General features: G+C 71.1%; 103 protein-coding genes and 2 riboswitches (1 of these 105 running past the window's edge). Of the genes, 39 read left to right on the top strand and 64 right to left on the bottom strand.

Annotated features, from left to right (window positions below):
* The 5 genes from ABT078_RS17190 to ABT078_RS17170 form a co-directional block, all read left to right on the top strand.
* Positions 1-909, top strand: partial view of a DUF2252 domain-containing protein gene (locus ABT078_RS17190; RefSeq protein ID WP_351228433.1) — the 3' portion only. It extends 420 nt beyond the left edge of the window; the window shows 909 of its 1329 coding nt (coding positions 421-1329); its start codon lies beyond the left edge, outside the window; the stop codon is at positions 907-909.
* A 397-nt stretch (positions 910-1306) separates the two neighbouring features.
* Positions 1307-1990, top strand: a complete 684-nt coding sequence (locus ABT078_RS17185; RefSeq protein WP_351228431.1) for a hypothetical protein — start codon at positions 1307-1309, stop codon at positions 1988-1990.
* 50 nt (positions 1991-2040) lie between these two features.
* The gene (locus tag ABT078_RS17180) at positions 2041-2853 is read left to right on the top strand and encodes a DsbA family protein (RefSeq protein WP_351228429.1); all 813 of its coding nucleotides are present in this window, start codon (positions 2041-2043) and stop codon (positions 2851-2853) included.
* Between the two features lie 115 nt (positions 2854-2968).
* On the top strand, positions 2969-4624 hold the full coding sequence (locus tag ABT078_RS17175) for an alkaline phosphatase D family protein (RefSeq protein ID WP_351228427.1): 1656 nt from the start codon (positions 2969-2971) through the stop codon (positions 4622-4624).
* A 136-nt stretch (positions 4625-4760) separates the two neighbouring features.
* Positions 4761-6326, top strand: coding sequence for a serine/threonine-protein kinase (locus ABT078_RS17170; RefSeq protein WP_351228425.1), 1566 nt, complete (start codon positions 4761-4763; stop codon positions 6324-6326).
* Positions 6327-6387: 61 nt separating this feature from the next.
* Here the strand turns inward: ABT078_RS17170 and ABT078_RS17165 are convergent, their stop codons facing one another.
* Positions 6388-6957, bottom strand: coding sequence for a dienelactone hydrolase family protein (locus ABT078_RS17165; RefSeq protein ID WP_351228423.1), 570 nt, complete (start codon positions 6955-6957; stop codon positions 6388-6390).
* A gap of 22 nt (positions 6958-6979) precedes the next feature.
* Here ABT078_RS17165 and ABT078_RS17160 point away from each other — a divergent pair, with 22 nt between their 5' ends.
* Positions 6980-8125 (top strand): mechanosensitive ion channel family protein, encoded by a 1146-nt coding sequence (locus ABT078_RS17160; RefSeq protein ID WP_351228420.1) that lies wholly within the window; start codon positions 6980-6982, stop codon positions 8123-8125.
* A gap of 52 nt (positions 8126-8177) precedes the next feature.
* Here the strand turns inward: ABT078_RS17160 and ABT078_RS17155 are convergent, their stop codons facing one another.
* The 6 genes from ABT078_RS17155 to ABT078_RS17130 all read right to left on the bottom strand — a co-directional run bounded on the left by ABT078_RS17155 (position 8178) and on the right by ABT078_RS17130 (position 12674).
* Complete coding sequence (locus ABT078_RS17155; RefSeq protein ID WP_351228418.1) at positions 8178-8924, bottom strand: SDR family NAD(P)-dependent oxidoreductase; 747 nt, start codon at positions 8922-8924, stop codon at positions 8178-8180.
* Positions 8906-9250: a hypothetical protein gene (locus ABT078_RS17150; protein WP_351228498.1), complete on the bottom strand. Its 345-nt coding sequence runs from the start codon at positions 9248-9250 to the stop codon at positions 8906-8908. Before ABT078_RS17150 ends, ABT078_RS17155 begins: the two co-directional genes overlap by 19 nt.
* 179 nt (positions 9251-9429) lie before the next feature.
* Positions 9430-9891 carry a GNAT family N-acetyltransferase gene (locus tag ABT078_RS17145; RefSeq protein ID WP_351228416.1) on the bottom strand — a complete coding sequence of 154 codons (462 nt, stop codon included), beginning with the start codon at positions 9889-9891 and terminating at the stop codon, positions 9430-9432.
* Positions 9888-10829 carry an RluA family pseudouridine synthase gene (locus tag ABT078_RS17140; RefSeq protein ID WP_351228414.1) on the bottom strand — a complete coding sequence of 314 codons (942 nt, stop codon included), beginning with the start codon at positions 10827-10829 and terminating at the stop codon, positions 9888-9890. Before ABT078_RS17140 ends, ABT078_RS17145 begins: the two co-directional genes overlap by 4 nt.
* A 17-nt stretch (positions 10830-10846) precedes the next feature.
* Positions 10847-11410 (bottom strand): signal peptidase II, encoded by a 564-nt coding sequence (lspA, locus tag ABT078_RS17135; RefSeq protein WP_351228412.1) that lies wholly within the window; start codon positions 11408-11410, stop codon positions 10847-10849.
* Between the two features lie 133 nt (positions 11411-11543).
* Positions 11544-12674, bottom strand: a complete 1131-nt coding sequence (locus ABT078_RS17130) for a TraR/DksA family transcriptional regulator (RefSeq protein WP_351228410.1) — start codon at positions 12672-12674, stop codon at positions 11544-11546.
* 543 nt (positions 12675-13217) lie between these two features.
* Between ABT078_RS17130 and ileS the strand changes: the two genes are divergently transcribed.
* Positions 13218-16358 (top strand): isoleucine--tRNA ligase, encoded by a 3141-nt coding sequence (gene ileS / locus ABT078_RS17125; RefSeq protein ID WP_351228408.1) that lies wholly within the window; start codon positions 13218-13220, stop codon positions 16356-16358.
* A 479-nt stretch (positions 16359-16837) separates the two neighbouring features.
* Here ileS and ABT078_RS17120 read toward each other — a convergent pair whose 3' ends face one another.
* From ABT078_RS17120 to rsmH, 16 genes are all read right to left on the bottom strand, one after another.
* Positions 16838-17944, bottom strand: a complete 1107-nt coding sequence (locus ABT078_RS17120) for a DivIVA domain-containing protein (protein WP_351228406.1) — start codon at positions 17942-17944, stop codon at positions 16838-16840.
* A 49-nt stretch (positions 17945-17993) separates the two neighbouring features.
* Entirely contained in the window at positions 17994-18290 is a 297-nt protein-coding gene (locus ABT078_RS17115) for a YggT family protein (protein WP_351228404.1), read from the bottom strand.
* 69 nt (positions 18291-18359) lie between these two features.
* On the bottom strand, positions 18360-19025 hold the full coding sequence (locus tag ABT078_RS17110; protein ID WP_351228402.1) for a cell division protein SepF: 666 nt from the start codon (positions 19023-19025) through the stop codon (positions 18360-18362).
* Positions 19026-19159: 134 nt separating this feature from the next.
* Positions 19160-19879 carry a YggS family pyridoxal phosphate-dependent enzyme gene (locus tag ABT078_RS17105; RefSeq protein ID WP_351228400.1) on the bottom strand — a complete coding sequence of 240 codons (720 nt, stop codon included), beginning with the start codon at positions 19877-19879 and terminating at the stop codon, positions 19160-19162.
* Positions 19876-20601, bottom strand: coding sequence for a peptidoglycan editing factor PgeF (gene pgeF / locus ABT078_RS17100; protein ID WP_502981236.1), 726 nt, complete (start codon positions 20599-20601; stop codon positions 19876-19878). The genes ABT078_RS17105 and pgeF overlap by 4 nt, the downstream gene beginning before the upstream one ends.
* A 28-nt stretch (positions 20602-20629) precedes the next feature.
* Positions 20630-21832 carry a cell division protein FtsZ gene (gene ftsZ, locus ABT078_RS17095; protein ID WP_351228396.1) on the bottom strand — a complete coding sequence of 401 codons (1203 nt, stop codon included), beginning with the start codon at positions 21830-21832 and terminating at the stop codon, positions 20630-20632.
* A 276-nt stretch (positions 21833-22108) separates the two neighbouring features.
* On the bottom strand, positions 22109-22918 hold the full coding sequence (locus tag ABT078_RS17090; protein ID WP_351228394.1) for a cell division protein FtsQ/DivIB: 810 nt from the start codon (positions 22916-22918) through the stop codon (positions 22109-22111).
* 26 nt (positions 22919-22944) lie between these two features.
* Complete coding sequence (gene murG / locus ABT078_RS17085) at positions 22945-24039, bottom strand: undecaprenyldiphospho-muramoylpentapeptide beta-N-acetylglucosaminyltransferase (RefSeq protein ID WP_351228392.1); 1095 nt, start codon at positions 24037-24039, stop codon at positions 22945-22947.
* Between the two features lie 6 nt (positions 24040-24045).
* Positions 24046-25527, bottom strand: coding sequence for a putative lipid II flippase FtsW (gene ftsW, locus ABT078_RS17080; RefSeq protein WP_351228390.1), 1482 nt, complete (start codon positions 25525-25527; stop codon positions 24046-24048).
* Positions 25528-25703: 176 nt separating this feature from the next.
* Positions 25704-27131 (bottom strand): UDP-N-acetylmuramoyl-L-alanine--D-glutamate ligase, encoded by a 1428-nt coding sequence (gene murD, locus ABT078_RS17075; protein ID WP_351228388.1) that lies wholly within the window; start codon positions 27129-27131, stop codon positions 25704-25706.
* Positions 27128-28198, bottom strand: a complete 1071-nt coding sequence (mraY, locus tag ABT078_RS17070) for a phospho-N-acetylmuramoyl-pentapeptide-transferase (RefSeq protein WP_351228386.1) — start codon at positions 28196-28198, stop codon at positions 27128-27130. The genes murD and mraY overlap by 4 nt, the downstream gene beginning before the upstream one ends.
* Complete coding sequence (locus ABT078_RS17065) at positions 28195-29616, bottom strand: UDP-N-acetylmuramoyl-tripeptide--D-alanyl-D-alanine ligase (RefSeq protein ID WP_351228384.1); 1422 nt, start codon at positions 29614-29616, stop codon at positions 28195-28197. Before ABT078_RS17065 ends, mraY begins: the two co-directional genes overlap by 4 nt.
* Before the next feature lie 4 nt (positions 29617-29620).
* On the bottom strand, positions 29621-31351 hold the full coding sequence (locus ABT078_RS17060; protein ID WP_502981235.1) for a UDP-N-acetylmuramoyl-L-alanyl-D-glutamate--2,6-diaminopimelate ligase: 1731 nt from the start codon (positions 31349-31351) through the stop codon (positions 29621-29623).
* Between the two features lie 18 nt (positions 31352-31369).
* Positions 31370-33319: a peptidoglycan D,D-transpeptidase FtsI family protein gene (locus ABT078_RS17055; RefSeq protein WP_351228380.1), complete on the bottom strand. Its 1950-nt coding sequence runs from the start codon at positions 33317-33319 to the stop codon at positions 31370-31372.
* Positions 33320-33323: 4 nt separating this feature from the next.
* The gene (ftsL, locus tag ABT078_RS17050; RefSeq protein WP_502981234.1) at positions 33324-33869 is read right to left on the bottom strand and encodes a cell division protein FtsL; all 546 of its coding nucleotides are present in this window, start codon (positions 33867-33869) and stop codon (positions 33324-33326) included.
* Between the two features lie 122 nt (positions 33870-33991).
* On the bottom strand, positions 33992-34945 hold the full coding sequence (rsmH, locus tag ABT078_RS17045) for a 16S rRNA (cytosine(1402)-N(4))-methyltransferase RsmH (protein WP_351228378.1): 954 nt from the start codon (positions 34943-34945) through the stop codon (positions 33992-33994).
* 312 nt (positions 34946-35257) lie between these two features.
* Here rsmH and ABT078_RS17040 point away from each other — a divergent pair, with 312 nt between their 5' ends.
* From ABT078_RS17040 to ABT078_RS17025, 4 genes are all read left to right on the top strand, one after another.
* Positions 35258-35800 (top strand): beta-class carbonic anhydrase, encoded by a 543-nt coding sequence (locus ABT078_RS17040; protein ID WP_351228376.1) that lies wholly within the window; start codon positions 35258-35260, stop codon positions 35798-35800.
* Positions 35801-35989: 189 nt separating this feature from the next.
* Entirely contained in the window at positions 35990-37042 is a 1053-nt protein-coding gene (locus tag ABT078_RS17035; RefSeq protein ID WP_351228374.1) for an AAA family ATPase, read from the top strand.
* Complete coding sequence (locus ABT078_RS17030) at positions 37042-38397, top strand: DUF58 domain-containing protein (protein WP_351228372.1); 1356 nt, start codon at positions 37042-37044, stop codon at positions 38395-38397. The genes ABT078_RS17035 and ABT078_RS17030 overlap by 1 nt, the downstream gene beginning before the upstream one ends.
* On the top strand, positions 38394-40949 hold the full coding sequence (locus ABT078_RS17025) for a transglutaminase TgpA family protein (protein ID WP_351228370.1): 2556 nt from the start codon (positions 38394-38396) through the stop codon (positions 40947-40949). The genes ABT078_RS17030 and ABT078_RS17025 overlap by 4 nt, the downstream gene beginning before the upstream one ends.
* A gap of 250 nt (positions 40950-41199) precedes the next feature.
* On the opposite strand, the gene ABT078_RS17020 is transcribed toward ABT078_RS17025, so the two are convergent.
* The 3 genes from ABT078_RS17020 to ABT078_RS17010 all read right to left on the bottom strand — a co-directional run bounded on the left by ABT078_RS17020 (position 41200) and on the right by ABT078_RS17010 (position 43362).
* The gene (locus tag ABT078_RS17020; protein ID WP_351228368.1) at positions 41200-41592 is read right to left on the bottom strand and encodes an SCO2097 family morphological protein; all 393 of its coding nucleotides are present in this window, start codon (positions 41590-41592) and stop codon (positions 41200-41202) included.
* A gap of 262 nt (positions 41593-41854) precedes the next feature.
* Positions 41855-42643 (bottom strand): methyltransferase, encoded by a 789-nt coding sequence (locus tag ABT078_RS17015; RefSeq protein ID WP_351228366.1) that lies wholly within the window; start codon positions 42641-42643, stop codon positions 41855-41857.
* 92 nt (positions 42644-42735) lie between these two features.
* Positions 42736-43362, bottom strand: a complete 627-nt coding sequence (locus tag ABT078_RS17010) for an SAV_6107 family HEPN domain-containing protein (RefSeq protein WP_351228364.1) — start codon at positions 43360-43362, stop codon at positions 42736-42738.
* Positions 43363-43544: 182 nt separating this feature from the next.
* On the opposite strand from ABT078_RS17010, the gene ABT078_RS17005 reads away from it, so the two are divergent.
* From ABT078_RS17005 to ABT078_RS16975, 7 genes are all read left to right on the top strand, one after another.
* On the top strand, positions 43545-44384 hold the full coding sequence (locus ABT078_RS17005; protein ID WP_351228362.1) for a PP2C family protein-serine/threonine phosphatase: 840 nt from the start codon (positions 43545-43547) through the stop codon (positions 44382-44384).
* A 175-nt stretch (positions 44385-44559) separates the two neighbouring features.
* Complete coding sequence (locus ABT078_RS17000; RefSeq protein ID WP_351228360.1) at positions 44560-45513, top strand: MASE1 domain-containing protein; 954 nt, start codon at positions 44560-44562, stop codon at positions 45511-45513.
* 78 nt (positions 45514-45591) lie between these two features.
* Complete coding sequence (locus ABT078_RS16995; protein ID WP_351228358.1) at positions 45592-46491, top strand: ATP-binding cassette domain-containing protein; 900 nt, start codon at positions 45592-45594, stop codon at positions 46489-46491.
* Positions 46463-48550 carry a YhgE/Pip family protein gene (locus ABT078_RS16990; RefSeq protein ID WP_351228356.1) on the top strand — a complete coding sequence of 696 codons (2088 nt, stop codon included), beginning with the start codon at positions 46463-46465 and terminating at the stop codon, positions 48548-48550. The genes ABT078_RS16995 and ABT078_RS16990 overlap by 29 nt, the downstream gene beginning before the upstream one ends.
* Before the next feature lie 11 nt (positions 48551-48561).
* Positions 48562-49170 carry a TetR/AcrR family transcriptional regulator gene (locus ABT078_RS16985; RefSeq protein WP_351228354.1) on the top strand — a complete coding sequence of 203 codons (609 nt, stop codon included), beginning with the start codon at positions 48562-48564 and terminating at the stop codon, positions 49168-49170.
* 332 nt (positions 49171-49502) lie between these two features.
* Positions 49503-50126 (top strand): DUF4126 domain-containing protein, encoded by a 624-nt coding sequence (locus ABT078_RS16980; RefSeq protein WP_351228352.1) that lies wholly within the window; start codon positions 49503-49505, stop codon positions 50124-50126.
* A gap of 226 nt (positions 50127-50352) precedes the next feature.
* Positions 50353-51867, top strand: a complete 1515-nt coding sequence (locus tag ABT078_RS16975; protein ID WP_351228350.1) for a phytoene desaturase family protein — start codon at positions 50353-50355, stop codon at positions 51865-51867.
* Positions 51868-51892: 25 nt separating this feature from the next.
* Here the strand turns inward: ABT078_RS16975 and ABT078_RS16970 are convergent, their stop codons facing one another.
* From ABT078_RS16970 to ABT078_RS16945, 6 genes are all read right to left on the bottom strand, one after another.
* Positions 51893-52843, bottom strand: coding sequence for a hypothetical protein (locus ABT078_RS16970; RefSeq protein WP_351228348.1), 951 nt, complete (start codon positions 52841-52843; stop codon positions 51893-51895).
* 50 nt (positions 52844-52893) lie between these two features.
* A complete protein-coding gene (gene metF, locus ABT078_RS16965; RefSeq protein ID WP_351228346.1) occupies positions 52894-53811 on the bottom strand; it encodes a methylenetetrahydrofolate reductase [NAD(P)H] in 918 nt (305 codons plus the stop codon).
* Between the two features lie 70 nt (positions 53812-53881).
* Positions 53882-54538 (bottom strand): thiamine phosphate synthase, encoded by a 657-nt coding sequence (thiE, locus tag ABT078_RS16960; protein ID WP_351228344.1) that lies wholly within the window; start codon positions 54536-54538, stop codon positions 53882-53884.
* A 164-nt stretch (positions 54539-54702) separates the two neighbouring features.
* A complete protein-coding gene (locus ABT078_RS16955; RefSeq protein ID WP_351228342.1) occupies positions 54703-55068 on the bottom strand; it encodes an Rv2175c family DNA-binding protein in 366 nt (121 codons plus the stop codon).
* 43 nt (positions 55069-55111) lie between these two features.
* The gene (locus ABT078_RS16950; RefSeq protein ID WP_502981233.1) at positions 55112-56341 is read right to left on the bottom strand and encodes an NAD(P)/FAD-dependent oxidoreductase; all 1230 of its coding nucleotides are present in this window, start codon (positions 56339-56341) and stop codon (positions 55112-55114) included.
* A gap of 28 nt (positions 56342-56369) precedes the next feature.
* On the bottom strand, positions 56370-56711 hold the full coding sequence (locus ABT078_RS16945) for an avidin-fold protein (protein ID WP_351228340.1): 342 nt from the start codon (positions 56709-56711) through the stop codon (positions 56370-56372).
* A 52-nt stretch (positions 56712-56763) separates the two neighbouring features.
* Positions 56764-56876: riboswitch (TPP riboswitch) on the top strand.
* On the opposite strand from ABT078_RS16945, the gene thiO reads away from it, so the two are divergent.
* The 6 genes from thiO (at position 56873) to ABT078_RS16915 (ending at position 62991) form a co-directional block, all read left to right on the top strand.
* Entirely contained in the window at positions 56873-58111 is a 1239-nt protein-coding gene (thiO, locus tag ABT078_RS16940; RefSeq protein ID WP_351228339.1) for a glycine oxidase ThiO, read from the top strand. Its footprint overlaps the riboswitch before it by 4 nt.
* A complete protein-coding gene (thiS, locus tag ABT078_RS16935; protein ID WP_351228337.1) occupies positions 58108-58347 on the top strand; it encodes a sulfur carrier protein ThiS in 240 nt (79 codons plus the stop codon). Before thiO ends, thiS begins: the two co-directional genes overlap by 4 nt.
* Positions 58348-58355: 8 nt before the next feature.
* The gene (locus ABT078_RS16930) at positions 58356-59150 is read left to right on the top strand and encodes a thiazole synthase (RefSeq protein ID WP_351228335.1); all 795 of its coding nucleotides are present in this window, start codon (positions 58356-58358) and stop codon (positions 59148-59150) included.
* 457 nt (positions 59151-59607) lie between these two features.
* Complete coding sequence (gene pknB, locus ABT078_RS16925; RefSeq protein ID WP_351228333.1) at positions 59608-61497, top strand: Stk1 family PASTA domain-containing Ser/Thr kinase; 1890 nt, start codon at positions 59608-59610, stop codon at positions 61495-61497.
* Positions 61498-61502: 5 nt separating this feature from the next.
* Complete coding sequence (locus ABT078_RS16920; RefSeq protein WP_351228331.1) at positions 61503-62366, top strand: deoxyribonuclease IV; 864 nt, start codon at positions 61503-61505, stop codon at positions 62364-62366.
* A gap of 70 nt (positions 62367-62436) precedes the next feature.
* A complete protein-coding gene (locus tag ABT078_RS16915; RefSeq protein WP_351228329.1) occupies positions 62437-62991 on the top strand; it encodes a DUF4396 domain-containing protein in 555 nt (184 codons plus the stop codon).
* A gap of 31 nt (positions 62992-63022) precedes the next feature.
* On the opposite strand, the gene ABT078_RS16910 is transcribed toward ABT078_RS16915, so the two are convergent.
* On the bottom strand, positions 63023-63655 hold the full coding sequence (locus ABT078_RS16910; RefSeq protein WP_351228327.1) for a sulfite oxidase-like oxidoreductase: 633 nt from the start codon (positions 63653-63655) through the stop codon (positions 63023-63025).
* A 156-nt stretch (positions 63656-63811) separates the two neighbouring features.
* Here ABT078_RS16910 and bfr point away from each other — a divergent pair, with 156 nt between their 5' ends.
* Positions 63812-64291 carry a bacterioferritin gene (bfr, locus tag ABT078_RS16905; protein ID WP_351228325.1) on the top strand — a complete coding sequence of 160 codons (480 nt, stop codon included), beginning with the start codon at positions 63812-63814 and terminating at the stop codon, positions 64289-64291.
* A 52-nt stretch (positions 64292-64343) separates the two neighbouring features.
* On the opposite strand, the gene ABT078_RS16900 is transcribed toward bfr, so the two are convergent.
* Together ABT078_RS16900 and ABT078_RS16895 are read right to left on the bottom strand one after the other, a co-directional pair.
* A complete protein-coding gene (locus tag ABT078_RS16900; RefSeq protein WP_351228323.1) occupies positions 64344-64631 on the bottom strand; it encodes a (2Fe-2S)-binding protein in 288 nt (95 codons plus the stop codon).
* Between the two features lie 160 nt (positions 64632-64791).
* Entirely contained in the window at positions 64792-66138 is a 1347-nt protein-coding gene (locus tag ABT078_RS16895; protein ID WP_351228486.1) for a class II 3-deoxy-7-phosphoheptulonate synthase, read from the bottom strand.
* A 159-nt stretch (positions 66139-66297) separates the two neighbouring features.
* On the opposite strand from ABT078_RS16895, the gene ABT078_RS16890 reads away from it, so the two are divergent.
* The 3 genes from ABT078_RS16890 (at position 66298) to ABT078_RS16880 (ending at position 71349) form a co-directional block, all read left to right on the top strand.
* Positions 66298-69159 (top strand): N-acetylmuramoyl-L-alanine amidase, encoded by a 2862-nt coding sequence (locus tag ABT078_RS16890; protein WP_351228321.1) that lies wholly within the window; start codon positions 66298-66300, stop codon positions 69157-69159.
* Between the two features lie 93 nt (positions 69160-69252).
* On the top strand, positions 69253-69309 hold the full coding sequence (locus tag ABT078_RS16885) for a trp operon leader peptide (protein ID WP_078513512.1): 57 nt from the start codon (positions 69253-69255) through the stop codon (positions 69307-69309).
* Positions 69310-69405: 96 nt separating this feature from the next.
* The gene (locus ABT078_RS16880; RefSeq protein WP_351228319.1) at positions 69406-71349 is read left to right on the top strand and encodes an anthranilate synthase family protein; all 1944 of its coding nucleotides are present in this window, start codon (positions 69406-69408) and stop codon (positions 71347-71349) included.
* Between the two features lie 224 nt (positions 71350-71573).
* Here ABT078_RS16880 and ABT078_RS16875 read toward each other — a convergent pair whose 3' ends face one another.
* The 4 genes from ABT078_RS16875 to ABT078_RS16860 all read right to left on the bottom strand — a co-directional run bounded on the left by ABT078_RS16875 (position 71574) and on the right by ABT078_RS16860 (position 75411).
* The gene (locus tag ABT078_RS16875; RefSeq protein ID WP_351228317.1) at positions 71574-72602 is read right to left on the bottom strand and encodes a 6-phosphofructokinase; all 1029 of its coding nucleotides are present in this window, start codon (positions 72600-72602) and stop codon (positions 71574-71576) included.
* A gap of 150 nt (positions 72603-72752) precedes the next feature.
* Entirely contained in the window at positions 72753-73424 is a 672-nt protein-coding gene (locus tag ABT078_RS16870; protein WP_351228315.1) for a response regulator, read from the bottom strand.
* On the bottom strand, positions 73425-74633 hold the full coding sequence (gene macS / locus ABT078_RS16865; RefSeq protein ID WP_351228313.1) for a MacS family sensor histidine kinase: 1209 nt from the start codon (positions 74631-74633) through the stop codon (positions 73425-73427).
* A 34-nt stretch (positions 74634-74667) separates the two neighbouring features.
* Positions 74668-75411 (bottom strand): lysophospholipid acyltransferase family protein, encoded by a 744-nt coding sequence (locus ABT078_RS16860; protein WP_351228484.1) that lies wholly within the window; start codon positions 75409-75411, stop codon positions 74668-74670.
* 220 nt (positions 75412-75631) lie between these two features.
* On the opposite strand from ABT078_RS16860, the gene ABT078_RS16855 reads away from it, so the two are divergent.
* On the top strand, positions 75632-76411 hold the full coding sequence (locus ABT078_RS16855; protein WP_351228311.1) for an alpha/beta hydrolase: 780 nt from the start codon (positions 75632-75634) through the stop codon (positions 76409-76411).
* Entirely contained in the window at positions 76404-77015 is a 612-nt protein-coding gene (locus ABT078_RS16850) for a hypothetical protein (RefSeq protein ID WP_351228309.1), read from the top strand. The genes ABT078_RS16855 and ABT078_RS16850 overlap by 8 nt, the downstream gene beginning before the upstream one ends.
* A 74-nt stretch (positions 77016-77089) precedes the next feature.
* Here ABT078_RS16850 and ABT078_RS16845 read toward each other — a convergent pair whose 3' ends face one another.
* The 6 genes from ABT078_RS16845 to ABT078_RS16820 all read right to left on the bottom strand — a co-directional run bounded on the left by ABT078_RS16845 (position 77090) and on the right by ABT078_RS16820 (position 82117).
* Positions 77090-77854 (bottom strand): endonuclease/exonuclease/phosphatase family protein, encoded by a 765-nt coding sequence (locus ABT078_RS16845; protein WP_351228307.1) that lies wholly within the window; start codon positions 77852-77854, stop codon positions 77090-77092.
* Between the two features lie 242 nt (positions 77855-78096).
* Positions 78097-79038, bottom strand: a complete 942-nt coding sequence (locus tag ABT078_RS16840) for an ROK family glucokinase (protein WP_351228305.1) — start codon at positions 79036-79038, stop codon at positions 78097-78099.
* Between the two features lie 61 nt (positions 79039-79099).
* Positions 79100-79552, bottom strand: a complete 453-nt coding sequence (locus ABT078_RS16835) for a DUF5304 domain-containing protein (protein ID WP_351228303.1) — start codon at positions 79550-79552, stop codon at positions 79100-79102.
* 61 nt (positions 79553-79613) lie between these two features.
* Complete coding sequence (locus ABT078_RS16830) at positions 79614-80825, bottom strand: ArsA family ATPase (RefSeq protein WP_351228301.1); 1212 nt, start codon at positions 80823-80825, stop codon at positions 79614-79616.
* A gap of 11 nt (positions 80826-80836) precedes the next feature.
* The gene (locus tag ABT078_RS16825) at positions 80837-81292 is read right to left on the bottom strand and encodes an SRPBCC family protein (RefSeq protein ID WP_351228299.1); all 456 of its coding nucleotides are present in this window, start codon (positions 81290-81292) and stop codon (positions 80837-80839) included.
* 63 nt (positions 81293-81355) lie between these two features.
* Positions 81356-82117, bottom strand: a complete 762-nt coding sequence (locus ABT078_RS16820; protein WP_351228297.1) for a metallophosphoesterase family protein — start codon at positions 82115-82117, stop codon at positions 81356-81358.
* Between the two features lie 237 nt (positions 82118-82354).
* Between ABT078_RS16820 and ABT078_RS16815 the strand changes: the two genes are divergently transcribed.
* On the top strand, positions 82355-84151 hold the full coding sequence (locus ABT078_RS16815) for an AMP-dependent synthetase/ligase (RefSeq protein WP_351228295.1): 1797 nt from the start codon (positions 82355-82357) through the stop codon (positions 84149-84151).
* Between the two features lie 61 nt (positions 84152-84212).
* Here the strand turns inward: ABT078_RS16815 and ABT078_RS16810 are convergent, their stop codons facing one another.
* Together ABT078_RS16810 and ABT078_RS16805 are read right to left on the bottom strand one after the other, a co-directional pair.
* Complete coding sequence (locus tag ABT078_RS16810) at positions 84213-85841, bottom strand: GMC oxidoreductase (protein WP_351228293.1); 1629 nt, start codon at positions 85839-85841, stop codon at positions 84213-84215.
* Between the two features lie 282 nt (positions 85842-86123).
* Positions 86124-87266: a glycosyltransferase family 4 protein gene (locus tag ABT078_RS16805; protein ID WP_351228291.1), complete on the bottom strand. Its 1143-nt coding sequence runs from the start codon at positions 87264-87266 to the stop codon at positions 86124-86126.
* Positions 87267-87367: 101 nt separating this feature from the next.
* Here ABT078_RS16805 and ABT078_RS16800 point away from each other — a divergent pair, with 101 nt between their 5' ends.
* Positions 87368-88609 carry a glycosyltransferase 87 family protein gene (locus tag ABT078_RS16800; protein ID WP_351228289.1) on the top strand — a complete coding sequence of 414 codons (1242 nt, stop codon included), beginning with the start codon at positions 87368-87370 and terminating at the stop codon, positions 88607-88609.
* Here the strand turns inward: ABT078_RS16800 and ABT078_RS16795 are convergent.
* A complete protein-coding gene (locus tag ABT078_RS16795) occupies positions 88573-89955 on the bottom strand; it encodes an MATE family efflux transporter (protein ID WP_351228287.1) in 1383 nt (460 codons plus the stop codon). The genes ABT078_RS16800 and ABT078_RS16795 overlap by 37 nt on opposite strands.
* Positions 89956-89989: 34 nt before the next feature.
* Between ABT078_RS16795 and ABT078_RS16790 the strand changes: the two genes are divergently transcribed.
* On the top strand, positions 89990-90514 hold the full coding sequence (locus tag ABT078_RS16790) for a PadR family transcriptional regulator (protein ID WP_351228482.1): 525 nt from the start codon (positions 89990-89992) through the stop codon (positions 90512-90514).
* A 405-nt stretch (positions 90515-90919) separates the two neighbouring features.
* Here the strand turns inward: ABT078_RS16790 and ABT078_RS16785 are convergent, their stop codons facing one another.
* The 5 genes from ABT078_RS16785 to ABT078_RS16765 all read right to left on the bottom strand — a co-directional run bounded on the left by ABT078_RS16785 (position 90920) and on the right by ABT078_RS16765 (position 96447).
* Positions 90920-92125: a hypothetical protein gene (locus ABT078_RS16785; RefSeq protein WP_351228285.1), complete on the bottom strand. Its 1206-nt coding sequence runs from the start codon at positions 92123-92125 to the stop codon at positions 90920-90922.
* Between the two features lie 24 nt (positions 92126-92149).
* Positions 92150-93196 carry a C40 family peptidase gene (locus ABT078_RS16780; protein WP_351228283.1) on the bottom strand — a complete coding sequence of 349 codons (1047 nt, stop codon included), beginning with the start codon at positions 93194-93196 and terminating at the stop codon, positions 92150-92152.
* Between the two features lie 242 nt (positions 93197-93438).
* Positions 93439-94467, bottom strand: a complete 1029-nt coding sequence (locus tag ABT078_RS16775; protein WP_351228281.1) for a C40 family peptidase — start codon at positions 94465-94467, stop codon at positions 93439-93441.
* A gap of 336 nt (positions 94468-94803) precedes the next feature.
* Positions 94804-96165, bottom strand: coding sequence for an NYN domain-containing protein (locus ABT078_RS16770; protein ID WP_351228279.1), 1362 nt, complete (start codon positions 96163-96165; stop codon positions 94804-94806).
* A 39-nt stretch (positions 96166-96204) separates the two neighbouring features.
* Complete coding sequence (locus tag ABT078_RS16765; protein WP_351228480.1) at positions 96205-96447, bottom strand: hypothetical protein; 243 nt, start codon at positions 96445-96447, stop codon at positions 96205-96207.
* Positions 96448-96560: 113 nt separating this feature from the next.
* Between ABT078_RS16765 and ABT078_RS16760 the strand changes: the two genes are divergently transcribed.
* Together ABT078_RS16760 and ABT078_RS16755 are read left to right on the top strand one after the other, a co-directional pair.
* Entirely contained in the window at positions 96561-97265 is a 705-nt protein-coding gene (locus ABT078_RS16760; RefSeq protein ID WP_351228277.1) for a rhomboid family intramembrane serine protease, read from the top strand.
* The gene (locus ABT078_RS16755) at positions 97262-97543 is read left to right on the top strand and encodes an Lrp/AsnC family transcriptional regulator (RefSeq protein WP_351228275.1); all 282 of its coding nucleotides are present in this window, start codon (positions 97262-97264) and stop codon (positions 97541-97543) included. Before ABT078_RS16760 ends, ABT078_RS16755 begins: the two co-directional genes overlap by 4 nt.
* 611 nt (positions 97544-98154) lie before the next feature.
* Here the strand turns inward: ABT078_RS16755 and ABT078_RS16750 are convergent.
* The 6 genes from ABT078_RS16750 to ctaE all read right to left on the bottom strand — a co-directional run bounded on the left by ABT078_RS16750 (position 98155) and on the right by ctaE (position 105508).
* Positions 98155-99639, bottom strand: a complete 1485-nt coding sequence (locus tag ABT078_RS16750) for an aminotransferase class V-fold PLP-dependent enzyme (protein ID WP_351228273.1) — start codon at positions 99637-99639, stop codon at positions 98155-98157.
* A gap of 230 nt (positions 99640-99869) precedes the next feature.
* A riboswitch (SAM riboswitch) is annotated at positions 99870-99987 on the bottom strand.
* Positions 99988-100084: 97 nt separating this feature from the next.
* Entirely contained in the window at positions 100085-101176 is a 1092-nt protein-coding gene (gene trpD / locus ABT078_RS16745; protein WP_351228271.1) for an anthranilate phosphoribosyltransferase, read from the bottom strand.
* Positions 101177-101332: 156 nt separating this feature from the next.
* Positions 101333-102967 carry a cytochrome bc1 complex cytochrome b subunit gene (qcrB, locus tag ABT078_RS16740; RefSeq protein ID WP_351228269.1) on the bottom strand — a complete coding sequence of 545 codons (1635 nt, stop codon included), beginning with the start codon at positions 102965-102967 and terminating at the stop codon, positions 101333-101335.
* The gene (gene qcrA, locus ABT078_RS16735) at positions 102964-104016 is read right to left on the bottom strand and encodes a cytochrome bc1 complex Rieske iron-sulfur subunit (RefSeq protein WP_351228267.1); all 1053 of its coding nucleotides are present in this window, start codon (positions 104014-104016) and stop codon (positions 102964-102966) included. Before qcrA ends, qcrB begins: the two co-directional genes overlap by 4 nt.
* Complete coding sequence (gene qcrC / locus ABT078_RS16730; protein WP_351228265.1) at positions 104013-104822, bottom strand: cytochrome bc1 complex diheme cytochrome c subunit; 810 nt, start codon at positions 104820-104822, stop codon at positions 104013-104015. The genes qcrA and qcrC overlap by 4 nt, the downstream gene beginning before the upstream one ends.
* 65 nt (positions 104823-104887) lie before the next feature.
* Positions 104888-105508, bottom strand: a complete 621-nt coding sequence (gene ctaE / locus ABT078_RS16725; protein ID WP_351228263.1) for an aa3-type cytochrome oxidase subunit III — start codon at positions 105506-105508, stop codon at positions 104888-104890.
* Positions 105509-105699: 191 nt separating this feature from the next.
* Between ctaE and ABT078_RS16720 the strand changes: the two genes are divergently transcribed.
* Positions 105700-106101, top strand: coding sequence for a hypothetical protein (locus tag ABT078_RS16720; RefSeq protein WP_351228261.1), 402 nt, complete (start codon positions 105700-105702; stop codon positions 106099-106101).
* Positions 106102-106179: 78 nt separating this feature from the next.
* Here the strand turns inward: ABT078_RS16720 and ABT078_RS16715 are convergent, their stop codons facing one another.
* From ABT078_RS16715 to ctaC, 4 genes are all read right to left on the bottom strand, one after another.
* Positions 106180-107433, bottom strand: a complete 1254-nt coding sequence (locus ABT078_RS16715) for a L,D-transpeptidase (RefSeq protein ID WP_351228260.1) — start codon at positions 107431-107433, stop codon at positions 106180-106182.
* A gap of 120 nt (positions 107434-107553) precedes the next feature.
* The gene (locus ABT078_RS16710; RefSeq protein WP_351228258.1) at positions 107554-107952 is read right to left on the bottom strand and encodes a cytochrome c oxidase subunit 4; all 399 of its coding nucleotides are present in this window, start codon (positions 107950-107952) and stop codon (positions 107554-107556) included.
* On the bottom strand, positions 107949-109682 hold the full coding sequence (gene ctaD / locus ABT078_RS16705) for an aa3-type cytochrome oxidase subunit I (protein WP_351228256.1): 1734 nt from the start codon (positions 109680-109682) through the stop codon (positions 107949-107951). Before ctaD ends, ABT078_RS16710 begins: the two co-directional genes overlap by 4 nt.
* On the bottom strand, positions 109679-110650 hold the full coding sequence (gene ctaC / locus ABT078_RS16700; RefSeq protein WP_351228254.1) for an aa3-type cytochrome oxidase subunit II: 972 nt from the start codon (positions 110648-110650) through the stop codon (positions 109679-109681). Before ctaC ends, ctaD begins: the two co-directional genes overlap by 4 nt.
* Positions 110651-110921: 271 nt before the next feature.
* Here ctaC and ABT078_RS16695 point away from each other — a divergent pair, with 271 nt between their 5' ends.
* Positions 110922-112286, top strand: coding sequence for a cysteine desulfurase/sulfurtransferase TusA family protein (locus tag ABT078_RS16695; protein ID WP_351228252.1), 1365 nt, complete (start codon positions 110922-110924; stop codon positions 112284-112286).
* Positions 112287-112359: 73 nt separating this feature from the next.
* On the opposite strand, the gene ABT078_RS16690 is transcribed toward ABT078_RS16695, so the two are convergent.
* Positions 112360-113334, bottom strand: coding sequence for a carbohydrate kinase family protein (locus ABT078_RS16690; RefSeq protein WP_351228250.1), 975 nt, complete (start codon positions 113332-113334; stop codon positions 112360-112362).
* Positions 113335-113465: 131 nt separating this feature from the next.
* On the opposite strand from ABT078_RS16690, the gene ABT078_RS16685 reads away from it, so the two are divergent.
* A complete protein-coding gene (locus ABT078_RS16685) occupies positions 113466-113672 on the top strand; it encodes a hypothetical protein (protein WP_351228248.1) in 207 nt (68 codons plus the stop codon).
* Positions 113673-113749: 77 nt separating this feature from the next.
* Positions 113750-115225 carry a hypothetical protein gene (locus tag ABT078_RS16680; RefSeq protein WP_351228246.1) on the top strand — a complete coding sequence of 492 codons (1476 nt, stop codon included), beginning with the start codon at positions 113750-113752 and terminating at the stop codon, positions 115223-115225.
* The last annotated feature ends 118 nt before the right edge of the window (positions 115226-115343 follow it).

Raw genomic sequence — 115343 nt, 5'->3', positions numbered from 1 at the left:
CTGGTGCGGGTCTACGCCGCCGCCTACCGCGAGCGCATCCACGCCCTGGCGACCGGCGCCAAGAACGACGAGGTGCCGCCCTTCTCCCTGGACACCGCCCAGGGCCCGCTGCTCGAGGCGCTGCACAGCGCCCGGGCGCTGACCCGCTTCGGGCTGCTGGCCTCGATGACGGAGATCCGGGACTACGAGCGTCGCTTCACCGAGGGCGGCGGCGCGATCGAGCTGGACGCCGCGACGCGGTACAAGGTGCTGGCCGCCTTCGACGGCTATCTGGAGACCCTGCCCGAGTCGAGTCTGTCGCGCCCCGACTCGTACCGGGTGAAGGACGTCGTCGGGCGGCGCGGCATCGGCATCGGCTCGGCCGGTCTGCCCTCGTACAACATCCTGCTGGAGGGCAACAGCGACGCCCTCGAGAACGATGTGGTGATCTACATGAAGCAGGCCCAGACCCCGGCGGTGTCCCGGCACATCAGCGACGAGCGGGTCCGGGGCTACTTCCAGCACGAGGGCCACCGCACGGTGATCTCGCAGCGTGCGCTCCAGGACCATGCCGACCCATGGCTGGGCTGGACCGAGCTGGACGGTGCGGGCCAGCTGGTCGCGGAGGTCTCTCCGTACGCGGTGGACCTGGACTGGTCGGACATCGACGACCCGGCGGAGATCGCGGCGACCGTGGCGGACCTCGGCCGGGCGACGGCCACGATGCACGCGGCGGCCGACGACGAGAGCGGCCACTCGCTGGTGCCGTTCTCCACGGAGCGGGCCATCGACGCGGCGATCGCCGCGGACGAGGACGGCTTCGGGGAGCTGCTGGTGGACTTCGCGCACGGCTACGGCGCGCGGGCGCGGGCCGACCACCAGATCTTCGTGGACCTCTTCAGGAACGGAAGGATCCCCGGCCTGCGGTAGAGCCGAGGCGAGCCGGGCCTGGGCGAACCGGCCCGGACCTTGCCGAGTCCGGCTTCCGGTCCGGGTCCGGCTTTCCGGTCCGGATCCGGTTTCCGGTCCGGCTCCGGCTCCGGGTCCAGGTCCGGCTTTCCGGTCCGGCTCCGGCTCCGGGTCCAGGTCCGGCTTTCCGGTCCGGATCCGGCTCCGGGTCCGGCTTTCCGGTCCGGGTCCGGTTTTCCGGCTCCGGCTCCGGTTTCCGGCTCCGGCTCCGGCTCCGGCTCCGGCCGGTCCTCCGGGACCGCATACCGTCCTTAAGGACCGTTTACGGCGGACCGTGGCACACTCCCTTCGACGAAGCTGTGTTTCCCGGGGACGCCCCGGGCCCCAGCAGAAGAAGACATCCGGCAGGCAGGATCCTTTGCACACAGGCGACACGAGGCTCAGGGGGCTGCGGGCAGCGATCTTCACGGCACTCGTCGTGACGCTGTCCGTGGCTTCGCATGTGCTGCTCTCCCGAGCGGCGCTGCCCCTGATCACCGTGGGCGCCGTCACCGCCGGCGTGTTCCTGATCGCGTACGCCCTGGCCGGACGGGAGCGCGGATACGGGTCGATCGCCGCCGTGCTCGTGCCGCTGGAGCTGGCCGCGGACACCGTCTTCACCACCGGGCAGCACCTCTGTTACGGCGTCGCGGGCGGGCCGGTCGCCGGTTCGCTGCGCGCGGTCGGAGTGGATGTGCTCTGCGGCGGCGCCGTCGGCGACCCGCTGCCCGGTGTGACCGCGGCCCAGGGGCGCCTCGCCACGCTGCTCAACTCGCCCGACCCCTCCGTGCCCTGGCTCCTGCTGGCCGCGCATGTGTCGGTCGGGCTGCTCGCCGCCGCCTGGCTGCGGCACGGCGAGTCGGCGCTCGCGTGTCTGCTGCGCGCCGTGGCCGCGTTCGCCTTCCGGCCGCTGCTGATCGCCGTCGCCGCCGTGGATGCGCGCACGGGACGGGTGCACCGCGCGGTACGGCCCGCCGACCTGGCGCCCTCGGGCAGGACCCGCCTTCTCGTGCACTCCGTGGGACGGAGGGGACCGCCGCTCCAGGCTCTCGCCCTTGCCTGAAACCGGTAGTCCCCCTCCCTCCTGAACCATCGAACACGGAGCAGATCCTCATGAGTGCACGCAACAGCCAGGCCAGCAAGGCAGCCGCCCGCGAGCGCCTTCGCGCGGAGCGCGAACGCCAGGCCAAGAAGGACAAGATCAAGCGGCAGATCGTCGTCGGCCTCTCGGTCGTCGGCGTACTGGCCGCGGCGGGCGGCGTCGGCTACTTCGTCGTGCAGGCGAACAAGCCCAGTGCGTGGGAGGCCGCCAAGAGCGCGAAGGTCGTCCCGCCCAAGAACAGCGAGGGCGAGAACGGCACGACCGTCGTCATCGGCAAGCCGGAGGCGAAGAAGACGCTGGAGCTGTACGAGGACTCGCGCTGCCCGGTCTGCGCGACCTTCGAGCAGGCGGTCGGTGAGACGGTCAAGAAGGACGTCGACGCCGGCAAGTACAAGATCAAGTACATCGGTGCGACCTTCATCGACAACGCCGTTCCCGGTGAGGGATCGAAGAACGCCCTCTCGGCGCTGGGCGCCGCGCTCAATGTGAGCCCCGAGGCCTTCGTGGAGTACAAGGCGGCCCTCTACTCCGAGAAGTTCCACCCGGAGGAGCGCGACGACAAGTTCGCCAAGGACGACTACCTCATCGAGGTGGCGGACTCGGTGCCCGCGCTGAAGAACAACACGGCCTTCCAGAAGGCCGTCAACGACGGCACGTACGACGCCTGGGCGCTGAAGATGTCCGCCACGTTCGACTCCAGCGGTGTGGAGGGCACTCCGACACTGAAGATGGACGGCAAGAAGCTCACCGTCGAGGGCAGCGACAACACGCCGATGACGGTCGAGCAGTTCAACGCCGCGATCGACAAGGCCCTCCAGGCGTGACGGTGCACGCCAGGACCCTCACGGGGTAACGCCGTACGGCGCTTGACGAACGGGCAGACGAACTTTCCTGAATTCGTCTGCCCGTTCGCCCTACCGGTCAGTAGTCTGACCGGCCGTGACCAGTAGACTCACCACAACTCCCAGCCGCCGCACGGTCGTCAAGGCCGCTGCCGCCACCGCTGTCGCCACTACCGCCGTCGCCGCGTCCGCCCTCGCGGCCTCCTCCGCCGCCGCCGACGGGCAGGGCCCCGCCTTCCTCCATGGCGTCGCCTCGGGCGACCCGCTCCCCGACGGCGTACTGCTGTGGACCCGGGTCACTCCGGCTCCGGACGCCGTGCCCGGCTCCGGCAAGGGTCCCGCCACCGAGGTGAGCTGGGAGGTCGCGGAGGACAAGGGCTTCGCCACTGTCGTCGCCGGCGGCCGGACCACCACCACCGCCGCCTCCGACCACACCGTCAAGGTCGACGTGAGGGGTCTGCGCCCCGCCGCCGTCCACTACTTCCGCTTCACCGCCGGCACCGCGGTCTCCCCCGTCGGCCGCACCCGCACCGCGCCGGCCACGGACGCCGCCGCGCCCGGTGTGCGCTTCGGTGTGGTGTCCTGCGCCAACTGGGAGTCGGGCTACTTCTCCGCCTACCGCCATCTGGCGGCCCGCGCCGACCTGGACGCGGTCCTCCATCTCGGCGACTACATCTACGAGTACGGGTCCGGCGGCTACCCGGCCGAGAAGTACGTCGTACGGCAGCACGAGCCCCGGCACGAGATCCTCACGCTCGCCGACTACCGCACCCGCCACGGCAAGTACAAGACCGACGCCGATCTGCAGTCGCTGCACGCCGCCCACCCGCTCGTCGCGATATGGGACGACCACGAGATCGCCAACGACGCCTGGGCGGGCGGCGCCGAGAACCACACGCCGGGCGCCGAGGGCGACTACGCGGCCCGCGCCGCGGCCGCCAAGCAGGCGTACTTCGAGTGGATGCCCGTGCGCGCCTCGACCGAAGGCACGGTCTACCGCCGGCTGCGCTTCGGCAGGCTGGCCGATCTGCATCTGCTGGACCTGCGGTCGTTCCGCTCGCAGCAGGCGTCCGTGGGCAGCGGCTCGGTCGACGACCCGGAGCGTACGATCACGGGCCGCGCCCAGCTCGACTGGCTCAAGGCGGGCCTCGCGTCCTCGGACGCGACCTGGAAGCTGGTCGGCACGTCGGTGATGATCTCACCGGTCGCCTTCGGTTCCGTGCCCGCCCATCTGCTGGAGCCGATCGCCGGACTGCTCGGCCTGCCCAAGGAGGGTCTCGCGGTCAACGTGGACCAGTGGGACGGCTACACGGACGACCGCAAGGAACTTCTGAAGCACCTGACGGACCGCGGGATCAGGAACACCGTCTTCCTCACCGGCGACATCCACATGGCGTGGGCCAACGACGTCCCGGTGAAGGCCGCGACGTATCCGCTGTCGCAGTCGGCCGCCACAGAGTTCGTGGTGACCTCGGTGACCTCCGACAACCTGGACGACATCCTGCATGTCGCCCCGGGCACGGTCTCGCTGGTGGCGCAGACCGCGGTGAAGGCCGCCAACCGCCATGTGAAGTGGCTCGACATGGACAGCCACGGGTACGGCGTCCTCGACGTGACCGCCGAGCGCTCGCAGATGGACTACTACACGCTCTCCGACAGGACCAAGGCCGACGCGACGGCCGCCTGGGCCCGCTCGTACCGGACGCTCAACGGCACTCAGAAGGTCGAGCGCGTGAGCCGGCCGGTGCTCTGAGGGTGAGATTCAGCCACGGTGAACGCTGACGAGGAGGCTCGCGAGGCGACGGGACGAGCGCCCGTGGGTCCGTCGCCCCGCGTACGTGCCGGGCGGACCGACCCCGGCCTCCTCTAGCCTCCTCTAGCCTGGCGCCATGAATGCGCCGGGGGACCTGATCGACGGGCGGTTCGAGCTGATCGAGCGGCTCGGCAGCGGAGGCATGGGCACGGTGTGGCGGGCTCGCGACACCGTGCTCCACCGCGAAGTGGCCCTGAAGGCCGTCAGATCAGACGCGGGAGCGTCCGGCGCCGTGCGCGAGCGTGTGCTCCGCGAGGCCCGGGCGCTCGCGCGGCTCAGCCACCCGCATGTGGTGACGATCCATCAGATCGTGGACGCCGATCCGGAGCCGCATCCGTGGATCGTGATGGAGCTGGTGCCCGGGGTCTCGCTCCAGGACCGGCTCGACCGGGGCCCGCTGACCCCGGCGGAGGCGGCGCGCATCGGCCGCCAGGTGCTCTCCGCCCTGAGCGCCGCGCATGCTGCGGGCATCCAGCACCGCGACGTCAAACCCGCCAACGTGCTGCTGCGGCCCGACGGGAGTGCGGTGCTGACGGACTTCGGGATCGCCGCGCTCGAGGGCTCGACGTCGCTGACCGTGCCCGGCGAACTCATCGGCTCGCCCGAGTACATCGCCCCGGAACGGGTCAGGGGCGAGGACGCCGCGACCTCTCCTCTCGGCGCCTCCGACCTCTGGTCGCTGGGGCTCGTGCTGTACGTGTGCGTGGAGGGCGTCAGTCCGTTGCGCCGGGCGACGACCCTGGCGACGCTCGCGGCCGTGCTCGACGATCCGGTGCCCCCGCCGATGCGCTCGGCACAACTCGCCCCCGTCCTGCACGCGCTGCTCGTACGCGACCCGGCGGCGCGGCCCGACGCGGTGCGGCTGGACGCCATGCTGGCGCAGGTCGAGTCGGGAGCGACGCCGTACTGGGCGCAGCCGACGCTGACGACGCCGGTGCCGCAGGGGCCGGTGCCGCCCGTCCCCACGCAGTTGGACAGCCCGCGGCCGACGGTCCCCCAGCCACCGCGGCCTCCTGCCCGGATGCCGGACCGGCGTCCCAGCCGTACGCCCGTGGTCGTCGCCGTGATCGCGGTGGCCGTGGCGATCACCGCGGCGACGGCGCTGGTGCTTTCGCTGCGCGACGCCGGGACGGCCACGACGGGGGGTGCGAAGGGCTCCGGCGGCACGACGGGCAGTACGAACACGGCTCCTGCCACGCCGGCGTCCAGCCCGTCTCCGAGCACGTCGCCGAGCACGTCTTCGAGCCCCTCACCGACGCCTGCGCCTTCGGTGACCCGGTCGTCCACGCCGGCCGGCACTCCGCCGACGCCGTCGGGCCAGTGGATCGCCCAGCTCTTCTCCGAGCCCTTCGCCTCCGGCACGGCCGCCCGGGACCGGCGCCTCGCCGACGTCCGCAGGACCGTGCCCGAGGCCGTGTTCGTCCGGAGCGACGACTACGCCTCGCTGCGCCCGGGCTACTGGGTCGTCTACGCCCCGGGGCCGTTCGCCGACGGCCGTGCCGCGCTCGCCTTCTGCGCCGAGCGCGGCCGGACGTCCGCGAACGCATGCATCGGCCGGTATGTCAGTACGAGTCCGTCCGATTTCGGACTGCAGTGCCGGCCGCCCGCGAGCAGCCCGTCGGGCCGCTGCACCCGGTCGTAGAGCCCGTGGAACCGTTGGCCCGAGGAGTCCATAGGCCTTGGAGTCCGTGGCGGCGCGGCTCCTAGAGTGTCTCCAGGAACCCGAGCGCCACCCGCCAGGTCTGCTCGGCGGCCTCCTCGTCGTAGTCGGGCATGTCCGGGTCCGTGTACAGATGGCCGGCGCCGGGGTAGCGGTGGACCTCGACGTCCGCACCCGTCTTGCCCATCTGCAGGTACCAGGCGGTCAGCCAGTCGTGCGGCTCCATCGGGTCGGGGTCGGCGACATGCAGCTGTACGGGCAGCCCGTCGGCCTCGGCGCCGTCCGCGATGTCGGACGTGCCGTGCAGCAGGAGCAGCCCGCGGGTCTTCTCGTCGCCGAACGCGAGGTTCTGTGCGATGGCCGCTCCCAGCGAGAAGCCGGCGTACACGAGTCCCCGCTCGGACAGGGGTGCCGCGACCGCGATCGCCCGCTTCAGGAGCTCCTCCAGACCGACCTCGTTCTTGTGGGCCCTGGCCTCCTCGAGGGTCTCGAACGTGCGGCCTTCGAACAGGTCGGGCGTCCACACCTCGTGCCCTGCGGCGCGCAGCCGATCCGCCGCGGCCCGAACGGCCGGGCGCAGACCGAATGTCGAATGGAAAAGCATGATGTCCATGCGGTCAGGTTACGTTCGAGACATGGAGAACGTGCTGCGTCCGTTGATCGTTGTCGGCGGCTCGGTCGTGCTCACGCTGTCGGTGGGTTGGCTGGTCGATGTGCTGTTGCGCCGGGCGGACGCCCGGCACACCGAGACCCCGCTGTGGGGCCTGTTGCGCCGCTGCCGCGTCGCGCTCCAGGTCGCGCTGGGCACGGCGCTGTTCAGAGCGACGTTCCGGCAGGCGGAGATCGAGGCCGTCGACCAGCACGCGGCGGGCATCGGACAGGTGCTGACGCTGGTGCTGATCGGGGCCTCGGCGTGGCTGGTGGTGCGGATCGCGACGGCCGTCGTCGAGTCCTCGTACAGGCGCTACGCCGCGGCGACCCGCGATCCGGCGCGGGTTCGCCGGGTCCGGACGCAGGTGACGCTCATCCACCGGATCGTCATCGCGGTGGTGGGGGTGGTGGCGGTCGCGGCCATGCTGCTGACGTTCCCCGCGATGCGGACGGTCGGCGCGTCCATGCTCGCGTCGGCCGGCGTCCTCGGCATCGTCGCCGGTATCGCGGCCCAGTCGACGCTGGGCAATCTCTTCGCCGGGCTCCAGATCGCGTTCGGCGACATGGTGCGGATCGGCGACACGGTCGTCGTGGACGGCGAGTGGGGGACGGTCGAGGAGATCACGCTCACCTTCCTCGCCGTGCGGACCTGGGACGAGCGGCGGATCACGATGCCGGTCTCGTACTTCACCAGCAAGCCGTTCGAGAACTGGTCGCGCGGCGGGATCCAGATGACCGGCACGGTCTTCTTCCATCTGGACCACTCCGCGCCCGTGCACGAGATGCGTGAGAAGCTCCACGACGTCCTGCGCGAGTGTCCGGCGTGGGACGGCCGCGACTGGTCGCTCGCCGTCACGGACACCACGCCGACCACGATGGTGGTGCGGGCCGTCGTCACCGCGAAGGACGCGGACGACGTCTGGACCGTGCGGTGCGCGGTGCGCGAGCAGTTGATCGCCTGGCTGTGCGACCGGCATCCGTACGCACTGCCCCGGATCGCCACGGCCCAGGCGACGCCCCCGCCCGTCGACCATCCGGAGCACCCGGCCCCGGCCCCGGCTCACGTCCCCGCCCCGGCCCCGGCCCATGGCGAGGGCGCTCACCGCACGGGCCGCGGCTGGTGCAGCTGACGGACGTCCCCACCCCTCACCCGGCACGCCCCACGGCCTGCCCGGCGTGGACTCAGTGGCCTCGCTCCGCGCCACCGTTGACCTGGATGACCTGCGCGGTGACATGGCCCGCGGCCGGCGAGGCGAGCCAGCGCAGGGTCTGGGCCACGTCCCCGGGGTGGCCGGCCCGCCCGGTGGCGGTCTCCGCGACGAGTGCCTTCCGGCGCTCGTCGGGAAGTCCGCCCCCGAAGAAGCCGGTCTCCTCGACGAACCCCGGTGCCACGAGGTTCACGGTGATGCCGCGCGTCCCGAGTTGGCGGGCGAGATCGTACGCGTACGGGTGGAGCGCGGCCTTGGACGCGGCGTACGCACCGGAGCCGGAGCCCCGGTACGCGGCGATGGAGCTGAGGAACAGCACGCGGCCGCCAGGCGTGGCCAGATGGTCCTTGAGGGCCTCGGTGAGCAGGGTGGCCGTGAGCGTGTTCAGCCGGAAGTTGACGGTCCAGTCATGGGCGACGGCCTCCAGCGGGTCCTCGAAGTCCGGCTGCTCCTCCAGCCGTCCGTTGCCACCGGCGCTGTGCACCAGCACGTCGACGGTGCCGAACTCCCGCGCCGCGAAGTCCGCCGCCCGCCGGGCCCCTTGGGGCTCGCTGAGGTCGACGGCGCAGTAGCGGGCACCGGGGATCCGATCCGCGGCCCGCGCGAGCACCTGCTCGCGCCGCCCGAGCAGCAGCACCTGCTCCCCGTCCGCGGCGAACACCTCCGCCGCGGCGAAGCCGATGCCGGTACCCCCACCACTGATCACCACGGTGCGCGCCATACCTTGATCTTACGACCGCCCCCTCCGTCGGAGGCGGCAACGGCGGCTCCGACGTCAGCGCAGGCTGCGTACGTCCAGCTGGCGCAGGACGCGGTCCACGACCTCGGGGAATCGCCAGGGCCTGGGGGTACCTCCCAGCGGTAGCCAGGGGGAGCGACCGAGGCCACGCCCCGCATCCCCGACCACCACATGACGACGGTCTCGCGCCGGCCGACGGGGATCTCCTCGTCGTAGTCCCGTCGCTTGTGCAGCCGCTTCGTGGGCCCGAGCGAAACGGTGACCACGGACCCCAGCAACAGCACGAACAGCAGGGCCAATTGGTCCACGGGCGGGCCCTTCCGACGGTCGGGGCTTCGACGGTCAGCCCGACAAGGCTCCCACGCACATCCCCGTAATCGCCGCAATCACGAGGCGCCTGCGGCGCCTCCGCCGGGCCCGCCCGTCCGGCGTTCGAGGACGCGCACCTGGGGCCACCGCCCGGTACCCGGGCACGCCCCCCAGGCGCCTACAGCGCCCGTCGCATCGCCCGGTGCGCAATCCCCGCGTCCGGGAACTCCGGTCCGTACGCCTCGTACCCGAGCCGCTCGTAGAACCCCAGCGCGTGGGTCTGCGCGTGAAGGTCGACCGCCGTGAGGCCACGGTCCCTGGCCGACACCTCGATCGCGCGCACCAGCGCCGCGCCGACGCCGAGACCGCGGGCGGCCTTGGTGACGGCGAGGCGGCCGAGGGAGCCGACCGTGGGATCGGGCAGGAGGCCCGTCAGGAGGCGGCCGGTGCCGAGCGGGCCGTCCGGGCCCACCGCGAGCACGTGGACCGCACCCGCGTCGTGGGCGTCGTACTCGATGTCCTCGGGCACGCCCTGCTCGACGACGAAGACCTCCTCGCGCACCGCGAAGCACGCCTCGCGGTCGGCCGCGTCCACCGCCTCCCGCACGACGAACCCGCGTGCGCCGAAACCGCCGCTCACGCGCTCTCCGCCGCGATCCTGTCCAGTGCCGCCCGCAGATCCTCGGGGTAGTGGCTCTCGAACTCGACCCACCGGCCGTCCGACGGGTGCTCGAAGCCGAGCCGCACCGCGTGCAGCCACTGCCGGGTGAGCCCGAGCCGCCGGGCCATCGTGGGGTCGGCGCCGTACGTCAGGTCGCCCACGCACGGGTGCCGGTGGGCGGACATGTGCACACGGATCTGGTGGGTACGGCCCGTCTCCAGCTTGATGTCCAGCAGCGACGCGGCCCGGAACGCCTCGATCAGGTCGTAGTGCGTGACGGAGGGCTTGCCGTCCGCGGTCACGGCCCACTTGTAGTCGTGCTGCGGGTGGCGCCCGATGGGGGCGTCGATCGTGCCGCTCAGCGGGTCCGGGTGGCCCTGCACCAGCGCGTGGTAGCGCTTGTCGACCGTGCGGTCCCGGAACTGCTGCTTCAGCAGCGTGTACGCCCGCTCCGACTTCGCGACCACCATCAGCCCGGACGTGCCGACGTCCAGCCGGTGCACGATCCCCTGCCGCTCCGCCGCGCCCGACGTGGAGATCCGGTACCCCGCCGCCGCGAGCCCGCCGATGACGGTCGTCCCGGTCCAGCCGGGGCTCGGGTGCGCGGCGACGCCGACCGGCTTCACGATCACGACGATGTCGTCGTCGTCGTGGACGATCTCCATGCCCTCGACCGGCTCGGCAACGATCTGCACCGGCGCGGGCGCCTGCGGCATCTCGACCTCGAGCCAGGCGCCACCGCTGACGCGCTCGGACTTTCCTACGACGGCGCCGTCGACCTGGACCTTGCCCGCGGCGGCCAGCTCGGCCGCCTTCGTACGGGAGAAACCGAACATGCGCGAGATGGCGGCGTCGACACGCTCGCCCTCCAGGCCGTCGGGTACGGGCAGGGTGCGGGTTTCGGGAAGGGTACTCACCCGTCGAGTATGCCTTGTCAGTCCTTGTGGACGGTTCCGTCGGGGTCCAGGCCCTTGAAGGACAGGATCACGATGAGGATGCCGCCGCACACGATCGCCGAGTCCGCGAGGTTGAAAACGGCGAAGTGCGCGGGCGCGATGAAGTCGACGACCGCACCCTGGAACACGCCGGGCGACCGGAAGATACGGTCCGTGAGATTGCCGAGCGCACCGCCCAGCAGCAGCCCGAGCGCGATGGCCCACGGCAGGCTGTAGAGCTGCCGTGCGAGCCGCGCGATCACCACGATCACGGCGGCCGCGATGATCGTGAAGATGACGGTGAAGGCCTCTCCGAAGCCGAAGGCCGCACCGGGGTTCCGTACCGCCTCGAACTTCAGCAGCTCGCCGATGACCTGGATCGGCTCCCGGTGCTCGAGCTTCTCCACCACGATCATCTTGCTGCCGAGGTCCAGCAGGTAGGCCACGGCCGCCACGGCGAACAGGGCGAAGATCCGTCGCCTGCCCTTGGGCTGCTCGGCAGGAGCCGCAGCCTCGTCGTCGTCAACGCCCGGCGTACCGATGATGCGCTCCGCCTCTGCCACGTGAGTCCCTCAACCTAGGTGCCTGACTGGTCACGAGGGTACGACACACACGTGCGGACCCGACCGCGCGAGGTACCCGGTCCAGGCCGGCCCCCGAGCCGGCCTCGATCGCGGTGTGTGCAGCCCGGCGGGCTCAGGCCCGCCGCTCCTGCTTCTGCTTGTCCTCCACGCACAGGGTCGCGCGCGGGAAGGCCTGCATACGCGCCTTGCCGATGGGCTTTCCGCAGATCTCGCAGAGGCCGTACGTGCCGGTGTCGAGGCGGTGCAGCGCCCGCTCGGTCTGTTCGAGCATCTCGCGGGCGTTGTTGGCGAGGGCGATCTCGTGCTCGCGGGTGATGTTCTTGGCACCGGTGTCGGCCTGGTCGTCGCCCGCACCGTCACCGGAGTCCCGCATCAGCCCGGTCAGAGCCTCCTCGGAGTGGTTGATCTCGTCGCGCAGCTTGGCCATCTCGCTCTCGAGCTCGGCGCGCGCCTCTGCGACCTCGTCCGGTGTCCACGGGTCCTCACCCGGGCGCACCGCCAGCTCCTCGGGGGCCGTCGCGGCGACGACGCGGGCCGGCGGCACCCCCGTCGCGATGCCGTCCCCGCCTGCTGTGGCACTGGCCGCGGTCTTCTTCGCTCCCACCGTCCTGGCTCCCGTCTGCTTGGCGGCCTCGGCCGCCTCCTTGGCCGCCCTGGCGGCCTTCCTGGCACCGGCGCCTGTCGTCCTGGCAGCCGCCGCCCTCTTCGTCCTGGCCGGCGCCTTGGCGGCCGCCGCTTCGGTGGACGCCGTGGAGCGTCCCGCCGGCTCCTTCCTCTCCGCCGTCCCGGCCTTCTTCGCCGGGGTCGTGCTCTTCCTCGTGGCTGTCGCGGCCTTCGCGCCGGTCTTCGCCGGCTTCGCGGACTTCTTGGCGGTCTCCTTCGCCGCTGTGGTCTCCGCTGCCGGCGCGGTGTCCTTGGCGGCCGGTGAGTCCTTGGCCGCCGCGGAGTGCTTCGGAACCGCCGTTCCCTTCGGGGCGGCTGTCTTCTTCGCAGCCGTGACCTTCTTCGTGCGCGTGGCCGTGGCCTTCTTGGCGGCCTTCCCCACCGCTGCCGCGGCCTTCACCTCCGTCGCGTCGTGCGCGTTCGCACCGGACGCGTCGGCGTTCGCCACCCGTCCGGTGGCCGGGTTCCTCTTCTTCCCGACGATGCTCTTCTTGCCGTTCGTATCCTTGGCCGCCGCCCCCGCAGCGGCGGTGGACCTCGCTGACGCCGTCTTCTTCACGGCGGTCTTCTTCGCCACCATGGCCGCGGCCCCTTCACACATTGTGATCTTGCTCGCGAATCGTGCTGGGACGATAAATCGACCCCAGCTCCGCGGCAACGGGGCACGCCGCCGGTCGGACCCGCCCCGCGCCTGCCCCAACGCGAGCCTGCATCCGTTGTGCCCAGCTCCCCGCCCCGTAATCCGCCACGAGGACGCCTCCCGAGCACGCCCCGTTCCGTATGGCCATTCGGGTCACCCGGAAATCCGGTCTGCCCCCGGGCGCCGGGGCCCGTACACTGGGCGGAGCGAAAGGCGTGGATGGGGACCAGTAGCGTCGTACGCAGCCATGAGCGACCCGGGGACGGTGCGAGCCCGGGGGCGAGCGCGATGTGAACAATCACCCCGGAGCCGCCGGAAGAAAGCCCGCCGACGACGGCGGGCGAGTAGAACCGGCATCGCGACCCCAATGAGGGGGCTCACCGGTCTCGCCGGCGAGCCAAGGAGGGTGGTACCGCGGGAGCGCAGCGCATCGGCTCTCGTCCCTCCGACGGAAGAGACACAGTCCGTTGGAGGAGCCCGTACATGACGCCGCCGCCTCAGTACCGTCAGGTACCCGCCCAGGTGGACCTGCCCGCCCTCGAGCACGCCGTGCTCGACTTCTGGCGGGACAACAAGGTCTTCGCGAAGAGCCTCGAGCAGTCCGAGGGACGCCCGGAGTGGGTGTTCTACGAGGGCCCGCCCACTGCCAACGGCATGCCCGGCGCCCACCACATCGAGGCCCGCGTCTTCAAGGACGTCTTCCCGCGCTTCCGCACGATGCGGGGCTACCACGTGGCCCGCAAGGCCGGCTGGGACTGTCACGGCCTGCCCGTCGAGCTCGCGGTCGAGAAGGAGCTCGGCTTCAGCGGCAAGAAGGACATCGAGGCGTACGGCATCGCGGAGTTCAACGCGAAGTGCCGTGAGTCCGTGGCCCGCCACACCGACGCCTTCGCCGAGCTCACGACCCGCATGGGCTACTGGGTCGACCTCGACGAGGCGTACTGGACCATGGACCCCGAGTACATCGAGTCGGTGTGGTGGTCGCTGAAGGAGATCTTCAAGAAGGGCCTGCTGGTCCAGGACCACCGGGTCGCCCCGTGGTGCCCACGCTGCGGCACCGGTCTTTCCGACCACGAGCTGGCGCAGGGCTACGAGACGGTCGTCGACCCGTCCGTGTTCGTGCGCTTCCCGCTGACCTCCGGACCGCTGGCCGGCGAGGCCTCGCTGCTCGTCTGGACGACGACCCCCTGGACGCTGGTGTCGAACACCGCGGTGGCGGCCCACCCCGAGGTCACCTATGTCGTGGCGACGAACGGCGAGGAGAAGCTCGTCGTCGCCCGGCCGCTGCTGGAGAAGGCGCTCGGCGAAGGATGGGAGACCACCGGGCAGACCTTCACGGGCGCCGAGATGGAGCGCTGGACGTACGACCGCCCCTTCCGGCTCGTGCCCTTCGACGAGCCGGCCCACTACGTGGTCAACGCCGAGTACGTGACGACCGAGGACGGTACGGGCCTGGTCCACCAGTCCCCCGCCTTCGGTGAGGACGACCTCAAGGTCTGCCGCGCCTACGGCCTGCCGGTGGTGAACCCGGTCCGCCCGGACGGCACCTTCGAGGAGGACGTGCCGCTGATCGGCGGCGTCTTCTTCAAGAAGGCCGACGAGGCGCTCACCAAGGACCTGGACGAGCGCGGGCTGCTCTTCAGGCACGTCCCGTACGAGCACAGCTATCCGCACTGCTGGCGCTGCCACACGGCGCTGCTCTACTACGCGCAGCCGTCCTGGTACATCCGCACGACCGCGATCAAGGACCGGCTCCTCGAGGAGAACGAGAACACGAACTGGTTCCCGGACTCGGTCAAGACCGGCCGGTACGGCGACTGGCTGAACAACAACATCGACTGGGCCCTGTCGCGGAACCGCTACTGGGGCACGCCCCTGCCGATCTGGCGGTGCGAAGAAGGCCATCTGACATGCGTCGGTTCGCGCGCCGAGCTGACCGAGCTGACGGGTACGGACCAGTCGTCCCTCGACCCGCACCGGCCGTTCATCGACGACGTCACCTTCCCGTGCCCCGAGTGCTCCGGCACGGCGACGCGGGTGCCCGAGGTGATCGACGCCTGGTACGACTCGGGCTCGATGCCGTTCGCTCAGTGGGGCTACCCGTACAAGAACAAGGAGATCTTCGAGAAGCGCTACCCGGCGCAGTTCATCTCGGAGGCGATCGACCAGACGCGCGGCTGGTTCTACACGCTGATGGCGGTCGGCACGCTGGTCTTCGACAAGTCCTCGTACGAGAACGTGGTGTGCCTCGGCCACATCCTCGCCGAGGACGGCCGCAAGATGTCCAAGCACCTGGGGAACATCCTGCAGCCGATCCCGCTGATGGACCAGCACGGCGCGGACGCCGTGCGCTGGTTCATGGCGGCGGGCGGGTCGCCGTGGGCGGCGCGCCGGGTGGGTCACGGCACGATCCAGGAGGTCGTGCGCAAGACGCTGCTGACGTACTGGAACACGGTGGCCTTCCAGGCGCTCTACGCCCGTACGTCGGGCTGGGCGCCCTCGGACGCCGACCCGGCCCCGGCCGACCGCACGGTGCTCGACCGCTGGCTGCTGTCCGAACTGCACGCGCTGGTGGACCAGGTGACGCTGGCGCTGGAGGCGTACGACACCCAGCGCGCCGGCAAGCTCGTCTCCTCGTTCGTCGACGACCTGTCGAACTGGTACGTGCGGCGCTCGCGCCGCCGCTTCTGGCAGGGTGACGCGGCAGCCCTGCGCACGCTCCATGACGTGATCGAGACCGTCACGCGGCTGATGGCCCCACTGACCCCCTTCATCACCGAGCGGGTGTGGCAGGACCTGGTGGTCCCGGTCACGCCGGAGGCCCCGGAGTCGGTGCACCTGGCCTCGTGGCCGGAGGCCGACCTGTCGGCGATCGACCCGGCGCTGTCCCAGCAGATGGTGCTGGTCCGCCGGCTCGTGGAGCTGGGGCGTGCGACGCGCGCGGAGTCCGGTGTGAAGACGCGTCAGCCTCTGTCGCGGGCGCTGGTGGCCGCGACGGGCTTCGAGTCCCTGTCTCCGGAGCTGCACGCGCAGATCACGGAGGAGCTCAACGTCTCGTCGCTTGCGTCGCTGAGCGAGGTCGGAGGTTCGCTGGTCGACACGACCGCCAAGGCCAACTTCCGCGCCCTGGGCAAGCGCTTCGGCAAGGGCGTGCAGGACGTGGCGAAGGCGGTCGCCGCGGCGGACGCGGCGGCGCTGTCCCTGGCGCTGCGGTCCGGCTCGGCCGTGATCTCGGTGAACGGCGAGGACGTGACCCTCTCCCCCGAGGAGGTCATCATCACGGAGACGCCGCGCGAGGGCTGGTCGGTCGCCTCCGACCAGGGCGCGACGGTCGCCCTGGATCTGGAGATCACCGCGGAGCTTCGGCTCGCGGGCCTGGCCCGTGACGCGATCCGCCTCATCCAGGAGGCCCGCAAGAACAGCGGCCTGGACGTCGCGGACCGGATCGCCCTGCGCTGGTCCTCCGGCGACCCCGAGGTCACGACCGCCCTCACGGACCATGCGTCCCTGATCGCGGACGAGGTCCTGGCGACCGACTTCGCGCAGGGGGAGGCCGACGACTCGTACGGCGAGTCGTTCACCGACGAGGGCCTGTCCCTCACCTTCCGCCTCCGCAAGGCGTAGGCGTCCCGCCTGACGGGCCCGGCCGCGCACGTGGCCGGGCCCGCTTTTCTTTCCCCACCCGACCTCACCTTCACCCCGCCCCTTCCCGAGCTGAGGTCAAGCCGTCGGACCTCCCACCGGGGCTCCGCCCCCGATCCCCCGCGCCTCGAACTCCCCCTACGCCCCGCGGCGTGGGCCGACCGCCGGCGAGGCTCCTTCGGGGGCCCGTTGGGGGCACCTCGCAGGCGAAGCTCCGGGGACGCTCGAGTGCGGACACCCCGGCACACCACCCGACACCGGCGCATACCAAGCCCGCTGAGGACACCACCCACGCGAAGCTCCCAGGGAGCTCGAGTGCGGACACCCCGGCACACCGGGCGTAGCGTCCGCCGCAGGCGACGCCGTCGCGCAGGCAAAAGGGCCGGGCCCGGGACATGAGTCCCGGGCCCGGCCCTGAGTGCCTGCCGACGGCTACGCGCGCATCGCGCGGCAGCCCGCCGTCAGTTGTCGTCCTCGTCGATGAGGAAGCCCCGCATCGGCGACGGCGCCTGCTGCATCGGCGGACCCTGCGGCCGCACCGGTGCCATCGGCTGGGTCATCGCCGGGGACATCTGCTGCTGGCCACCGTACGAAGGACCCGCGGGCGAAGGCCCGTGACCGCCCATCGTCTGCTGGCCGCCGTAGGACGGGGCGCTCGCGCCGGCCGGAGCCATGGAAGGCGCCGGGGACGGCGGCAGCGACGCCGTCGCGGGGGTCCGCGGCGGGGCCAGGGAGTCGTCGGCCTGGGAATCCAGCTGGCGCAGCTGGCTCTCGAGGTACGACTTCAGCCTCGTCCGGTACTCGCGCTCGAAGCCCCGCAGGTCCTCGACCTTGCGCTCCAGCGTGGCGCGGGCCGACTCCAGCGAGCCCATCGCAACGCGGTGCTTCTCCTGCGCGTCCCGCTCCAGCGCATCCGCCTTGGCGCGGGCGTCGCGCTCCAGGCCCTCGGCGCGCGAGCGCGCCTCGCCGACGATCTTGTTGGCCTCGGAACGGGCCTCCGCGATCGCCTGGTCGGCAGTCTGCTGGGCCAGCGAGAGCACACGCGCGGCGCTGTCGCCACCCGGGCCCTGCTGGGGCATCTGCGGGCCGTGACCACCCATGGGACCGCCCATCGGGCCACCCATCGGGCCACCCATGGGACCGCCCTGCATCGGGCCGGGGCCCATCGGACCACCCTGGGGGTGACCCTGCGGACCGTGACCACCGTGACCGTGACCACCGGGGCCGGCGGGCAGCTGCGGAGCACCACCGGGCAGCTGGGGCGGACCCATCTGCGGGGGCTGCTGCTGGACCGGCGGTCCGGATATGGCGGCGGGCACAGGAGCACCCGGACCGCGGCCGTCCTGCGGCTCCGGCGGTTTGCGCATGCCCTGCTGCTGCTGGTTCTGCGCGGCCGCGCGGGTCGCTGCGGCCAGCTTGGCGCGCAGGTCCTCGTTCTCGCGGAGCAGTCGCGTCAGCTCGGCCTCGACCTCGTCAAGGAAGGCATCGACCTCGTCCTCGTCATAGCCTTCTCGGAGGCGGACGGTCGTGAACTGCTTGTTCCGCACGTCCTCGGGGGTCAGCGGCATCTCTTCTTCACCTCTACGTAGTCGTCGGCAGTCGGCAAGACCGTATCGTTCACATCCCGCTCCCCACGCTGCGCACGACGGAGATCAGGATGTAGACGATGATCATCAGAACGAAGAAGGACAGGTCGAGTGCCACGCCCCCGAGACGCAGCGGCGGGATGAACCGCCGCAGAAGCTTGAGCGGTGGATCGGTGACAGTGTAAGTGGCCTCCAGGACGACCACCATCGCCTTGCCGGGTTGCCACGAGCGGGCGAACTGGAAGACGTAGTCCATGACCAGCCGGAAAATCAGCACGACGAGGAAGCACACGAGCGCGATGTAGACCACCAACAGTGCGACGCCCATTCCTGCGCTTCCCTCTCCCCTGGCTCTCGTGTCCGGCCTCGCGGCCGGGTCGTTTTCCGGTGTCGTTCTCTAGCTCTGGTTGAAGAACCCGCCCTCTGCGATGCGGGCCTTGTCCTCCGCCGTGACATCGACGTTAGCAGGCGACAACAGGAACACCTTCTGCGTCACCCGCTCAATGCTGCCATGCAGACCGAAGACGAGTCCCGCGGCAAAGTCGACAAGTCGCTTCGCATCGGTGTCGTCCATCTCGGTCAGGTTCATGATCACCGGGGTGCCCTCACGGAAGTGTTCCCCGATGGTACGGGCCTCGTTATAGGTCCGCGGGTGCAGCGTAGTGATGCGGTAGGGCTCACGCTCGGACACAACCTTGGGCATGATCACCGGTGCGTTCTTCTCCAGGCTCGGACGTTCGGGTGTGATGGATGCCACGGGAGCGATGCGCGCCGGACGCCCGGATTCCACCGGAAGCGCGGCGGCGTGGGACACCGGCTCGCGAGGCGCGGGCGGCGACACCACGCGCACCGGCTCCTCCCGTTCCACCCGGTGTTCCACCCGGTGTTCCCGGTGCTCCACCCTGTCCACCTGATGCGGGGGCTGGTGCCGACGCCGGTCCCGCTCGGGCTCCGGCTCCATCTCGGGTTCGAAGTCGTCGTCGGGATCGAATCCCCGGCCGTCGTACCCATCGTCCTCCACGAGGCCGAGGTAGACCGCCATCTTGCGCATCGCGCCGGCCATTCTCTGAGTCCTCCGCTCTGTGGTGGATCGGCTTCGTTCGGCTACGTCACCAAGTGCCCGCGATCCACTCGGCCCGCCCGCCTTTCGACGGAAATGACCATATTTTCTGCTGTGGTCCGACTTGCTTCGCGACGTTACCCGAGCCGGGGACGGACTCCGAGTACCGCCGTCCCGACGCGCACGTGTGTCGCTCCGGCCGCCACGGCCTCCTCGAGGTCCGCACTCATCCCTGCTGACACCATGTTCGCAGCAGGACGGTCCGCGCGCAGGCTTGATGAGAATTCCATCAGCCGCTCGAAGGCAGCCTGTTGGCGCCCCGCGTACGACCCTGCGAGTGGCGCTACGGTCATCAGTCCGTCAAGCCGGAGCCCCGGCGCGTCGTCGACCGCGGCGGCCAACTCCTCGATTCCGTCGGGCGATACGCCGCCTCTGTCGCCCTGCCGCCCCGACTCGGCGTCGAGCGCGACCTGGATCAGGCACCCCAACTCACGCTCGGCGCGCACCGCCGCCGCGGACAGTGCGCGAACGAGCTTGAGTCGGTCGACCGATTGCACGACATCGGCATAACTCGCAACAGAACGGACTTTGTTCGTCTGCAGCTGGCCGACGAAGTGCCAGGTGAGATCCAGATCGGAGCAGGCCGCGGCCTTGGGGGCCGCCTCCTGGTCCTTGTTCTCCGCGACATTCCGCACCCCGAGTTCGTGCAGCAGCCGCACATCGCTCGCCGGGTACGTCTTCGTGACCACGATGAGGGTCACTTCCTCGCGCTTGCGCCCGGCAGCGGCGCAGGCTGCGGAGATACGTTCCTCCACGCGCGCCAGGTTCGCGGCGAGTTCGGTCTTGCGGTCGGTCATGTTTCTTCTCTTCCGGCGCCCAGCCAGACGTATCCGGCGAGACGTCCCGTCGTGCGGTCGCGGCGGTACGAGTAGTGGTCCCCCGACTCCAGTGTGCAGACCGGCGACGCCTTCCGGTCCCGCACACCGAGCGCCTCGAGCTGGGCGTGGACGCCGGCGGTGACGTCGACCGCCGGGGTGCCCCAGCTCGTCTCGGCCCTGGCGGCGGGCTCCACCGCCGCCACATCGGCCCGCATCGCCGCCGGGACCTCGTAGCAGCGGCCGCAGACGGCGGGCCCGGTGCGGGCAATGATCCGCGCCGGGACGGCGCCCAGAGCGATCATGGCCTCCACGGTGGCCGGCACGACGCCTGCGACCATTCCGGGCCGGCCGGCGTGGGCCGCGCCCGCCACCCCCGCGACCGGGTCGGCCAGCAGCACCGGGGTGCAGTCGGCCGTCAGGACGGCGAGCGGCAGCCCGCGCCGGGCGGTCACCACCGCGTCCACCGCCGGGGCCGGAGCGTCTCCCCATGGTCCGTCGACGACAGCGACTTCCCGCCCGTGCACCTGGTTCATCCAGACGACGAGCCCGGGATCGAGCCCCAGGGACTTGGCGGCGAGCTCACGGTTCGCGCGGACGGCGGCGGGGTCGTCGCCGACCGCGCCGCCAAGATTGAGCTCCTCGTACGGAGCGGCGCTCACCCCGCCCCACCTGTCGGTGAAGGCGAAGTGCGCGCCGCCCACGCTGTCGTGCTCGCGTATCACTTCAAGATCACTTCAGGAAGTCCGGGACGTCCAGCTCTTCGGCCTGGGTGTCGTACGGCCGGGCCGGCGGGACCTGCGGCGACCCGCTCCCCGACAGCGAGCCGTCGTTCCCCGAGGACGCCTCGGCCGGGACCGCGGGCTCGTCGCGCGGCGCCACCGTGCCGAGGCCGCCGATGGAGCGCGGCTCCGGGCGGGCCGGGGGCGCGGGCTCCTCACGCTTGGCGGAAGCGGATCCGATCACGTTCTCACGGCGGGTCGGTGGCTGGCCCCCGTCGAAGCCGGCCGCGATGACCGTGACCCGTACCTCGTCGCCCAGCGCGTCGTCGATGACGGCGCCGAAGATGATGTTGGCCTCGGGGTGTGCGGCCTCGCTGACCAGCTGGGCGGCCTCGTTGATCTCGAAGAGACCGAGGTCCGAGCCACCGGAGATGGAGAGCAGCACGCCGCGGGCGCCGTCGATGGACGCTTCCAGCAGCGGCGACGAGATGGCCATCTCGGCGGCGGCCACGGCGCGGTCGTCGCCGCGGGCCGAGCCGATGCCCATGAGGGCCGAACCGGCCTCGGACATGACCGACTTGACGTCGGCGAAGTCGAGGTTGATCAGACCCGGGGTCGTGATGAGATCGGTGATGCCCTGGACACCGGAGAGCAGCACCTGGTCCGCGGACTTGAACGCGTCCAGCACGCTGACCTGGCGGTCCGAGATGGACAGCAGCCGGTCGTTCGGGATGACGATCAGGGTGTCGACCTCTTCGCGGAGCTCGGCGATGCCGTCCTCCGCCTGGTTGGCGCGACGGCGGCCCTCGAAGGTGAAGGGGCGGGTGACCACGCCGATGGTCAGGGCGCCGAGGGACCGTGCGATGTTGGCGACGACGGGCGCGCCGCCGGTGCCGGTGCCGCCACCTTCGCCGGCGGTGACGAAGACCATGTCGGCCCCCTTGAGAACCTCCTCGATCTCCTCTCGGTGGTCCTCTGCCGCCTTGCGACCGACTGCCGGGTTGGCTCCGGCCCCGAGGCCGCGGGTGAGTTCGCGGCCGACGTCGAGCTTGACGTCGGCGTCGCTCATCAACAGGGCTTGCGCATCCGTGTTGATCGCGATGAACTCGACGCCCTTGAGACCGACCTCGATCATTCGGTTGATGGCATTGACACCACCGCCGCCGACACCGATGACCTTGATGACTGCGAGGTAGTTCTGCGGTGCTGCCACGTCGAAGGCCTCTCGCCTCGAGTTACGTGCCGTCGCTGCGCGGTGGTCGCGCCGCGACGACGGATGCCGATGGGACGGTCCGAAACGCCGACCCAAACCCTAACGTTGAAGTTTAGGGTTACCAATGTCTCCGCCTCTTGGACTCTCCTGAACGAGACACTAAGTCGACAAGCGGCGCACGTTCAACGAACACGCCGAACCTCCCGTTTTTCTTTTCACCCTATGTGATCAGCCGTTGCGCTGACCAACCAGGGTGCTGGCCTGCGCATATGTGCGTCAACTCCCTGACACGGCAGGGGCAGTGGGGGCACTCACATCGAAATGCCCGGCATCGGGTGCGGCTTTCATCAGCGCGGCGAGCGCCCTCGCCTTCGCCTCGCCGTTGTCGCTGCTGCCCCATACGACGGTGCGGCCGCGCGTCAGCTCCAGGGTGATGGAGTCGTACGAACGGACCTCGATGGAGCGGAGGTCCTTGGCGGCCTGCGCGGGGAGTTCGGCGTTGACCCGCACCACCTCGGTCACCAGACGCTGCTCACCGAAGCGGCGCAGACTCGGCGACTGATCTGTCGTCAATTCCAGGAGTGGTACGCCTTTGGGCGCTTTGTCCACTGTGGCAAAACGGACGCCTTTCGCGTCCACTTCGACGAACTCGGCGCCTTTTCCGATGAGCAGTACCGGCTTTCGCTCGGTCACCTTCAGCGCGATTCCGTGCGGCCATGAACGCACGGCTTCGACGGAGTCGATGCGGGGCAGTTTGTCGCGCAGTCGCGCCTCAATACCGTCCATATCGACCGAAATAAGCGGCGATCCGATCGGTACGGCCGCCACCTCCTCCACCTCACGGGGTGTCAGAACCTGTGTACCGGAGGTCCGGACCCGCTCGACGCGCAGCCAGGAGGAGCCGTACAGCAGCCAGATTCCGGCCGCGACGAGCACGACGAGGGCGGAACCGATCAGCAGCGCCCGACGCCCCGGCAGTCGGGGGCGCCGTAGGACCGGTCCTCTGCGGACCCGGCCGGAGCGGCCGGCCGACGACGAGCCCCTCGGGTTTCGCGTACCGCGCTCGGCGGTCGTCGGTCCGGCCATGCTCCGCACCCTGCCCTTCGCTGTGCCTATCGGCGCGCCCGTGCGGAAATCGCCTCGTAGACCATTCCGACAAGCCGATCGTCTGCGTCCCGGCGCCCGAACTCGGAGGCGGCGCGGGACATCTCGTACAGCCGGTGCGGGTCGGCGAGCACCGGGAGCACGTTCCCCTGGATCCACTCGGGGGTCAGCTCGGCGTCGTCGACCAGCAGTCCGCCACCGGACTTGACCACCGGCTGGGCGTTGAGCCGCTGTTCACCGTTGCCGATCGGCAGCGGTACGTAAGCGGCGGGGAGCCCGACGGCGGAGAGTTCGGCGACGGTCATGGCGCCCGCGCGGCAGAGCATCATGTCGGCCGCCGCGTACGCGAGATCCATCCGGTCCAGGTACGGTACCGGGATGTAGGGCGGCATTCCGGGCATGTTGTCGACGCGCGGCACTTCGTTCTTCGGGCCGACGGCGTGCAGGATCTGGATACCGGAGCGCTGCAGCAGCGGAGCGACCTGCTGGATCACCTCGTTGAGACGGCGGGCGCCCTGAGAGCCGCCCGAGACCAGCAGCGTCGGCAGGTTGGGGTCGAGACCGAAGGCGGCGCGCGCCTCGGGCCTGACCCGGGCCCGGTCGAGCGTGGCAATGGAGCGGCGCAGCGGGATGCCGATGTAGCGGGCGTCGCGCAGCTTGCTGTCGGGGGTCGAGACCGCGACGCCGGCCGCGTAGCGCGAGCCGATCTTGTTGGCCAGCCCGGGGCGGGCATTGGCCTCGTGGACGACGATCGGCACACCGAGGCGCTTGGCGGCGAGATAGCCGGGCAGCGCGACATAGCCGCCGAAACCGACGACGCAGTCCGCGTTGGTGCGCTCCAGGATCTGCTCCGCGGCCTTGATCGTGCCGCGCAGCCGGCCCGGGACGGTGATCAGCTCGGGGGTCGGCTTGCGTGGCAACGGTACGGCGGGAATGAGCGCCAGCTCGTAGCCCCGCTCGGGGACGAGCCTGGTCTCCAGTCCGCGCTCTGTGCCAAGGGCCGTGATGCCCACGGTCGGATCCTGCCTGCGCAGGGCGTCCGCGAGGGCGAGCGCGGGCTCGATGTGGCCGGCGGTCCCCCCGCCGGCGAGTACGACATGCACCGAAATTCACCGCTCTCCGGACGGACGTTCCTTGACGCGCCGTCTCATCGTCTTCCATCTCACCCCGGGTTTCCGCACGGCCAGGGCCGCCTTCGCCGCGGGATCCTCTCGCGCGAAGGCGATCAGCAGTCCCACGGCGAACATGGTCGGCAGCAGGGCGGAGCCCCCGTAGGAGAACAGCGGGAGGGGGACACCGGCGATCGGCAGCAGACCGAGCACCGCACCGACGTTGATCACGGCCTGGGCCGTGATCCAGGTGGTCACACCTCCCGCGGCGTACCTCACGAAGGGGTCCTCCGTGCGTCCGGCCACGCGGATACCCGCATAGCCTAGAGCCGCGAAGAGAGTGAGCACCGACAGCGTCCCTGCCAACCCCAGTTCCTCCCCGGTGATGGCGAAGATGAAGTCGGTGTGAGCTTCGGGTAGTTGGCCCCATTTTTCCACACTTGCACCGATCCCGGAACCGAACCATCCGCCGGACGCCAGCGCGTAGATCCCGTGCACGGCCTGCCAGCAGCTGTCGCCCGGACCCGGGTCCGTCGCGCCGACGCACTGGAACCGGGCCATACGGTTCGGATTGGTCTTGATCAGTACGGCGCCGATCAGGCCCGCGACGGCCAGCACCCCGCCGAACAGCCTGGTGGGGGCCCCGGCCAGCCAGAGCAGGCCGAAGAGGATCGCGGTCAGGATGATGGCCGTGCCCATGTCACCGCCGATCATGATCAGCCCGAGCAGCATGAAGGCGACCGGCACCAGCGGGACGAGCAGGTGCTTCCACTGGGTGAGCAGCCGTTTGTCCTGCTTGCGCGCGAGCAGGTCGGCGCCCCAGAGGATCAGGGCGAGCTTGCCGAACTCGCTGGGCTGGAGCTGGAAGGGGCCGCCCAGCGAGATCCAGTTCTGGTTGCCGTTGACCGCCTGCCCTATCCCGGGAATCTGCACCAGCACCATCAGAAAGGCGCTGCCGACCAGGAGGGGATAGGCGAGCGCGCGATGGAGCCTGACGGGCATCCGGGAGGCGAGGAAGAGCAGTCCGGTGCCGATGGCGGCGGCCAGGAACTGCTTGCGGAAGAAGTACGAGGAGGGCAGGGAGTACTTCAGCGCCGTGATCATCGACGCGGAGTAGACCATGACCAGGCCGAGTGCGGTGATCAGCAGGCCGGCGCCGAGGATCACGTAGTACGCGGTGAGCGGGCGGTCCCAGGCCCGGCGCGCCTGCTCGTACGCGCGCCGGACCGCCCCGCCACGGGGTGGTCCGGGCTCGCCGGCGCCTCCACGAGCGCCGCCGGACGGCCGGCGCACCGGCCCGGCGGTCCCGCTCCGCAACGCGAGGCCGGGCACACCGGCCAGGGCCGACTCGGGTACGAGGGCGCGCCCGAGGGCGGCGGCGGTGCGCTCCGCAAGCACGCGGACGGGGTGCGCGGCGGCTTCGAAGGAGCCCTTGCGGCGATCGAGGACGGACACCCGGGACGACCGCACGTCATCGCTCATCTCCGCAGGGCCTGAGGGCCTGCCTCCGGTTCGGGAAGAGGCGGGGAGGGGAAAGGGCCCGCCGCGGGGGCGCGCGGAGGAGGACGGGGGCTCGAGGGTGGAGTCGGGCGGCATGGGCGGTGTCCCCTCCAGTCTGGGGCGGCGGCGCCGGGGCGCGGCGGCGGGGACCGGGCCGGTCAGGCGCGCTCGGTGGCGAGGGCGCGGACCGCGTCCGCGAAGGCCTCGCCTCGCTTGTTGTAGTTGGCGAACATGTCCATCGAGGCGCAGGCGGGGGCCAGCAGCACCGTGTCCCCCGGCCGCGCGAGCCCCGCCGCTTCGCGGACCGCCGCCGACATCGCCCCAGTGTCGGTCCGGTCGAGGTCGACCACCGGGACCTCGGGCGCGTGTCGCGCGAGGGCTTCGCGGATCAGCGCCCGGTCCGCGCCGATGAGGACCACGCCGCGCAGCCGCTTCGCGGACTTCTCGACGAGCTCGTCGAAGGTCGCCCCCTTCGCCAGCCCGCCCGCGATCCAGACGATCGGGTCGTACGCCGCCAAGGACGCTTCCGTTGCATGGGTGTTGGTGGCCTTGGAGTCGTCCACGTACGCGACGCCGTCGACCTCGTCGACGAACTCGATACGGTGCGCGTCCGGGCGGAAGGCCCGCAGTCCGTCCCGTACGGCGGCCGGCTCGACGCCGAAGGCGCGCGCGAGCGCCGCCGCCGCGAGCGCGTTCGCGATGTTGTGCGGGGCCGGCGGGTTGACGTCGGAGATCTCGGCCAGCTCCTGTGCCTGCTTCTGGCGGTTCTCCACGAAGGCGCGGTCCACCAGGATCCCGTCCACGACACCGAGCTGCGAGGGTCCGGGGGTCCCCAGCGTGAAGCCGATCGCCCGGCAGCCCTCCACGACGTCCGCCTCGCGCACGAGATCCTCGGTCGCGGGGTCGGCCACGTTGTAGACGCAGGCGACCGTATTGCCTTCGTAGATACGGCCCTTGTCGGCCGCGTACGCCTCCATGGAGCCGTGCCAGTCGAGGTGGTCGGGCGCGAGGTTGAGCACGGCCGCGGAGTGGGCGCGCAGCGAAGGCGCCCAGTGCAGCTGGTAGCTGGAGAGCTCGACGGCGAGTACATCGAGATCGCCGTACGGAGCGACGCCGAGGACGGCATCGAGCAGCGATACGCCGATGTTGCCGACGGCCGCGGACTTCAGACCGGCCGCCTCCAGGATGGCGGCGAGCATCCGGACCGTCGTGGTCTTGCCGTTGGTGCCGGTGACCGCGAGCCAGGGGGCCGCGTCGGGCCCCCGCAGCCGCCACGCCAGTTCGACGTCGCCCCAGACCTCGACCCCGGCCGCGGCAGCCGCCGCGAAGAGCGGCTTGTCGGGCTTCCAGCCGGGCGCCGTGACGACCAGCTCGGTGCCCTCCGGCAGGGTGGCACCGTCGCCGAGGCGGACGGTGATGCCCTCCGCCTCCAGCTCCGCCGCCTGCGCCCGCGCACGCTCGTCGTCGCCGTCGTTGACGACCGTGACGACCGCGCCGAGGCCGTGCAGGACGCGCGCGGCGGGAATGCCGCTCACGCCCAGCCCGGCGACGGTGACGCGCTTGCCCTGCCAGTCCAGCTCAGTCACTTGTCGGCCGCCCAGCCCGCGTAGAAGATGCCCAGTCCCACGATGACGCACATGCCCTGAATGATCCAGAAACGGACGACGACAAGGACTTCGGACCACCCCTTGAGTTCGAAGTGGTGTTGCAGCGGGGCCATGCGGAAGACGCGCTTTCCGGTGAGCCTGAAGGAGCCGACCTGGATCACCACGGACATGGTGATCAGCACGAACAGACCGCCGAGCAGCGCGAGCAGAAGCTCCGTACGGGAGCAGATCGCGAGACCGGCGAGCGCGCCGCCGAGGGCGAGCGAGCCGGTGTCACCCATGAAGATCTTGGCCGGGGAGGTGTTCCACCACAGGAAGCCGAAGCAGGCACCCATCAGCGCGGAGGCGACGACCGCGAGATCGAGCGGGTCGCGCACCTCGAAGCAGGCGTTGGGATTGGTCAGCGTCTGCGCGTTGGCGCAGGACTCCTGGAACTGCCAGAGCCCGATGAAGGTGTAAGCGCCGAAGACCATCACGGACGCGCCGGTGGCCAGACCGTCCAGACCGTCGGTGAGGTTCACGCCGTTCGACATCGCGAGGATCATGAACAGCGCCCAGATGACGAACAGCACCGGGCCGATCGACCAGCCGAAGTCGGTGACGAACGACAGCTTGGTGGAGGCCGGGGTGTTGCCGCGGAGGTCCGCGAACTGCAGCGCCAGCACCGCGAAGGCGATGCCCACGATCAGCTGTCCGGCCATCTTCGCCTTGGCCCGCAGACCCAGCGACCGCTGCTTGACGATCTTGATGTAGTCGTCGAGGAAGCCGACGAGGCCCATGCCCGCCATCAGGAACAGCACCAGCACGCCCGAGAACGTCGGGTCCTCACCGGTGATGACCTTCGCCAGGGCGTACGCGATCAGCGTGGCCAGGATGAAGGCGATGCCGCCCATGGTGGGCGTGCCCTTCTTGCTGCCGTGGCTGCGCGGGCCGTCGTCGCGGATGAACTGCCCGTATCCCTTGCGGGCCAGCAGCTTGATCAGCAGCGGGGTGCCGATGAGGGTCAGGAAGAGCCCGATGGCCCCCGCGAAGAGGATCTGCCTCATCGACCGGCGACCTCACCCTCGGCGGTGTTCTCGAGCAGCGCCAGGGCGATCCGCTCGAGACCGACCGACCTGGACGCCTTCACCAGCACCACGTCTCCCGGGCGCAGCTCTCTGCGCAACAGGTCGATCGCCGCCTGCGCGTCGGACACGTGCACCGACTCCTCACCCCACGAACCCTCGTTATATGCGCCCAGTTGCAACCAGGACGCTTCCCTGCCCCCGACTGCCACGAGCTTGCTGACGTTGAGCCGGACGGCGAGCCGTCCGACCGCGTCGTGCTCGGCGAGCGACTCGTCCCCGAGCTCGGCCATCTGACCGAGCACCGCCCACGTGCGCCCCCCGTTGGCCTGAGCGGCCGTGCCCATGGCCACGAGCGCGCGCAGGGCGGCTCGCATGGACTCGGGGTTCGCGTTGTAGGCGTCGTTGACGACCGTCACGCCGTCCGGACGCTCGGTGACCTCCATACGCCAGCGGGAGAGGGTGCCGGCCTCCGAGAGCGCGAGGGCGATCTCGTCGACGGACATGCCCAGCTCATGGGCGACGGCGGCCGCGGCGAGCGCGTTCGACACGTGGTGCTCACCGTACAGCCGCAAGGTCACATCACTGCACCCGGAGGGTGTGCGAAGCAGGAATGCGGGCTGTCCGCTAGGCATGAGGCGGACGTTCTCTGCGCGTACGTCCGCTTCGCCCGCCTCTCCGAAGAGGACGACGCGTGCCTTCGTGCGGGAGGCCATCGCGCGGACGAGCGGATCGTCGGCGTTGAGGACGGCCACACCGCCCTCCGGAAGCGCCTCGACGAGTTCGCCCTTGGCCTGGGCGATCTGCTCGCGGCCGCCGAACTCGCCGATGTGGGCGGTGCCGACGTTCAGTACGAGGCCGATGCGCGGCGGGGTGAGGCCGGTGAGGTACGTGATGTGGCCGATGCCGCGGGCGCCCATCTCCAGGACGAGATGGCGGGTCTCCTCGGTCGCGCGGAGCGCCGTGAGCGGCAGGCCGATCTCGTTGTTGAGGGAGCCGGGCGTCCAGACCGTGGGCGCGTGGCGCTGGAGGAGCTGGGCGATGAGGTCCTTGGTGGAGGTCTTGCCCGCGGAGCCGGTGAGGGCGACGACCTCGGTGCCGAGCTCCTCGACGACGGCCCGCGCGAGCGCGCCCAGCGCGGTCTGGACGTCGTCGACGACGATGGCTGGGACGCCGACCGGCCGGGCGGCCAGGACGGCTGCCGCGCCCGCCGCGACCGCGCGTTCCGCGTAGTCGTGGCCGTCGACGTTCTCACCGGTGAAGGCGGCGAAGAGACTGCCTGCCTCGACCTGACGGGAGTCGATGACGACAGGTCCGGTGACCCGGAGGGCCGGATCCGGTATGTCGTACGACTGCCCGCCGACGATTTCGGCGATCTCGGCGAGGGAGAGGGCGATCACTGCTTCATCCCTGACTGTTCGTGTAACGGAGTTCGATCGCTTCGCGGAGCACCTGGCGGTCGTCGAAGGGACGGACCACTCCGGCGATGTCCTGGCCCTGTTCGTGGCCCTTGCCGGCAACCAGCACGGTGTCGCCCGGCTCGGCGCGGGCGACGGCAGCGGCGATGGCGGCGGCCCGGTCCTCGAAGACCTGGACCTCGCCGCGCTCGTGCGCGGGCACCTCGGCGGCGCCCGCGAGCATCGCGGCGAGGATCGCGAGGGGATCCTCGGAGCGGGGGTTGTCGGAGGTCAGGACGGCGGTGTCGGCGAGGCGGGCGGCGGCGGCGCCCATGGGCCCGCGCTTCGTCCGGTCGCGGTCACCGCCGCAGCCGAGCACGATGTGCAACTTGCCCTTGGTGACCTTGCGCAGGGAGCGCAGCACCGATTCGACGGCGTCCGTCTTGTGCGCGTAGTCGACGACCGCGAGATAGGGCTGGCCCGCGTCGACGCGCTCCAGCCGGCCGGGCACACCGGGCACCGCGGCGACACCTTCGGCAGCGGTCCCCGGGTCGATCCCGGCGACGGCGAGGGTGACGATCGCGGCGAGGGTGTTGGCGACGTTGAACGGGCCGGGCAGCGGCGCCCTGGCCGTGATCCGCTCGCCCTCGGGGCCGACGACGGTGAAGACCGAGCCCACGGCGCCGAGTTCGACGCCCTCGGCGTGCCAGTCGGCGTCCGGGTGGCCCTCGGCGGAGAACGTGACGACGGGAATCGCCGACTCCGTGACGAGCCGCCGTCCGTACTCGTCGTCGAGGTTGACGACGCCGAGCCGCGCGCGGGCCGGCGTGAACAGCTGGGCCTTGGCCCCGAAGTAGTCCTCCATGCCGGAGTGGAACTCCATGTGCTCCGGGCTGAGGTTGTTGAAGACGGCGACGTCGAAGACACAGCCGTCGACCCGGCCGAGCACGAGGGCGTGGCTGGAGACCTCCATGGCGACCGAGTCGACGCCGCGCTCGCGCATCACCGCGAACAGCGCCTGCAGATCGGTGGCTTCGGGGGTCGTGCGCTCCGACTTGATGCGCTCCTCGTCGATACGCATCTCGACGGTGCCGATCAGACCGGTGCGGTGGCCGGCGCCGCGCAGCCCGCCCTCGACGAGATACGCCGTGGTGGTCTTGCCGGAGGTGCCGGTGATGCCGATCTGCAGCAGGCCTTCGCCGGGGAGCCCGTAGATGGCGGCGGCGAGCTCGCCCATCCGTCCGCGCGGGTTGTCGGCGACCAGGACCGGCAGGCCGGTCGCGGCGGCGCGCTCGGCGCCCGTCGGGTCGGTGAGAATCGCGGCCGCGCCGAGCTCCTTGGCCTGGGCGACGTAGTCGGCGCCGTGGAGACGGGCGCCGGGCAGTGCGGCGTACACGTCTCCGGGGCGCACCGCCCGCGAGTCGTGGGTGATGCCGGTGACCGCGCCGGGGCCCGGGGAATCGACACCCAGTCGGTCGGCCAGCTCCGCGAGGGGGATCGGGCGGACCTCGGCAGGACGGGGCGGGGCGGTTCGGTACTGATCAGCGTGGGGCACGGCCGTGAGCGTACCGGGCGCACGGGGAGGGGTACCAAACGAGGTGGGCCTGCGCCCGGCGCGGTCGGCCGAGGGCGGTGGTGGTGGGGTCCCCCGTGCCGAAGCCCGGCGGAGGGTGGGCGAGGGGGCCCCCGGGCCGGGGTCGTCGGGACGGTTCCGGGGGTCGGGCGTGATCGTTGTCACTGGTGGTACCTCCCCGGGTCACTGGCCCGGTACGAACGTGACCGGCAGCCGTGCGGGTGCCTTGCCGGTCGGGGCGACCTGCTGGGTCTTGAGCGCGAACTCCATGACCTTCTTGTAGATGGGTCCGCAGATCTGGCCGCCGAAGTAGCTGCCCTTGGTCGGGTTCTGGATGGCGCAGTAGACCGTGATCTGCGGGTCGTCGGCGGGCGCGAAGCCCGCGAAGGAGGCGGTGTAGCCCTTGTAGCGGCCCAGTTCCGGGTCGACCCTGTTGGCCGTTCCGGTCTTGCCGGCGACGCGGTAGCCGGGGATCTGGGCCTTGGTTCCGGTGCCCTCCACGTCGCCGACGACGGACTCCAGCATCGTGGCGAGGGTCCTGGCGGTCTTCTCGCTGACCACGCGGGTTCTCTCGGGCTCGGGGGCCGGGGTGAAGCGACCGTCGGGGCCTTTGGTGCCGCGGACCAGCGTGGGCTCGATGCGTACGCCCCCGTTGGCGATGGTCGAGTAGACCGATGCGGCCTGCATGGCGTTGAGGGACAGGCCCTGGCCGAACGGGATCGTGTACTGCTGCGAGGTGGACCAGTCCGTGGGGTCGGCGAGAATGCCGGGCGACTCGCCGGGGTAGCCGAGCCCGGTCGGGCTGCCGAGGCCGAACTTCCGCAGATAGGAGTGGAGGACCTTGTTGGCCTCCGTCTGGGTCCTGCCGAGCTGCCCGGTCGCCAGGATCGTGCCGATGTTGCTCGACTTGGCGAGGACGCCGTTGAGCGTCAGGTACCAGGTGGGGTGGTCGATGTCGTCCTTGAAGAGCCGGTCACCGCGGTGCAGCCGGTTGGGGACGGTGACATGGGTGCCGGGGACGGCGGCCCGCTCCTCCAGGACCGCGGCCATGGACATGACCTTGCTGGTGGAGCCCGGTTCGTAGACGTCCTGGAGGGCGGCATTGCCCATGGCAGCGGCATTGGCCTGGGAGATGTCGTTGGGGTCGAAGCCGGGGGCGTTGGCCATGGCGAGGACCTCACCGGTCCTGGCGTTCTGGACGATGACATAACCGCGGTCGGCGCGGGACTTCGCGACCTGGTCGGCGATCGCCCGCTGGGCGGCCCACTGGATGTCGCGGTCGATGGTCAGCTCGACGTCGGAGCCCGGGACGGCAGGCTGCTCACGGGCCCCGGCGGTGGGGACGCGGTGGCCGCCTGACTGGGCGTAGGTGATCTGGCCGTCCTTGCCCGCGAGGTCCTTGTCGAGCATGGACTCGAGCCCTCCGGCGCCGCGGCCGTCGGCGTTGACGAAGCCCAGTATCCCGGCGGCGAGGTCTCCGTTGGGGTAGACGCGCTTGCTGCTGGTCTCCTGGAAGACGCCGGCGAGCACGTTGGCTCCGGGGCCGCCCGTCGCCTTGTCGGCCCTCGCCTTCTCGGCGAAGACGCTCTTGAGGTCCTTGATCTGGTTCCAGACCTGCGGGGTCTGGCGACGGGCCAGGACGGTGTAGCGGGACTTGGGGGTCTTCAGCCTGTTCGCCAGCTCCGACGCGTTCTTGCCGAGGATCGGCGCGAGGAGCGCAGCGGCCTGCTCGGGCGCGTCCGGTGTCCTGCTCTCCTCGGGCGTGAACATCTTCGGGTCGGCCGTGATGTCGTACGCGTCGACGCTGGTCGCGAGCGCGATACCGGACCGGTCGGTGATCTCGCCCCGCTCCGCGGCCAGCTTGTGGCTCATGTAGCGGTTCTTCTCGGCCATGGCGGCGTACGTGCTCGCGTCGACGGCCTGCACCTGGAGAAGGCGGACGACGAAGGCCAGCATGGTGAGGCCGAGGGCGAGACTGACGAGCCGCAGCCGCGGGCGGGGGTTGCCGAGGCGGATCCGGTGGGGTCCCGCGGCGGAGCGGGGCCGGCGCGGCGCGGGGCGCGGGCGGCTCGTGGAGCCTGCGGGGCGCGCGGGGCCGGGCACCCGGCGGCGCGGAGGTTCCTGGGAGGGCACTGCGTCACCTGCCGGAGGTCGTGGAGGGCTGCTTCGGCGTCACGGACGTGGTGGATGGCGTGGGAGTGGGGGTGGTGGGCGAGGGGGTGGTGGGCGTGGCGGATGGCGTGGACGCCGCGGGCCCGGCGTTGCCCGCCGTCCCGGCCGGGTCGGGGGTGGCTGGCGGCGGGGTGTACGGGGCTGCGGTGCTCTTCCCGGGCACTCCCCGGACCGTGCCGTCCGGGCCGAGGAACGCCGGGTTGCCGCCGGGCACCATGCCGAGCTCGCGGGCCCGCTGCTCCAGCGCGTCGGGGGCGAAGTGGCTGTCCACGTCCCGCTGGAGCTCCTGCTCCTGGTCGGTGAGTTCGGTGGTCTTCTTCTTCAGCTCGCTCAGCTTGAAGGAGCCCTCGTTGAGGGACGAGTTGAGCAGCAGCAGGGTGATCAGGCCGCCGCCCAGCAAGAGGACGACGAGCAGGACGAACGGGGTGCGGGCGGCGGTGCTGGGCCCGGACGGCATCAGCCGCGCGAGCCGCGCGGCGCGCCCCTTGAGCTCTCCTGCGGCCGTCTTCACCACATGCCCTCCCTCACCCGGCTGCCGGCGCCGCCACGACCGCCGGCCTCGATGCGCCCGTCCTTGACGCCGCGGTTCGCGACGAATCCGGCGCCGATGCGGCCGTCACTGCTCGGCCCCCGTCACTGCTCGTCCTCGCGGATCCGCTGGGCGCCGCGCAGGCGTGCGGGCGCCGCCCGACGGTTCTCCGCGACCTCCTCCTCCGTGGGGAGCTCGGCGCCGCGGGTGAGCAGCTTGAGCCGCGGCTGGTAGCGCTCGGGCACGACGGGCAGCCCGGGCGGCGCCGTGCTGGCGGCGCCCGCCGCGAAAACCTGCTTGACCAGGCGGTCCTCGAGCGAGTGGTACGAGAGGACCGCGATCCGGCCGCCGACGGCGAGGGCCTTGACCGCGGCCGGGACGGCCCGTTCCAGGACCGTCAGCTCGCCGTTGACCTCGATGCGCAGGGCCTGGAAGGTGCGCTTCGCGGGGTTGCCGCCGGTGCGCTTGGCAGCCTGCGGCAGGGCGTCGCGGATCAGCTCGACGAGCCGGGCGCTGTTGGTGAAGGGCTCCTTCTCGCGCTCCCGGACGATCGCCGACACGATCCGCTTGGCCTGCTTCTCCTCGCCGTACGCGCGCAGGACCCGCACCAGCTCACCGGCGGGGTAGGTGTTCAGGACCTCCGCCGCGCTGATTCCCGTCGTCTGGTCCATGCGCATGTCGAGCGGGGCGTCCTGGGCGTAGGCGAAGCCGCGGTCGGCCTCGTCGAGCTGCATGGACGAGACGCCGAGGTCGAAGAGGATGCCCTGGACGCCGGTGATGCCGAGGCGCTGGAGGACGTCCGGCAGCTCGTCGTAGACGGCGTGCACGAGGGTGGCACGGTCCCCGAAACGGGCGAGCCGCTCGCCGGACAGCCGCAGCGCCTCCTTGTCGCGGTCGAGCGCGACAAGGCGTACCTCGGGGAACCGGGTGAGCAGGGCCTCGCTGTGCCCGCCGAGGCCGAGGGTGCAGTCGACGACGACGGCCCCGGGCCGCTCCAGGGCGGGTGCCAGCAGATCCAGGCACCGCTGGAGCATCACCGGGACGTGTCGCTGGCTCAATGCGCCCTCTCAGGTCCGACGCGCGCGGGGGCCGGGGCGTACGTATGCCGCTGCCGCACACGCGGGAAAATCATGGAAATGTGCAGGAAGTGTCTGTGAACTTCGCGTCACTCTAGTCCACTGACCGGGCCGGTCAATCAACCGGCTGGCGCGTCGCACGGGCCGTCCGCTCCACGGTCACAATCAGAACATCTCACCCATATGGACCCGATCCGCTCACGCCTGTGGGTTACCTCACAACAAGCCTCATTGACGTTCTTTGTCCGCTCTCACAGCGAGACCGCGAACGCTGTGGCCATTACCGTCATAGACATGTCGACCTCCGCGCACCTCCCCGCAGACACCGGCCTCGCGAGCGGCACGGTCACCGACCGGCTCGTCGAAGCGAACGCGCGCTACGCCGCCGGGTTCGCCGACCCCGGTATGGACGCGCGGCCCGTGCTGCGTGTCGCCGTGGTGGCGTGCATGGACGCCCGGCTCGATCTGCACGCTGCGCTCGGCCTGGAGCTGGGCGACTGCCACACCATCCGCAACGCCGGCGGTGTGGTGACGGACGATGTGATCCGCTCGCTCACGATCAGCCAGCGCGCGCTCGGGACCCGTAGCGTGATACTCATCCACCACACCGGCTGTGGTCTGGAGAGTCTGACCGAGGACTTCCGCCACGAACTGGAGGACGAGGTGGGGCAGCGGCCGGCCTGGGCCGTGGAGGCCTTCCGCGATGTCGACCAGGACGTGCGGCAGTCCATGCAGCGGGTGCGCACCTCGCCGTTCCTGCTGCACACCGACGACGTCCGTGGCTTCGTCTTCGACGTCACGAGCGGTCTGCTGCGGGAGATCGACCCCGCTGCGTGAGCGGCGAAAATGACCAACCGCTGACATATCGAGCCCAGTTGTCCACAGGCGAGTGACACGAAGCGGTAACGGCAACAAGAATGCGGGTGTGGCACCTCTGCGGAACCGACCGGAGGGGGTGTCCGTGTTTTGGGGTGGGCCGTGCCGTAAGCAGCGCATCGGCCCATGGAACGGGCCGAGGAGGGCCGGGTGACGACCTATGACGATCGAGCGAGCCTCACAGATCTGACCGCGACAGCGGAGCGTGTCCGCAGGTCGGTCGAGGGTGTGATCGAGGGCAAGCCTGAGGTCGTACGGCTTTCGCTGACCGTGCTGCTCGCCGAGGGACATCTGCTCATCGAGGATGTGCCGGGCGTGGGCAAGACGATGCTGGCCAAGGCGCTGGCGCGGTCCATCGACTGTTCGGTGCGGCGCATCCAGTTCACGCCGGACCTGCTGCCGTCGGACATCACGGGTGTGTCGATCTACGACCAGCAGCGGCGGGACTTCGAGTTCAAGCCGGGCGCGATCTTCGCGCAGATAGTGATCGGCGACGAGATCAACCGCGCGTCGCCGAAAACCCAGTCCGCACTGCTGGAGTCGATGGAGGAGCGCCAGGTCACCATCGACGGGCAGACCTACGAGCTGCCGAGCCCCTTCATGGTGGTGGCCACGCAGAACCCCGTGGAGATGGAGGGCACGTATCCGCTGCCCGAGGCGCAGCGGGACCGCTTCATGGCCCGGGTGTCGATGGGGTATCCGACTCCCGAGGCCGAGCTGCAGATGCTCGACGTGCACGGCGGGGTCTCGCCGCTCGACGATCTTCAGCCCGTGGCGCACGCCCACGACATCGTGAAGCTGGTCGAGGCGGTGCGCACCGTCCATGTCGCCGACTCCGTGCGGCGGTACGCGGTGGAGCTGGTCGCCGCGACCCGTAGCCACACGGACCTCAGACTGGGCGCTTCACCGCGCGCCACGCTGCACCTGGTGCGCGCCGCGAAGGCCTCGGCGGCGCTCTCCGGCCGGGACTACGCCCTGCCGGACGACGTGCAGTCGCTCGCCGTGCCCGTGCTGGCGCACCGGCTGCTGCCGACCGCGCAGGCACAGCTGAACCGCCGCACGGCCGAGCAGGTCGTGCTGGAGATCCTCCAGCGCATTCCCGTGCCCACCTCGGGCAACGACACCGGGTACGGCGGCGGCGCCCGGCACCTGTCCGGCGGCCCGGTCTACGGCCAGCAGCGGCCCGGCATCCGGCGGCTGTGATGGCGGCCGGGAGCCCTGCCGCCGGCAACGAGGACACAGGCGGACTCCGGGCGGCTCTCGGCGGGCTGACCACACGGGGCCGCTCCTTTCTGGCGGCCGGCATGGCAGCGGCGGTGTGCGCATATGTGCTGGGGCAGGGCGATCTGCTCCGGGTCGGGCTGCTGCTCGCCGCGCTGCCGCTGCTCTGCGTGGCCGTGCTCTATCGCACGCGCTACCGGGTCGCGGGCAGCAGGAGGCTGTCCCCGTCCCGGGCACCCGCCGGCTCCGAGGCCCGCGTGCATCTGCGGATGGACAACGTGTCGCGGATGCACACCGGCCTGTTGATGCTCCAGGACCATGTGCCGTACGTGCTGGGGCCGCGTCCCAGGTTCGTGCTCGACCGGGTGGAGCCCGGCGGCCGGCGCGAGGTGTCCTACCGGGTCAGATCGGATCTGCGCGGGCGCTATCCGCTCGGCCCGCTGCAGCTGCGTCTGAGCGACCCGTTCGGGATGTGCGAGCTGACCCGCTCCTTCAGCGCGTACGACACGCTCACGGTCGTCCCGCGGACCGTGCCGCTGCCGCCGGTGCGGCTGGCGGGCGAGGCCACCGGGTACGGCGACGGGCGGCAGCGCTCGCTGGCGCTGGCCGGCGAGGACGACGTCATTCCGCGTGAGTACCGGCACGGCGACGATCTGCGCCGGGTGCACTGGCGCTCCACCGCGCGCTACGGCGAGCTGATGGTGCGCCGCGAGGAGCAGCCCCAGCGGGCCAGGTGCACCGTTCTGCTGGACACCCGCCGCATCGCCTACCAGGGCGCGGGTCCCGACTCGGCCTTCGAGTGGGCGGTGTCGGCGGCTGCCTCGGTGCTGGTGCACATGCTGGAGCGGGGCTTCGCCGTACGGCTGCTGACGGACACCGGGAATTCGGTGCCCTCGGCGGGCGCGGAGGGCTTCGCCGGGTCGACGCAGGATTCCGCGGACTCCGCGGGGCTGATGATGGACACCCTCGCGGTCGTGGACCACTCGGACGGTGCGGGTCTGTCACGCGCCTTCGACGTGCTGCGCGGTGGGAACGAGGGGCTGCTGATCGCCTTCGTCGGTGATCTCGACGAGGAGCAGGCCGCGGTGGCGGCCCGGATGCGTCAGCGCAGCGGCGCCGCCGTGGCCTTCGTCCTGGACAGCGGCCAGTGGGTGACGAGCGGCGCGGTGGCGGGCGCGGTCGACGAGCGGCTGCGGGGGCTGCGCGAGGCCGGGTGGACGGCGGTGGCCGTGGCGCCCGGGGCTTCCCTGCCGGAGCTGTGGCGGCAGGCCTCGCGGGAGCGGAGCCACTCCACTGCCGCGGGCGGTACGGACGGTCTTTCTGGGGGATGGTCATGAGCGGACGCGGAAGGCTGGCCCTGTGCGCCTTCGCCGCCACGCTGATGGCGGCGGGCGCGCTGCTGCCGCTGGTGGATCCGGTGACCTGGATCTTGCAGGCCGGATTCCTGGTGGCGGTGCAGAGCGGGGTCGGCGCGCTGGCCCGGCGGGTGCCGCTGGCCAGGCCGCTGACGGTGGCCGTGCAGGCCCTCGTCGCTCTGCTGATGCTGACGCTGCTCTTCGCCCGGGAGGAGGCCCTGATCGGCCTGCTGCCGGGCCCGGACGCGTTCGTACGCTTCGGTGAGCTGCTGTCCTCGGGCGGCGAGGACGTCGGCCGGTACGCGATACCGGCACCGGCCACGGACGGCATCCGGCTGATGCTGGTCGGCGGGGTGCTGCTGATCGGCCTGGCGGTGGACGCGCTCGCGGTGACGTACCGCAGCGCGGCCCCGGCGGGCCTGCCGCTGCTCGCGCTGTACTCGGTGGCAGCGGGGCTCTCCGGCGGCGGTGCGAGCTGGCTCTGGTTCCTGCTGGCGGCGACCGGCTACCTGTTGCTTCTACTGGCGGAGGGCCGGGACCGGCTCTCGCAGTGGGGCCGCGTGTTCGGCGGGGCGCCGCGTACGACGAGCCGGGCCGCGGGCGGGTTCGAGGCGGGTGGGAGCTCCGCTCAGGCCCCGGCGCGCGCCGGCAGGCGCATCGGTGTGCTCGCCCTGGGCATCGCCCTGGCCGTCCCCGCGGCGCTGCCGGCACTGGACGGCGGGCTGCTCGGCGGCCCGGGCAACGGTCCGGGCGGGGGCGCGGGCGGCGGCGGCACGATCGACGCGGTGAACCCCGTGGTGACGCTGCAGGACACGCTCAATCAACCCGAGGCGCGTGAGTGGCTGAAGTACAAGACCAACGCGGACGACACGAGCGACATGTATCTGCGGATCATGGCGCTGGACCAGTTCGACGGCGGTTCCTGGAAGTTCTCGGTGCGTCCGGTCACCGGCATCCCGGATGAGCTCCCCCGGCCCGACGGTCTGGGCGACGGGATCGGCACGACCGAGGTCAGGACGAACATCTCGGCCGCCGGCTCGTACCGGCAGGGCTGGCTGCCGATGCCGTACCCGGCGACGAGGCTGGACATCGAGGGCAGATGGCGCTTCGACCCGGCCCGGCGGACGGTGATCGGTGACGGCCGCCAGACCACGAGCGGTGTGCAGTACTCGGTCACCAGCCTCCAGGTGAACCCGACCCGCGAGCAGCTCGCCCAGGCGCCCAAGGCTCCTGCTTCGCTGCTGAAGGAGTACACGCGCGTGCCGGATTCGCTCCCGGCCGATGTCCGGGCCGCGGCGGCCCAGGTGACGAAGGGCGCGGCGAACGACTACGAGCGGGCGGTCAAGCTCCAGGACTGGTTCGCTGTGAGGGGCGGCTTCACGTACAGCACCCAGGTGGAGTCGGGCGGGGGTGTGGAGGGCATCTCCCGGTTCCTGAAGGCCAAGGAGGGCTTCTGCGTCCACTTCTCGTTCTCGATGGCCGCGATGGCCAGGACGCTGGGGATTCCGGCGCGCGTCGCCGTGGGCTTCACCCCCGGTGCACCGGTGGCGGGCGGGGCGATGTCGGTGAGCAACCGTGATGCGCACGCGTGGCCCGAGCTGTACTTCGAGGGCGCCGGGTGGACCCGGTTCGAGCCGACGCCGACCCGGGGCAGTGCTCCGGACTACACGCAGGCGCAGGCGCCGTCCGGCGCGCCGACCGGCGCGGTGCAGCCCGACGCGAGCGCTTCGGCCGAGGCACCGGCCGCCCCGTCTCGCTCTTCCACCTGCTCGCCGCAGGAGCAGGCGCTCGGGGAGTGCGGGGCCGATGCCCCGCAGGACGTGCTGCAGACCGCGGACCAGGGTCCGTCGTTCGGGACGATCCTGCTGTGGACGCTCACGGGCCTCGGCCTGCTGCTCGTCCCGCTGCTGCCGATGCTGTTGAGGCTGCGGGTACGGACAAGGCGGCTGAGCTCGGACGCGCATGTGCGCGGCAAGGGGGCGTCCGCGCGGGAGAAGGCGGCCGCCGGCCGGGGCGGGGCCGCCCCTGACGGTGGGCTCGTGGAGGGCGGCGGCGCGTGGGCGCCCGCCGACGCCGGCGGGTACGCGCCGGGCGAGGCGTCCGCGCGCACGCTGGCCGCGTGGTACGAGATCTCCGATTCGGCCTGGGATCACGGCATCCCACCGGACGAGTCGCAGACGCCGCGCAAGGCCGCGGCCCGGATCGTGCGGCTCGGGCGGCTGGAGGGTGCTCCCGCCGACTCGGTGCACCGGGTGGCCCAGGCACTGGAGCAGGTGCTGTACGCGCCGGAGCCACGGCCCGGCGCGGGGCTCGCCGAGGACGCACGAAGGGTCCGAGCGGGCCTGTCCGCGCAGGCGAGCCGGGGCACGCGGCTGCGGGCGCTGCTGTTGCCGCCCTCGTCCGTGCGGGTCGTGTGGGCGCTCGCGGCGCGGTGGAACGCCACCACGGACCGCTGGGCCACCGCTCGCGACCGGGCGGTGGCCCTGGTGGCGGCGCAGCTGCGCAGGCTGTCGCGGCAGCGCGGTCAGGGATGACGGAGCGGGCCGGTGCCGGGCCGCCGTACACGCGGCCCGGCACCGGTCCACCGGCACACTTCTTCGGCACACGCGCCGGCGATTACGCCGAACGGGTGATTTTCCTCGAACAGAGGGCGAGCGACGGCCGATCAAACAGGTGAGGGGTGACCGCTGAAACGCGGTCACCCCTCACCTGTATGTGCCTGCCGCGCGGCACGCTTTCGCGCCCGCTCGGCGAAGATCGGAGACGTTCAGTACGTCCGGAGGCTCACTGGCCACCCTGCTCGTCGCGGCGGCGCTGCCACCGCTGTTCGATCCGGTCCATCATCGACCGGCGCTGTTTGGGCTGTCGGCGCGCGGTCTGAGCCCCGGGAGCCTGCTCACCCGGTTTGGGGGCCTTGCGCCACCCGGTGACCGCGAGGACCGCACAACCGAGCATGACGAGAAAGCCCACCACGCTGATCCAGATCACCGTGGTGACCATTCCGGCCATGAGGAGCGCGATACCCACCAGGAAGCCCGCGACCGCCTGGTAGACCCGTCGCCGGGTGTACGTACGCAGCCCGCTTCCCTCGAGCGCTGTCGCGAACTTGGGATCTTCGGCGTACAGCGCTCGCTCCATCTGCTCGAGCATTCGCTGCTCGTGCTCCGAGAGCGGCACGGAGTCCTCCTAGTCGTCGGTCGCTGGGGGCGACCGGTATGCGGCCCTTTCAGGATAGGCAGGGAATCGCCCCCGTGAAACCCGCCCTCTGCGCCCATTCGCTGTTCGGGGCCGCCATGCCGGCTCGACTGCTGAAGCGTTGATTCCCCAACCGCCGATCCGTCATGCCGGATGATGTCCCCCGATCATACGGGGCGAACGCCCCGTTCGGGTGGCCTGCGGCGTACTCCGTTTGCGGCTGCGCCCCTGATCAGCGACGGGGTCAGCCGCGCTTCTCGCCCAGAACGTGGAGCTGGGTCGCGACCGAGTGGAACGAGGGCAGCTCGGCGGCGGCCGCCTCCAACTTGAGGAGAGCGTCCAGCGCACCCGGTTCGGTGTCCACGAGGACGCCCGGGACCAGGTCGGCGAAGACCCGCACACCGTGCACGGAACCGACCTCCATGCCCGCCGCCTCGACGAGCTCGGTGAGCTGCTCGGCCGTGAAGCGACGCGGCACTGGGTCGCCCGCGCCCCAGCGGCCGGCCGGGTCGTCGAGCGCATGACGGGCCTCGGTGAAGTGCCCGGCCAGGGCCCTGGCGAGCACGGCACCGCCGAGCCCCGCGGCGAGCAGGCTGAGCGATCCGCCGGTGCGCAGCGCCTCCGCGGCGTTCCGCACACCCTCGGCGGGGTCGTCGACGTACTCCAGCACGCCGTGGCAGAGCACGATGTCGAAGGCGTCGCGCCCGACCACGTCGAAGAGGCCGTGGACATCGCCCTGGACGCCGCTCACCCGGTCCGCGACGCCGGCCTCCGCGGCCCGGCGCTCCAGCGCGAACAGGGCGTTGGGACTGGGGTCGACCACGGTGACGCGATGGCCCAGGCGGGCGGCGGGCACCGCGAAGTTGCCCGAGCCGCCGCCGGTGTCGAGGACGTCCAGGGCGTCCCGGCCGGTCGCCTTGAGCCGGCGGTCGAGGGTTTCCCGCAGGACGTCCCAGACCACGGCGGTACGGAGGGAGGCCCGGGAGGGGGTCCCCCCGGGGCGAGGCCCTCGGGGGAGCGTCTGGTCCGGCACGGCAGTTGACTCCTCGGCGCGGTGCCGCCCCGGTGGCGGGGCGTGAACGGTGCAAGCTCGCTCCACCCTATTGCCTCGGCCCGGCCTCCCGGTCATCCCACGGCGCCTCCCGCCCCCGGCTGCTCCCGCCCGGACCCGGGGCCGGGCTGGGGACCCGTCCGCAGCCGGGGCTCCGGGCCGGACTCCGACCCTGGCCGGGGCCTGGGCTGGGGCAGCACCGGCTGGAGCACGAGCATCCGCTCGACCAGGCGCAGGAACATGGCCGCGTCGCGCAGCAGATCGTCTGCGTCGCGGCTGGTGGCGGCCCCCCGGATGCCCGCCTCCGCGCGCGCCCTGCGCCGGGCGCCTGAGGCGAAGAGCGCGCTCCACTCCGTGAGCTCGGGAGCTATCTCGGGAAGCACTTCCCAGGCGGACCTTATGCGGGCCCGGCGGCGGGGACTGGTCTCGGGACGGCCACGGACGGCGAGAACGGCCGCCGCGGTGCGCAGCGCGGCGAGATGGGCGGTGGCATACCGCTCGTTGGGCGTGTCCAGGGTGGCGGCCTCATCGAGGCCGGCACGGGCCTGGGCGAGCAGGTCGAGGGCTGCGGGCGGGGCCGATGACCGCCGGAGCACGGGGTGGACATCGCTCGCGGGACCGCCCTGCGAGGAACCGGGCAGTGAGGGTGCAGGGCCGCCTGCGCGGAGCCGGCGTGCGGCAGCGGCGTACGAGCTGGCCATGACGAACCTCCTGTCGTCGTGTGACGGCGCTGTGGCCGTATGTGTCCATCGTGGGGGGCGCCACTGACAATCGGCTCTGACCTGCTCATTCGCCCGTGGAGGTGGGATGTGTGACGGACGGCTAAGGTGAGGTCAGGAGTCCGCGGGAACCACCGGAGTCCACGGGAACACCCGGAGCGGTCATGCGTGAACATCGCGCCGACCCGCCGCCCGACAGTGCGCAGCAACTCCTGACCACCCTCGGGCGTCTCGTCGACCAGGCCCTGGAGCGGATCCGGCTCCAGCGGGCCCGGGTGGAGCTGGCCATGGCCCTGCAACGCCACATGCTCCCGCCCGAACTGCCGCATCTCCCCGGCGTGCATGTCGCGGCGCGGTACGCGCCCGCCCGGGACGGGCTGGACGTCGGCGGTGACTGGTACGACGCCTTCCTGATGGCGGACGGATCGCTCGGGCTCGCGATCGGTGACGTACAGGGACACGACGTGGAGGCCGTCGCCTTCATGGGTCAGGTCCGCACCAGCCTGCGGGCGCTCGCCGAGACGACGAGCGACACCGGCCAGGTGCTGAGCCGTGCCAACGAGCTGCTGATATCCATGGGCTTCGGCCTCTTCGCGACCTGCTGTCTCCTGCGTTACGACTCGGTCGGCCGCGATCTCACCGTGTCCCGGGCCGGCCATGTGCCGATGATCTGGGCGACGGCCGACGGGTTCTCGGGCGTCGCCCTCGACCCGGGCGGCCCGCCGCTGGGCATCATGCGGGGCGAGCGCTATCCGGTCACCCGCCGACGACTGACGGAGGCCGGGGTCCTGGTCCTTCTTACCGACGGGGTCGTCGAGGGACCGGAGTACCCGATGGAAGCAGGTCTGGCCGAGGTGCTCCGTCTGGTACGCGCGGGATTCGACGCCGACCCCGACGTGCTGGCCTCCGCCGTCATCAAGGTGGCCGATCTGACCGGTCACCGCGACGATGCCGCCGTGCTCGTCAGCCGCTACGACGGGCCCCCTGCCGCCGGACCCGCCTGACACCTGCGACCTGCCCGACGCACGGCCTGCCCGCCGTACGACGCACCCCGTGTCGCCGCCCGGCGATTCACTCCTGCTCACCGACCGCCGGCCGCCGCACGGCCCCCCAACGGCCCATTCACCGCTGACTCGCCGCTGACTCGCCGCGCTGCCGTCGGCGGCGCACACTGCTGTCGTGCGCGACGAGGAGATCCGGGGTCACGGCTTCGCGGCGCTGCGGATCCTCGGTGTCGCCGCCGTCTACTACGGGTCAGCCGAGCTGGGCCTGCTCCAGCAGCTGGTGGGTGGCCAGGTCACGCCGTTGTGGCCGCCCACCGGAGTGGCCGTGGCCGCTTTGGTGGTGTTCGGGCTGCGGATCTGGCCGGGGATCGCGCTCGGCGCCTTCCTGGTCAATGTGTTCATCGGCCCGTCGCTCCCGGCCGTCCTGGGCATCGCGGCGGGGAACACGATCGCTCCGGTCTGCGCGTATCTGATGCTTGGCCGGGCGGAGTTCCGCCCCGAGCTGGACCGGCTGCGCGACGGCCTGCTCCTGGTCTTCCTCGGCGCACTGGCCGGGATGCTGATCAGCTCGACCATCGGCACCGGTGTGCTGGTGCTCGCCGGGGCGGTGGGCGCGGGCGAGTTCTGGCCGACATGGTCGGTGTGGTGGACGGGTGACGCGATGGGTGTCCTCGTGGTCACCCCGTTCCTGCTCGTCCTCCGAAGGGCCCGCTGGCCCCGGGACGTTTCGCTCCCCCGCTGGGTCGAGGCGGTGGCCCTGACGGTGGCCACGTTCCTCGTGACGATTCTGGCGACGCGTGGCTCCAGTTCGACGCTGCTCTTCCTGGTCTTCCCGCTCCTGATCTGGGCGGCGTTCCGCTTCCAGCTGCCCGGGGCCGCGCCGTGTGCACTGGTGGTGTCCACGCTCACGATCGTCGCCGCGGCCCGGCAGGTCGGCCCGTTCGCCGGCCAGGACCTGTTCTCCAACATGGTCACGCTGCAGGCCTTCAACGGCTGCGCCGCACTGACAGCCCTGCTGCTCGCCGCGGTGATCACCGAGCGGAACGCGACCCACGAGGAGATCAAGCGGGTCTGCGCCCGGCTCGAGGAGATCGTGGCCGACGTCGATCCGCGCGAGCGCGGCGGCTGACGCACCCGTTTGGCACCGGCCACCGGCGCAGGATAGTTTTTGCACTGACCAGTCAGTGTAAAAATGGGGAGGGTGTGCGTGGACAGGACGCACGGGGCGGCCGTCACCGCCGAGGACTTCGGGCTCAAGGGCCCGCGCGGCTGGGCGTTCCGGGGGGTGAACGTCGATGCGGGACCCGGCTCGCTCATCGCGGTCGAGGGGCCCTCCGGCTCGGGCCGCACCTGTCTGCTGCTCGCGCTCACCGGCCGGATGAAGCCCACGGAGGGCCACGCCGAGGTCGCCGGACTACGGCTGCCGCGCAATATGGCGGCCGTACGGCGGGTCAGCGCGCTCGGCCCGGTCCCCGGCGTCAGCGATCTCGACCCTTCGTTCACCGTCGACGAGCACCTGCGCGAGCGGGCCCTGCTCCAGCGACGGTTCGACGGCTCGCTGCGGGCTCTGCTGCGGCCGAGGGGTGAGCGGGCGGCGGCATCGACCCGTAGCCGTGTCGAGGAAGCGCTGGAGACCGCGGGCCTCGACCTCGACTCACTGCCCAAGGCAGGGCGTACGACCGTGAGGGACCTGGAACGACTGGAGGCCCTGCGCCTGTCGGTCGCGCTCGCCCTGATCGGACGCCCACGGCTCCTGGCGCTCGACGACACCGACCTCAAGCTCTCCGACGCGGACCGGGCCCAGGTCTGGGCCCTGCTGCGCGTCGTGGCCGAGCAGGGCACGACCGTACTGGCGGTGTGCAGCGAGGCCCCGGAGGACGCGGTCCTGGTCTCGACGGCGCCCAGCGCCACCACGGACACGGTGGCCGGGAAGGAAGCCGCGCCCGTACCCGCGCCCGTACCCGAGGCCGAGGCCGAGGCCGAGGCCGTCGCCGAGCCCATGACCCAACCCGAGCCCACGCCGGAGCCTGACACCGACACCGACGCCGACAAGACCACGACCGAGGAGGAGCCGGCCGATGCGATCGCCGAGACTGGCCGCGCTTGAGCTGAAGCGCTTCGGCAGGGGGAAGCTGCCGCGCGCCGCTCTCGTCGCGATCCTGCTGCTGCCGCTGCTCTACGGCGCCCTGTACCTGTGGTCGTTCTGGGACCCGTACAGCCGCCTCGACCGGATCCCCGTCGCGCTCGTCAACGACGACAAGGGGGCCACGGCCGCCGGCAAGAAGATCGCCGCCGGTGACGAGATCACCAAGGGCCTGCGCGACAGCGAGGTCTTCGAGTGGCACGAGGTGAGCGCCGAGGACGCCCGCGCGGGCGTCGAGGACGGCACGTACTACCTCTCCCTCACCATGCCCGCCGACTTCAGCAAACGCATCGCGTCGAGTTCCGGCGACTCGCCGGAGACCGGCGCGCTCGAAGTACGGACGAACGACGCGAACAACTACATCGTCGGGCAGATCTCCCGCACGGTCTTCTCCGAGGTACGGGGCGCCGCCTCCAAGGACGCCTCCCGGTCCTTCCTCGACAGGATCTTCATCTCCTTCTCCGACATCCACGACGCCACGGAGAAGGCCGCCGAGGGTGCCGACACGCTCAAGGGCGGCATCGGCAAGGCCAAGAAGGGCTCGAAGGACCTCGCCGACGGCCTCAAGGACGCCAAGGACGGCAGCGGGAAGCTGGCCGGCGGCATCAACCGGCTCGACAAGGCCGCGGGCGACCTCGAGACGGGCGCGGGCAAGGTGGCCTCCGGCACCCAGGAGCTGGCCGACAAGGTCAACGGCATCGCCGCCGACGTCCGTCCGTACCTCAAGGACAACGGCAGGACGATCGGCGACACCGCCCGCTTCGTCGAGGACTCCTCCCGGGCGGCCCGCCACAATCTGGACCTGCTCGTGACGCACGCGCCAGGAGCGGCGACCAAGGCGCGCGAGGCGGCCGACGATCTGGCCGAGATCCACAAGGACCGCTGCGAGGACGCGCTCCTCGCCGACCCGGCGTACTGCCCCACCCTGAAGCGGGCCGTGACCAGCGCCGCCGACGCCGCCGAGATCGCCGAGGACGTCAACACGCTCGTGAAGGACAACAGCGGCGACCTGAAGAAGCTCGACTCGCACCTCAAGACCCTGCAGGAGCAGGCGAAGAAGCTCGCCGACCGCTCCCCGACTCTCGACGACGACGTGGAGAAGGCCGTCGCCGACATCAACCGGCTGAACACCGGCGCCCACAGGGTCGCCAAGGGCGCGGACCGGATCCACACCGGACTGACCAGCGCCAAGACCGGCTCCTCCGACCTCGACTCGGGTGTCGGTCGGCTGGAGACCGGCGCGACGGACCTCGACGGCGGCATGTTCAAGCTGGTCGACGGCTCCGGCGAGCTGGCCGGGGGCCTCAACGAGGGCGTCGGCAAGATCCCCGACTACGACAAGCAGGACCGGGACCGGCGTACGGACGTCATGGCCGACCCCGTCCAACTCGCGTCCCAGTCGCTGCACAAGGCGCCCAACTACGGCACCGGCTTCGCCCCGTACTTCATCCCGCTCTCCCTCTGGGTGGGCGCGATGGTGGCGTACATGCTGATCCAGCCGCTCAACCGGCGTGCCCTCGCCGCCGGTGCCTCCGCGTGGCGGATCGCGCTCGCGGGCTTCCTTCCGGTGGCCGCGATCGGACTGCTCCAGGTCGCCGCTCTGATGTCCGTCCTCCACTGGGGGCTCGGACTCCAGATGGCCCGCGCGGCCGGGACCGTCGGCTTCCTGGCCCTGGTGGTGTGCTGCTTCGCCGCGGTCATCCAGTGGCTCAACGCCCGCTTCGGCGCAGCGGGCCGGATCCTGGTCCTGGCGGTGCTGATGCTCCAGCTGACCTCCGCTGGCGGCACCTATCCCGTGCAGACCAGCCCCGGGTTCTTCAACGCCATCCACCCCTTCCTGCCGATGACGTACGTCGTCGAGGCGCTGCGCCGGCTGATCACGGGCGGTGGCATCGGCCCGGTCTGGCAGGGAACGGCGGTCCTGCTCGCCTTCACCGCGGGGGCGCTCGCGCTGACCGCCGTGTCCGCGCGGCGCAAGCAGGTGTGGACGTTCGACCGTCTCCACCCGGAGCTGAGCCTGTGAGAATCGACCCCATGAACAGCAGCAGCACCCGGAGACAGGCGACGCGGGCCAAGCTCTACGAGGCGGCCGTGACCCTCATAGCCGAACAGGGCTTCTCCGCGACGACGGTCGACGAGATCGCCGAACGGGCCGGAGTCGCCAAGGGCACCGTCTACTACAACTTCAAGAGCAAGACCGAACTTTTCGAGGAGCTGTTGCGGTACGGGGTCGGTCTGCTCACCGCGTCGCTGCAGGCCGCCGCCGACGAGACGGATGAGCGCGGCGGCACCAAGGTCGAGGCGCTGGACGCGATGATCAAGGCGGGTCTGGGCTTCATCGACCGCTACCCGGCCTTCACGCAGCTGTACGTCGCCGAGCTCTGGCGCACCAACCGGGCCTGGCAGTCCACACTGCTGGTGGTCCGTCAGCAGGCGGTCGCCGTCGTCGAAACGGTCCTGAGGGAGGGTGTCGAGCGGGGTGAGCTGAGCGACGAGATCGACATTCCGCTCACCGCTGCGGCGCTCGTGGGCATGGTGCTGGTGGCGGCACTCGACTGGCAGGCGTTCCAGCCGGAGCGGTCGATCGACGATGTGCACGCGGCGCTGTCCCGGCTGCTGCACGGGCGGGTCAGCGGGCGGTAGCCCGCACGGAGGACAGAAAAGTGCCGGTCCGGTGAAGCTCGATCCCCCCGAGCTCACCGGACCGGCGTTTCCCCCGATTCCCCGTTACCCCCGTTGCCCTGTACCGCTGTTCCCCCTGGTCCGGGCAACCCCCGTTCGGTCGGTGCGCCGCGCCGTTCCGCCGCCCCGTGCCGGCGGTGCCGACGCCGCGCCCTCCCGTGGTCTCCACTCTCCCGTCTGCGCAGGTGAGAGCCCATCCGCGCAGGTACTCATCTCCTCACCTGGGTACGGGTACTCAGACGCCCGCGCTCATCCCCACCCGGATCCGGCGCTCGCTGGTTACGATCGCGTCCGTGTCCGTACTCCCCCTCGTCTTCACGAGCGGCTGGGCCAGTGGAATCAACGCGTACGCGGTGGTCCTGCTGCTCGGCCTGTTCGGCGCGACCGGCATCAGCGACGAGGTGCCCGAGTCTCTCCAGCGCACGGATGTGCTGGTCGCCGCGGGTGTGCTCTTCCTGTGCGAGGCGGTGGCGGACAAGATCCCGTACGTCGACTCGGCGTGGGACTCCGTCCACACGGTGATCCGGCCGTTGGCGGGCGCGGTCGTGGCGGCGCTGCTGGCCGGGGAGAGCGGTTCGCTGCCGGAGCTCGCGGCCGGTGCAGTCGGCGGGTCGACGGCGCTGATGAGCCATCTGGTGAAGGCCGGGACGAGGATGGCGATCAACACGTCCCCGGAGCCGTTCAGCAACATCGCCATGAGCACGACCGAGGACCTCGGTGTCGCCGGAATCATCACCTTCGCGATGTTCCATCCGCTGCCTGCGGCGATCATCGCGGCGACACTGCTCGTGCTGGGCCTCGTGACACTGGTCTTCCTCGCCTCGCGGATCCGCCGTTTTCTGCGCCGGATGGCGCAGCGGCGCGAGGAGAAACGGCTGGCGGCCGCGGCCGGGCTGCCCGACCGTCCGCCACGCTGACGCCTCTGGCGAAGGGCTCGTTCCGAGCCTGTGCGGCGATCGCGGGCGGGCCGACGGGACGCTAGTGGGCGTGCCCCGGACCTGCGCATGCCCTCAGCCACGGAGCCGCACATCGAGCAGCCGGGAAAGGGCGGACGGGTGGGGAACGGGCCGGCCGCAGGCCCACCCGTGTCGGAACCCGGGGCGCGGCGACGGGCTGTCAGTGGGGGTCGATAAAGTCGCTGACATGGGACGGATTGCGGTGATCGGCGCCGGGATGGGCGCCATGGCGGCGGCGGCGCGGCTGGCCGTGGCGGGGCACCGGGTGACGGTGTTCGAGCGCTCGGCGACGTTCGGCGGCGCGGTGGGCGGGTTCGAGCGCGACGGGTTCGCGTTCGACACCGGCCCCGGTCTGCTGCATCTGCCCGCCGTCTACCGGGATCTGTTCGTCAAGACCGGCAAGGAGCCGCTGGAGGGCCGGGTCGAGCTCGCCCAGGTCGACCCCGCTAGCCGGCACGTCTTCGCGGACGGCACGACCGTCTCGCTGCCCAATGCCTCGCGCGGGGGCGTCGTGTCCGCGCTGGACGCGGCGCTGGGGGCCGGGGCGGGCGGGCGCTGGGGCGAGTTCCTCGGGCGCGCCGGGGACGCCTGGGACCGTTCGCGGCGGCCGCTGCTGGAGGAGCCGTTGCGGCCCGACTGGCAGGTGCTCGGCCGCGATCCGTATCCGGCGCTGCGGCAGCGCCGCATGCTGCGTACGCGCCAGGCGCGCACGCTCGCCGAGGTCGGTGCCTGGGAGCTGGCCGATCCCCGTCTCGGCGCGTTGCTCGACGCATGTGCGCTGTCGTACGGACTGGATCCGCGGCACACCCCGGCGAGCGCCGCCCTGCTGCCGTACATGGAGCAGACGTTCGGGAGTTGGTACGTCCGGGGCGGGATGCGGGCGCTGGCGCGTGCGCTGTACGAGCGCTGCCTGGAGCGCAGGGTGGAGTTCGTCTTCAACGCAGAGGTGACGGGCGTCGTCGAGAAGGACGGCCGGGCGGCGGGCCTGCAGCTTTCCGAGGGGCCCTCCCGTGCCGGAGGCCCTGGGGGAAGCCGGGCCGTGGACGCCGACCATGTGGTGGCGGGCGCAGGTGCGTCCGGCCTCGGAGGTCTCCTGCCCTGGCAGGAGGGCGACGTACGGCCCGAGGCGGCGGAGGGCGCTCCGGGCAGGTTCACGGTCCTGCTGGCGCTGCGCGGCGCCCGTCCCAAGGGCACCGTCCACCGGACGGTGGTGCACTCCCCCGATCCGGCCGCGGAGGCCGCGGCGGTCTTCGGCGGCACGCTCGCCGAGCGTCCGACGGTCACCGTGCTGCGACCGGACGATCCGACCGCCCGCCCCGACGACTCCCACGAAGCGGTCACGCTCACCGCGACGGTCGCCCCGGGCGGTGGGCCCTCCGGCATCGACTGGGCGGACGAGTCCCTGCGCGAGCGTCACGCGGAGACGGTCATCGCCGCGGCACGACCGGTGGTTCCGGACATACGCGAGCGGCTGCTGTGGCGCGAGGTCCTCACCCCGGACGAGACCGGGCGCGTGCGCCCGCCGGCGCTCGCCGGGGACGGGGGCCGGTGTCTGCGTCCGTCGAACAGCACCCGGCTGCCGGGCCTGTATCTCGCGGGCGGCTGGGCACACCCGGGCGGCGGACTGGCGCATGCGGGCATGTCGGGCGCGCTGGTGGCGGGGCTGATCGTGGAGGGCGAGGGCTTCCGCGGCTCGCAGTGAGCTCCGGTCCCGGTCGTAGCCGGTTTCAGTAGCGGTACGCCTGGCCGTTGTAGCCGTTCTGGTCGTAGCCGTTCTGGTCGTAACCGTTCTGGTCATAGTCGTTCTGGTCGTAGCCGTACGGCGAGGGCTGCTGCGGCGGCTTGGGGGGCACCGGCGGGACGTGCTGATCACTGTCGCGCTGCTGCGGCACCCAGACCCCGCCGGGCGGTGTCTCGTTGTAGCCCTGCTGGGCGGCGTAGGGGTCGTTGTACTGCTGCCGGCCGTCGTGGCTGTCGTACGAGCCGTAGCCCTGGCTGCCGATGTACGGGTCGGAGTAGGCGGCGTACTGCTGCTGGCCCGTGCCGTAGTCGTACTGCGCGGCGTAGGCGTCCTGGGCCTGGGCCGCGGTCGGCTGCTCGTAGGGCGAGGAGTACGTGTCGTACCCGCCGTACGGATACTCGTCCTGCGCGGGACCCTGGCCGTACCCCTGGGCCTGCCCCTGACCGACGCTCCCGCCCTGGCTCGCCGCATACGCGGTGTCCCTGTAGATGCCGTACTGGCCGGTGTCCTCGGGCAGCGGCATCGGCTCGTAGACCGCCGTCCGCTCCGCCGCCGACGGCTCCTCGTGCGCCTCGTGCGGCTCGTATGCCTCGTGCGGCTCGTAGGAGAGGTCCGACACCTCGAGCGTGGGCTCGCGCAGGGCGCCGCCGTCGCCGGACTTGCGCCGACGGCTCGAGCCCGGGCTGCCGCCGATCGCCCAACCCGTGGAGAAGCCACGCCGGAAGGAGAGCGTGACGTACGTCTGTCCGGTCGCGAAGGCGACCGCACCGACCGCGATCACGATCACGTTCGGCATCAGCACGCCGAGGACGACACCGAGGAATCCGACGAACGCGAGCAGCCGCCAGCGCAGCCGCGCCTTGTACTGCAGCAGCACCTCGCCGAGCAGCCACAGCGCGACAATGCCGAACGCGATGTAGAGCACCGTCCAGCCCATGCCCGCCCCTCTCATCGGCCGCCGCCGGGGGTAGTGGCGGGTGTGGCCGGTTACGACTGCTCGTGCAGTCCGAGATTCTCGTAGATTTCGAGCGTTGCCGTGGAGTTGTTGAGCGTAATGAAGTGCAACCCGGGGACACCCTCGGAGAGCAGCCGTGCGCAGAACTCCGTCGCGAACTCGATGCCCATGGAGCGTACAGCGGCGGGGTCGTCGCTCACCGCGCGGATCCGCTCTTCCAGGTCTGCCGGGAAGGCCGCGTTGCTGAGCCGGCCGAAGCGCTCGATCTGCTTCACGCTGGTGACGGGCATGATCTCGGGGATGATCGGGGTTTCGCAGCCGGCCTCGGCGACCCGGTCACGAAGCCGCAGATAGTCCTCAGGACGGAAGAACATCTGGGTGATCGCATAGTCGGCACCGGCTCGGCATTTGTCCACGAAGTGCTCGATGTCCGTGTCCCAGTCGGTCGACCGGGGGTGCATCTCGGGGAAGGCCGCGACACCGACGCAGAAGTCCCCGGAGTCCTTGATCAGCCGGACCAGGTCGGCGGCGTACGTCACCCCATCCGGGTGTCTGACCCACTCGCCCATCGGGTCGCCGGGCGGGTCGCCGCGCAGCGCCAAAATGTTCCGGATCCCGGCGTCGGCGAACTGGCCGACCATGTTCCGCAGCTCGGCGACGGAGTGGTCGACCGCGGTGAGGTGCGCGACCGGCGTCAGAGTGGTGTCCGCGGCGATCTTCTGGGTGGCCTTGACCGTGCCCGCCCGGGTGGAGCCGCCCGCGCCGTACGTCACGGAGACGAAGCTCGGCCCCACGGCCTCGACCCGGCGCAGTGCGTTCCAGAGGTTCCGCTCGCCCTTCTCGGTCTTGGGCGCCCAGAACTCGAAGGAGTACGACGTCCTGCCGGTCGCAAGCATCTCGCGCACGGTGCGTGCGCGATCCGTCCTGGTGGAAGCTGTGCCGAGGGCCATGCTCGCAGATTATCCAGGGCATCTGGGGTGCCCAACCGTTGTCCACCCATCGGACACCGGGTGTTCGCCGTCAGCCCTTCCGTCCGTAGGCCCGTATCCGCTTGCTGAGATCGGCGGTCGCGACGGCAGGGTCGTCGGCCTCCGTGATCGCCCGGACGACGACGACACGGCGGGCTCCGGCGTCCAGCACCTGGTCGAGATTGCCCGCGTCGATCCCCCCGATGGCGAACCAGGGGCGCTCCTGCGGCAGCGAGGCCGCGTACCGCACGAGGTCGAGGCCCGGGGCATGGCGGCCCGGCTTGGTGGGCGTGGGCCAGCAGGGCCCGGTGCAGTAGTAGTCCACTCCGGGCTCGACGGCGGCCGCGGCGGCCTCGGCCTCCGCGTGTGTGGAGCGGCCGATGAGCACGTCGTCCCCGAGGATCGCCCGCGCGGCCGGCACGGGCAGGTCGCCCTGGCCCAGGTGCAGCACGTCGGAGCCGATGGCGTGGGCGACATCGGCCCGGTCGTTCACCGCGAGGAGCTTTCCGTGGCGGCGGCAGGCGTCGGCGAACACGGCGAGGTGCTCCAGCTCCTCGCCTGCCTCCATGCCCTTGTCGCGCAGCTGCACGATGTCCACGCCGCAGGAGAGCACGGCGTCCAGGAACTCGGGGAGGTCCTTCTGGTGCTTGCGGGCGTCCGTGCACAGATAGAGCCGGGCATCGGACAGGCGCTCGCGAAGCGTGGACATGAGGTGCTCCCCCCGTTGGGACCGGCCGTCGGTCGGCAGGTCGGAACTGGTTCCGTCGGCGTACGGGACCTGGGGCGGGGCTGCGAAGCGTACCCCGCCCCGGTCCGTACACCACGCTTCCCGTGGTGCGGTGCGGTGCGATGTGGTGTGGTCTCGTCAGGACCTCAGACGGCGAGCGCCTGGGCCCGGCGCTTCACCTCCGTGCCACGATTCTCGCTGAGGGCCTCCGCGGGGGTCCCCGGGAGGGTGGGGTCCGGCGTGAAGAGCCACTCCAGCATCTCTTCGTCGCTGAAGCCGTCGTCCCTCAGGAGCGTCAGGGTCCCACTGAGACCCTTGACCACCTTGTCGCCCTTGATGAAGGCGGCCGGCACCTGAAGCGTCCGGTTCTCACCGCGCCGCACGGCGATCAGCTGGCCCTCCTTGACCAACTGCCGTACGCGCGTCACCTCGACATCGAGCTTTTCCGCGATGTCCGGCAGGTGGAGCCAGGCGGGGACGAGAGCATCGATCTTTGCGTCAATCTCGGTCACGGGACAAGCGTGCCATCCCGGGCTGACAGTCGGTAGCCGGACCCTAGAGAGCTGCCGCCTTCAGAGGGACACCGGGGTCCCCCGCACGCACCAGGTCGAGCCGCGCGCCGGTCTCGATGAGCCTGCGTCCCTGGGCCAGGTCCCGGGGCCTGCCGACCGCGAGCACGGCGACCAGCACGCCGTCCCGCAGCCACAGCACCGACCAGGCGGAACCGGCCGCCGGGGCGCCCCGCCATACGAGTGTCCCTGCGCCCTCGTGGTGACCCGCGTACTGCACGAAGCGGCCGAACTGCTCGGACCAGAAGTACGGCACCGGGTCGTAGATCTGCGGCGCGGCGTCCTCCCCCTCGGCCACGACGTTCGCGGCGACCGTGCGCGGGCCCTGCAGCGCGTTGTCCCAGTGGTGGACGAGGAGCCGCTTCCCGTAGCGGCCGGACGGGAAGGAGGCGCAGTCGCCGACGGCGTACACATCGGGCTGCGACGTACGCAGCCGCTCGTCCGCGGTGATCGAGCCGTCCGCGCCGATGGCGATGCCCGAGCCCGCGAGCCAGCCGGTGGCGGGACGCGCGCCGATGCCGACGACGACGGCCCCGGCCGGGAGCCGCCGGCCGTCCGCGAGGACGACCTCACCCGGCTCGATGCCCGCGACGCGAACGCCGGTGAGGAGCTCTGTGCCGCTCTCCGCGTACCAGCCGGCCATCGGCGCGGCGACCTCGGCGGGCAGGGCGCCCGCGAGCGGGCGGTCGGCGGCCTCGACGACGGTGACGGCGCAGCCCGCCTCGCGGGCGGCGGTGGCGAACTCGGCGCCGATCCAGCCGGCGCCGACCACCACGATGTCGTGCTGCCGCTCCAGCACCGGACGCAACCGTTCCGCGTCGTCGAGCGTGCGCAGCAGATGGACGCCGGGGACCCCCTCGGTGCCGGGCAGGGTGATGGGCTCGGCGCCGGTGGCGATGACGAGGATGTCGTACGGGACGGGCCCCGACGGGGTGTCGAGCTCATGGTCGTCCGCGCGCAGGCCGTCGACCTCGCGGCCCAGCTGGAGATCGACCCGGAGTGCGTCGAAGTCGATGTCGAGGGCGGAGCCCTCCGCCTTGCCGAGGAGGACGGCCTTGGAGAGCGGCGGGCGGTCGTACGGCTGGTGCGGCTCGGCGCCGATGAGGGTGATGGTGCCGGAGAAGCCCTGATCGCGGAGGGCCACGGCGGTCTGGACGCCGGCCATGCCGGCCCCGACGATCACGACACGGCGACTCTGCGTTGTCTGCTCGCTCACCCGGCCACCCTAGCCACTTGACGGATCGTCAGGAAGCCGGTTGTTCGACCACGCTCGTGCCGCTGCCTTCCTGGGACTCCCATTCCCAGGTCTCCTCCAGCCGCACCCGCCCGTCGGGCAGCTCCAGGACCGTCGCGACACAGTGCCCGGAAGATGTCGTCCCGTCCTGCTTCAGCTGGACGTAGCGGAAGTCCAGCCGGTCGCCCTCGCGCGTGCCGACGAGATGGCCGCGAACCACGTCACCGCCCGCGTAGTCGGCCCAGATCCGGCCCTGCTCCTCGTGGTAGGCGAACCGGGTCCGCGTACCGACCTGGCCCGGCGCCTGGTCGGCGACCGGGACGAGCACGAGTCCGTCGAGCGAGCGGGCCACAGTGCGGGCTCCCTTACTGAGAGTTGAGGGCGGGGGTTAGGCTGGTCACCGTACTGCTACTCGCGGGAGCCCGGAGCACCGGGCTGAGAGGGAGGCTGAGGCGGCCTCCGACCGTACGAACCTGATCCGGGTCATGCCGGCGAAGGGAGGGTCTGGACGCCATGCATCCACGTATGCAGCCATCGCGTACAGGACGTGCACCGACGGCACATGCACCAACGGGGCATTCATCGACAGGGCCTTCGGCGACGACGACGGACGTCCTTGTCATCGGGGGCGGAATCATCGGCCTCGTCACCGCCTGGCGGGCGGCACAGCGCGGCTTGAGCACCGCGGTCGCCGACCCCGAACCGGGCGGCGGGGCCGCGCGGGTCGCGGCCGGCATGCTCGCGGCCGTCACCGAGCTCCACTACGGCGAGGAGATGCTCCTCGGCCTCAATCTCGCCTCCGCGCGTCGCTATCCGGACTTCGTCGCGGAGCTGGAGGAGGCGAGCGGGCAGGACACCGGATACCGCCGGTGCGGGACGCTCGCCGTAGCCCTCGACACGGACGACCGGGCGCATCTGCGCGAACTCCACGCGTTGCAGCACCGATCCGGACTGGAGTCGGAGTGGCTCACCGGCCGGGAGTGCCGGCGCCTCGAACCGATGCTCGCGCCCGGCGTGCGCGGCGGGCTGCGGGTGGACGGCGACCACCAGATCGATCCGCGGCGGCTGGCGAAGGCCCTCGTCGCGGCGTGCGAGCGGGCGGGCGTGACGTTCCACCGCGCCTGGGTCGAGCGGCTGTCGGTGGTACGGGACCGGGCGGCCGGAGCCGTGCTCGACGGGGGCCGCGAGGTGGCCGCCGAGCAGGTGGTGCTGGCCGCGGGCAGTCTGAGCGGCCGGCTGGAGGGCGTGCCGGAGGAGGTACTGCCGCCGGTCAGGCCGGTGAAGGGGCAGGTGCTGCGGCTGACGGTGCCGCGCCCGTACGCGCCGTTCCTGTCACGGACAGTGCGGGCCCTGGTACGCGGCAGCCACGTCTATCTCGTGCCGCGCGAGAACGGCGAGCTGGTGGTGGGCGCGACGAGCGAGGAGCTCGGCTGGGACACGACGGTCACTGCGGGCGGGGTGTACCAGCTGCTGCGCGACGCCCACGAGCTGGTGCCGGGCCTCACCGAGCTGCCGCTCACCGAGACGCGCGCCGGTCTGCGACCGGGGTCCCCGGACAACGCGCCGCTGCTCGGGCCGACTGAACTGCCCGGGCTGCTGCTGGCGACCGGGCACTACCGCAACGGCGTGCTGCTCACGCCGGTGACGGGCGACGTGATGGCACATGCGCTGGTCACCGGGGAACTGCCGGAAGAGGCAAAGCCCTTCACCCCCCGCCGCTTCTCTCCCGTACGTCAGGAGGTAACCGCATGACCGGGTCCACCGGGTCCACCGGGTCCACCGGGTCCACGATCGTGTCCGTGAACGGAGAACCGCGGGACATCACGGCAGGCACCACGCTGGACGCGCTGGTCGCGACGCTGACTGCGGCACCGTCCGGGGTCGCGGCGGCCGTGAACGAGACCGTCGTCCCGCGGGGCGAGTGGTCCGGGACGCTGCTGGGCGAGGGCGACCGGGTCGAGGTCCTCACCGCGGTGCAGGGAGGCTGATCGAGGCTATGGCGGATGACCGTTTTGTGTTGGGCGGGGTGGAGTTCTCGTCCCGGCTGATCATGGGTACGGGCGGGGCGCCGAGCCTCGACGTACTGGAGCGCGCGCTGGTCGCGAGCGGTACGGAGCTCACGACCGTGGCGATGCGCCGGCTCGATCCGACCGTGCAGGGGTCCGTCCTGTCCGTGCTGAAGCGGCTGGGCATCCAGGTCCTGCCGAACACGGCGGGCTGCTTCACGGCGGGCGAGGCCGTGCTGACCGCGCGGCTCGCACGCGAGGCGCTCGGGACGCACTGGATCAAGCTGGAGGTCGTGGCGGACGAGCGCACACTCCTGCCCGACCCGATCGAGCTGCTGGACGCGGCGGAGGTGCTGGTCGACGACGGCTTCACCGTGCTGCCGTACACGAACGACGACCCGGTGCTGGCGCGGAAGCTGGAGGAGGTGGGCTGCGCGGCGATCATGCCGCTGGGCTCGCCGATCGGGTCCGGGCTGGGGATCCGCAACCCGCACAACTTCCAGCTCATCGTCGAGCAGGCGAGCGTCCCGGTGATCCTGGACGCGGGTGCGGGCACGGCGTCGGACGCGGCCCTCGCGATGGAGCTGGGGTGTGCCGGGGTGATGCTGGCGTCGGCGGTCACGCGGGCGCAGGAGCCCGCGCTCATGGCCGAGGCGATGCGCCACGCGGTCGAGGCGGGCCGCCTCGCCCACCGGGCGGGCCGTATCCCGCGTCGGCACTTCGCGGAGGCCTCGTCGCCGGCGGAGGGCCGAGCGGCCCTGGACCCGGAACGCCCGGCGTTCTAGCGGGCAACGCCCACTCGGCGCGCACGGGCCGCCTCGCCCACCGGGCGGGCCGTATCCCGCGTCGGCACTTCGCGGAGGCCTCGTCGCCGGCGGAGGGCCGAGCGGCCCCGGACCCGGAACGCCCGGCGTTCTAGCGGGCAACGCCCACTCGGCGCGCACGGGCCGCCTCCGAGAACGTCCGGTGCCCGTCCGCCGGTGCCGGGCGCAGTTCCAGCCCGTCCGGTGATCGAGTACGGACACCCGGGCCGCCGGACGGTGCCGGGACACACATCAAGCCCGTCCGGCGATCGAGTACGGACACCCCGGCCCGTACGCCGGTGCCGGGGCACACCCCGGGTCCGAGGGGGACGGGGCCGGGCAGGGGAATGCCCCCGGTGGGTCACAGGTGCGCTGCAGTACGGGCCCGGGCAGTGCCCGAGGGGACGGGAAGACGTGGCGCGGCTCGTAGACTCGCTGCGTGGATACGACGCTTCAGGACCCCCTCGTCGGGCAGCTGCTCGACGGCCGCTACCGCGTCGACGCGCGCATCGCCGTCGGCGGGATGGCCACGGTCTACCGGGCCGTGGACACCCGTCTCGACCGTGTGCTCGCCCTCAAGGTGATGCATCCTGCACTCGCGACGGACGCGTCGTTCGTGGAGCGCTTCATCCGGGAGGCGAAGTCCGTGGCGCGGCTGTCGCACCCCAACGTGGTGGGGGTGTACGACCAGGGCGCTCAGGGCGCGTACGTCTATCTCGCGATGGAGTACGTCGCCGGGTGCACCCTCCGCGACGTGCTGCGCGAGCGCGGCGCGCTCCAGCCGCGGGCCGCGCTCGACATCCTGGAGCCGGTGCTGGCGGCGCTCGGTGCCGCGCACCGCGCCGGGTTCGTGCACCGGGACATGAAGCCGGAGAACGTCCTGATCGGCGACGACGGCCGGGTCAAGGTCGCCGACTTCGGGCTGGTCCGGGCGGTGGGAGCCGTGACGAACACCACGGGATCGGTCCTCGGCACCGTGTCCTACCTCGCACCCGAGCAGATCGAGTCCGGCACCGCCGACACCCGCGCCGACGTCTACGCCTGCGGTGTCGTCCTGTACGAGATGCTCACCGGCGCCAAGCCGTACGCGGGCGACACTCCCGCCCAGGTCCTCTATCAGCACCTCAACGAGGCCGTGCCGGCCCCGTCCGCCGCCGTGCCCGGGCTCGCGACGGAGCTGGACGCGCTCGTCGCGAGCGCGACCGCCCGCACCCCGGACCTCCGGCCGTACGACGCCGTCGCGCTGCTCGCGCAGACCCGTGAGGGGCGCGCCGCCCTCACGGACGACCAGCTCGACGCGGTACCGCCGCAGGCGCGGACCGCGGACCCCGACGGCGCTGCCGGGTCCGACGACCGTACGAGCGTGATCCCCCGGGCCGCGGTCCACCAGACCAGCCGTCTGGAGATGCCGCCCCCGCGGACCTCGGCACGCCGCACCCCGGCGCCCCGGCGCGGCGTCATCGCCGCGGTCGTCGCTGCCGTGCTGCTCCTCGGCGTGGGCGGCGTCTGGTACATCAACTCCGGACAGTTCACCCGCGTCCCTCCCATCCTCGGGCAGACGGAGGCCGCCGCCAAGGAGCGCCTCACGGACGCCGGGCTCGACGTCGAGCGGACCACACAGGGCTTCAGCGACGTCTACCGGCGCGGCACGGTCATGGACATCGACCCCGACCCGGGTCAGCGCATCCGCGACAACGGCTCGGTCTCCCTCGTCGTCTCCCGCGGCCCCGAGATCGTCGAGGTCCCGGAGCTCGAGGGAATGACGCTCGCCGAGGCGAAGAACGCGCTGCGCAAGGTGGGGCTCGCCCCGGGCGTGGTCACCAAGGAGTTCAGCGTGGAGGCCGCGCAGGGGACCGTCATCGGCTCGGACCCGGCCGCAGGCACCGACCGTCGCCCCGACTCGGCGGTCGCGCTCGTCGTCAGCAAGGGCGCCCCCATCGACGTACCGGGTGTGGTCGGCGAGTCCGTCGAGGACGCGACCAGCGCCCTGCGGGAGGAAGGGCTGAAGGTCGAGGTCGCCCCTGCGCGGGTGCACTCCCCCGAGGGCGCCGGCACCGTCGCCGTGCAGTCCCCGGCCGACGGCGGGCAGGCCGCGAAGGGCGAGACGGTCACCCTCACCGTCTCCAAGGGCCCGCGCATGATCGACGTCCCGGACGTCACCGGCATGGCGGTCGCCGCCGCGCGCCAGGAGCTGGAGAAGGCGGGATTCGAGGTCAAGGTCGAGCGCAACTTCCCCTTCCTCGGCAACAAGGTCGAGAGCCAGTCCGTGGAGGGCGGCGAGCAGGCGCCCGAGGGCAGCACGATCACCATCAAGACCAAGGGAATCTAGAGCGGATGCGCAACGCTGTCGGCGCCCATGTTCCGGTGGCCGGCGGACTCGCCAGGGCCGGTCTGACGTACGCACGGGAGATCGGCGCGGAGACCGTCCAGGTCTTCGTCGCCAATCCGCGCGGCTGGGCGACGCCCGCCGGGAACCCCGCGCAGGACGAGCAGTTCCGGGCGGAGTGCGCGGCCGAGGGGATCACCGCGTACGTCCACGCCCCGTACCTGATCAACTTCGGCTCGCACACCGAGGCGACCGCCGAGAGGTCCGTGGAGTCGCTGCGGCACTCGCTGCGCCGGGGCCGCGAGATCGGCGCGCTGGGTGTGGTGGTGCACACCGGCTCGGCCACCGGCGGCCGCACGCGCGAGGTGGCACTCGCGCAGGCACGGGAGCTGATGCTGCCGCTGCTCGACGAGCTGACCCACGACGACGACCCCTTCCTGCTGCTGGAGTCGACGGCCGGGCAGGGCTTCTCGCTCTGCTCCAGGACATGGGACTTCGGCCCGTACTTCGAGGCCCTGGACGCCCACCCCAAGCTGGGCATCTGCCTGGACACCTGCCATGTCTTCGCGGCCGGGCACGATCTGGCGGCGCCGGGCGGGGTGAAGGAGACCCTGGATCTGCTGGTGGACACCGTCGGAGAAGGGCGGCTGAAGCTGATCCACGCGAACGACTCCAAGGACGTGGTGGGCGCACGCAAGGACCGTCACGCGAACATCGGTGCAGGTCAGATCGGTGAGGAACCGTTCCGGGCGCTGATGGCGCATCCGGCGGCCGAAGGCGTGCCGCTGATCATCGAGACTCCGGGACCCAAGGACGCGTATGCGGCGGACGTGGCGCGGCTGAAGGGACTTCGACCGACGAACCTCCCTTGAGGAATACCCCCCAGGGGTATACCGTTCCTGCTGTGGACAGGAGCGGTCACCTTGCTATGGGGGTTCTCGAATGGAGCACGAGGCACACGCGCACCACCACGCCGGACACGGCGCTCACACCGAGCACGGCACTCACGCCGGACTCGACGCCCACGCGGACCACGGTCACACCGGACACGGCGGCGGCGGAGCCAGTTGGTCCATGGCCGCCAGGGCCACTCTCCACTGCCTCACCGGCTGCGCCATCGGCGAGGTCCTCGGCATGATCATCGGCACTGCACTCGGCTGGGGGAACACCCCGACGATGACCCTCGCGATCGCCCTGGCCTTCGTCTTCGGCTACTCGCTGACCATCTCGCCGGTCCTGCGCGCGGGGCTCCCGCTGAAGGCCGCCATCGGCGTCGCCCTGGCCGCGGACACCGTCTCCATCCTGGTGATGGAGATCGTCGACAACGGCGTCCTGCTGATCGTTCCGGGCGCCATGGACGCACACGTCACCGACGCGCTGTTCTGGGGCGCCCTGGCCTTCGCCTTCCTCGTCGCCTTCCTCGTCACCACTCCGGTCAACAAGTGGATGATCGGCCGCGGCAAGGGCCATGCGGTGGTCCACCAGTACCACCACTGAGGGCCGGCACCGGGGGGCGAGGGCGACAGGCCTAGAACTCGGGACCGTCCCCCGGCTCCTCCTGGTAGGAGTAGCGCTGCTCCCGCCAGGGATCGCCGAGGTTGTGGTACCCCCGCTCCTCCCAGAAGCCGCGGCGGTCGCAGGTCATGTACTCCACGCCCCGCACCCACTTGGGGCCCTTCCACGCGTACAGATGCGGGACGATCAGCCGCAGCGGGAAACCGTGCTCGGCGGTGAGCAGCTCGCCGTCCTTGTGGGTGGCGAAGATCGTGCGCTCGGAGAGGAAGTCGGAGAGCCGCATATTGGCGCTGAAGCCGTACTCGGCCCAGACCATGACATGGCTGACGGACGGCGCCGGCGGGGCCAGATCGACGATCGTACGGGCGGGCACCCCGCCCCATTCGGCCCCCAGCATGCTGAATTTCGTCACGCAGTGCAGATCGGCCACGACCGTGGCGAACGGCAGGGCCGAGAACTCCTCGTGGTTCCAGCAGCGCTTGTCACCGTCGGCCGTCGCGCCGAAGACACGGAACTCCCAGCGGTCCGGCTTGAACTTGGGGACGGGCCCGTAGTGGGTGACGGGCCAGCCACGCTGCAGTCGCTGCCCCGGAGGAAGCTCGGACTGCTCTGACTCGCGAAATTCCCGGCTCTCCGGCTGACCCATGCCTTCAATGGTGACAGACCAGGAGGGGTGGTCATGACCAGGTCTGGGCCGATTCGGGCAACTCCTACTAAGCATGCACTTACTGGACGCTCCTCGATCACGGTGCGAGGATGCGCGCATCCAGCCCCAGTCACACGCGCGGAAGGAGCCTCTGCGATGCAGGGCGACCCCGAGGTCATCGAGTTCCTCAATGAGCAGCTGACTGCCGAATTGACCGCGATCAATCAGTACTTCCTGCACGCGAAGATGCAGGAGAACTTCGGCTGGACGAAGCTCGCGAAGTACACCCGGGCGGAATCCTTCGACGAGATGAAGCACGCGGAGGTCCTGACCGACCGGATCCTCTTCCTCGAGGGCCTGCCGAACTACCAGCGGCTCTTCCATGTCCGGATCGGACAGACGGTCACCGAGATGTTCCAGGCGGACCGGCAGATCGAGGTCGAGGCGATCGACCGGCTGAGGCGCGGGATCGAGGTCATGCGGAACAAGGGCGACATCACGTCCGCGAACATCTTCGAGTCGATCCTGGCGGACGAGGAGCACCACATCGACTATCTCGACACCCAGCTGGAGCTGGTCGAGAAGCTCGGTGAGCCGCTCTACATCGCCCAGGTCATCGAACAGCCCGAGAGCTGACACTCGCGGCACCCAGGGCGCTCAGGACACCCGCGATCCCGCGCGGACGCGGCTAGGCGGCTTCGCTCAGGGTGACTTCGGCCAGTGCGCCTGCTTCGCTCAGCGCGGGATCCTGCTCGGCCTCGACCGCGAGGGCGTTCACACCCTGCTCGATCATCTCGCGGCGGGGACAGGTGCCCCGACCGAGGATTCCCTGGATACGACGCACGCACGAGCCACAGTCCGTGCCGGCCTTGGAGACCGAGGCAATCTGGCGGGGGGTGCACGCACCCGACTCCGCGTGCTCCTTGACCTGCTTCTCCGTGATGCCGAAGCACGAGCAGACGTACACGCGGTTCACCTCCCGGCGGGATCGATAAGTGGTGCCGTCCCGATTGATCGGTGAGGCTAACCTAACCTTACCCGCCGCCCCGGGGTCGTAAAAGCCCCCATACGACCGTGGGGCGCGGATCACATGGATCCGCGCCCCATCGGCGCATGTCAGCCGCTCATCGACGAGCTCACTGATCGCGGTACATCTCCGCCACCAGGAACGCCAGGTCCAGCGACTGGCTGCGGTTGAGCCGGGGGTCGCAGGCCGTCTCGTAGCGCTGGTGGAGATCGTCGACGAAGATCTCGTCGCCGCCGCCCACGCACTCGGTGACATCGTCGCCGGTCAGCTCCACGTGGATGCCGCCCGGGTGGGTGCCGAGCTCCTTGTGGACCTCGAAGAAGCCCTTGACCTCGTCGAGCACGTCGTCGAAGCGCCGCGTCTTGTGGCCGGAGGCCGCCTCGAAGGTGTTGCCGTGCATCGGGTCGGTCACCCAGGCCACCGTCGCGCCGGACGCCGTGACCTTCTCGACCAGCTGCGGGAGCCTGTCCCGGACCTTGTCGGCGCCCATGCGGACGATGAAGGTCAGCCGGCCGGGCTCGCGCTCCGGGTCCAGCTTCTCGACGTACTGCAGAGCCTCGTCGACCGTCGTCGTCGGGCCGAGCTTCACACCGAGGGGGTTGCGGATCCTGGACGCGAACTCGATGTGCGCGCCGTCCATCTGGCGGGTGCGCTCACCGACCCAGACCATGTGGCCCGACGTGTCGTACAGCTGCCCGGAGCGCGAGTCCACACGGGTCAGCGCCGACTCGTAGTCCAGCAGCAGGGCCTCGTGCGAGGCGTAGAACTCGACCGTGCGGAACTCGGCCGGGTCGGTGCCACAGGCCTTCATGAAGTTGAGCGCGTTGTCGATCTCGCGCGCGAGCTGCTCGTAGCGCTGTCCCGACGGGGACGACTTCACGAAGTCCTGGTTCCAGGCGTGCACCTGGCGCAGGTCGGCGTAGCCACCTGTGGTGAAGGCGCGCACCAGGTTGAGCGTCGACGCGGACGCGTTGTACATCCGCTTCAGCCGCTCGGGGTCCGGGACGCGGGCCTCCTCGGTGAAGTCGAAGCCGTTGACGGAGTCGCCCCGGTAGGTCGGGAGTGTCACGCCGTCGCGGGTCTCGGTCGGCTTGGAGCGCGGCTTCGAGTACTGGCCGGCGATCCGGCCGACCTTCACGACCGGCACGGACGCGGCGTACGTCAGCACCGCACCCATCTGGAGGAGGGTCTTGAGCTTGTTACGGATGTGGTCGGCGGACACGGCGTCGAAGGCCTCGGCGCAGTCGCCGCCCTGCAGCAGGAACGCCTCGCCCTTGGCGACGGCTCCCATCCGGGCGCGCAGCTGGTCGCACTCGCCCGCGAAGACGAGCGGCGGATACGACTCGAGGTCCGCGATCACATCGCGCAGAGCCTCGGCATCGGGGTACTCGGGCTGCTGCGCCGCGGGCAGGTTTCGCCAGGTGTTGCCACCGCTTGCGGTGGTCTTAGCGTTCACGGTCACGAACACCACATTACGGGGTCGGCCGAGCACTCCCGGCCGATGCCCAGTGACTGAGACACCGCCCGGAATGTCCGGACGGTGTTTAGGTGTCACCCGCAACTGCTACCCTCGCGCCGCCTTCGTCAAGAGTTAAACAATCCCAGGGGTGGGGCGTTGAGTCGGGCACACCGGAAAGACCGCAAGAAGAAAGCACTGTTGTGGGGAGGCACCGCGGCGATCGTCGCCACCGCGGTGATCGGGACGGTGGCCGTGGCCTCGCCCGAGTTCCTGGGCTCGTCGGACGGCACGCCGACGCCCCCGGGCGCACAGCTGCAGGCCGAGTTCGAGGCCGCGGCGAGCGAGTTCGACGTGCCGCAGAGCGTGCTGATGGCCGTGTCGTTCCGGCAGACCCGCTGGGAGAGCCACGACGGCATGCCCAGCACCACCGGCGCGTACAACGTCATGGGCCTCACGCAGGTGAACCCGGACGACCTCGAGAAGGACCACGAGGACCACGAGGACGACGACGAGCACCGGCTCGAGCACATGAACCGCAGCGGCGACCCGGCCGTCGAGAAGCACTTCGACGCCGAGAAGGCGCTGCGGACCACACCGAAGGAGGCCGTCGACACGGACGACCCCCGGCTGCACACGCTCGACGAGGCCGCCGGACTGATCGACGCGTCCGCGGACTCGCTGAAGAGTGACACCGGGGACAGCATCCGTGCCGGTGCCGCCCTGCTCGCCGAGTACCAGCGCGAGGCCGCGGGCGATCTTTCGGACGACCCGGGCAAGTGGTATCCGGCGGTCGCCCGCTTCAGCCAGTCGCCGGACAAGAAGGGCGCCGAGCTGTTCGCGAAGCGCGTCTTCGAGTCGATCAGGACGGGCGAGCAGCGCACGACCACGGAGGGGCAGCACGTCTCCCTCCCGGCCGACCCGTCGGTCGAGCCGGCCAAGCCGGCGGCCGTGCCCCTGGCGGCGACGTACGCGTCGACCACCGCGGTGCCGGCCCCGGACTGCCCGTCCGGACTGAACTGCGACTTCCGCCCGGCCGCGTACAAGCAGAACACCACCCCCGACGACTGGGGCAACTACAACATCGCCGGCCGTCCCGAGAACGGCTACGACATCCGCTACATCGCCATCCACGACACGGAGGGCAGCTACGAAGGATCGCTCGCGGTCTTCCAGAACCCGAACTCGTACGCCAGCGCGCACTACATGATCCGCGCCTCGGACGGTCTGGTCACCCAGATGGTCGAGAACAAGAACGAGGCCTGGCACGCGGGCAACAAGACCGTCAACATGCACTCGATCGGCGTCGAGCACGAGGGCTACGCGCTCAAGAACGGCACGGGCTGGTACACCGAGCCCCAGTACGAGTCCTCGGCCGCCCTGGTGAAGCACCTGGCGGCGAAGTACGGGATCCCGCTGGACCGTGAGCACATCATCGGCCACGACGAGGTCCCCGGCGTGCTGAACGAAAAGGTCCGCGCCCAGCACTGGGACCCGGGCCCGTTCTGGGACTGGAACCACTTCATGTCGCTGATGGGCGCCCCCACGGGGGCCGGCGGCGCGGGCGGTCCGGTCAAGGTGGGCCAGCTGGTCCGCTACGTACCGCCGTTCACCTCGGAGAACCAGCCGAAACTGACGTACGGAGGCACCGCCGTCGCCGCGCAGCCGGCGAACTTCGGCTACCTCTACACGGAGCCCTCGACCACGTCGGCCACCATCGGCGATCCCTACCTCGGCACCCAGACCTGGACCGAGGGCTCGAACTGGGCGAACAAGATCCTGGCCGGCGGCGAGTGGGTCGTCGCCGATGTCCGCACCGACTGGACCGCGGTCTGGTACGGCGGCAGGAAGGCCTGGTTCCAGAACCCCGGCGGCCGCTACACGGACCCGGCCCTGCCGACGGCCACGGACCCGCAGAAACTGCTGACCCCGAAGGCCGGACTGGCCTCGGTCAAGGTCTACGGGCGCGCCTACCCGGACGATGCGGCGTACGCGGGAACCGGGGTCGACGTCCAGGACAGGAACTCGGAGTCGCTGACGCAGTACAGCGTCCTCGCCGGGCAGAAGTACTCGAAGGCCGGCGGCTACGCCTACGGCGACTACTACTACAGCGGCACGATCGACGGCGTCACGGACCCCGCCTCGCGCACGCTGGTGAAGGGCACCACACAGTTCATCCCGATCCGCTTCAACCACCGCCTGGCGTGGGTGCGGGCCGAGGACGTCCAGGAGGTCGACGGCGTGGCCCCCGACGCGGGCACCGACCGGTTCAACCTGCTCGGCCGTGACTCCTCCGGTGTGCTGTGGCAGTACCAGGGGACGGGCAGCGCGGCGGCGCCGTTCCACCCCCGGTACCGCGTCGGCGGCGGCTGGCAGGCGTACAACCTGGTGACCAAGCCGGACACCCTGCGCGCCGACGCCAAGGGTGACACCGTGGCCCGCGAGCCGAGCGGCACGCTCTGGTACTACGCGGCGAGCGGCAACCCGGACCAGCCGTTCAAGGCCCGGCTGAAGGTCGGCACCGGCTGGCAGATCTACAACCGCATCCTCGGTGTCTCGGACGTCACCAAGGACGGCAGGTCCGACCTGGTCGCCCGCGACTCCGCCGGGGTCCTCTGGCTCTACGCGGGCACGGGCAACCCGTCGGTGCCGTTCGAGGCGCGGAAGAAGGTCGGCACCGGGTGGAACCTGTACAACACTCTGACCGCCACCACGGACCTCGACGGTGACGGCCTGGGCGACATGGTCGCCCGGGAGTCCTCCGGCGTCCTGTGGCTGTACAAGGGCACCGGCAACGCGGCGGCGCCCTTCGCCGCCCGAACCAGGATCGGCACCGGCTGGCAGATCTACAGCAACCTCACCGGCACCGGGGACCTCGACCGCGACGGCAAGGCCGACCTGGTCGCCCGGGACACGTCCGGAACCCTGTGGTTCTACAAGGGCACGGGCAACACCGCTGCGCCCTTCGCGGCCCGCGCCAAGATCGGCACCGGCTGGAACATCTTCAACCTGCTGATCTGACCGCTCCTCTCCCGGCCCGCCCGCGGCGCCGCGGCCGTCCCACTCCACGGGACGTGCTATGGCTCCGCGGGCGGATGCGTTAGGGTTCACGGCATGTTCGCGCAGACGACCCAGAACTGGTGGTGGACCGCTCATCCGGCGGCCCACTGACTGCGCGTACACGCAAGTCCGCGAAGGCCGCCCGAGGGGCGGCCTTTTTCGTACCTGCTGCGGGCCGTTCCTCCCACCACGGAAGGAACACCACGGATGGACATCATCAGCAGACTGCTGGACGCCGACGACACCGGCTGTCCCGCCTTCGCCCTGCTGCGCCGCCGCACCCCGGGCCGCGACCACGACACGGTCGAGGTGCTGGTGGGCCGCGTCCACGAAGTGGAACGGCTCGCCGACATCCCGGTCGGCGACCGTCCCTCGCTCGCGCTCGTGCCGTTCCGCCAGATCAGGGAGCGCGGCTTCGACGTGCGGGACGACGGGACACCGCTCTCGGTGCTCGTCGCCGACGAGACGCACGAGGTGTCGCTCTCCGAGGCGCTCGACCTGCTGCCCGCCCATGACGTACGGGTCGAGGGCGGCGGCTTCGACATCGGTGACGACGTCTACGCGGAGACCGTCAGGCGGGTCGTCGAGGACGAGATCGGCCGTGGCGAAGGCGCGAACTTCGTCATCAGACGCACGTTCACCGGCGAGATCCCCGGCTTCGGACGGACCGACGCCCTCGCCCTCTTCCGGCGGCTGCTCGCGGGCGAGCGCGGGGCGTACTGGACGTTCGTCGTCCACACCGGAAACGAGAAGGGGCCCGAAGGGTCGTCCCTGCACGGGCGGGGGCGGGAGACGGGCGGGCGCACGCTGGTCGGGGCCAGCCCGGAGGTGCACGTGCGGATGTCGGGAGGCACCGTCGTGATGAACCCGATCAGCGGCACGTACCGGTATCCGGCCGCCGGGCCGTCGCCGGAGCATCTGCTGGACTTCCTCGCCGACCGCAAGGAGACCGACGAGCTCTCCATGGTCGTCGACGAGGAGCTGAAGATGATGTGCACGGTCGGCGACATGGGCGGGGTGGTGATCGGGCCCCGGCTCAAGGAGATGGCCCATCTCGCCCACACCGAGTACGAGCTGCGGGGCCGGTCCTCGCTCGACGTCCGGGAGGTGCTGCGCGAGACGATGTTCGCGGCGACCGTCACCGGCTCGCCGGTGCAGAACGCCTGCCGGGTGATCGAGCGGTACGAGGCGGACGGGCGCGGCTACTACGCGGGCGCGCTGGCACTGCTCGGGCGGGATGCGGGCGGTGCCCAGACGCTGGACTCGCCGATTCTGATCCGTACGGCCGACATCTCGGCGAGCGGTGAGGTGCGCGTCCCGGTCGGCGCCACGCTCGTCCGCCACTCGGACCCGCGGTCCGAGGTCGCCGAGACGCACGCCAAGGCTGCGGGGGTGCTGGCCGCGCTGGGGGTCCGTCCCGGGCGCCCGCGCGACGAGTCCGTACGGCCACCGCACCTGGCCGACGATCCGCGGGTGCGGGCGGCGCTGGACGCGCGGCGGGCGGATCTGGCGCCGTTCTGGCTGAAGATGCAGTCCCGGCTGGCGAAGGTGGTGGGCCACGCCCTGATGGTGGACGCCGAGGACACCTTCACGGCGATGCTCGCCCACCTGCTGCGCGGGGCCGGGCTGGACGTGACCGTACGCCGCTACGACGAGCCGGGAGTGCGGGAGGCGGTGCTCGCCCATGAGGGCCCGGTCGTCCTGGGGCCGGGGCCGGGCGACCCCTCGGATGCGGTCGACCCGAAGATGCGCTTCCTGCGGTCGCTGACGGCGGAGCTGGTGCGTGGCCACCGGGGCGGTCTGCTCGGGGTCTGCCTCGGCCATGAGCTGATCGCGGCGGAACTGGGCCTGGGGCTCGCCCGCAAGGAGGCCCCCTTCCAGGGGGCGCAGGTGGGCATCGACCTCTTCGGCCGTGAGGAGACGGTCGGCTTCTACAACAGCTTCACGGCGCTGTGCGGTGAGGAGGCGCAGGCGCAGATGGCCGCGCGCGGCATCGAGGTGGCCCGGGACGCCGCGACGGACGAGGTCCACGCGCTGCGCGGCCCGGGCTTCGCGGGGATCCAGTTCCACCCCGAGTCCGTGCTCACGCTGCGCGGGCCGGAGATCGTGCGGTCGCTGCTCGGGGAGCTGGTCCGGCAGCCGTCGGCGTAGGTGCGGGGGCGGGTGGGGCGGTGGCGCACTGCGGCGGGCCCACGCGGCGGAACCGCGTACAGGACACTGCCCCCGCCCCTTCCCGAACCGGGGCGAGGCCGCCCCCCAGCCCCGGCCCCGGGGACATGCCCAGTAGTGTCCCGGCGGCCGAGTGTCCGTCCTCGATCGCCGGAGGACGGGCTCCGAAGGAGCCCGCCACAGGCGCGCCGCGCAGGCCCCCGCCGTCAGCCGAAGAAGACGCCGACCTCCTCGTACAGCGACGGGTCCACGGTCTTCAGCTTGGACGTCGCCTCGGCGATCGGCACGCGCACGATGTCCGTTCCGCGCAGCGCGACCATCTTTCCGTAGTCGCCGTCCCGCACCGCGTCGATCGCGTGGAGGCCGAAGCGCGTGGCAAGCCAGCGGTCGAAGGCGCTGGGCGTGCCGCCGCGCTGGACGTGGCCGAGGACCGTCGTCCTCGCCTCCTTGCCGGTGCGCCTCTCGACCTCCTTGGCCAGCCACTCGCCGACACCGGAGAGCCGCACATGGCCGAAGGAGTCGAGCGAGCCGTCCTTCAGCACCGCATCGCCGTCCTTGGGCATCGCGCCCTCCGCGACGACGACGATCGGCGCGTACGAGGCGCGGAACCGCGAGGTGACCCAGGCGCACACCTGGTCCACGTCGAAGCGCTGCTCCGGGATGAGGATGACGTTCGCCCCGCCCGCCAGGCCCGAGTGCAGGGCGATCCAGCCGGCGTGACGGCCCATCACCTCGACGACGAGGACACGCATGTGGGACTCGGCGGTGGTGTGCAGCCGGTCGATGGCCTCGGTCGCGATGCCGACGGCGGTGTCGAAGCCGAAGGTGTAGTCCGTGGCGGACAGATCGTTGTCGATGGTCTTCGGCACGCCCACGCAGTTGACGCCGTATTCGTCGGCGAGGCGGGCCGCGACACCGAGGGTGTCCTCGCCGCCGATCGCGATCAGCGCCTCCACGTCGTGCTTGGCGAGGTTCTCCTTGATGCGGCGGATACCGTCCTCCTGCTTGAGGGGGTTGGTGCGCGAGGAGCCCAGGATGGTGCCGCCGCGGGGCAGGATGCCGCGGACGGCAGGGATGTCCAGCCGCACGATGTCGCCCTCGAGCGGCCCGCGCCAGCCGTCCCGGAAGCCGGTGAACTCGTATCCGTACTCCTGGACACCCTTGCGGACGATGCCGCGGATGACCGCATTGAGCCCGGGGCAGTCGCCGCCCCCGGTCAGTACTCCGACCCGCATGGAAGTTCCCTTCGCCGTCGGTGATGGCATATGGGAGCCACGCTAGTAGTGACCCAGGTCACTACGGCACGGTACGAAAGGTGAATTCCGGTACGGCGAGCGCCTGTTGGCCTCCGGCAATTCACTCCAACGAGTGGCGCGGGTGCCGGGTCAGGCGTCGTCGAGGCCGCGCTCTATCGCGTACCGCACGAGCTCCACGCGGTTGTGCAGCTGGAGTTTGCCCAGCGTGTTCTGCACGTGGTTCTGCACAGTGCGGTGCGAGATGACGAGACGCTCGGCGATCTGCTTGTACGAGAGCCCCTTGGCGACGAGCCGCAGCACCTCCGTCTCCCGCTCGGTGAGCTGCGGGGCCTTCGGCTCGTCGGGTCCGGCGGACGGCGCGGGGTCGGTGGCCAGTCGCCGGTACTCCCCGAGGACCAGCCCGGCCAGGCCGGGCGTGAACACCGGGTCGCCGACGGCGGTCCGCCGCACCGCCCCGATGAGCTCCTCGGTGCTGGCCGACTTCAGCAGATAGCCGGTCGCTCCCGACTTCACCGCCTCCAGCACGTCGGCATGCTCGCCGCTCGCCGAGAGCACCAGGACCCGCAGCGCCGGGTCGGCCCCGACCAGCTCCTTGCACACCTGAACGCCGGGCTTGGCGGGCAGGTTGAGGTCGAGGACGAGGACATCCGGCCCGGCGGCCCGGGCGCGGCGCACCGCCTGCTCGCCGTCGCCCGCCGTGGCGACCACGTCGAAACCGGACTCGGCCAGGTCGCGCGCGACGGCGTCCCGCCACATCGGATGGTCGTCGACCACCATCACCTTGATCGGCCGCTCGCTCATCTATCTGCCCGCCTTCCCCCGTGGAACCTTCAACTCGACTTCCGTGCCCTGGCCCGGGACCGAGATCAGCTCGGCCGTGCCCCCGATGTCCCGCAGCCGGCCGCGGATCGAGAGCGCGACACCGAGCCGCCCCTCCCCCTCGGCCTGGGCGAGACGCCCCTCCGGGATACCGGGTCCGTCGTCCCGCACCGTCACGATCACCTCGCCCGGCCAGTCCTCGACCAGGATCCACGCCCGCGCCTCGTCACCGGCATGTCGCCGGACGTTGTCCAGGGCCGCTCCGACAGCCGCCGCGAGCTCCTTCGCCGCCTGCGGCGCAAGCAGCACCGGGGCACCCGGCTCGGACAGGGTGACCCGCGACCCGGCGTGCGGCGCGAGCAGCGTGCGCAGATCGCACGGAGCGGCGGCAGCCGGTTCGTCCGGCTCGTCGACGAGTCGTACGACCGCGCCCTGCGTCTCGTCCTCGGAGACGCGCGAGGCGGGCACCAGACCGCCGGCGACCAGGGTGCGCAGGGCGACCTCCTGTTCGCCCGCCATCCTGCCCAGATCCGCGGCCTCGCCGCCGAGTGCGGTGCCGCGGCGCTGCACCATCGCCAGCACCTGCAGCACACCGTCGTGGATGTCGCGGGCCAGCCGCTCACGCTCCCGGGTGGCCGCCTCGATCTCCAGGGCTCGGGCCAGGGTGCGCTCGGAGCCGCGGGCGACCTCGACGACGTAGCCGATGGCGATGGAGGCGACCCAGACCAGCAGAACGTTGTGGAAAGTGTCCCGGCTGGGCTCGCCGCGCTCGATGATGTTGGCGACGGCGACGAGGGACGAAGCGAAGCCCGCCCAGCGCCAACCGCCCTTGATCGCGTACGCGAGAACCGAGCCCGCGGTCCATATCGACGGAAGGGTCGTGCCGTCCATCTGCTGGGCGTGGGCATCGGCGAGGGGCGTGAGGAGAATGCCGACGAGGGCGACGGTGAGGTCGGCGACGAGGAAGCGCTTCGTGCAGCTGGCCGCGTTCGCCACCTTGGGGAGCGTGGCCAGGGTCCAGACGGCCAGGAACGCGAGGAACGCGACGGCCACCCAGAGGCGTTCGAACCTGTCCCACCCGAAGACACAGAGCAGGACCGCGTAGCCCATCGTCAGCACGCGGTAGGCGGTCAGCGCACGCCACAGCGGCAGCTCGACCGACATGCGCACGACACGCTCGCGCTTGGCCATCTTCCCCCACCCCGTACTGCCCCGACGGGCGGCGCTACTGGGCGCCGTGCTCCGTCTTCCTCGCCGCTTCCCCGGCCGCATCCTTGGCGGCCTGCCTGGCCGCCTTCTCCGCGTCGGCCATCTGGCGCTTGGCCGCCGTCGCGTAGACGTCCACGTACTCCTGCCCGGACAGCTTCATGATCTCGTACATGACCTCGTCGGTCACCGAGCGCAGGATGAAGCGGTCGTGCTCCATGCTGCGGTAGCGGCTGAAGTCGAGCGGCTTGCCGATCCGGATCCCCGGGCGCATCAGCTTGGGGATGACTTTGCCGGGCGGCTGGATCTTCTCGGTGTCGATCATCGCCACCGGGATCACGGGCGCGCCCGTCGCGAGCGCCACGCGCGCGAGGCCGCCCGGCTTGCCTCGGTAGAGCCGTCCGTCGGGCGACCGGGTGCCCTCCGGATAGATGCCGAACAGTTCACCGCGCTCGATGACCTCTATGCCGCTCTTGATGGCGGCCTCGCCGGCGCCGCGGGCGCCCGAGCGGTCCACCGGAAGCTGCCCCACACCCTTGAAGAAGGCGGCCGTGAGCTTGCCCTTCACTCCGGGCGAGGTGAAGTATTCGGCCTTGGCGATGAAGGTGACCTTGCGGTCCAGGATCGCGGGCAGGAAGAAGGAGTCCGAGAACGACAGGTGGTTGCTCGCGAGGATCGCCGGCCCCTCGGCGGGGATGTTCTCGAGGCCCTCCACCCAGGGCCTGAAGGCGAGCTTCAGTGACCCTCCGATGGAGAACTTCATTGCGCCGTAGATCAACTCGAGTGCCTTCCCTGTGTCCGTCGGAAAGACCTTAACCCGTGCGGGTCCTGCCCTCCCTCCCCCGGTGCCGTGGCCGGTGCCCGTCAAGGGCCGAGCCGGTGCACCGTCGGCCCTGGTCGGTGTCGGTCCGGTCGCGTACGGTGAAGGCACCTTCCGAGCACGTCCTTTCCGCACTTCCGATCCTCACGAACAGGAGACCCCGGTGCCGGTCCTTCCTGGAGCCGAGCCGTACCGCCACGAAGGCGGCGAGATCGGCGTCCTTCTCTGTCACGGATTCACCGGTTCCCCGCAGTCGCTGCGGCCCTGGGCGGAGTATCTGGCCGAGCGCGGTCTGAGCGTGTCGCTGCCGCTGCTGCCCGGCCACGGCACCCGCTGGCAGGACATGCAGCTGACCGGCTGGCAGGACTGGTACGCGGAGGTGGACAGGGAGCTGCGGACGCTGCAGGAGCGGTGCAGCCAGGTGTTCGTCTTCGGGCTCTCCATGGGCGGTGCGCTCACGCTGCGCCTGGCCGCCAAGCACGGCGACGCCGTGCAGGGCGTCGTCCTCGTCAACCCGGCGAACAAGGTGCACGGCCTCACGGCGTACGCCCTTCCGGTGGCCCGCCACTTCGTCCCCTCGACGAAGGGTCTCGTCAACGACATCGCGAAGGAAGGCGCCGACGAGGTCGGCTACGACCGGGTGCCACTGCACGCCGCGAACTCCGTGCGGAACTTCTTCCGGCTCGTCGACGGCGAGCTCCCGCAGGTCACCCAGCCGCTGCTGCTCCTGCACAGCCCGCAGGACCATGTGGTCCCGCCCGCCGACTCGGCCCGGATCCTCAGCCGTGTCTCGTCGACGGACGTCCGGGAGATCCTGCTGGAACAGAGTTACCACGTGGCGACGTTGGACCACGACGCGGAGCGGATTTTCGAGGAGAGTTACGCGTTCATCGGCCGCCTCGCTCCGAGTGTCGCGAAGAAGGGAAGCACGTCCGGTGGCTGAGCAGCACGACGCGGACCGGGACGACAGGGACCGGGACCCACAGCCGATCGACGAGGAGGCTGCTTGGGCTGCGATCGTCGCGGCGTACGGCGATGAGCCGGCCGACCCTCCGGGAGCCAGGCCGTTCAAGTCGGTCGAGGACCTGGCGGGCCTGAACAAGCCGGTGAAGAACGACGCCGCGTCGCCGCAGGCCGGGGACGGGAACGACGAGGACGAGGACGACGGGCGCCCCGGGCCGGACCGGCCGCTGGGCAGCTCGATCGTCTTCGCCCCCGGTGTCGGCGTGGGCGGGGGCGGCCCGCGGGACTACGGGGTCGCCGAGGCGAGCGACGACGACCTCGACGAGACGGACGAGGGCCATTTCGTGCCGCCCGAGCCGCCGCCGCTGCCGGAGGCCGACACGACCGCGAAGTTCGCCTGGCTCGCGGTCATCGGCGGCCCGGTGCTGCTGCTGCTCGCCGTGCTCCTCCAGTGGGACATGACGTGGTGGCTCACCACGCTCGGCGTCGGCGGCTTCCTCGGTGGCTTCGCCACCCTGGTGGCCCGGATGTCGCACGGCGACGACGAGGACGACGACGATCCGGGGCGCGGCGCGGTCGTCTAGCGCTGCACGGTCGTTCGGTGCGGTCGTTCGGTGCAGTCGTTCGGTGCGGCGCGGGCGTCGGGCGGGGCGGTCGGTCAGCCCGACGCGGGGATCCGGAGCGCGGCCAGGACCGGAAGGTGGTCCGTGGCCGCCTTCAGGTCCGCGTCCGTCAGGCCCGGAAGGCCCAGCGGCACCCCGCAGCCGAGGACCTCGACGCCCTTGGTCGCGAAGATCGCGTCGATGCGCTGGTGCGGGTCGGTGGGCGTCGAGGTGTACTCGCCGCCCCAGGGGCCGGCCGTCCAGCAGTCCTGCAGCTGGGCCGCGAGCCGCCGGAAGCTCCGGCCCGTCGGCCGCTCGTTGATGTCGCCGGCGACGATCGCGTGCGGCACGTCCATGGCCTCGACGCGGTCGAGCAGCATGCCGGCCTGGGCGTAGCGCTCGTCGCTCTGCAGGCTCAGATGACAGCTGAGCAGCCCGACCCTGGCGCCTCCGATGCGCACGACGGCCGTCGCGAAGCCACGGCGGTGCAGGCCGGGTGTGAGCGGCAGCAGTACGTCCTCGGTGTGCTCCACGGTCGCCCGCAGCGAACACAGCAGCAGCGGCCCTGCGGCCGTCGCGCCGCCGCTCAGCACGACCAGCTCGCTCTTGGCGGCGAGCCGCGCCGCATGCTTGCGCCACCGGAAGAAGCGAGGGGCTTCCTGGACGAAGACGAAGTCCGGCCTGCAGGCGCGGATCACGCGGGCGGCCGCGTCCTCGTCGTCGCGCAGGGAGCGGATGTTGTAGCTGAGCACGCGGATGACGGCCGAACCGTCCGGTTCGGTGCGGGAGTTGGGCAGCGGGTGCGTCGCGGGCGTCGCCATGCGGTTCAAGATAGCGGGGCGCGCCCTCCGCGCCCCGGCCGCGCGGACCGGGCGTGCCGCGTGGTACCGCATGCAGAGGTGCCGCGTGCCGAGGGCGGGTTGAGGCTCCGCCCCGAACCCCCTCGTCCTCGATCGCCGGACGGGCTCATGGTGAGCCCGTCCGGCGATGGAGGATGGGACACCCCGGTCCACCGGGCGGTACCGAGCAGGCCCCGAAGCCCGGCACGGGGTGCGCCAGGGTGTCAGCCCTGCCGGGCCAGGTCCGCCGCGCCGACGAGGCCCGCCTTGTTGCCGAGCTGGGCGGCGAGGACCTGGGCGTGGGGGCGCCACTGACCTCCGATCAGCCAGCGGCGGAAGGACGTACGGATGGGGTCGAGAACGAGCTCGCCCTCGTCCGAGACCCCGCCGCCCACGATGAACGCGGACGGGTCGAAGAGCGACGCGAGGTCGGCCAGGCCCGCGCCCGCCCAGCGGGCCAGTTCGCGGAAGGAGTCGATGGCGACCTTGTCGCCCTGCCGGGCCGCGGCGCTGACGTGCTTGCCCTCGATGCCGTCGGGGGTGCCGTCGCCGAGACCGAGGAGGACCTCTGCGTTCTCGGGGGTCGCCATCGCGCGCTGGCGGGCGTACCGGACGAGGGCGCGGCCCGACGCGTACTGCTCCCAGCAGCCCTGGCTGCCGCAGCCGCACAGCAGACCGTCGGGGACGACGCGGATGTGCCCGAACTCGGCGGCCACGCCGAAGCGTCCGCGCCGGAGCTTGTTGCCGATGATGATGCCGCCGCCCAGGCCGGTGCCGAGCGTGATGCAGATGACGTCCTCGTGGCCCTGGCCCGCGCCGAAGCGGTACTCCCCCCACGCCGCCGCGTTCGCGTCGTTCTCCACGACGACGGGAAGGCCGACGCGCTGTTCGACCTTGTCCTTCAGCGGTTCGTGCCGCCAGTCGATGTTGGGCGCGAAGAGGACGGTGGAGCGCTTCTCGTCGACGTAGCCGGCGGCGCCGATGCCGACCGCTTCGATGTCGTGCCCCTTACCGGCTCCGGTGACGGCCGCGCAGATCGCATCCACGATGGCCTCGGCGGTCGGCGGAGTGGGCACCGTGTGCGTCTCGAGAATGGTGCCCGCTTCGTCGACCACGCCGGCCGCGATCTTGGTGCCGCCGATGTCGACGCCGATGGTGAGTCCCATGTGTCCCTCAGTTTTCGGTCGAGCCCCGCTAAGGCCAACCGTACCCGAGGGAGTCACGGCCTCAGTCCAGGTCGATCTTCTCGCTCGGGCCCTCGTCGCGTCCGTCGGGGCCCTCGCGGCCGTCGCGCGCCTCGCGGGCCGTGGGCTCTCCGCGGGTCCAGCGCCGCTCCTGGCCCTCGACGGCCGAGCGGTAAGCGGCCAGCAGCTCGTTGCCCGCGGCCGCGAGGTGGTCGAAGACCTGCGGGTTGCGCTCGATGACCGGCTCGACGGCCGCCTTGGCCTGGCTGATCAACTGCTGCACGGTGCCCTGCGCGGCCATGCCGAACAGCGGGTTCTGCAGCGAGGACATCTTGTCGGCGACCGCGTCCATCAGCCTGCGCAGTTCCTCGGCCGCGGAGCCGGGCTGCGGCCCGTACCGCTCGCGGCGGCGGGCCCGCTCGGCCTCCAGGTCCTCGGCACACGCCTCGGCCCAGGCGTCGGCATCGACGGCGGGACGCTCGGTGGCATCGCTCATGGCGCACTCCTGGAGAACGTGACTTCGTACTGTCGACGGTACCCGAACGGGGCGTGCCGGTTCAGCGTCCCCGGGGCCAGAGGGCCGGGTCCGGCGTGAACCGGATCCCCAGCACCCCGTCCACGAGCCCCGCACCGGAGACGGTGCAGCGGCGCAGGACGGAGGGGAGCGGAACGATCCGCCGGAACGGGCCCACGGTGAGGAGGAGTTCGTCGCCGCGGCGGACCAGGTCCAGCTCCTCCTTCACGGCCCCGGGCAGGGCCAGCCGCCAGAGGAGAATGCCGTCGTCGCCGGCCGGGCCCTCGATGCTGCCCCACGGCTCCCGCCGCCCCGGCCCCGAGGCCGGTTCCCAGGTTTCCGAGGGCTCCGAAGACGTACCTGGCTCCAAAGGCCCGCCGAGCATGGTCAGGTCGTCGCGTCCCCGCGGGTCCCGGCCCAGGTGCTGCACCTCGCGGACCGGGCACGCCGACTCCCACTCCTCGTACCACCGCCGCAGCACCTTGTCCTGCTGCGCCTGGAGTCCCGCGAGCCAGGGGTCGGGGGACTTCGGCGGCAGGACCCGGTTCGCCACGAGCGTGTCGACGGCCGTCCCGTACAGCGCGAGGCCGAGCCGGGCGGTGCGCAGCGCGTCCTCGCCCGCGGGTCCCGGCTCGGCGACGAGCCGGACCGTCGTGTTCCGGTCCTCGAACAGCTCCTGTACGGCAGAGAGCTCCCGTTCCCAGCGCGCCGCCATCTCGTACAGCCACTGTGCGGGCATGGGCACGCCCGCGAGCTGGGCCAGCACGGGCCGCAGGGCGCGCGCGGCCTGCCGCTCGGGCGGGAGGAGGCGGCGCAGATAGCGGCGGAGCTGTTCGGGGAGGGCGATCAGGCCGAGCGTGCCGAGGACGGGGGGCATGTCGACGACGAGGACGTCCCAGCCGCCGGCCGCGGCGTCGCGCAGGGCCCGGAGCATCGCGAACTGCTCGCTGCCGGGGAGCTCCGTGAGCTCCTCGTCCTCCAGCCTGTGCGCGCCCAGCAGGTCGAGCGCGGCGGTGCTGCGCTCCTGGAAGGCGAGGAGTTCGCCGCGGAAGTGCGCGCCGGAGTCGACCCGCACGGCCCACAGGTCGTCGGTCACCCGGTCCGGCTCGGTCCCCACGGCGATTCCGAGGGCGCCGCCGGCCTCGCCCGAGAGCAACAGGGTCCGCTTCCCGCTCCGCGCCGAAGCGAGCGCGGTCGCCGCGGCGACCGTCGTACGGCCCGAGCCTCCGGGCCCGGTGACAAGGAGGGTGCGCATCGGGGAAGGAGTCAGACCTTCGGACCGGCGCCGGACTCGACGCGCTTCTTCAGGCCCGCGAGGGCGCGATCGATGATGACCTTCTCCGCCTTGCGCTTGATCATCCCGAGCATGGGGATCTTGACGTCGACGGTGAGCTGGTACGTGACCTCCGTGCGCTCACCGCCGGCGAGCGGCGCCAGCGTGTAGGAGCCGTCCAGGGCGCGCAGCATCTGCGACTTCACCAGCGTCCAGGAGACCTGGTTCTCACCCGTCCAGGTGTAGGCCAGGGTGTGGTCGTCCTTGATCGCACCGGCGTCGAGCACCAGCCGGACCTGCACCGCACGCCCCTGGTCGTCCTTCTCCAGGACCTCGGTCTCCTGCACCTCGCCGGTCCACTCCGGATAGCGCGCGAAGTCGGAGATGACCCCCATCACGTCGGCGGGCGCCGCGTCGATGGTGATGCTCGAGCTGGTGTGTTCCGCCATCGCCGTGGCTCCTCTTCTGCGCTCCGGAGGCTTGCGCTGTGCAATCTATCGCGACCGGCGCTGTCACCATTCCAGGGCCCACGGCCTGCCCGTCGCCGCGAAGTGCCCGACGTTCACGCACTCGGTCGAGCCGATCCGCATGCGCCGGGCGAGCGGCTGGTGGACGTGCCCGAAGAGGGCGTACCGCGGCCGGGTGCGCCGGATGGCGTCGAGCAGGGCGCGGCTGCCGCGCTCGAAGCGGCGGGGGACGGTGTCGTACGTCAGTTCCGGTACGTCGGGCGGGATGTGCGAGCACAGCACGTCGACCTCGCCGAGCGCCTCGACCTTGGCGGCGTACTCCTCGTCGGAGATCTCGTACGGCGTGCGCATCGGGCTGCGCAGGCCGCCGCCGACGAAGCCGAAGACCCGTCCGTCCAGCTCGATGCGCTCACCGTCGAGAACGGTGGTGCCGGGCCGCGCGTACTCGGACCAGAGGGACGGAATGTCGACATTGCCGTAGGTGGCGTAGGTCGGCGTCGGGAACGCGGCGAACATCTCGGCGTACTGCTTGCGCACGGCGGAGACGATCGCGGCGTCCCGGTCCAGTCCCGCCCACAGCCGCTGCCCGAAGGCGCGGGCCTCGTCGTAGCGGCGACCGGTGCGCAGCTCCACGATCCGGTCGGCGTTCTCGACACCGAAGAGATCGGGGAAGATGCCGCGCGAGTGGTCGGCGTAGTCGAGGAAGAGCACCAGGTCACCGAGGCAGATCAGGGCGTCTGCGCCGTCGCCGGCCCTGGCCAGGTCCCTGGTGTTCCCGTGTACGTCGCTGACCACATGAACTCGCATATCGATCACCCTAGAGTCGTCGGCGGGCAGTCGGTAGAGGGGTCCGGACCTGCGGTTACTTCCGCGTCGTCCGGCGAGTGGAATAGGGTGCGCGGTGCAGCGCCACACAGGTGTGACGCAGAGAACATCTGGCCGGGACCCCCTATCCGGAACCGAGTACTGATGGGTAACGTCCGGGCAGTCCCCGGTGCGTTCACACAGAGCCGTGGCGCCGGCGCCCGATGAGGAGCAGCAGTCTTGCGCGAGTTCAGCCTTCCGGCCCTTTACGAGGTCCCCACGGACGGCAATCTGACGGATCTCATCCGCCGCAATGCCACGCAGCATCCGGATGCGGCCGTGATGGGCAGAAAGGTCGCGGGCGTCTGGACGGACGTGACCGCCACCCAGTTCCTGTCCGAAGTGCGGGCCGCCGCCAAGGGCCTGATCGCGGCCGGTGTGCGACCGGGTGACCGGGTCGGCCTGATGTCCCGCACCCGCTACGAGTGGGTGCTGCTGGACTTCGCGATCTGGAGCGCCGGCGCGGTCACCGTGCCGGTCTACGAGACCAGCTCCGCCGAGCAGGTGCAGTGGATCCTCGGCGACTCCGGCGCGGTCGCGGTGATCGTCGAGGGTGACGCGCACGCCGCCGCCGTCGGGTCCGTACGGGACGGCCTGCCGGCCCTCCGGCAGGTCTGGCAGATCGAGAAGGGCGCGCTCGAGCAGCTGACCGCGGCCGGAACCGAGGTCTCCGACGAGACGGTCGACGAGCGCAGCGCGGTCGCCAAGGCCGACGATCCGGCGACGATCGTCTACACGTCGGGCACGACCGGCCGCCCCAAGGGCTGTGTGCTCACGCACCGTGCGTTCTTCGCGGAGTGCGGCAACCTGGTCGAGCGTCTGAAGCCGCTGTTCCGCACGGGCGAGAGCTCGGTGCTGCTCTTCCTCCCGGCCGCGCATGTCTTCGGCAGGATGGTCGAGATCGCGTCCGTGATGGCGCCGATCAGGCTCGGCTGCGTCCCGGACATCAAGAACCTCACCGACGAGCTGGCCTCCTTCCGGCCCACCCTGATCCTCGGTGTGCCGCGCGTCTTCGAGAAGGTCTACAACTCGGCGCGGGCGAAGGCCCAGGCGGACGGCAAGGGCAAGATCTTCGACAAGGCCGCGAACACGGCGATCGCGTACAGCCGCGCCATCGGCACCCCGGAGGGTGCGCCGCTCGGGCTGAAGCTCAAGCACAAGGTCTTCGACCGCCTCGTCTACAGCAAGCTGCGTGCCGTGCTGGGCGGACGCGGTGAGTTCGCGGTCTCCGGCGGTGCCCCGCTGGGCGAGCGGCTCGGTCACTTCTTCCGCGGCATCGGTTTCACGGTGCTGGAGGGTTACGGCCTCACGGAGTCGTGCGCGGCCACCGCGTTCAACCCGTGGGACCGGCAGAAGATCGGTACGGTCGGGCAGCCGCTGCCGGGCTCGGTGGTGCGGATCGCCGACGACGGCGAGGTGCTGCTGCACGGCGAGCACATCTTCACGGGCTACTGGAACAACGAGGCCGCGACGGCCGAGGCGCTGGCCGACGGCTGGTTCCACACCGGTGACATCGGCACGCTCGACGAGGACGGCTACCTCGCGATCACGGGCCGGAAGAAGGAGATCCTGGTGACGGCGGGCGGCAAGAACGTCGCCCCCGCGGTCATCGAGGACCGGATCCGGGCGCATGCGCTGATCGCCGAGTGCATGGTCGTGGGTGACGGGCGGCCGTTCGTGGGCGCGCTCGTCACGATCGACGACGAGTTCCTGGCCCGCTGGGCCGCCGACCACGGCAAGCCGGCCGGTTCGACGGCGGCGTCGCTGCGCGAGGACGCGGACCTGCTGGCGGAGGTCCAGCGGGCGGTGGACGAGGGCAATACCGCGGTTTCCAAGGCGGAATCGGTGCGGAAATTCCGCATCCTCACCTCCCAGTTCACGGAAGAGGCCGGCCACATCACGCCGTCGCTGAAGCTGAAGCGGAATGTGGTGGCGAAGGACTTCGCCGACGAGATCGAGGCGATCTACCGGGCGTAGTGCACGTGCCGGATGCAGGTCACCGGACGTGGTTCACCGGACGTGGCTCACGGGACGTGGCTCACGGGACGAAGTCCTCGGTCAGGACTCGCTCGATGTTGCGCTCGGCGAGCGCGGTGATGGTGACGAACGGATTGACACCGATGGAGCCCGGGACGAGGGCTCCATCGGTGACGTACACGCCCGGGGCGCCCCGTACGCGCCCGTAGTCGTCGGTGGCCCGGCCCAGGACGCAACCGCCGAGCGGGTGGTACGTGAAGTCGTCGGCGAAGGTCCTGTTGCCGCCGAAGAGGTCGTACCGGTAGATCGTGGCGTTCTTCAGGTTGATGCGGTCGAAGAGCTTCTTCGCCGCGGCGACGGAGACCTGGCTCTGTGCCCGCGTCCAGTCGAGCCTCGCGGAGTCGGTGGCGGCGTCGTACGAGAAGGTGCCGCGCTCGGGGTTTCTCGTGATCGCCAGGTAGAGGCTGATCCAGTGCTCGAAGCCCATCGGCAGGGGCGCGATCTCGGCGAATACGGGGTTGGCGGCGTTGGACCAGTCGTCGATGCCCATGACGGGCATGGTCGACTGATGGGCACCGACGGTGTCCCACACATGGTTGGCGCGGGCCGTCATGACGTTGCCGTTGGTGCCCCAGCCGGTGCCGACGTGGTCGCTGAGGTCGGGCAGCGCTCCCGTCTCCCGGGCGCGCAGCAGCAGTTCGGTGGTGCCGAGGCTGCCCGCGCCGAGGAAGAGCCGGTCGCAGCCGATCTCGCGGGTGGCGACGACGTTGCCGGCCAGGTCGATCCGGTCGGCGGTGACGAGGTACGTCCCGTCGGGCTGTCTGCGGAGCGCGCGGGCCCGGTGCAGGGTCTCGATGGTGACGTTCCCCGTGCCGAGTGCGGCCGCGAGATAGGTCTTGTCGAGGCTGCGCTTGCCGTGGTTGTTGCCGTAGATGACCTCCCCGGCGAGGGCGGACCTGACGGCCTGTCCGGCGGCTTCGCGCTCCATGTGCCCGAAGTCGTACACGTTGGGTACGAAGGTGGTCCTCAGGCCGGCGTTGGAGGCGTGCTTGCGGGAGATCCGGGTGAAGCGGTACCACTCGGTGGCCTCGAACCAGGCCGGGTCCACGGTGTTGACGCCCAGCATCCGGCGGGCGCGGGGGAAGTACGTGCCGTACATGCCGGTCGCGTCGACGGACGGCAGCATCTCGGCGAAGTACGCGGGCTGCGGGGTGACCGCCATGCCGCCGTTGACGAGGGATCCGCCACCGACGCCGCGCCCCACGTACACGGACATGTCGGCGAAACGGACACGGTCGAGGACTCCGGGGTACGGGCTGATGTCCTTGTTGACGACGTCGAGCCACAGGAACTGGGCGAGCGGCGCCTCGGTGCGGGTGCGGAACCACATGGAGCGCCGGTCGGGGGCGCCGGTGGCGCAGAAGACCTTGCCGTCGGGGCCGGGGGTGTCGGTGCCCCAGAGGCGGCCCATTTCGAGGACGAGGGTGCGGATGCCGGCCTCGCCGAGGCGGAGGGCGGTGACGGCGGCGCCGTAGCCGGAGCCGATGACAAGGGCGGGGGTGTGGTCGGTTCCGGCCGACAGGGCCGGTGCGGCGGCGTGCGCTGGGCCGATGCGGGTGAGGCCCAGGGCGGCGGCGGTCTGGAGGGCGCCGAGACCCAGGAGGTGACGGCGCGTCAGATTTGGTGTCATGCGCGCAGCATGGGCGGATTTTGGGGTTCCGCCTATGTGCTCCGCGTGTGATTTTTTGGCCGTTGGCAAGAGTGCCGTTTCCGCCAGGCGCGGGCGGGGCGTCCGTCCTCGGACGCCGGACAGGCCGAGTCGGCGCCGTCAGCGTGTGAAGCGCCCTCCACGCCGCAGGGCGTAGGGATCCGGGACGAAGCCCCGGAGGGGGCCTGCGGCTTGCCCCCGGTTCGGGAAGGGGCGGGGACGGTGACGGAGCCCGCCGCAGGCGCCTCCGCCCCCGTGCACGCCCTACAGCAGCGTCTTGAGCTTGTCCGCCAGGAGGTCCCAGCGCCACCTCTCCTCGACCCACTCCCGACCGCGCTCGCCCATGCGCCGGCGAAGTTCCGGGTCCTGGAGCAGGGTCACGATGCGGTCCGCGGAGTCGTCGGGAACCCCACCGCGGACCACCCAGCCCGTCTCGCCGTCGAGGACGGCGTCCGGCGCGCCGCCCGAGTCGCCCGCGACGACCGGGAGGCCGGTCGCCGAGGCCTCCAGGTAGACGATGCCGAGCCCCTCGATGTCCAGGCCGCCCCGCCGCGTACGGCACGGCATGGCGAAGACGTCACCGGCGCCGTAGTGCGCGGGCAGCTCCTCCCAGGGGACGGCGCCCGTGAAGCGCACGGACGCCGCCACGCCCGTCGTCTGCGCGAGCCTTCGCAGGTCGCTCTCGTACGGGCCGCCGCCGACGATCAGCAGCACCGCGTCCGGCACCTTCGCCAGGATCGCGGGCATGGCCCGGATCAGTGTGTCCTGGCCCTTGCGGGGCACGAGCCGGGAGACGCAGACGACCACCGGGCGGTCGGCGAGCCCGAGCCGCTCGCGCACGGCGTCGCCGCCCGAGCCCGGATGGAAGGTCTTCTCGTCGACGCCGGGCGGCAGTTGCACCATCCGCCCCGCCGCCTCGGGCGTCAGCGCCGCGGCGATCCGTGAGCGGGTGTACTCACCGAGATACGTGACCGTGTCCGTGCCCTCGCCGATCCGGCGCAGCAGCTGCCGGGACGCAGGCAGCTGCGCCCACCCCGCCTCGTGCCCGTGCGTCGTGGCGACGAGCCGCCGGGCCCCCGCCCTGCGCAGCGCGGGCGCCATCAGCCCGAGCGGCGCCGCGGCGCCGAACCACACCGACGTACAGCCGTGCTCCCGCAGCAGACCCACCGCGCGCCGGGTGACGCCCGGCGTCGGCAGCAGCATGGTCGTGCGGTCCCTGACGACCGTGAAGGGCTGCTCGGCGTCGAAATCGGCCGTCGCCTCGATGCCCTCGCGGCTGCGCTTCCAGGTGGAGGCGTAGACGACGAGCTGCTCGGGGTCCAGGCGCAGCGCTATGTTGTGGAGGAACGCCTGGATGCCGCCGGGCCGCGGCGGGAAGTCGTTGGTCACGATCAGGGTCTTGTCCATCGCCGCCGACAGTACCAATGGCGGCCATGCCTCTTCGTCGGTGTGCGGTCGTAACGGGCACCACGAGAGCTCCGAAGGGTACGAATCGGCATGAGGTGGTCATGAAGGGCGCAGCACGCTCCGCTCTCCCCGTCGCGGTGTGGATTCTCACCAGAATCGTGCTGCTGCTCTGGGTCCTGAAGGTCCTCTACGTCGCCGGCCCCGATGTGACCAGCGATGTCAGCGGGATCTACCAGGGCTGGTACGAGGTGCTGAGGACCGGCACGTACCCGAGGAACGACGTCACCTGGCAGTACCCGCCCGCCGCCGCGCTCGCGATCCTCGCCCCCGCCCTGCTCCCCTTCCTGAGCTATGTCGAGGCCTTCTTCGTTCTCTCCCTCATCTGCGACGCCGTGGTGCTCGGGCTGCTCCTGTACGCGGGGAGGCGGCCCGGCAAGTCCCTGAAGGGAGTCTGGGTCTGGGTCGCCGGTGTGCCGCTGCTCGGCCCCACCGCGTACTCCCGCTACGACCTGATGGTGACGGCCGTCGCGGTGGCCGCCCTGCTCGCGCTCGCCCGCCGCCCGGGGCTGGCCGGCGCGCTGGCCGGGTTCGGCGCGATGCTGAAGGTGTGGCCGGTGCTGCTGCTGGCCGGGGTGTGGCGCGGCCGCGCCACCCGCCGATCGTGGGGTGCCGCGGTGGTGACGGCGGCCGGTCTGCTGGTGCTGTTCACCGCGGCCATGCCGGGGGCACTGGCGTTCCTCACCTTCCAGCGGGACCGGGGCACCGAGATCGAGTCCCTGGGGGCACTGGTCTTCCATCTGGCCCGGCACAAGGGGTGGGACGGGCAGGTGCTGCTGAACTACGGCTCGGTCGAGTTCCTCGGCCCGTACGTCCCGCTGGTCAGCTCGATCGCGCTCGCGCTGTCGCTGCTCGGGCTGGGCTGGCTCCTGGTGTGGCGGCTGCGGGCCCGGGAGTTCACGGCGAGCACGCCTGCGGACGCGGCGTTCGCGGCGGTGCTGCTGTTCACCACCACGAGCCGGGTGATCAGCCCTCAGTACATGATCTGGCTGGTCGGTCTGGCCGCCGTGTGTCTCGCGTTCCGGTCGAGCCGGATGACGCTGCCCGCGTGCCTGGTGCTGGTCGCCACCGGCGTCACGTACCTCGAGTTCCCCATCCATTTCGCGAACGTGGTGGCGAGCGATCCGCTCGGCATCACCCTGCTCGTCCTGCGCAACGGGCTGCTGGTCGCGGCGACGCTGCTGGCCTGCCGGCGACTGTGGACGAGTACGGTGCCGGGACGCGGGCACCACCGGCGCACCCGGTCCCCTCAGCCGGATCCCGACAGGGCGCTCCTCGGGTCCTGACCGCGCCGGCGGCCGGGGGCGGTCCGCCCGAAAAGCCGGGCCAGCGCCGCGTACTGCACCCCCATCGCCAGGGCCATCGCGAGGCAGATGCCGGGCAGGCCGAGGCCGGACAGCCCGTACGCGAGGGGGAGCTGGACGACGGATCCGGCCGCGGTGATGCGTGCGACCAACGGGCTGCCGCCGCTGCCCTCGAAGACTCCGCCGAGCGCGATGAAGCAGGCGAGGAGGACCAGATACGGGCCGAGGCAGCGGAGGAACAGCGCTCCGGCGTCGGCCACTTCGGGGTCCCCGCCGAAGGCCCGCATGATCCAAGAGGCGGTGCCGAGCAGGAGCACGGCGGCGGCCGTCCCCACGGCCCCGGAGACGAGGAGCGCCTGACGGCCGACGGCCCGCCGCTCGTCCTGCCCCGCGCCGAGCAGTTGAGCGGTGTGGATGGCTGCGGCCTGGCGTACGGCGTAGAACGCCATGGTCGCCACGTACATGGCCTTGGTGGCGATGCCGTACGCCGCGACGGCGGTGACGCCGAGCCGTGCGACGACGGCGACCATGGCGAGCGCGCCCGCCATGCGGACGACGAAGTCGGCGGACATGGGCAGTCCGGTGCGGGCGGTCAGGCGCAGCGCGGCAAGCAGCGGCCGGGAGGCGGGCGCCTTCCCGGCAGCGCGCAGGACCGGGTTGCGGCGCAGGGCGACGAGCCCTGCGGCGAGGGCGGCGGAGCGGCCGATGACGGTGGCGAGGGCGGCGCCGCGGATGCCGTACCGATCGATGAGCACCGGGTCGAGGACCAGGATCAGCCCGTTGGCGAGGAAGGCCAGGCGCATGGGGGTGCGGGTGTCGCCCGCGCCCTTGAGGACGCCGTCGAGGAGGTTCGTCCCGAAGTGGACGGCCATGCCCGGAAGTGAGATCGCGAAGTAGCCGGCGGCGAGGGCGGCAGGGGTGCCGCCGCCGATGACCAGCCGGGCGAGGGGCTCGCGCAGGACGTACCCCCCGATCGCCACGGGCGGCACCAGCAGCGCGCAGAGCGCCCATCCGCCGCGCACGGCGGCCCGTACGGCTCCGGGGTCCTCGGCGCCGCGGGCACGGGCGACGAGCACGGTGGTGCCCGAGCCCGCCATGAGGATCACGCCGAGGAGCACGTTCTCCACGTTGGTCGCCACGGCGACGGCGGCGACGGCCGCGCCTCCGAGGTGGGCGACCCAGACCATGTTGATGATCCCGGCGGCGACGCCGGCGAGCAGCTCGAAGTAGACCGGGTACGCGAGCGCGACGATCCGTTTCCGATGCCTCACGGCAGTCCCCTCTATTCGCTGTACCTCGAATCGAGGTACAGCGAATAGAGGTAGCATGAGTCCACGTCCTCGACAACCACTGGGAGCCGCCGTGCTGGAGCTGACGATCCTCGGCTTTCTCGCCGAACAGACGCTGCACGGTTACGAGTTGAAGGAACGGATCCGCGCCCTGAGCGGCCACGTGCGCCCCGTCAGCGACGGCGCGCTCTACCCGGCGATCGCCCGTCTTCTGAAGGCGGGCAAGCTGACGGAGCACACCGAACCGGGCACCGGTGCCGCCCCCCGCCGGATCCTGTCCCTCACCTCGGCGGGCCGCGCCGACCTCCTGGAACGCCTCCGCAACCCCAAGGAGGCCGACATCACGGACGGCCAGCGCTTCTTCACCCTGCTCGCGTTCCTCGGTCTGCTCCCCGACCGCCGGGAGCAGGCGGCGGTCCTGCGCCGGCGCCAGGCCTTCCTGGACACCCCCGCGAGCTTCTTCTACCGCGCCGGCGAGCCGGTGCGGGCGGAGAACGCGGGGGACGTCTTCCGGCAGGGGATGCTGCGGATCGCGCGTGCGACGGGGGCGGAGGAGAAGCGGTGGCTGGCGGAGACGATCGCGGAGCTGGAGGCGTGACCGCGGGGGCCGCGGGGCGGGGGCTCCAGCCCCGGACCCCGGCGGCCCTACGCCCTGGGGGCGGGAACCCGGCGGGGGTGAGGGTCGGGGCTCTGCCCAGCCTCCGCGGGCGCTCCGTCCCAGCCCCCCGGGCCCCACTCGCCGGCGAGGCTCCCAAGCAGCCCACCCAGCAGTACCGACCCGCTTCCCGCCCGTCCCACGCTCAAGGACGGACACCCCGGCCCCACTCGCCGGCGAGCCTCCCAAGCAGCCCACCCAGCGGTACCGACCCGCTTGCCGCCCGTCCCACGCTCGAGGACGGACACCCGGGCCCACACGAACGCCGCTGCCCCCACCGGCTCCGGTCACATCCTCAGGCCCCGGTGCGGAGCCCCCGGACCCGGATCCGGGGCCGCGCCCCGGGGCTCACCGCAGGCGCGCTCGCACGTAGTCGCCCCACGCCTGCGTGAACGCCTCCAAGTTCGTGCCCAGGACCTTCCGCAGGGCCTGGTCCACGGCGACCTCGTCGCGCGGCTGCGCGCCCACCGCGCGGTAGAAGTCCGTCAGGGCGTCCGCACCCCACCGCTCGGCGATCAGTTCGCAGGCCAGCCAGCCGCCCTCGTAGGCGCGGGCGAGCGCATCCGCCTGCGTGCCGAAGCGGAAGTCCTCGTCGGCCGGGAGGCCTCTGGGCACGTCGCCCGCGCGGACGGCGCGCTGGAGTTCGGGGGCGGTCTGGCCGGCGGTGCGGCCGGTGCCGCGGTGGGCGACCCAGTCGGCGAAGCCCTCGGACAGCCACATCGGGGTGGCCGGTGAGGTGTGCGCGCGGGTGGCGACGTGGGTCGTCTCATGGGTGAGCACGAACCGGCGGCCGAACCCGCCCAGTGCTCCGTACGCTTCGGGGTTCACGATCACGCGGTCCGCCGGAGCCGCCCCACTGCCCCCGGTCTCGCCCGTGGTGACCGCCGCGATCCCCCGGTATCCCGCGGCGGGTGCGCCGAGCAGCCTGCCCATCGCGTCCAGCGAGTCCGGGACGAGGACGACCACCCGGCCCGCCCACCGCCCCGGCCAGGCGGCCGAGACCGCGGGCACGGCACGGTCGGCGTCCGAGGCGATCTGCCGCAGCCGGGCGCGGTCCTGGCCGACGCCGAGGACCAGGCTGTGTTCGCCGCGTACGACGTCGACGTCGCCCTGCTGCCACAGCTGTTGGGCGCCGTCACGGCCGGGGCGGTCGGCGGTGACGTACCAGCGGCCGTCGCGCTCGGCCAGCTCCAGGGTGCGGGCGGTGGTCACGGGCGCGGTGTCGTAGCCGTCGATGCGGTACCTGAGCTGGGCGTCGGCGGTGGCCCGGTCACCGGTGCGGCGCACCTCGGTCAGCCGGTACTCCCACGACCGCAGCGGCACGTCCGCGAGATTCTCGAACTCCTCGCGCCCGGCCGCCCCGCCCGCCCCGGATGTCCCGAAGGCCCCCGCGTCGTGATCCAGCACCGCCGCCGCGCGGGCGTCGAGCGTGCGCTGGATCTCCTGGCGCGTGGTGTCCGGCGGGGCCTGCCCGACGGTGCAGCCGGACAGGGCGAGCAGTCCCGCGGCCACGAAACCGCAGGCCGCCTTCCGGACTCTTCCCTGACCAGCCACCCTGCCGATCGTACGGTCACATCGTCAGGGACGGGTCACCGCGGCGATCGGCATCATCCCCACGGGGTCGTAGCGGACCGAGGCCCCGGGGTAGGGCGCGTGCACGACCTGCCCGTTGCCGACGTACATCCCGACGTGGCTGGCGTCGGAGCGGTACGTCACGAGGTCGCCAGGCCTGGCCTCGGACAGGGGGACCTGCCTGCCGGCGTACCGCTGTGCCTGGGAGGTGCGCGGCAGCCCGACGCCCGCCTGCGCGTACGCCCACTGGGTGAGCCCGGAGCAGTCGAAGGCGCCCGGGCCGTTGGCACCCCAGATGTAGGGCTTGCCGACCACGCTCCGCGCGGCCATGACCGCGGCTGCGGCCCGTGGCGACGAGGGGCCGAGGCCGCCCGACAGGTCGGGCAGTGCGCCGTCGCGGCCGGAGCGGGAAGCGCGGGTGTAGGCCTCGCGCTCGTCGGCGGGAAGCGTGTTCAGCAGGCGCTGCGCCGCGGCCAGCTTCCCCTCGACGGTCCGTTTGTGCCGGACGACGGCGAAGCGGGTGCTCTCCAGGTCGGCGAGCTTGCGGGTGGCCTCCGCGCGCTGCTGGGCCATGGCGCGCTGGGCGCGCCGGAGGTCGCGCAGGGCGTTCGTCTGGCGTTCGCTGAGCCGGTCGAGGAGCTCGGCCTTCTCGAGATACGTGTCCGGATCCTCGGACAGGAGCAGCACCAGGGCGGGGTCCATGCCACCGGAGCGGTACTGGGCCCCTGCCACCGAACCGAGCGCTCCCCGCTTCCGGTTGATGACCTCCTGCCCGCGTGCCGCGCTGTCCCGAGCCGCGGCCACCTCCTCGCGCAGCCGGTCCGCCCGCTCGTCGGCCTTGTTGTACTGCTCCGTTGCCTTCTCGGCCTCTTCGTACAGCCGGTCGACCTCGGCCCGTGCAGCGCCGGGGGTGTCACGCGGTTCGGCCCCGGCCGGTGCCGCGCCGAGCGCGGCCGCCGTGGAGGCCGCCGCGGCCGACAGGAGGGTGACCCGGGCACCTCGCTGGAAACCGGGGATCCCGGATGACGGGGTGGGTCGGCGATGGGACGCCACAGGAGCCGTACTCCCTTCCGCTGGACACAACGGCCAGTCGGCCATTGCGCGGCAGAGAGTAGCCGTGTGACTACGGAGCGGCCAAAAGCCGTACGGGGCACGAACAGTGACGCCCCGCAGGAGACCTCAAGGTCACCGGCGGGGCGTACCGTCAGCGGATGGTGCGGCAATTCGCCCGATTGGGCGCCAGATGCGCATCCCGGACGCGGTCCGGATCCGGTCCGGACCGTCCGGACGCAGGGTCAGATCCGGACGCCGAACTGGAACGTGCCCATCCAGTCCATCGACTCGTAACGGACCGACGCACCCGGCTTCGGCGCGTGCAGGACCTGGTTGTTGCCCGCGTACAGACCCACGTGGGACAGGCCGTTGAAGAAGACCAGGTCGCCCGGCTTGAGCTGGCTGCGGCCGATCTTCACGCCGTCGTTCTGCTGGGTGTAGGTGGTGCGTGAGATGCCCACGCCCGCCTGGCGGTAGGCCCACTGCGTCAGGCCGGAGCAGTCGTACGAGTTGGGGCCTTCGGCGCCGGAGACGTACGGCTTGCCGATCTGCGTCGCGGCGGCGTTGAGGGCCGCGCCGCCACGCTGGGAGGCCGGCACCTCGTTGCCGAGGTTCACGCGGTCACCGGCGGCACGGCTGGCGCGGAGCTCCTCCTCCTGCATCTTCGCGCGCTCTGCGGCGGTCAGGGTGTTGAGGAGCTTCTGGGCCTCGGCGAGCTTGCCCTGGAAGGCCTTCTTCTTCTCGCCGAGCGTCTTGCGCACGTCCTCGAGGTCGGCGAGCTTCTTCGCCGCCTCCGCGCGCTGCTGGGCGAGCGTGCGCTGCTTGGCCTGGATGTCCTGCAGCGCGTCGGTCTGCTTGGCGCCGAGCTGATCGATCGCGGACGCCTTGTCGAGGTAGGTGTCCGGGTCGGAGGAGAGGAAAAGCTGGAGGGCCGGGTCTATACCGCCGGAGCGGTACTGGGCGCTGGCCACCGAACCCAGGCTGTCGCGCAGGGTGTTGACCTCGTCCTGGCCGCGGGCGACCTTGTCCTGGATCGCGCCGACCTGCTTCTGCAGCTCGGTCTGCTGCTCCTTGGCCCCGTTGTACTCCTCGGTGGCCTTCTCCGCCTCGTGGTAGAGGGCGTCGACCTTCGCCTTGACCTCATCCTTGCTGGGCTTGGCGGGGGCGGCCTGGGCTCCCTGGGCGGACAGGGCGACGGCCGCGGCTGCGGTCGCGGTGAGCACGGTCACACGGGTGCGGCTCGGCTGCTTGGGACGACGGTGGGACGCCACGAAGGCGAGCTCCTTCTTCCTCGAGCCGCCTACCGGGCAGTGGGGGGCGATGCCCCGGCTCCGCACCTCTCAGCTCCCCCGATATGGGCTGAACTGGGCGAATTCGGCGGTTCCTTCGCTGTCATCCCGGATGGACGATCAACCGCGCGAAGGTTCGAAGCCTGACCCTAGTGACCTTCTTGTGATCAGTTCAAATCCTCATGAGAAAAAACTGTCACGCGAAGCACATTCTTTACGCTCATCACACGCGTAGTAGCCGCCACTTGACCGTACGTTCCGTGAAATCGGGCATTAAGCCCAGTAGTTATGAGACGGGCTACTCATCACATGAGCGCACTAAACGCGCGAAAGCCTCTTCAGCAGCATGGCGGAGGCGACCGGCCTGGCGCCCGCCTTCGCCACGCCGTCGGCGACTTCGCGGTCGGTGGAGACCACGACGACGGGCCGGCCGGGCGGCTCGGCCCGCACGAGCTGACGGATGAGCTCGTCCGCGGTCACCCCCGGCTTGGAGAACAGAACCCGCACCCCACGCGGCGGCGCGAGCAGCACGGGTGCGGCCAGCTCCGCTCCGTCGAAGACACAGGTGATCTCGGCGCCCGTCTGCGCGGCGAGCATCGCCAGTCCGCCGAGCAGCCGCAGCCGCTGCTTCTCCAGCGGCATCGTCGGATAGCCGGTCTTGGTGACGTTGTAGCCGTCCACGACGAGATGCGCCTGGGGCAGGGCGAGCAGCTGGTCGAGCAGCGCCGGGTCGGTCTCGGAGAGCGCCCGCGCCGCGATGTCCTTGGGGGTCATCCGGCCCGGTTCGACCGCCTCGACGGTGTCGGCGGGGTGCAGCAGTGCGGGCGGCAGGGCCAGTTCGCGGCGCAGCCCCTGGGCCGCGTCGAGCACGGTGTCGAGCAGCAGCCGGACCCGCATGTCCTCGATCGAGCGGCCCTCGCGGGCGGTCCTGCGGCTCACCTCGAGCGCCGACTCCACCTCGCCGAGCCGTGCCTTCAGCCGCCGGGTCTCGCTCTCGGCCGCGGACAACTGGGCCTGCACCTCGGCCCTCGACGTCTCGTGCTCGGCGGCGGAGCGGCGCAGGGCCGCCTCGCCGCGCTTCACATCGCTCTGGGCGCTGCGCAGCTTGCGCTGAAGCGATTCGGCTTCCTTTCGGGCGGCCTCCAGCTCGGTGCGCAGCCGCTCGGTCTCGGACCTGGTCTGCACCCTGAGCCGGTCGACCTCTTCGCGGAGCCGCTCCAGTTCGCGCCGGGTCTCCTCGTCGACGCGCTCGGCGTCCGCGCGCTGGGCCTCCTCGCCCGCCGCGGCCACGAGCTTCACCCAGCCGCCAGGGCGCAGCACATAGGCGGCCGCTGCCACGTCGACGGGGTCGGCGGCCGCGGGCGGCGCGCCGGACTCCAGTGCCCCGGCCAGCTCCGGCTGAGACTCGCGCAGTCGCTCGCCGATGCGCTGCCGGAACACCGGATCGGTCTCGAGGGCGGCGGCCATGGCGTTGCCCGCGAACTTTGCACGACGCGACGGGGTGAAGCGGGCGTACTGCCGCAGCTGGGTGGGAAGATCGCTGACGGTCAGCCCACCGAACGCGTCGGACACCAGGGCGACGACCCGGTGCCGTACGCCTTCGGGCAGCGGGCGGTCGAGCGCCTCGGCGGCGCCACCGGCCGCACCGGCCGGTCCTGCGCCGCTGTCAGGCTGCTCCACAATTCGTCACCCCTACTGTCTCCGCCGCGACGGCTCCCGTCAGGAACCGGTACCCGGCCTGTCCACCAGTTCGATCTGATCCACCGCGTTGCACCAGCGGCAGCGGACCGACTCGATGGTCTCACTGACCACCTCGCGCTCCTCCACCGTGGGTTCTCCGGCCAGGTCCAGATGGACGTACTCGACGACCTTGGACGAGCGGGTCACATCGAAGCGGGTGAGATTGCCACAGAGCGTGCACCGCCACCGCGTGGTGGCCGTCGGTGTGGGAACCGTCGTCATCATGCCGCCCTCGTCTCGTCGTGCCTACTGCCCGTAACCCTACGACCTCCGGGGCGGGCCGGGACACGGCGAGGCGGTCCGTCCCGTCGGTCCCGGTACGCCATGCTCTGGGCATGATCGACTGGCGGACGGGACCCGTGGTGACCTACGGCGTGATCGGCCTGTGCAGCCTTCTGTTCCTCATCGGTCCGGCTTCCGGGTTCAACCCGGCATACGGGACCGGGGACACGCTGCTCGCGTCGACGATGTCCTACTTCGAACGCTGGGGTGTCATCCCCAGCGAGTTGATGCACAGCTCCCCACGGACCCTGCTCACCCCGCTGACCGCGCTGTTCCTGCACGGCAGCTGGCTGCATCTGCTGGGCAACATGCTGTTCCTCTATGTCTTCGGCGCGATGGCCGAGGAGCGGATGGGGCATGTGCAGTTCGCGCTCTTCTACGTCGGTTGCGGATATCTGGCCCTCCTCGCGTACGCAGCGGCGAACGCCGAGTCCACGCAGACGCTGGTGGGGGCGTCCGGGGCGATCTCGGGGGTACTGGGCGCGTTCCTGTGCCTCTTCCCGAGAGCCCGGGTGACAAGCCTCTACCCCTTTCTGTTCTTCCTGCCGCTGCGGTTCCCCGCATGGATGGTGCTGATCTTCTGGTTCGCCCTGCAGTGGCTGGCGGAGGCGCAGAGCACGTCGTCGGGGCCGAGGGTGGCGTATCTGGCGCATCTGGTGGGCTTCGGGATCGGCTTTCTCTACGCGTGGGGGCGTTTCCGGCAGGCCGCTAGAGTGAAAGCCCAAGCCACGGCCACCGAGGGAGACAGCCAGCCGTGATCACCGCGATCGTGCTCATCAAGACCAGCGTGGACCGCATCCCCGAGATCGCCGAGTCGATCAAGTCGGTGGAGAACGTCAGCGAGGTCTACTCCGTCACCGGTACGTACGACCTGATCGCGATGGTGCGCGTCACCCGGCACGAGGACCTGGCGGACATCATCCCGGGCCGCATCAGCAAGATCCCGGGCGTCGAGGCGACGGACACGCACGTCGCGTTCCGTACATATTCGCAGCACGACCTGGAGGCGGCGTTCGCGATCGGGCTGGACGCCTAGCCTTTTCCGGCCGTGCGAAGTCCCCGCGCCTGAAGAGGCCTTGCTTCATCCTCGGCTCATCCGGGGCCGGGGCAGCGCCCCGAGGACGGACGCATGGACTTCGCACACCGACTCGTCATGTTCGCCGCGGTCGTCGCGATTCCCCTCGGGATCGCGACGACCAGCTGTGTGCCGGCCGGCATGCCGGAGGCACCCGCCCCGCCGCCGGGGTTGAAGCCGGGCACCGCGCCCGGGGGAAGCACTCCCAACCCTCCGGCGCCGAGCCGCACACCACGCCTCCGGCGGCGGCCGCGCCCACACCCACACTCACTCCCACTCCGCGCGACAGCGGGGCCGACCGGGCCACCGGTGGCCCGGTCACCGATCCCCGCGCCATGCCCCCCATGTGATCCGGCAGTCGCGGGACATCCCGGCCGAGGTCCCCATCCGGCCGTCGGGTGCCTCGTTCGTCGTCGCCTTCCACGCGGACGACGAACAGGCCGTGACGGACGAGGCGTTCCCCACCCAGCTCGTCATCTCCGGTGTCGCGCTGGTGATGCGTCCCGGCGCCGACGCGGCCGAACGCGCCACAAGGATGATCCTGCCGGGGGGAACCGACGGACCCCGCCCGCTCAGACGGCGGGCACGCAGCGGCCCTCCTCGTTGCGGTAGTTCCACTTCGCACCGTCGCGCACGAGCTCCTTGACGGCGCGGACGAACCGCTCGACGTGCTCGTCCGGCGTACCGGCCCCGAAGCTGACCCGGATCGCGTTGAGGGACCTCCGCCGGCCTTCGGCCGGGGGGACCCCCACCTCGCCTCGCTCGCCCGGCTCGGCCTCCGGCGCACCGCACTCGCCCACCTCCTGCGGGTCGCTGCCCAGCAGGGTGCGGACCAGCGGGTGGGCGCAGAACAGTCCGTCACGGACGCCGATGCCGTACTCGGCGGACAGGGCGGCGGCGAAGTGCGAGCTGTCCCAGCCCTCCACCACGAACGAGATGACGCCGACGCGCGGGGAGTCGTCGCCGAACAGCGACAGGACCCTGACCTCCGGCACTTCCGCGAGGCCCGCCCGGACCGTGGCGACGAGGTGCTGCTCGCGTGCGACCAGCTCCTCGAACCCGGCCTCCGTCAGGGCCTTGCACGCGGACGCGACGGCGTAGACGCCGATGACGTTCGGCGAACCGGCCTCGTGGCGGGCGGCGGTGGTGTGCCAGTCGACGTCGACACCGCCGTCCGCGCGGCGCGCGACCTTGCGCGACGCGCCGCCGCCGGCGAGGTACGGCTCCGCATCCTGGAGCCAGTCCGCCCGCCCGGCGAGCACGCCGGAGCCGAAGGGCGCATACAGCTTGTGCCCGGAGAAGGCGACCCAGTCGACGTCCAGGTCCCGAACGGAGACGGGGTGGTGCGGCGCGAGCTGAGCGGCGTCGAGGACGATGCGGGCGCCGTGGGCGTGCGCCGCGGCGGCGAGTTCGCGTACGGGCCACAGCTCACCGGTGACGTTCGACGCACCGGTCACGCACACCAGCGCGGGGCCGTACGGATCACGGGCGGCGAGAGCCGACTCCAGGGTCCGCACCGCCTGGGCCGGTGTGCGCGGCGCGTTCAGACAGGTCACGCGGGCGTCCCGCCACGGCAGCAGGGAGGCGTGGTGCTCGGTCTCGAAGACGAAGACCTGGCAGTCGGCGGGGAGCGCCCGGGCCAGCAGGTTCAGCGAGTCGGTCGTCGAGCGGGTGAACACGACCTGGTCGCCGTCTCGGCAGTCGAGGAACTCGTGGACCGTCGCCCGGCTGTTCTCGAACAGGTCCGTGGACAGCTGCGAGAGGTACCCGGCGCCGCGGTGCACGCTGCCGTAGTACGGGGCGTACGCGGCCACGTCGTCCCACACGCGCTGCAGGGCGGGTGCGCTCGCCGCGTAGTCGAGGGCGGCGTAGGTGACCTCACCACCGGTGACGAGCGGGACGGTGACATCCCGGCCGAGCACCGGCAGCGGAGCGGCACAGCAGGGATCGGCGGAGTCGGCGGCGGTCACGGTGGCGGTCGCGGAGTCGGCGGCGGTCGCGGACTCGGTGGCGGTGACGACAGCGGCGGTCTCGAGGGCGGCGGGGCGCACGGACATGGCGGTATCTCCCGGCAGGTAAGGCTGGGGGTACCCCCAGGCGAAGCTCTGGGGGAGGCTGTGGAGAACCCGTACGGCGGCGGAACTGCCGCTCCGCATACGGGTGTTGCCTCGACGCACGGCGACTTCGGCTCGTACGGAGGTGTGGAGAAGGGGGCCGAGAGGCCCTAGCGCATTCGCTTGCTCACGAGACTGCTCCCTCGAGGACCAGGACCCCAGGGATGGCAAGGGGTCCGCGCTTGCCGCGGACCTCGCTGCCCACGGCCTGGTCTTCACCCGGGGCACCCCGCCACGGACGGAGGGTTGCCGGACAGCGGGCCGGGGCCGTAATCGCTGTCACTCATGACCTTGAAAAGGAATCCTGCCACACGCCGGGGAACGCGCAAGGCGCAGTCCGCACTGTGGACTGCGCCTCGCGTCACATCCCGCGGATGCGGGGCCGGGGTCAGCGGTTGCTGGCCGTCACCCACCGGTCCAGCGACCGCTTCGCCGCGCCGGAGTCGATGGACTCCGCGGCCTTCGCCATCCCGGCCCGCAGTTGCTCCACCAGGGTGCCCTCACCCGGCTCCAGGGCGGCGAGCGCGGCCGCCGAGTTCAGCAGGACCGCGTCCCGCACCGGGCCGCTCTCGCCCGCCAGCAGCCGGCGTGCGACATCCGCGTTGTAGGAGGCGTCCGCGCCGCGCAGCGCCTCGACGGGGACGATCTCGATGCCCACGTCCCGGGGGTCGAAGGTCTCCTCGCGCACCGCGCCGTCCCGGACCACCCACACCCGGGAGGTCGCCGTCGTCGTGAGCTCGTCGAGGCCGTCGTCGCCTCGGAAGACCAGCGCGCTGGAGCCCCGCTCGGCCAGCACTCCGGCCATGATCGGAGCCATTCGCGCATCGGCGACACCCGTGGCCTGGGCCCTCACCCGGGCGGGGTTGGTCAGCGGCCCCAGGAAGTTGAACGTCGTACGGATGCCGAGCTCCTTGCGTGCCGCCGCCACGTGCCGCAGCGCCGGATGGAACTTCACGGCGAAGCAGAAGGTGATCCCCGCTTCCTCGGCGACCTCCGCGACCCGCTCCGGCGTCAGCTCCAGATTGACGCCGAGCTTCTCCAGCACGTCCGACGCGCCGCTCGCGCTGGATGCGGCCCGGTTGCCGTGCTTGACGACCTTCGCGCCGGCGCCGGCGACGACGATCGCGGACATCGTCGAGATGTTGACGGTCTTGGCGCCGTCGCCGCCCGTGCCCACGATGTCGACGCTCGGCCCGGGGACCTCGATCGTCCGCGCGTGGTCGTACATCGTCCGTACGAGCCCGGTGATCTCCTCGACGGTCTCGCCCTTGGCCCGCAGCGCGACGGCGAACCCGGCGATCTGCGCGTCGGTCGCCTCGCCCCGCAGGATCCGGTCCATGGCCCACGCGGTGGCGTCGGCGCTCTGGTCGCGCCCGTACAGCAACGAGTCGAGGACGGAGGGCCAGGAGAGGCCCGCCGCGGTAGTGCTCCCCCTCGCTCCGCCGGGGGTACCCCCACCAGCGGGGGTCACAGCGCTCATGGTCGCTCCTGGGTCCGTTCGTACGGGAATGCCACCACCCTATCCATCCAGGGGGACGGCAAAGAGCCCCGTCCGACGAATGGACGGGGCTCTCCCCCTTGCTGGCGCTGGGAGGTACCCCCAGCCGTGGCGATCGCTGTGATCAGTGGGTGGGGATCAGTGGTGGCCGTGGCCGCTGGTGATCTCCCGGTGCTCCTCGGCGCTCGGCTTGGGGATCTGGTTCTCCTCGCCGAAGTAGCTCTTGCTGAGCCTCGCCCGGAGCTTCTCGGCGCTCTTGACCTTGCGCTCGACGCCGTTCTCGTCGACCGTCGGACCGATCTCGGCCGGCTTGTACTGCTCGTGGGCCGTGAGCGTGTAACGGTCGCCCGGGCTGAGCGGCTCGTGGATCTCGACGAACTCACCGTGCGGCAGTCGCTTGATGATGCCGGACTCACGTCCGTGCAGCACCTTGTCCTTGTCGCGCCGCTGCAGACCCAGGCAGATCCGCTTCGTCACGATGAACGCGACGACCGGTCCGACGATGAAGAAGATCCGGACGAACCAGGTGATCGCGTTGATCGACAGGTTGAAGTGGGTCGCCCAGAGGTCGTTTCCACCACCGATCAGCATGACCATGTACATGGTGATCCAGGCCACGCCGAACGCGGTGCGGCTCGGCGAGTTGCGCGGCCGTTCCGCGATGTGGTGCTCGCGCTTGTCTCCGGTGAGCCAGGACTCGAAGAACGGGTAGAGCGCGAAGAGCACCAGCAGCACACCGAAGAGCACCAGCGGGATGAACACGCCCAGGACCAGCGTGTGACCCCAGAGGTTGATCTCCCAGCCCGGCATGAAGCGGATCAGACCCTCGGCGAAGCCCATGTACCAGTCGGGCTGGGCGCCGGTGGACACCTGGTCCGGGCGGTAGGGCCCGATGGCCCAGATCGGGTTGACCTGGGCGACCGCCGCGATGATCGCGATGACACCGAAGACCAGGAAGAAGAAGCCTCCGGCCTTGGCCGTGTAGACCGGGAAGAACGGCATGCCGACGACGTTCTTGTTGGTCTTTCCGGGGCCCGCGTAATGCGTGTGCTTGTGGACGACGATCAGGATCAGGTGGCCCACCAGCAGGCCGAGCATGATGCCCGGCAGCAGCAGGATGTGGATCGAGTAGAACCGGGCGACGAAGTCGCCGCCGGGGAACTCACCGCCGAACAGGAAGAACGAGATGTACGTGCCGACGACCGGCATCGACAGGATCGCGCCCTGCGTGAAGCGGACACCGGTGCCGGAGAGCAGGTCGTCCGGGAGCGAGTAGCCGGTGAAACCGGTGAACATGCCGAGGACGAACAGCAGGAAGCCGAACAGCCAGTTGATCTCACGCGGCTTGCGGAAGGCGCCCGTGAAGAAGACGCGCATCATGTGCACGAACATCGCCGCGAGGAAGATCAGAGCGGCCCAGTGGTGGATCTGCCGGATGAGCAGACCACCACGCACGTCGAAGCTGATTTCCAGCGTCGAGGCGTACGCCTCCGACATCAGGACGCCCTGCATCGGCACATACGAGCCGTGGTACTCCACCTCGTTCATCGACGGGTGGAAGAACAGCGTCAGGTACACACCCGTGAGGATGATGATGATGAAGCTGTAGAGCGCGATCTCACCCAGCATGAAGGACGGGTGGTCCGGGAAGATCTTGCGCAGATTGGACTTGGCCAGGGTGTAGATCCCGAGCCGGTTGTCAGCCCAGTCGGCGACCCGCTCGCCGGCGGGCGCCTTGCCGCCCTTGGGTTCGTTCACTGCTGAAGTACTCATCCGCGCTCCCAGAAGGCAGGGCCGACGGGCTCTTCGAAGTCGCCGAGCGCCTCGAGGTAGCCCTCGTCATTCACACCGATCCGCAACTGCGGAAGAGGATGTCCGGCCGGGCCGAAGATGACACGGGCACCGTCGGAGAGGTCGAAGGTGGACTGGTGGCACGGGCAGAGCACGTGGTGCGTCTGCTGCTCGTACAGGGAGATCGGGCAACCGACGTGGGTGCAGATCTTCGAGTACGCCACGATGCCGTCGTGCGACCACTCGAGCTCGCGCTTGTCCTTGATCTCGTCCGGCTGGATCCGGACGATCATCAGGGCGGCCTTGGCGATCTCCACCTGGAAGCCGTGGTCGTGCTCGTTCAGACCCTCCGGCATGGCGAAGGTCAGCGAACCGACAGGCACGTCCTCGGGGCGGAGCGGCTCGTTCGTGTTCATGTTGATGAGCTGCTTGCCCTTGGCCCACAGCGTCTTGCGCAGCTTGTCCTCGGGCAGCGGGCCCAGGTCGCGCAGCAGCACCACACCGGAGAGCGGCACCAGGGCCAGCGCACCGAACATCGTGTTGCGGATCAGCTTGCGCCGGCCGAAGGCGGACTCCTGGACACCGCCCGCCCAGTCGGCCCTGACCTTGGCCCTGACCTCGGGCTCGGCGGACATCGGGTGCCGTTCGTCCGAGACCTCCACGTCGGACATCAGGGTGCGGGCCCAGTGGACCGCGCCCGCGCCGATGCAGAACAGCGCGATGCCGAGCGTCATGCCGAGCGCGAAGTTCAGTGCGCTGATGTGACCGAGCGGCCAGATGTAGACGATCTTGTCGACCGGGAAGATCACGAACGACGCGATGAAGCCGATCGTCGCGAGCATCGACAGCGTGAACAGGAAGGCGACCGTGTTCTCGGACCGCCTCGCGGCCCGCTCGTCGATGTCCTGGATGCGCGGCTCGTGCGGCGGCATGCCCGGGTCGGCGAACGGATCTTCTGCGACCGCCACCTTCGTGCGCGCGCGCTCCTGCTCAGCGGGCAGGGACTCTTCTGGAATGTCTTGGCTGCTCATGACTTCTTCGCCTTAGCGGTGCGGGCAGCGAGCCAGGTGGCGACTGCGACCATGATGCCCAGACCGAAGACCCAGGCGAACAGACCCTCGGTGACCGGGCCGAGTCCACCCAGCTTCAGACCACCGGGGTTCGCGGTCTCGTCACCGTTCACGGTCTGGATGTACGCGATGATGTCCCTCTTCTCCTGCTCCGGCATGGTGGTGTCGGGGAAGGAGGGCATGTTCTGCGGGCCGGTCTGCATGGCCTCGTAGATGTGCTTCGGGCTCGAGCCCGCGAGGTTCGGCGCGTACTTGCCGTTGGTCAGGGCGCCGCCCTCACCGGTGAAGTTGTGGCACTGGGCACAGTTGTTGCGGAACAGCACACCGCCGTTGGCGATGTTGGCCCCTTCCGGGCTGTACTGCTTCGCGGTCGGCGTGATCGGGCCGGCTCCGAGGGAGGAGATGTACGCCGAGAGCAGGTCGATATCTGCCTGCGTGTAGATGACCTTCTTCTTCGGCACCTGGGCGCCCGGCTGCTGCGCGGGCATACGGCCGGTGCCGACCTGGAAGTCCACGGCGGCGGAACCGACGCCTACCAGGGACGGGCCGTCAGAGGTGCCCTGACCGCCGGTTCCGTGGCAGCTGGCGCAGCCGACGGTGTAGAGCTTCTTGCCCTCCTCGATGGCGAGGGACTGGGCGGTTTCATCGGCCTGCGCCTTGTCCGCGGGCGCGAACACGGCGTACAGCCCCCCAGTGGCCGCCAGCGCGAGGAGTAGGACGACGACTGCCGCCAGCGGATGGCGTCGTCGTGCGGAGAGCTTTTTCACGGATTACCCCGGTGTCAGGATCTTCTGCGTCGATGCTTCTGGAATGGGTGCGGGAGCGAGCCCGGCTACTTGATCATGTAGATCGTGGCGAAGAGGCCGATCCAGACGACATCGACGAAGTGCCAGTAGTAGGACACGACGATGGCGGCGGTTGCCTGCTCGTGGGTGAACCTCTTGGCCGCGTACGTCCTGCCGAGGACCAGCAGGAAGGCGATGAGACCGCCCGTCACGTGCAGACCGTGGAAGCCGGTGGTGAGGTAGAAGACCGAGCCGTACGGGTCCGAGGAGAGCGAGAGCCCCTCGTGCTTGACCAGCTCGGTGTACTCGAACACCTGGCCGCCGATGAAGATTGCACCCATCACGAACGTGATCACGAACCAGGTGCGCAGCTTCTTCACGTCACCGCGCTCGGCGGCGAACACGCCGAGCTGGCAGGTGAGGGAGGAGAGCACCAGGATCGTGGTGTTGGTCGCCGAGAAGGGAAAGTTCAGGTTCGAAGCCTGCTCAGTCCAGTACTCGGCACCCATCACCGATCGCAGGGTGAAGTACATCGCGAAGAGGGCCGCGAAGAACATCAGCTCGGAACTCAGCCAGATGATGGTTCCGACGCTGGTGAGGTTCGGCCGATTGACCGACGGGTGCGCGTGCCCGGTTTCTACTGTCGTTGCTGTCGCCACGACCGACATTATGTCGGTCGCTTATCCAGCCCTCACTCCCGGGGGTGCCGTTCGGTGTGTCCGCACCCCGTGTCCAGCCCGAACGGCCCATCGAAACGCTGTTTCTTGCCGTGCCCAACCGGTGCTGACACGGCGTCGAGAGGGGTAGCATCCGGCGCATCGGTGCACCCCGCAGTTCTTGCTGACGAACCGGAGGAACAATGCAGTCGACCGCCACGGTGCTGGTGTACAGCGACAACGCCGGCACCCGCGAACAGGTGCGGCTCGCCACGGGCCGCCGCCCGGCCGCCGATGTTCCCCCGGTCGAGTTCATCGAGTGCGCCACGCTGCCCGCGGTCCTCTCGGAGCTGGACAAGGGCGGTGTCGACGCCTGTGTCCTGGACGGCGAGGCGGTGCCCGCGGGGGGCATGGGAGTCTGCCGGCAGATCAAGGACGAGATCTTCCACTGCCCACCCGTGCTGGTGCTCATGGGGCGCCCGCAGGACGCCTGGCTGGCGACCTGGAGCCGTGCGGAGGCGGCCGTGACGCTTCCCGTCGAGCCGGTGGAGTTCGCCGACGCGCTGGCCGGGCTGCTGCGTACGAGGCTGGGCGCCAACCACTGAGGCGGGCCGCCCCCGCGGCCGACGTGCACACCGGGCCGACCGCCCCCGCGGCCGTCCCGTACACCGGGCCCGGGCGCCTCAGACCTGCGGCTGCAGCCGTGCCAGCTCCGCGGGGCTGCCGCCCTCCCTGGCGCCTTCCAGCAGGGCGCTGCCGTCCCGCCACTCGTCCCAGTCCAGGTTCCAGTCGCCGAAGCCGTTCCCGAACGGATCCATGGTGCTGCCGAGGCTGTTGACGACCTTGACGATGTCGCCTTCACGGACGGTGTTGAAGAACCAGGCCGCGTTGCCGGTGGACATCCCGGTGCAGCCGTGGCTGACGTTGGCCCAGCCCTGGGAGCCGGCGGACCAGGGCGCGGCGTGGACGTATTCACCACTCCAGGTGACCCGGGTCGCGTAGTAGACGGGCAGGTCGTAGGACTCGGAACTGCCTTCGGGTATGCCGATGCTGGTTCCGCGCATCCGGACGAAGTACTCCTTGCCGAGCACGACCTTGACGCCGTTCCGGGTGGAGAAGCCCGGCTTGCCGGTCGTCACCGGGATGGTGTTGATCACTTCTCCGTTGCGCAGGACCGTCATCTGGTGCGTGCTGGCATCCGTTATCGCCTCTATGCGGTCGCCTATGGACAGCTTGAGGGGGGTGGTGGAGCCGCCGTAGAGCTTGTCGCCGACCTTGACGCCCTCCATGTTGCTGCGCACCTGGACCGTGGCGCCCGCGGGCCAGTACTCCTTGGGGCGGTAGTGCGCCTTCTTGTCGTCCACCCAGTGCCAGGCTCCGGACACCGCGGGGGTGGAGCGGACGGTCAGCGCGCGCTCGACGGCGGCCCTGGCGTCCTGGGTCCGCACCGGCTCGCTGAACTCGGCGGTGATGGGCTGGCCGACACCGTAGGTGCCCGCCTTCGGACCCAGCTCTATCTTCAGCGTGTTCTTGGCCGGGGCCGTCTCGAAGGCCTGCACACGGGCGCCGGGGGCGCCGTCCTTGTCCTCCGTGGCGATCTTGACGGTGTAGCGCGTACCGGCGGCGAGAGGGCCCGTGGAGCGCCATCTGCTGCCGTCGGCGGCGAGTTCGCCCGCGAGGTAGCGGCCTGCGGCGTCGACGGCCGTGACATCCGTTATTCGGCCGTCCTTGCCCTTCGCCCTGACCTCCACGGCCTTCTCCGGGTCGGCCTTGGCGCTTCCGGTGGGGGCGTTGAGGGCGACCTGCCGGGCGGCGTCGTACGGCCTCGCCGAGAGCGGGTGGCGCTCGGAACCGCTGTCGCACGCGGCCGCCGCCGCGAGTGACATGACCAGCACGGTGCAGCTGGCTATGGCGCGCTTGCGCGGTATGTCTTTCATGAGCACACGCTATGAAGAACACCCGGCAGCGGCGCGCCGGAGGACTGCAAACGAGGGGCCCGGACATCACCCCAACGGATGAGTGCCCGGGCCCCTGTGCAGTGCGGAGCAGCGCGCTCGCTACTGGTTCTGGCTCTCGCCGCGGTAGTACTCGAAGACCCAGCCCCAGATGCCGATCAGGACCAGCGGAGCCGAGAAGTAGAGCAGCCACCAGCCGATCGCGATCGAGAGGAAGGCGAGGGCACCACCGATGGCCAGCGACAGCGGCTGCCAGCTGTGCGGGGAGAAGAAGCCGACCTCACCGGCCTCGTCCGCGACATCGGCCTCCTTGTTGTCCTGCGCCATGGCGTCGACCCGCCTGGCCGTGAAGGCCAGGTAGTAGCCGACCATGATGCAGAGACCGAACGCCAGGAACAGTGCCGTCGTACCGGCCGGCTCCTTCGACCACACGCCATAGAGGATGGCCATGGCCAGGACGAAGACGCTCAGCCAGATGAACATCCTGCCTTGGATCTTCACTTGCCGGCCTCCTTGTCAGCGGCGATGGCGCTGGTGCCGTGACCGGCGTGCTCGAGCTCCAGGGCAGCGATCTCGGGGTGGTGCAGGTCGAACGCCGGGGATTCGGAACGGATCCGCGGCAGGGTGAGGAAGTTGTGCCGCGGCGGCGGGCAGGACGTCGCCCATTCGAGCGAACGGCCGTAGCCCCACGGGTCGTCGACCTCGACCTTCTTGCCGAACTTGGCGGTCTTCCAGACGTTGTAGAGGAACGGCAGGACCGACAGGCCGAGCAGGAACGAGCTGATCGTGGAGACGGTGTTCAGCGCGGTGAAGCCGTCGGCGGCCAGATAGTCCGCGTAACGGCGCGGCATGCCCTCGGCACCCAGCCAGTGCTGGACGAGGAACGTGCCGTGGAAGCCGATGAACAGCGTCCAGAAGGTCATCTTGCCGAGCCGCTCGTCCAGCATCTTGCCCGTGAACTTCGGCCACCAGAAGTGGAATCCGGCGAACATCGCGAAGACCACGGTGCCGAAGACGACGTAGTGGAAGTGCGCGACGACGAAGTACGAGTCGGAGACGTGGAAGTCCATCGGGGGCGAGGCCAGGATGACACCGGTCAGACCACCGAAGAGGAAGGTGATCAGGAAGCCGATCGTCCAGAGCATCGGGGTCTCGAAGGACAGTGAGCCCTTCCACATGGTGCCGATCCAGTTGAAGAACTTCACACCGGTCGGTACCGCGATGAGGAAGGTCATGAAGGAGAAGAACGGCAGCAACACTCCGCCTGTGACGTACATGTGGTGAGCCCACACGGTCACGGACAGACCGGCGATCGAGATGGTCGCGGCCACCAGGCCGATGTAACCGAACATCGGCTTGCGGCTGAAGACCGGGATGACCTCCGAGACGATTCCGAAGAACGGCAGGGCGATGATGTACACCTCTGGGTGCCCGAAGAACCAGAAGAGGTGTTGCCACAGCAGCGCGCCGCCATTGGCGGAGTCGAAGATGTGGGCGCCGAACTTGCGGTCCGCCTCCAGGGCGAACAGAGCCGCCGCCAGCACCGGGAAGGCGAGCAGGACCAGCACACCGGTCAGCAGCACGTTCCACGTGAAGATCGGCATACGGAACATCGTCATGCCGGGCGCGCGCATGCAGATGATCGTGGTGATGAAGTTGACCGAACCGAGGATCGTGCCGAAGCCGGAGAAGGCCAGACCCATGATCCACATGTCGGCGCCGACACCCGGCGAGCGGACCGCGTCCGACAGCGGGGAGTAGGCGAACCAGCCGAAGTCGGCCGCACCCTGCGGAGTGAGGAAGCCGGCCACCGCGATGATCGAGCCGAAGAGGTACAGCCAGTAGGCGAACATGTTCAGCCGCGGGAACGCCACGTCGGGCGCGCCGATCTGCAGCGGCATGATCCAGTTCGCGAATCCGGCGAACAGCGGCGTCGCGAACATCAGCAGCATGATCGTGCCGTGCATCGTGAACGCCTGGTTGAACTGCTCGTTCGACATGAGCTGCGTACCCGGACGGGCCAGCTCGGCGCGCATGAAGAGCGCCAGGACACCGCCGATGCAGAAGAAGACGAACGACGTGACCAGGTAGAGCGTGCCGATGGTCTTGTGGTCGGTGGTGGTCAGCCACTTCACCACCACATTGCCGGGCTGCCTGCGGCGGAGCGGGAGCTCGTTCTCGTACGAGTCGTCAGCCGCGGCAGCACCCTGGGATTCGTTGAGGATGCTCACAGTTGGTTCTTCTCCGCATTCCGGGCCGGGTCCGACTGCTCAATGCCCGACGGGATGAAGCCGGTCTGCCCCTTCTCGGCCAGCTCCTTCAGGTGCTGCTGGTAGCGCTCCGGGGAGACGACCTTGACGTTGAAGAGCATCCGGGAGTGGTCGACACCGCAGAGCTCGGCGCACTTGCCCATGAAGGTGCCCTCCATGTTCGGCGTCACCTCGAACACGTTGGTGTGCCCGGGGATGACGTCCTGCTTGAACAGGAAGGGGACGACCCAGAAGGAGTGGATGACGTCGCGGGAGGTCAGCACGAAGCGGACCTTCTCGCCCTCCGGCAGCCACAGGGTCGGACCGGGGTTGCCGTTCTGCGGGTTCCGGGTGCCGGGGATGCCGTAGTCGTACACACCCTCGGCACCTCCGAGGAAGTCCTTCGTGTACTGGTCCGGAATGGCCTTCAGGTTCTTGTCGGCCTTCGCATCGCCCGTGCCGGCGTTGCCGTCCACGTCCTCGATGTAGTTGAAGCCCCAGCTCCACTGGTAGCCGACCACGTTGATGGTGTGGGCCGGCTTGGCGGAGAGGCTGAGGATCTTCGACTCGTCACGCGCGGTGAAGTAGAAGAGCACCGAGACGATGATGAGCGGAACGACGGTGTACAGCGCCTCGATGGGCATGTTGTACCGGGTCTGCGGGGGAACCTCGACCTTGGTGCGGCTGCGCCGGTGGAAGAACACGCTCCACAGGATCAGTCCCCACACCAGGACGCCCACGGCGAGGGCGGCCGCCCAGGATCCCTGCCAGAGGGAGAGGATCCGCGGAGCCTCCTCCGTGACCGGGGTAGGCATTCCAAGGCGGGGGAAGTCCTCCCAAGTGGGGGAGCAAGCAGTGGCGGTTGCCACGATCAAGCCCGCAGTCAGCACCTGCGGCAGCTTCCGCCGCATCGGGCGCCGCGACGAGCGGTCGGAGCCGTTGGGACTCACGTAGCGCCTTCCCGAGAGTCTCGCCCGCGCGGCCGGCTGCGGCCGTCTCGCTGGTCGGTCGCCGGCCCTGACGCGGGCAGGGGTTTGGATGTTTATGCGGACCAAACCCTACTGGACGCTATTTGGGGTCGCGCGGGGAGGGTGCCCAACGCGCCGTCCGACGACCCGAAGGGGTGGACTGTCCCATTCCGGGACCTGGAGAGAGGCGTCGACCACCGCCCCCCGGCAGCCATCTGACGCCCTCTTCGGCCGTGCGCGTTAGCGTGGCCGTGTGCCCTACTTCGATGCCGCATCCTCCGCTCCGCTGCACCCGGTCGCCCGGCAGGCCCTGCAGGCCGCCCTGGACGAGGGGTGGGCGGACCCTGCCCGGCTCTACCGCGAGGGGCGGCGGGCGCGACTGCTCCTGGACGCGGCGCGGGAGGCCGCCGCCGAGGCCGTGGGGTGCCGCCCGGACGAGCTGGTTTTCACCTCTTCGGGTACCCGGGCCATTCACGCGGGGGTGGCGGGGGCGATGGCGGGTCGCCGGCGTGTCGGGAGCCATGTGGTCGTGTCGGCGGTGGAGCACTCCGCGGTGCTGCACGCGGCCCAGGGCTTCGACGTGACCGAGGTGCCGGTGGCGCGCACGGGCGCGGTGGCGCCGGATGCGTACGCCGCGGCGCTCCGGGAGGACACGGCGCTGGCCTGTCTCCAGTCCGCGAACCACGAGGTGGGTACGGAACAGCCGGTCGCCGATGTGGCCTCGGTGTGCCGGGCCGCGGGGGTTCCGCTGCTCGTCGACGCGGCGCAGTCACTGGCGTGGGGGCCGGCCGCCGGGGACTGGTCACTGCTGACAGGGAGCGCGCACAAGTGGGGCGGTCCGGCCGGCGTCGGGCTTCTCGCGGTGCGCAAGGGTGTCCGGTTCGCCCCCCAAGACCCCGCGGACGAGCGGGAGTCGGGGCGCGCGCCCGGCTTCGAGAACATCCCCGCGATCGTGGCGGCCGTGGCGTCGCTGCGGGCGGTACGGGACGAGGCGGCGGCCGAGTCGGAGCGCCTCAGGTCCCTGGTCGACCGGATCCGCGCGCGGGTCCCGGAGCTCGTCCCGGACGTCGAGGTGGTGGGCGATCCGGTGCGCCGGCTCCCCCATCTCGTGACCTTCTCCTGTCTCTATGTCGACGGAGAGACCGTGCTGCACGAGCTGGACCGGGCCGGGTTCTCCGTTTCGTCGGGTTCGTCGTGCACGAGCTCGACGCTGACCCCGAGCCATGTGCTGCGGGCGATGGGGGTCCTGAGCGAGGGCAATGTGCGGGTGTCCCTGCCGGTGGGGACGGCGGAGGAGGACGTGGACCGCTTCCTGGAGGTCCTGCCGGGGGTCGTGGCGGACGTCCGCGGCCGGCTCGACGCTCCGGTGTCCCCCGCGCCGGCCGCCGGGGAGACCGCACTGGTCGTGGACGCGCTGGGCAAGCGCTGCCCGATTCCCGTCATCGAGCTCGCGAAGGTCATCGGGGACGTGCCGGTGGGCGGCAAGGTCACCGTCCTGTCCGACGACGAGGCGGCACGGCTCGACATTCCCGCGTGGTGCGAGATGCGGGGGCAGGAGTACGTGGGTGAGCGGGCGGCGGAGCGGGGCGCGGCGTACGTGGTGCGGCGCACGTCCTGACCGTGGGCGCCGCGGCCTCACATGTCGGCGGGGCTCCGATCGGAGCCCCGCCGGCATGTGAGGGTGGGCAGGTCTAGGACAGGTGCGCCTGGACCTCGGCGGCGGCGTCGTGGCCGTAGGCCTTGGTGAAGCGGTCCATGAAGTGGGCGCGGCGGAGGGTGTACTCCTGGGTGCCCAGGGTCTCGATGACCAGGGTGGCGAGCATGCAGCCGACCTGCGCGGCACGCTCCAGGCCCACGCCCCACGACAGGCCCGAGAGGAAGCCCGCGCGGAAGGCGTCACCGACACCCGTCGGGTCGACCTTGGAGTCCTCCTCGGGGCAGCCGACCTCGATGCTCTCCCCGCCCGCCTGCTCGATGCGCACACCGCGCGAGCCGAGCGTGGTGACCCGGTGGCCCACGCGGGCAAGGATCTCCTCGTCGGTCCAGCCCGTCTTGGACTCGATGAGGCCCTTCTCGTACTCGTTGGAGAAGAGGTACGTCGCGCCGTCCAGCAGTATCCGGATCTCGTCACCGTTCATCCGCGCGATCTGCTGCGAGAAGTCCGCCGCGAACGGGATTCCCCGCGAGCGGCACTCCTCGGTGTGCCGCAGCATCGCCTCCGGGTCGTCGGCGCCGATCAGCACCAGGTCGAGCCCGCCCACGCGGTCCGCCACCGACTTCAGCTCGATCTGCCGGGCCTCGCTCATCGCACCGGTGTAGAAGGAGCCGATCTGGTTGTGGTCCGCGTCCGTCGTGCAGACGAAGCGCGCGGTGTGCAGCACCTCGGAGATGCGTACGGACGCCGTGTCGACGCCGTGCCGGTCGAGCCATGCGCGGTACTCGTCGAAGTCGGAACCGGCCGCTCCCACCAGGATCGGGCGGGTGCCGAGCTGGCCCATGCCGAAACAGATGTTGGCGCCGACGCCTCCCCTGCGCACATCGAGGTTGTCGACCAGGAAGGAGAGGGAGACCGTGTGCAGCTGGTCCGCGACCAGCTGGTCGGCGAAGCGACCGGGGAAGGTCATGAGGTGGTCGGTTGCGATGGAGCCGGTGACTGCGATTCGCACGGCGAGGTGCTCCAGGGAGGGAGGGCGGAACGGACAGTTAACGCTACCGGTTTGCGCGAGCTCCGCTGAAGTGCGGAAACTACCCGATAGTAGGTCTTTTTCCGCCACGTAACCCTGCGTACGGTGCCCCTATGCCTCAGCACAGCACCCCGCGTGACCTGCGGGACATCGAGATCAGCCTCGCCGACCTGCGTGGCAGGAGCGCACGGATGGCCCCGCACTGGGCGGTCCCGCCGGTCGCGGCGGGCGCGCCGGTGCCGCCCTCACTGATCCACGGCGTGGTCGTGTCCCCCGCGTCCGCCCGGCTGGTGGGTGCCATGTCCCCGTACGGCGACTGACGCCGCAGGCGGGAACCGCACGCTCCCCCGTCCCGTCACAGGGGTGTCCCCCCTCACGGGTCCGAAGGAGCGATGCGGTGAACAGCACGGAGCGGCCCCCCACGACCGCCGACGGCCCGCGCCGGCGGCGATCCCCGCTGGCTGTCGCCTCGGTGGCCACGGCGGTTCTCCTCGCCGGAGGTGGCGGCGCGTACTGGGCCACCACGGCATCCGACGGCGGTGCGGCATCGCCGGGCGCCGGCCGGACGACGCCTCCGCCGCTCGCCCTGGACGGCCACTCGGAGAGCGGGCCGCCCTTCGGGATCGCCCCTGGTGAGCCTGATCCGAACGGTCCGCAGTACCGGTTCGACGGCGAGCTTCCGGACGGTCCCGGCTCCGCTCCGGTGTACCGCGCGAGCGGGACGGTCGGCGCGGCCGAGGTCACCCGTCTGGCCGCGGCCCTCGGAGTGGCGGGTACCCCGCGTGCGGTGGGCGACGTCTGGAAGATCGGCGCGGAGAAGGACTCGGGCGGACCGATGCTCCAGGTGAACCGGCAGGCCCCGGGCACCTGGTCGTTCGCCAGGTTCGGCCCCACGCCCAAGGGCGACGACTGCACCAAGGTCAGGCCCTGTCCGGGCGGGGGCGTCGCCCCCGACTCCGGCACCGGCGGCGACTCGGCCGTCCCACCGGTGAGCGAGGGGGCGGCGAAGAAGGCGGCCGCTCCCGTACTGGCGGCCGTCGGCCAGAGCGACGCGCGGCTGAACGCGGCCCAGACGATGGGTGCGATCCGTGTGGTGAACGCCGATCCTCTGGTGGGCGGCCTGCCGACGTTCGGCTGGTCGACGGGGATCCAGGTAGGCAGCGACGGCCAGGTGGTGGGCGGCAGTGGGCAGTTGGCGAAGCCCGCGAAGGGCCCGGAGTACCCGGTGATCGGCGCGGACGAAGCGCTGAAGCAGCTGAACAAGGCCGCAGGGGACGGCGGCCCGATCGGCATCGGCGGCTGTGCGACTCCCGTACCGGCGGACAAGCCGGCCGCGCCGTGCGAACCGGCGCCCGGTACGCCGCAGCCCGGCACGCCGCGGCCGGTGACGATCAACAAGGCGGTCTTCGGGCTCGCGGTCCACTCCGAGGACGGCCGGCCCGCGCTCGTACCGTCCTGGCTGTTCCAGGTGGACCCGGAGGGCGACGCGCCGCCGTTCACCATCACGCACCCCGCGGTGGCTCCCGAGCATCTGAGGCCGGCGCATTCGGTGCCGCCGAAGGAGCAACTGCCGTCGCCCGACCCGACGCGCCTGCCGGAGACCTCCGTACGGAGCGTGGAGTCGTACACCGTCGAGAAGGACGGGCGGACGCTGGCCCTGCGCTTCTGGGGCGGGGTGTGCAGCGACTACTCCGCCGAGGCGGAGGAGAGCGGCACCCAGGTGAAGGTGAAGATCATCGAGTCGCGGCGCGACCCGGAGCGGGTCTGCATCATGATCGCCAAGGAGCTGACGGAGAAGGTGACGCTGGACACGCCGCTGGGTGACCGGACGGTCGTCGATACGGAGAGCGGGGATCCCGTGCCCCGTAGGTGAGCGGTGTCACCGGCACGCCGAGGGCGGCGGGGCCCCCCCGGGGGGGGGGGGCCCCCCCCCCCGGGGGGGGGGCCGGGGGGGGGGGGGGGGCGCCGGGGCCCGGGGCCCGGCGGGGAGG

Source organism: Streptomyces sp. NPDC002133 (genome assembly GCF_040296405.1).
In the GTDB taxonomy this organism is placed as follows: domain Bacteria; phylum Actinomycetota; class Actinomycetes; order Streptomycetales; family Streptomycetaceae; genus Streptomyces.
Note: the sequence above shows the minus strand (reverse complement) of the source record. Positions and strands in the feature narration are given on the sequence as shown.

What these genes read in the sequence shown, in the direction of transcription:
- ABT078_RS17120 (WP_351228406.1), bottom strand. Translation starts at nt 17,944, where the DNA reads ATGCCGCTGACCCCCGAGGACGTGCGGAACAAGCAGTTCACGACCGTC.
- ABT078_RS16835 (WP_351228303.1), bottom strand. Translation starts at nt 79,552, where the DNA reads ATGAGCGATGCCACCGAGCGTCCCGCCGTCGATGCCGACGCCTGGGCC.
- ABT078_RS17090 (WP_351228394.1), bottom strand. Translation starts at nt 22,918, where the DNA reads ATGGCCGGACCGACGACCGCCGAGCGCGGTACGCGAAACCCGAGGGGC.
- ABT078_RS17110 (WP_351228402.1), bottom strand. Translation starts at nt 19,025, where the DNA reads ATGGCCGGCGCGATGCGCAAGATGGCGGTCTACCTCGGCCTCGTGGAG.
- macS (WP_351228313.1), bottom strand. Translation starts at nt 74,633, where the DNA reads ATGGCCAAGCGCGAGCGTGTCGTGCGCATGTCGGTCGAGCTGCCGCTG.
- ABT078_RS16860 (WP_351228484.1), bottom strand. Translation starts at nt 75,411, where the DNA reads ATGAAGTTCTCCATCGGAGGGTCACTGAAGCTCGCCTTCAGGCCCTGG.
- ABT078_RS16720 (WP_351228261.1), top strand. Translation starts at nt 105,700, where the DNA reads ATGCAGTCGACCGCCACGGTGCTGGTGTACAGCGACAACGCCGGCACC.
- ABT078_RS16930 (WP_351228335.1), top strand. Translation starts at nt 58,356, where the DNA reads ATGGCGGATGACCGTTTTGTGTTGGGCGGGGTGGAGTTCTCGTCCCGG.
- ftsW (WP_351228390.1), bottom strand. Translation starts at nt 25,527, where the DNA reads ATGAGCGATGACGTGCGGTCGTCCCGGGTGTCCGTCCTCGATCGCCGC.
- ileS (WP_351228408.1), top strand. Translation starts at nt 13,218, where the DNA reads ATGACGCCGCCGCCTCAGTACCGTCAGGTACCCGCCCAGGTGGACCTG.
- thiS (WP_351228337.1), top strand. Translation starts at nt 58,108, where the DNA reads ATGACCGGGTCCACCGGGTCCACCGGGTCCACCGGGTCCACGATCGTG.
- ABT078_RS17005 (WP_351228362.1), top strand. Translation starts at nt 43,545, where the DNA reads ATGCGTGAACATCGCGCCGACCCGCCGCCCGACAGTGCGCAGCAACTC.
- ABT078_RS17010 (WP_351228364.1), bottom strand. Translation starts at nt 43,362, where the DNA reads ATGGCCAGCTCGTACGCCGCTGCCGCACGCCGGCTCCGCGCAGGCGGC.
- ABT078_RS17160 (WP_351228420.1), top strand. Translation starts at nt 6,980, where the DNA reads ATGGAGAACGTGCTGCGTCCGTTGATCGTTGTCGGCGGCTCGGTCGTG.
- mraY (WP_351228386.1), bottom strand. Translation starts at nt 28,198, where the DNA reads ATGAGGCAGATCCTCTTCGCGGGGGCCATCGGGCTCTTCCTGACCCTC.
- thiO (WP_351228339.1), top strand. Translation starts at nt 56,873, where the DNA reads ATGCATCCACGTATGCAGCCATCGCGTACAGGACGTGCACCGACGGCA.
- ABT078_RS16765 (WP_351228480.1), bottom strand. Translation starts at nt 96,447, where the DNA reads ATGACGACGGTTCCCACACCGACGGCCACCACGCGGTGGCGGTGCACG.
- ABT078_RS16800 (WP_351228289.1), top strand. Translation starts at nt 87,368, where the DNA reads ATGAAGGGCGCAGCACGCTCCGCTCTCCCCGTCGCGGTGTGGATTCTC.
- ABT078_RS16840 (WP_351228305.1), bottom strand. Translation starts at nt 79,038, where the DNA reads ATGGGACTCACCATCGGCGTCGACATCGGCGGCACCAAGATCGCGGCC.
- ABT078_RS17155 (WP_351228418.1), bottom strand. Translation starts at nt 8,924, where the DNA reads ATGGCGCGCACCGTGGTGATCAGTGGTGGGGGTACCGGCATCGGCTTC.
- ABT078_RS16990 (WP_351228356.1), top strand. Translation starts at nt 46,463, where the DNA reads ATGCGATCGCCGAGACTGGCCGCGCTTGAGCTGAAGCGCTTCGGCAGG.
- ABT078_RS16685 (WP_351228248.1), top strand. Translation starts at nt 113,466, where the DNA reads ATGCCTCAGCACAGCACCCCGCGTGACCTGCGGGACATCGAGATCAGC.
- ABT078_RS16870 (WP_351228315.1), bottom strand. Translation starts at nt 73,424, where the DNA reads ATGAGCGAGCGGCCGATCAAGGTGATGGTGGTCGACGACCATCCGATG.
- ABT078_RS16830 (WP_351228301.1), bottom strand. Translation starts at nt 80,825, where the DNA reads ATGCGCACCCTCCTTGTCACCGGGCCCGGAGGCTCGGGCCGTACGACG.
- trpD (WP_351228271.1), bottom strand. Translation starts at nt 101,176, where the DNA reads ATGAGCGCTGTGACCCCCGCTGGTGGGGGTACCCCCGGCGGAGCGAGG.
- bfr (WP_351228325.1), top strand. Translation starts at nt 63,812, where the DNA reads ATGCAGGGCGACCCCGAGGTCATCGAGTTCCTCAATGAGCAGCTGACT.
- ABT078_RS16845 (WP_351228307.1), bottom strand. Translation starts at nt 77,854, where the DNA reads ATGGCGACGCCCGCGACGCACCCGCTGCCCAACTCCCGCACCGAACCG.
- ABT078_RS16985 (WP_351228354.1), top strand. Translation starts at nt 48,562, where the DNA reads ATGAACAGCAGCAGCACCCGGAGACAGGCGACGCGGGCCAAGCTCTAC.
- ABT078_RS17180 (WP_351228429.1), top strand. Translation starts at nt 2,041, where the DNA reads ATGAGTGCACGCAACAGCCAGGCCAGCAAGGCAGCCGCCCGCGAGCGC.
- ABT078_RS16810 (WP_351228293.1), bottom strand. Translation starts at nt 85,841, where the DNA reads ATGACACCAAATCTGACGCGCCGTCACCTCCTGGGTCTCGGCGCCCTC.
- ABT078_RS17105 (WP_351228400.1), bottom strand. Translation starts at nt 19,879, where the DNA reads ATGACCGACCGCAAGACCGAACTCGCCGCGAACCTGGCGCGCGTGGAG.
- ABT078_RS16750 (WP_351228273.1), bottom strand. Translation starts at nt 99,639, where the DNA reads ATGTCCGTGCGCCCCGCCGCCCTCGAGACCGCCGCTGTCGTCACCGCC.
- ABT078_RS17115 (WP_351228404.1), bottom strand. Translation starts at nt 18,290, where the DNA reads ATGGGCGTCGCACTGTTGGTGGTCTACATCGCGCTCGTGTGCTTCCTC.
- ABT078_RS16715 (WP_351228260.1), bottom strand. Translation starts at nt 107,433, where the DNA reads ATGAAAGACATACCGCGCAAGCGCGCCATAGCCAGCTGCACCGTGCTG.
- ABT078_RS16875 (WP_351228317.1), bottom strand. Translation starts at nt 72,602, where the DNA reads ATGCGGGTCGGAGTACTGACCGGGGGCGGCGACTGCCCCGGGCTCAAT.
- ABT078_RS16880 (WP_351228319.1), top strand. Translation starts at nt 69,406, where the DNA reads ATGGACATCATCAGCAGACTGCTGGACGCCGACGACACCGGCTGTCCC.
- ABT078_RS17030 (WP_351228372.1), top strand. Translation starts at nt 37,042, where the DNA reads ATGGCGGCCGGGAGCCCTGCCGCCGGCAACGAGGACACAGGCGGACTC.
- ABT078_RS17025 (WP_351228370.1), top strand. Translation starts at nt 38,394, where the DNA reads ATGAGCGGACGCGGAAGGCTGGCCCTGTGCGCCTTCGCCGCCACGCTG.
- ABT078_RS17130 (WP_351228410.1), bottom strand. Translation starts at nt 12,674, where the DNA reads ATGGTGGCGAAGAAGACCGCCGTGAAGAAGACGGCGTCAGCGAGGTCC.
- ABT078_RS16760 (WP_351228277.1), top strand. Translation starts at nt 96,561, where the DNA reads ATGATCGACTGGCGGACGGGACCCGTGGTGACCTACGGCGTGATCGGC.
- ctaE (WP_351228263.1), bottom strand. Translation starts at nt 105,508, where the DNA reads ATGTCGGTCGTGGCGACAGCAACGACAGTAGAAACCGGGCACGCGCAC.
- qcrA (WP_351228267.1), bottom strand. Translation starts at nt 104,016, where the DNA reads ATGAGCAGCCAAGACATTCCAGAAGAGTCCCTGCCCGCTGAGCAGGAG.
- ABT078_RS17170 (WP_351228425.1), top strand. Translation starts at nt 4,761, where the DNA reads ATGAATGCGCCGGGGGACCTGATCGACGGGCGGTTCGAGCTGATCGAG.
- ABT078_RS16825 (WP_351228299.1), bottom strand. Translation starts at nt 81,292, where the DNA reads ATGGCGGAACACACCAGCTCGAGCATCACCATCGACGCGGCGCCCGCC.
- ABT078_RS16920 (WP_351228331.1), top strand. Translation starts at nt 61,503, where the DNA reads ATGCGCAACGCTGTCGGCGCCCATGTTCCGGTGGCCGGCGGACTCGCC.
- ABT078_RS16970 (WP_351228348.1), bottom strand. Translation starts at nt 52,843, where the DNA reads ATGGGCTGGACGGTGCTCTACATCGCGTTCGGCATTGTCGCGCTGTGG.
- ABT078_RS16795 (WP_351228287.1), bottom strand. Translation starts at nt 89,955, where the DNA reads ATGCTACCTCTATTCGCTGTACCTCGATTCGAGGTACAGCGAATAGAG.
- ABT078_RS16915 (WP_351228329.1), top strand. Translation starts at nt 62,437, where the DNA reads ATGGAGCACGAGGCACACGCGCACCACCACGCCGGACACGGCGCTCAC.
- ABT078_RS17040 (WP_351228376.1), top strand. Translation starts at nt 35,258, where the DNA reads ATGTCGACCTCCGCGCACCTCCCCGCAGACACCGGCCTCGCGAGCGGC.
- ABT078_RS16820 (WP_351228297.1), bottom strand. Translation starts at nt 82,117, where the DNA reads ATGCGAGTTCATGTGGTCAGCGACGTACACGGGAACACCAGGGACCTG.
- ABT078_RS17165 (WP_351228423.1), bottom strand. Translation starts at nt 6,957, where the DNA reads ATGGACATCATGCTTTTCCATTCGACATTCGGTCTGCGCCCGGCCGTT.
- ABT078_RS16805 (WP_351228291.1), bottom strand. Translation starts at nt 87,266, where the DNA reads ATGGACAAGACCCTGATCGTGACCAACGACTTCCCGCCGCGGCCCGGC.
- metF (WP_351228346.1), bottom strand. Translation starts at nt 53,811, where the DNA reads ATGGCCCTCGGCACAGCTTCCACCAGGACGGATCGCGCACGCACCGTG.
- ABT078_RS16975 (WP_351228350.1), top strand. Translation starts at nt 50,353, where the DNA reads ATGGGACGGATTGCGGTGATCGGCGCCGGGATGGGCGCCATGGCGGCG.
- ABT078_RS16910 (WP_351228327.1), bottom strand. Translation starts at nt 63,655, where the DNA reads ATGGGTCAGCCGGAGAGCCGGGAATTTCGCGAGTCAGAGCAGTCCGAG.
- qcrB (WP_351228269.1), bottom strand. Translation starts at nt 102,967, where the DNA reads ATGAGTACTTCAGCAGTGAACGAACCCAAGGGCGGCAAGGCGCCCGCC.
- thiE (WP_351228344.1), bottom strand. Translation starts at nt 54,538, where the DNA reads ATGTCCACGCTTCGCGAGCGCCTGTCCGATGCCCGGCTCTATCTGTGC.